Consider the following 115,343-nt stretch of genomic DNA (forward strand, 5'->3'; position numbering starts at 1 on the left):
CCGGCTGGCTGCCCGCCCGACTGGCCGCCGCTGTAGGGGACTTGGCGCCCGGCGCCGTACTCCTGCCGCGGCGAGGCCGAAGCGCCCTGCCCGGAGCCGTGACGCCCGCCGGGCGCCTCGCGCGGAGGCGTGCGCGCTCCCGGTCCAGGCGCCGTCCCCGCCCCCGGTCCGGCCATCGGTCCGGCCCCGGACCCAACTCCCGCTCCGGCTCCGGGCGTTGCCGCCGGTCCCGATCCGGCGCCGGCGCCGGACACCGTACCGAGACCCGTGCCCGCACCCGCTCCGGAACCCGTTCCGGCACTCGTACCGGCGGCCGGCTCACGGTGCGGACGGAACCAGGGCGAGAGGCCGCCGTCCTGCTCCTGCCGGCCCTGCCGCCCCCAGCCCTCGTATGTCTCCGGCTCGTATGTCTCCGCCCCGTATCCCTGCGACGAGTAGCCCCGCCCCGGGGACTGCTGCGCCGGGAAGTCCCGCGCCGGGTACTCCGCGTCCTGACGGCCCGGCCCGGCGTACCCCTGGGCCTCGTACCCCTGGGCCTCGCGGCCCTGAGTCAGGTATCCCTGCGCGCTGTAACCCTGGCCCGCGTAGCCCTGGCTGCCGAAGCCCGGACCCTCGTACGGCTGCGCCTGATAGCCCTCCTGCGAGGCTGACTGCCGTCCCTGCTGTGGCTGCGGTGACTGCTGTGGCTGCGGCTGCCCGTAGCCCGGGTCGTACCCCTGCTGCCCTCGGTGCCGCCCGTGAGCCCCCTGCTGCTCGTAACTCCCGCTCGCCGCACGCTCGTTCCGACCGGCGCCGCCCCCCGTGCCCTGCCCCGGAAGCGGATCGCTCAGCGGGTCCTGAAGCGCGTCGACCGCGCGCTGGAAGTCCTCGCCCTGCCCGTAGTCCGCGCCCTGCCCGTACTCTCCGTACGTGCCTTGCGGCCAACTCCCGCCGGAGCCCCGCGGACTGTACGGATCGTCCTCGTCCCGCTCGCCGTAAGGATCGCCGTACGCGTTCCCGTAAGGATCGCCGTAGGGCCGTCCGTAGGCGTCGTCCCCCTCGGGGGGCATTCCCGTCACCTGCCCCCCGCGGCCGTGCCCCCGGCAGCGGCAGCGGCGACCCGCACCCCGGACAGCCCGGCGGCGCGCTCGACGGCGCCCGCGTCGCCGCACTCGGCAAGCCAGTTGGCGAGCATCGGATGACCCCACTGCGTCAGCACGGACTCGGGGTGGAACTGCACGCCCTCGACGGGCAGTTCACGGTGGCGCAGCCCCATCACCAGGCCGCTGTCGGTACGTGCCGTGACCTCCAGGGCCGGGGGGACGCCGTCGTCGGCGACGCCGAGGGAGTGGTAGCGCGTGGCCGTGAACGGCGAGGGCAGTCCCGCGAACACACCCGCCCCGGAGTGCGAGACCGGCGAGGTCTTGCCGTGCAGCAGCTCGGGCGCGCGCCCCACCACGCCGCCGTAGGCGACGGCCATCGACTGCATTCCGAGGCAGACGCCGAAGACGGGCACGCCGCTCGCCGCGCAGTGCCGCACCATCTCGACGCACACACCGGCCTGTTCGGGCGTTCCGGGCCCGGGGGAGAGAGCAGCACGCCGTCGAACCCGTCGTCCGCGTGGCGCAGTTCGGTCTCGTCGTTGCGTACGACCTCGCACTCGGCACCCAACTGGTACAGGTACTGCACGAGGTTGAAGACGAAGCTGTCGTAGTTGTCGACGACGAGGATGCGGGCGGCGCCCATCAGCTTCCACCGCCGTCGACGGTCACGTCGTTGAAGGGGAGCAGCGGCTCCGCCCAGGGGAAGACGTACTGAAACAGCAGAAAAACGACTCCGAGCGCGAGCACGAGCGAGCACAGTGCCCGCACCCATGTGTTGCCGGGCAGATGCCGCCAGATCCAGCCGTACATCCCAGCGTGCCGTCCCTTCCCTACCGTTCCCTCACCGTCGTATCCCGCCTTCAGGGCGCGCCCACCAGAGTACGGGCCCGCGCGGTGGCGAAGTGGCCCAGTCGGGCAAGAGACCGCGAGCCAGGGCCCGCTTCACCCGGCCGGCTTCGCGTAGTGCAGGTCGACTGTGCCCGAATAGCCGGGCAGGGTCACGGACTTGCGCTCGTCGACCTTCCACCCGAGGTCGTACGCGTCGACGTACTGGAGGTAGTTCTGGATCGCGGGCGAACTGTCGAGCGCCTTCTGGAGCGACTCCTGGTCGCCGACGGCGGTCACCTTGTACGGCGGTGAGTAGACGCGCCCCTGGAGGATGAGGGTGTTGCCGACGCATCGCACGGCGCTCGTCGAGATCAGCCGCTGATCCATGATCTTGATGCCCTCGGCGCCGCCCTTCCACAGGGCGTTGACGACGGCTTGCAGGTCCTGCTGGTGGATGACGAGGTCGTTGGCCTGCGGCTCGGGGACTCCGGGGATCTGCGCGGTGGCGTTGGGCGGTGCGTCGTCGAGGGTCACGGAAAGTCCCGCTCCGGCAACCTTCTTGGTGCCGGCGTCCTTCTCCAGGCCCTCCAGTCTGCGGTTCTCCTCGTCGCTGCTTCCGCTGTCGCGCCGTGCGAGGCGGTCGACCTGGCCGCGTACCGCTGCGGCGGAGGCGTCGAGTTCGGCGTTCTTGCGGCTGCGTTCCTGGATGAGGTCGGACAGCCGGAGCATCGAGGAGTCGGTACGCAGATCGGTACCATGTGCGGTGTTGAAACTGATCCAGAAGATGAGACCGGCGAGGGCGAAGACCCCCAGGGTGGCCAGCCGTGCGGGACGGATTCGCAATCTGGTCACTACCCTCGTCTCCCTCCACCGCGGGGAAGCACTACGCTAACGGACCACCACAGCGTCACATCCCCCTCGGTCGACGTTCCGGGGGGCCCCATCGCGGTAAGGGAAGCCGTCGACAGGAGAGACTCTCGTGCCGAAGTCACGGATCCGCAAAAAGGAAGACTTCACTCCGCCTCCGGAGAAGAAGGCGACCGAGATCAGCCTCGGTGGTACGGGCGGCAGGTGGGTCGCGCCGCTGATGCTTGCGCTGTTCCTCATCGGTCTGGCGTGGATCGTGCTGTTCTACGTGACCCAGAGCAAGCTGCCCGTCGAGACGCTCGGCAGTTGGAACATCGTGGTCGGCTTCGGCTTCATCGCGGCGGGGTTCGTCGTCTCCACTCAGTGGAAGTAGCCGCCCGTTCAGTGAGAGCAGCACCCGGCGGCGCCCGGGAGGTTCCCCGGTAGGCACGCTCCTGCGCCTCCCCCGGCATCGGCTACGGCACCGCTCCGGCAGGGTCCGGGGGCGGTGCCGCGCGGTACGGCAGCGACGTAACCGCTGCTGAGCCTGCCCGCGCCCAAAGTTATCCACAGCCTGATCCACAGGGCTGGATAACTTTCACAAGATCTGTGGATAACCCTGCGTGAGTTGACGCCCGTCCTATCGGTCATCCCGGTCACCCCTCTCCCGTCCCCCCTGCTGTCCAGGGAAAACGGACCTGTGAGCGACTCTGGACAGCCGTTCCGTACGCGGTGCACAAGATCCGGAACTCGCTGTGGACAACAGGGCGAAAGCCCCGGTCAGGGCCGGTCGTCAACGGTCGGCGAGAAGCGGATCAGCGCCCTGCGCGGAGCAGGCCCGCACGCCGGTCAGAGTTCCGGTCACGTCCGGCCCGCTCAGGGCACGAGCTGAAGCGTGCGTACGACGCACGCCGCCACGATCAGCAGCAGCATCGCCGCGCACGATCCGTACTGCACCAGCCGCCGGTTCTTACGCGGGGCGTGCACCATCGCGTAGGCGATGAGCGCGCCGACGGCGAGACCGCCGATGTGCGCCTGCCAGGAGATGCCCTGCCAGGTGAAGGTGAAGACGAGGTTGATGCCGAGCAGGATGAGGATCGGCCGCATGTCGTAGTTCATGCGGCGCATCAGCACGGCCGTGGCGCCGAACAGCCCGAAGATCGCGCCGGAGGCGCCGAGCGACGCCTGTCCCGGGGCGGAGACGAGGAAGGTCAGCGCGCTGCCGCCGAGCCCGGAGAGCAGATAGAGCGCGCTGTAGCGCAGCCGTCCGAGCGCTGCCTCCAGCGGCGGACCCAGGAACCACAGGCCCAGCATGTTCATCGCGATGTGCCAGACCTCCTGGTGCAGGAACATCGAGGTCAGCAGCCGGTACCACTGGCCTTGCGCGACGCCTTCGACCGGTCCGTACGGTTCGGTGACGGCCTGGCCGAAGAGCAGCAGATCGTCGACGAGCCGGTCGCCCGCGATGAGCACGGCGACGAAGACCGCCACGTTGACACCGAGAAGGATCTTGGTGACGAGGCGGCGGTCGGCGGCGATCACACCGCCCGCTATCGTGCGCGGCGCGGCGGCCCCCGGCGGGTGCCCGGTGCCCGATCCGTCCTTCACGCACTCCGGGCACTGGAAGCCGACGGACGCCGGGACCATGCACTCAGGACATATGGGGCGTTCGCAGCGGACGCAGCTTATGCCGGTCTCCCGTTCCGGATGCCGGTAGCAGTACGTCACCCGGGGCTCCGTACGGTGCTGGTCCTCCACGGCCCTTCCCTCCCCCTCGCGCGGTCTCGTGCCGTCTCCGTGCGGCCTCTTCTGAAGTGTCCTGCGAAGCGGAACCGTTCCGCCCCCGCCTTCTCCTACGGTCGGGCGGGGCGGAACGGTTCCCGGCACACGGCCCGTTCGCGCCTCCTCCGCGGCGCGCGGTCCTTACGCGGCTCTCAGGCGCCGCACAGTCCCTGCGCGCCGGGCGACGCGTCAGCGGCGCTCGATCGTGACCGACTCCAGGACGACGTCCTGAAGGGGCCGGTCGGTGCGCGGGTTCGTCTGCACTCCCGCGATCGCGTCGACGACCTTCTGGGAGGCGGCGTCCGTCACCTCGCCGAAGATGGTGTGCTTACCGGTCAGCCAGGCGGTGGCCCCGACGGTGACGAAGAACTGCGAACCGTTCGTGCCGGGCCCGGCGTTCGCCATCGCCAGCAGGTACGGCTTGTTGAAGGCCAGGTCCGGGTGGATCTCGTCCCCGAACTCGTAACCCGGGCCGCCCGTTCCGTTGCCCAGCGGGTCACCGCCCTGGATCATGAATCCGCTGATGACGCGGTGGAAGACGGTGCCGTCGTAAAGCCGGTCGTGCGTCTTCTTGCCGGTCTCCGGGTGGGTCCATTCACGCGAGCCCTCTGCGAGCTCGACGAAGTTCTTGACCGTCTTCGGCGCATGGTTCGGGAAGAGCTGTACCTCGATGTCGCCGTGATTGGTCTTCAGGGTGGCGTAGAGCTGCTCGGCCACGATCTACCTTCCATCTGTCTGCGTTGACCCGTCCGATCCTCCCACGGACCGGGTCGGCCCGGAGTACGCGGCGGTGACCCGGATGCCCCCGCACAGCGCGCTTGAGTGGACGCAGCCAGGCATGATCTTCGAAACGGGTGGAAAACGACACTGTGTCCGGGGGAGGACCGACCAGCCCGTGACATGCCACCGAGGAGGAGGTACCCGTGACCCGCAGGGACACCGTGCGCGCCGCGACCGGGAACACCAGGGAAAGCGTGCGGCACGCAGCGGAGGTCGTGGCACCCTACGCAGGGTCCGCCAGGGACGCCGCAGTGCAGTACGCGCACGAGGCGGGAGCGCGGCTGGGACCGAAGGTCTCGCACGCCGCGCGGCAGGCCCGTACCTCGGCTCGCGACGGGTACGACCAGCTTGTCGTGCCCCGTATCGCCAAGGCACGCAAGAGCCTTCCGCCCGAACTCGACAAGGCGGCGGCCAAGGCCGCCAAACGCACCCGCAAGGCCGCGCGCAAGGCGGCCGACTACGCCGCACCGCGCGTGGAGAACGCCGTCGCGGAAGCCCGCAGCGCCTCGGGGCCGGTGCGGGACGAGGCCGCGTCGCGCGGTGCCGCCGCGTTCGCCGCCCTGCGAGGGCAGATCTCGGCGAAGGAGGTCGAGAAGCTCATGCGCAAGCGGGACAAGCGTGCCCGCAGGGGCCGTCTGGCCAGGCGGCTGGGCCTGCTGGGCCTGCTGGCCGGAGGCGCGTACGCCGCCTGGCGCTGGTGGGACAAGCAGGCCAACCCCGACTGGCTCGTCGAGCCGCCGGAGGCCACGGAGGTCGGCGACCGTGCACCGCTGTCGTCGGTGGGCGGCGCGGCCGCGGCCGAACGCCGGGCCGGTGACGGCCAGCTCGACCCCGAGGTCGAGGCCAAGGCGAAGGAGGCCAAGGAAGCCGAGGCGAGGGCCAAGAAGCACGGGCGCTAGGAGAGTTCACCGGCGCACGCCGGGGACGGGCGGGGCGGAGCGGACATTCACGGCCGGAGGCGGCCATGGGCCGGCGGGCATCACGGATGTCCGCCGGCCCGTTTCGTCGCAGGGGCCGGGCGACCATGCTCCGGGGGTCCGAGCGCGGAGGCGGGGGCGGACGCCGGCGGCCCGAACTCGACTGCGTAGGCTCGAAGTTCAGTTCACCCGCTTCACACACCGCCGAGCGCGGTGCGACCTCACCGGTGCCGGTTCCGATGTCCCGTCCGGAGCCTCGGCCGCTGCCCGTGTCCGGAGCGCAGCACTCGCCGACCGCGCACCGGCCCGTCACGCACCGGTCTGTCGTCCACCGGCTCCGGCCACGCCCGCGAGGAACCTCAGATGCCGTCCCCTCAGCGCCCCCGGCCCTCCCGGCGCCTTCAGCACCTCACCCGCTGGATCACACCGGCCCTGCTGCTCGTCGTATGGCTCGTGCTCGGCGGTCTGCTCGGCCCTTACGCCGGGAAGCTCAGCGACGTAGCCACCAACGACCAGTCCTCCTTCCTGCCGCGCAGCGCCGAGTCCACGCGGGCCATGGACGCACAGAAGTCCTTCCAGGAGGCCGACACCACGACCGCGGTCGTCGTATGGACGGTGCGCGAGGGCAAGGTCGACCGGCAGCAGCGCGAGGCCGCGACCCGCGCCCTCGCCTCGCTGACCGGCGGCAAGGGCATCGTCGGCAGGCCCTCTCCCGCCGTGACCGCGGACGACCGCCTCGCCCTCCAGGGAGCTGTCCAGCTCCGCGGGGATCTGGGACACGCGCTGCCGGGCGTGCTCGACGACGTGCGTGACGCCGCGAGCCGCGTCGAGGGTACGAAGGCGCAGATCGCGGGACCGGCGGCGACGCAGGCCGATCTGAGCGACGCCTTCTCCGGCATCGACGGCATCCTGCTCGTGGTCGCTCTCGTCGTCGTGCTGCTGATCCTGCTGCTGGTCTACCGCAGCGTCCTGCTGCCGCTGATCGTCATTCTCGGCGCCGTCTTCGCGCTGTCCCTCGCCTGTGCGGTGGTGTACGAGCTGGCGAAGGAGGACGTCGTACGGGTCGACGGGCAGGTCCAGGGCATCCTCTCGATCCTCGTCATCGGCGCCGCCACCGACTACGCGCTGCTGCTCTCCGCCCGCTTCCGCGAGGAACTCGCCGTACACGGCGACCGGTTCGGGGCGATGCGCTCGGCGCTGCGCCGCTCCTCCGGTGCGATCACCGCCAGCGCCGCGACCGTCGCGCTCGGCGTGATCGCGCTGCTGCTGAGCGATCTGACGAACAACCGCGCGCTGGGTCCGGTCGGCGCCATCGGCATCGTCTGCGCCGTCATCAGCACGCTGACGTTCCTCCCGGCGGCGCTCGTACTCGTGGGCCGCGCCGCGTACTGGCCCGCGCGGCCCGAACCGGACGGCCCGGCGACCGGCGAACGCGACCCCGCCCGAGACGGGGCAGCCGAAGACGGGGATGCCGACGAGGAGGACGCCGGAAGCGAACCGCCGGAGGGCAAGAGCCCCGACGGAGACCGGGCCGCGACCGCCGCGCCCATGAACAGCCTGTGGGCCCGTGTCGCCGACCGCGTCGACCGCACTCCGCGCCGCGTCTGGGCGACCACGCTCGTGGCGCTGACCGCGTGTGCCGCGTTCTCACCGCAGCTCGACTCGTCGGGCGTCCCCACCGACGAGATCTTCGTGGACGACGTCCCCTCCGTCGCCGCACAGCGCACCCTCGGCGAGCACTTCCCCGGCGGCTCCGGCAACCCGGCCGTCATCGTCGCCGACGCCGGACGCACGCGCGCCGTCGTACGTGCCGCCGAGCAGACCGAAGGCGTCGCTTCGGCCGCGCCCGTCACACGGTCGGGACGCCCCGGGCAGGGCGAACCGCTCGTAGCCGACGGACGCGTACTCATCGACGCCACTCTCAAGGGCGGCGCCTCCAGCGACGAGGCCAAGGAGACGGTGGAGAGGCTGCGTTCGCGGGTGCACGGCGTCCCGGGAGCGGACGCGCTCGTCGGCGGCTACACCGCGCAGCAGCACGACATCCAGACGACCGCGGAGGACGACCGCGCGCTCATCGTGCCCGTCGTACTGCTGATCATCCTCGCGATCCTGGCGGTGCTGCTGAGGGCGCTGTTCGTACCGGTGCTGCTGGTGGCGACGGTCGCCCTCAACTACCTCGCCACGCTCGGGATCTCCGCTCTCGTCTTCCCCCACGTCTTCGGCTTCACGGGTACGGACGCCTCGGTGCCGCTCTACGGATTCGTCTTCCTCGTGGCGCTGGGCGTGGACTACAACATCTTCCTGCTCACGCGCGTACGCGAAGAGGCGCTGACGCACGGCACCCGCGCGGGAATCCGCAGGGGCCTGACCACTACGGGCGGGGTGATCACCTCGGCGGGCGTGGTGCTCGCGGCGACCTTCGCGGCGCTGGCGGTCATTCCGCTGTCCTTCCTGGTGCAGATCGCCTTCATCGTCGCGTTCGGGGTGCTGCTGGACACGCTCGTCGTCCGCTCGCTGCTGGTTCCCGCACTCGCGCGTGACATCGGTCCGGCGGTGTGGTGGCCGGGCGCGCTGCGCCGCCGAGGCTGAGCGCTTCCTGCGTGGTGAGCTGTCACGGACGGGCCGCCGGCGACGCCCCGCGCGGGTTTCCGGCCGACGCCCGCCCGTGCACCGGAAGCCGTAGGAAGGACGAGTCCGATGAGCGTCTCCGTCGCCCTGTTCACCTCTGATCTGCGGGTCCGCGACAATCCGGTGCTGCGCGCCGCGCTCGACTGCGCGTACGAGGTGGTGCCGCTGTTCGTCCTCGATACGGGCATCAGCGCGGCGGGTTTCGACGTACCGAACCGGCGGGCCTTCCTCATGGACTGCCTCAACGGGCTCGACCGGGAGCTGCGCCGGCGGGGCGGGCGTCTCGTGCTGCGCACCGGTGACGTGGCCGCCGTGGCGTGCGAGACGGCGGCGGAGTGCGGCGCACGGCAGGTCCATGTGGCAGGCGGCGTCAGCGGCTACTCGCAGCGCCGCGAGGTGAGGCTGCGGCGCCTGCTGGAGGCGGACGGCCGGGAGTTGTACGTACACGACGCGGTCGTCACGGCGCAGCCGCCGGGCCGGTTGACGCCGCAGAGCCGCGACCACTTCGCGGTCTTCACGCCGTACTTCCGGCGCTGGTCCGCGGAGAGGCTGCGGCCGGTGCTGGGGACGCCGCGTTCCGTACGGGTGCCCGGGAACGTCCGCTCGGAGCCGGTGCCGTCGCGGGCCGATGTGAAGGGGGTGTCGCCGGGGGTCGCGGCCGGAGGCGAGAGCGAGGGCCGCGCACGCTTCGACGCGTGGCGCAAGAAGTCGATGGGCGAGTACGCGGAGCGGGCCGACGACCTGGCGGGGGACGCCACGTCGCGGCTCTCGCCGCATCTGCACTTCGGCACGCTCTCGGCCGTGGAACTCGTCCACCGCGCGAGGAAGACCGGCGGCGAGGGGGCGGAAGCCTTCGTGCGGCAGCTCGCCTGGCGTGACTTCCACCACCAGGTCCTGGCGGCCAGGCCCCGCGCCTCGTGGGAGGACTACCGCCCGCGCGGCGACAGTTGGCGCCACGACGAGCGGGAGATCACCGCCTGGCGGGACGGCCGCACCGGCTATCCCCTCGTCGACGCGGCGATGCGGCAACTCCTCCACGAGGGCTGGATGCACAACAGGGCGCGGCTGCTGACGGCGAGCTTCCTCACCAAGACGCTCTACACGGACTGGAGGGTCGGCGCCCGCCACTTCCTCGACCTGCTCGTGGACGGCGACATCGTCAACAACCAGCTCAACTGGCAGTGGGTCGCGGGCACCGGCAACGACACCCGGCCGAACCGCGTGCTCAACCCGCTCACCCAGGCACGGCGGTTCGACCCGCGAGGCGAGTACGTACGCCGCTGGCTGCCCGAACTCGCCGCCGTCGAGGGCCCGGCCGTGCACCGGCCCTGGACGCTGCCCGAGCGGGAACGGGCCCGGCTGGACTATCCGCCGCCGCTGGTGGATCTCTCCCAGGGCGCGGACCGCTTTCTGCGTGCCCGGGGGCGGTGACGGTTGCGCGGGTGGCTTCGGGGCCGCGGCGTCGGGGTCGCGCCCTCGGGGCCATGCCGTACGGGCAGCGGCGTCGAGGTCGCGGAGCAGCGCCGAGAGCGCCGTGGCGGTGGGGTTCTTCGCGCTGGTGAAGAGCAGGGCGGGCCTTCGCACCGCGTTCCGGGCGGGGCAAGGGCCGTACGGCGCCTGTCGTATTCCGGGCGTATTCCGTACGGGTGGGGCTCGTACGGCCGGGGCTCGTACGGGTCGGGGGCTCGTACGGGTCGGGCAGTCACGGACTGGACGCCTACGGGCCGGAGTCGTACGGGCAAGGATTGTACGGGCGGGCTCGTACGGGACCGGCCGGGCGCCGCGACGGTCGGCCCCGGCACGCACAACGTCCATGCGGCGACGGCCTGATGGGCCCGAACGACCGCCCTGGGCCGGGCGTGCGGGCAGCGGTGCGGGCAGCCCCGGCGACCACGCCTTGGAGCCACCGCCCGGCGAAGCCCCTGGAAACGCGGCGAGGGCGAACCCTCCGCGCCTCCGCGGACGGTCGCCCTCGCACTCGTGGAGCCTAGGGGAGTCGAACCCCTGACATCTGCCATGCAAAGACAGCGCTCTACCAACTGAGCTAAGGCCCCGCTGCGCACAAGAGTACCGGCTCCCCGCAGCCAATTCCGACCGGGTATCGCCCGCTGTCGGCGACCCTCCGTAGGATGCACGGCAAGTTCGCGTCAGCGAAGTGCCAGGGGAGTCCAGGGGAGACGTGATGGACGCAGCACAGCAGGAAAGCACCGCCAAGGCGCGTGAGCTGCAAAGTCAGTGGTACGGCGAGCCGCTGGGGACCCTCTTCCGCCGGCTCATCGACGATCTCGGCCTGAATCAGGCGCGGCTGGCGACCGTGCTGGGCCTCTCCGCGCCCATGCTGTCCCAGCTCATGAGCGGACAGCGCGCGAAGATCGGCAACCCCGCCGTCGTACAGCGGGTGCAGGCCCTGCAAGAGCTTGCGGCGGAGGTGGCCAGGGGGGAGGTCAGCGCGGCCGACGCGACGCAGCGCATGGAGGAGGTGCGCCGCAGCGCGGGCGGCAGCGTCCTCAACAGCCAGGCGCAGACGGCCTCTTCGGGCACGGCGTCGCAGACCCCGGTGAAGCGGGTGGTACGTGAGATCCAGGCGCTGCTGCGTTCCGTCTCCGACGCGGCGGACATCCTGGACGCGTCCTCGGCGCTCGCGTCCACGCACCCGGAGCTGGCAGAGTTCCTCCGGGTCTACGGGGCGGGGCGCACCGCGGACGCCGTGAAGCACTACGAGTCGCATCAGAGCTGACGCGAGCGGCACGGGCGGCGACAGCGGGAGCAGGCACGGCCGACGCGGCAGGAAGCAGCCACCGGGCGGCAGTTGAGCCGCTGAACCGCTGAACTGCCGGGCTGTGACATCGCTTGGGCCGTGACGTCGCCGGGCAGCGGAGCCGCTGAGCAGCACTGGGCGTACGGAGAGCGGCGTTCGATGGGCCGCAAGAGCAGAGGCAGAAGCACAGGCACAGGGGGACAGCGTCATGGGTGAGGTCTTCGCCGGGCGGTACGAACTGGCGGACCCGATCGGGCGCGGAGGCGTGGGCGCCGTGTGGCGCGCCTGGGACCGGCGCCGCAGACGCTACGTCGCCGCGAAGGTGCTCCAGCAGAGCGATGCCCATTCGCTGCTGCGCTTCGTGCGCGAACAGGCCCTGCGCATCGACCATCCACATGTGCTGGCACCGGCGAGCTGGGCCGCCGACGACGACAAGGTCCTCTTCACCATGGACCTCGTCGGCGGGGGGTCGCTGTCCCATCTCATCGGCGACTACGGGCCGTTGCCCCCGACCTTCGTGTGCACCCTGCTCGACCAGCTCCTCGCGGGCCTGACCGCCGTGCACGCCGAGGACGTGGTGCACCGCGACATCAAGCCCGCCAACATCCTTCTGGAACCCACCGGCAGGGGGCGTCCCCATCTGCGCCTGTCGGACTTCGGGATCTCCATGCGCAAGGGCGAGCCGCGGCTCACCGAGACCAACTTCGTGGTGGGCACGCCGGGTTACTTCGCTCCCGAGCAACTGATGGGCGCCGAGCCGGACTTCCCCGCCGACCTGTTCGCCGTGGGCCTCGTCGCGCTCTACCTGCTGACCGGGCAGAAGCCCGACTCGCTCGAGATGGTGGCCCGCTACGAACAGGGCGTGCCCCCGGCACCGGAGCGCGTACCCGAGCCGCTGTGGCAGGTGCTGGGGCAGCTCCTCCAGCCCGATCCGCAGCAGCGGTTCCGTACGGCGACGGGCGCACGCAAGGCGCTGGCCGGGGCGGCGGAGATGCTCGCTCCCGACGCCACCGCCGAGCAGGAGACCGTCGAGGTGTTCGACCACCTCGGGCCGCTGCCCGAGGGGTTCGGGCCCGACGGCCCGCTGGCGGGCGGTTCGGCGAGCGGCGGAGCGGCCGGTTCGGCAAGCAGTTCGGCGGGCTCTGCGGCTCCTGGGCAGGCACCCGCGGCGGCCCCTTCGCCCACGGGCAGCTTCCATCTGGCCCCGCCGCAGGGCGCGTTCGGCGCCCCCGAGCAGCCGAGCACCCCGCCGACTCCCACTCCGACCCCGGCGCCGAGCCCGAGCCCCGCGACTGCGGACGCGGCTCCCATGGCGCCCGTCCCGCCCGCCTCCGCACCCGTGCACTCGCCCGCGGCTTACGCTGCGCCGCCCCAGCCGACCGGCCCCTACGGTCGGCCCGCGGGCGCGGCGCCCTCCGCGACGGCGCCCATACGCAGACCGGGACCGCCCCCGAAGGTCGCGGTCCCGGTCCTGATCGTCGCGCTGGTGTGCCTGACCGTAGGGATCTGGGCGCTGGCCGTCTCCTGAACCGGGCGTTCCGCCACGGCACTCGGGACGGCCGCGCACCTTAGACCGACGGCGGCCCCTGCCGCTGTGTCCGGCTGTCCCTGTGTCCGGCGCCGCTACGTCCGGCTGTCCCTACGTCTGGCCCTGGCCCGGTGACTGAGGCAGGCCCGGTGACTGAGGCAGGCCGTGCTGACCGTGCGCCGGCACCTGTCCCGGCCCCGGCGGTTGCTGCTGTGGTGACTGCTGCGGCCAGAGCGGCACCGTTCCCGACTGCGCTCCGCCCGCCCCACCGCTCTGCCCCGGCAGACCACCGGTGACGACGGGTCCCCCGGCTGACGGCACGGCTCCGGCTGCCGCACGGCGTCGCGCGGTCAGCGTCCACACCGCAAGGGCGAGGATCAGCAGCACGCCCGTGCCGATGCCCGCGTAGGCGACGGTGCGCAGAGTGCCGCTGCGTTCCGCGTCCGCCGCGCTCTGCCCTTTCTCCGCCTGCTCCCTGTCGTCCTCGTCCACGCCGAATCCGGCCGCCCCGGCGTCCCCCGCGTACCGGGGCCCCTTCCCGGCCTTGCCGATGACGTCGATGCGCAGGGTCAGCGGCGCCGTCGACTTGAAGTACTTCGCGAGCTGCGGGGAGACCCAGACCGCCAGATAGTGCCAGCCCGCCACACACGGCTCGTTGCCTGAGAAGGAGAAGCGGCTGCCGAATTGCACGGGCGGCGTGTAGACGCCCGCCTGCGCCGACTTGTCCGCCGAGTACGGCACGAAGGACGCACCGTCGAACTGGCCCCTGGCCGGGTTGTACGCCGTGACCCCCAGCCCGTCGTAGATCGTCGGCGGATACTCGCCCGGAGAGGCCGCACTGCCCAGCTCCACCGCGGAGTTGAGACGCTGCCCCCAGTCGACCGGCACTCGGTAGAAGCGTGTCTCGCCGGGGCGGACGCGGTCCTTCCACACGCCCTCGGAGAGGGCCCCGGCGTCGCTGAACCCGTTGCCGCCGTGTGCCTTCCTGCTGTCGCCCGCGGTGACGGGTGCGGGCGTCTCCTCAGCGGAACCGGTGCCGTCGCCGGGGGCGGACGGCACCGCGCCGGGCCCGCCCTTCAGGCCGGGTTCCGACATGTAGCGGATCTCCAGCGGCCAGCGGGCCGGGTCCGAGGTCGCGGGACTCTCACGTTCGACGGAGAAGAGATACGGACCGGCCTTCTGGCACTCGTCGTTGGCGCCCATGATCCGGGTCGCGTAGTCCGCGATCGGATACGCCTCGCCCTCGGCGGCGAACTGCGGCTGCGTCGAGCCGTTGCACGCGCTGCCGTCGACGTTGGTCAGCTCGATCTTCAGGCCCTCGCCGACGCCTTCCACCCGCGCTCCCGGCCTGGGCGCTGCCACCGCGGATATGAACGCGCTCGACTTCGCGTCCAAGTCCACGCGGTAGTAGCGCTTCTCGCCGCGGCCGATGGTGTCGGTGTACGTGCCCGGCTCGATCCTGGGCCCGTCTCCGCTGCCTGCCGTGCCCTTGATCTTCTTGGCGTCCTCGTCGATGCGGTACGCCGGTACGTTCTTGGCGTCGTCGGCCGGTACCGCCACCGCCTGACCCGGCAGCGCCGCCAGCACGCACAGTGCCGCGCCCGCCGCCGCCACCGGCTTGGCGACGGCCCGCCGCGCGCCTGCCCGCTCTCCCGTGCCCGTTCCCGGTCGCGAGGTCGTATCCGTTCCCGGTCGCGCGCTCGTCCTCGGCCCGTAACTCCCGCCGGAGACCGGCTCCTTGTGACGCGTCACCACGCGCTCCCCCTCCTCGCATCCATGTCCGCCCCGCCGTCGCCGCCTCCGGGGGCGGGCCCGCCTCCGGGTCCGGCTCCGGCGCCGGTCCCGTGGACTCCGGGTCCGCCTGCGGGCGTTGCCGCGCCGCGACGTGACGCTACGAACCACCAGGCGAGCCCGGCCAGCAGCAGCAGACCTGTCCCGCCTGCCACCGCCGCGACGAGCAGCGGGCCGCTCCATCCTGCACCGTGCGCGGCGGCGCCGTCTCCGCCGCCGTCCTTGCCGTCGGAGGAGACCGCGTCCGCCGGTGACGTCTTCGCTGCCGGGGCGCCGTGCTGCGGCCCGGTCCTTGCCCGGCCCTTCACATCGACGCGCAGCGTCACGCCGATGTCGGGATTCTCCGCGATGCGCGAGGCGCCGGCGCCCAGCGTGACCGCGATGTAGTAGTCGCCGTCGGTGTGCACGGGCACCACATGCGTCGCGCTCTCGAAGCGGTTGGTCCAGGACACCGGGACCGTGCCTCCGGAGACCTTGCCCGGACGCCCGTTGTACAGCGTCTTGGTGGTGAACTCTGAGATGCCGCCGGGAATGATCTGCCGGTGCGGTGAGTAGGTGTCGGCACGGCTGAAGGAGTACTCCGAGCCGTACTCGTCGGCGGTCGGCTCGTTGCTGAACTCCACGTCGTAGCGGAGCTGTTGGCCCCAGCCGACCGGCACCCGGTACCACAGTGTCTGCGACGGCAGCACCTTGTCCCGCCATACGCCCTTGCCGATCCTGGCGGCGTCGTTGAAGCCGGTGCCCCCGTGTGCCTTCTTCCCGCTGCCCTGCGGCAGCCTGGCGTCCTTGCCGCCTTCGCCGAATTCGGGTTCGGAACCGGCAGGTGTCGTGCCCTTCTTCAGCCCCTTCTCCACGGTGTACGTGAGCTCCAGCGGCCACCTCGCGGAGCCGGAGCCGGAAGCGGAATCAGAGCCGGAGCCTGAGCTCTGGCCCGCCACCCGTTCCACCGACAGCAGATAGCGCCCCGGCCCCCGGTCGCACCGACCCGTCGAGCCGTCACGCCCGGGAATGCGGCTCACAGCGGAGACCAGCGGCACCCCGCCCTCGCTCTGCCCGAAGTTCTCGGTGTTGGTGTCGCAACTGCTCGCGGGCGGTCCGGGTTCGACCAGCTCGGTGTGCAGGCCGTCGAGTTCACCGACCGCGGAGCCCGGCTCCGGCACGGCCGTCGCGGCGAAGTCCGCGGTGCGGGAACCGTCCATGCGCACCGCGTACCAGCGCTTCTCGCCCGGCCCGATGCTGTCCAGATACTGGCCGGAACGGCTGCCGAGGGCCGCCGCCTCGCCCGACTCGGCACCGCCCTCGATCCTCTTGCCCTTGAGGCGGTAGCCGTCCACCGAGAGGCGGCCCGCCCGCTGCAACTGCCGCGCCAGCGCGTCCGCGTCGGGAGCGTCGTAGTACGCGCCGTTCCCCGCCCGCGCCACGCACTCCAGCTCCTCGCGTGCCTTGCCGCGCACCTTGAAGCCGATCGCGTCGATCCGCAGGCCGATGCCCTTCTTGCCCAACTCCTCGGCGACCTCGCATGGTTCGGGGTCCCCGCAGTTGTCCTCACCGTCGGAGATGAGCACGATCGTGCGGCGGCCCCCCGTCTCGCCGGACGTCTCGGGGAGGTCGTCGGCGGCCTTCTGCAACGAGTAGCCGATGGGGGTGTCGCCCTTGGGCCGCACCTTCGCCACCGCGTCCTTGATCGCACCCCGGTCCAGCGGCCGTACGGGCTCGGCGAGCCGTGTGTCCGTGCAGCCCTTCTGATGCTGCGAACCGTAGAGCCGCAGGCCGGTCGGATAGCCGTCCGGCAGGCTGTCGACGACCGTGCCCACGGCCTTGCGTGCCGAGGCGATACGGGTGCCGCCCTCGCCGTCGCCGTCCGCCATCGAACCGGACGAGTCCAGCAGCATCAGCATCGAACCATTGCCGTCTGCAACGGTTGCAGTCGCATCCTTCGCCGCCGACGCCGGCGCGGAGGCGGTCAGCGCGAACAGCACCCCCGCCGCCAGCAGACCCGCCGTCTGACTCTTCCTTCGGCCGCTGCCTCGCCATGCACGCATGTGTCCCCCGTCCCCCTCGCAAGCGGATGTGCCGCTGCCTTCTTTGCGCGAGACACTATTGCTTTGCTTAAGCACACTGCAAGGTCCGGTCCGTCACAGAACGGCAACGCCCGTGAGGACCGCTCACGGCGCAGGGAACACACCGCTCCCGCCCTTCCGACCAGGCACCGGCACACGAAGAGGCCCCGCCCGCCTGGAATTCACCTGACGGACGGGGCCTCGCTGAGCGAACGTCGTGGTTTCACACACCCGAACCTGCGGGCACGGAGTCGGTCGCCTCCGTCCACAGATCCTGCTCGGCGCGGTCCGCCTGGATCTGGCGGTACACGAGGAGCCCGCCGATGGCGGCCAGTGCGACCAGGAGAAGCTTCTTCACCGCGCTACCTCGTCCTTCTGAGAGACGTTGGGACCATCTGGCGCCCGATGATACCCAACGGGCCTGGCCGACCGCGGAGTCCGCCCCGGAGCACGAGCGTCCGCCTACGGCGTGCGCCGCCCCCGCCGCGCAACGCCCCGGAATCGCTCATTCCCACACGTCGGCCTTGCCGCCCCGCCATTCGATCAGCACCGGGTCGTCGAGACGCACCTGATCCGGATCGAGCCCCGCACGGCGCAGTATCCCGACCAGATCCTCGATCCCGCGGGCGAATCCGAGCTCGTCCCCATCGGCCCTGTCAGCGGTGATACGGCGCCCGCCCGTGGGTGCGGGCGGATGCACGACGATCGACGCAACCATACGCAAAAGGGTGCGCCGGTTCGGCCCGCACCGCATCCCGAACCCCACACCCCACGTGCCCTCTGCGACACGCAACGTCATGAATCCCAAGAAACACCGGTCCGCCCTACGTTGAGATCCACCCCCCGAGAGGAATCCCGACGCCGTGACCGACATCCCCGGCTTCGTCGAACGCACCCTCCGCATCGGCACCCGCAGTTCGCCCATGGCCCTGGTCCAGGCCGGCCACGTCGCGGACCTGCTGCGCAGCCGCGTGCCGGGACTGGCCACCCAGACCGTTCCGATCACCGCCTCCGGCGACACCTGGACCGGCTCCCTCACCGAGGCCGGCGGCAAGGGCCTGTTCGTCAAGGACGTCGACCTGCGCCTCCAGCAGGGCGAAGTCGACGTCGCCGTCCACTGCCTCAAGGACGTACCGGGCGACCAACCCCTGCCCGACGGCCTCGTCTTCGCCGCGACCCCGCCCCGCGCCGACCCACTCGACGTGCTCCTCGTACCCGAAGCCTCGACGGCCGCCTCCCTCGCGGACCTCCCGCACGGCGCGGCCGTCGCCACCAGCTCCGTACGGCGCAGAGCCCAACTCCTCGCCCAGCGGCCCGACTTGCGCACCCCGGAAGTACGCGGCGCCGTCGGCACCCGCCTGGAGAAACTCGACGGCCTGCGCGACGGCCTCGAAGCGGACGCCATGGTCCTCGCCAAGGCAGGCCTCCTGCGGCTCGGCCTCACCCACCGCATCCGCTACGAATTCCCGCCCACGGAGATGCTTCCGGCCGTCGGCGCGGGCGTACTGGCCGTCCACTGCCGCCACGACGACGACGCGGTCCTCGCCATGCTGCGCCTCATCGACGACCCCCGCACACACGCCGAAGCGACAGCGGAACGCTCGATGCTCCAGGGCCTCGACGGCCACTGCAACTCGCCCGTCGCAGGCCACTGCACCACGGACGACACCGGCCGGCTCACCCTCCACGGCATGGTCTTCACCCCCGACGGCCGGCACACGGCCCACACCCAACTCGGCGCCCCCTCCGCCGAATCCGCCGCCGACCTGGGCACCCGCGCCTGCACCGAACTGCTACGCGGCGGCGCCCGCGCGATCATCGACGTGTCGGCGCCGGGGGGCTGACTCGCTGAGGAGGGCGCTACGGCCGAGCTTCGCCGCGCTCCGTGTTCAGACGACTACCAAGTACCTCACGCACCGCCGTCTTCCGATCCCGCGTGACCGCCGTCTCCCGCTGAGGCCGCACAGCGCAAGGCAGCCTCAACGAGACGGCCGCAACGGCCACTTCAACGATCGCCAGTGGAGCCGACGCCACGCTTCGGTGGCGTCGGCCCGTCTGGCCGGCTCGGCGCAGGCCCCTTGCCCGGCATCTACGGCCGGGCGGAGGTCATGCGCCGCGGAGCCGAACGGCCGTAGAGCAAGACGCTCGGCTGTGACGTGGACTTGGTGGTCAGCCTGTGCAGCCGGGGATGCTGCCGGGCGGGGCGCAGTTCTCAGGTGTGTTGCCGGTGACTGAGCCTCCGGCGAGGGTGACCTCACCGCTGTTCTCGCGGATGCCTCCGCCGCTTCCCGGGCCCCCGGTCGCGGTGTTGGAGGTGACTCGCGTGGTGCTGAGCGCCGCCGTGCTGTCGTCGTTGTACAGGCCGCCGCCGGTTTCCGCCCTGTTGTTGCTGATGGTGCTGGAGGTGATCCGCAGCAGCGCGGTCTCGAAGGTATCGAGGCCGCCGCCGGTGGTGACGGCGGTGTTGCCGCTGACGGTGGTGCCGATGAGTGAGGCGCTGGTGCCCTGGTCGCTCAGGAGGCCGCCGCTGTTGTCGTCGGAGACGTTGTTCCGCAATGCCCCGGACGTCATGGCCATCGTGCCTCCGGCGAGATGGATGCCGCCTGAACCCTCGATGGCGTGGTTGTTCTCGACGATGGCTTGGCTCAGAGTGAGCAGGCCCTGCTGGTGGCGGAGGCCACCGCCGAATCCCGCCGTGTTGTTGCTGACAGTGCCGCCGTTGAGGGTGAGCGGGCCCCTGCTGAGGATGCCCCCGCCGCCCGAATTCTCATCGACCTTTCCACCGGTGATGTTGATCCGGTTCAGGGTGAGGCTGCCTCCGTCTGCCACTTCGAAGATGCGGAAGTCGTCGGCGGCGCTCGAGGCGCGGCGGATGGTGGCGCCGTTGGAGGAGATGCGGACGTTGCCGGTGACGACCGGGAGTCCGTTCTCATCGTTGTCCGGCGTCGTGAGGGTGTAGGTGCAGCCGGAGGCGAGGGTGATGCTCTCTCCGGTCGTGTTCGCCTGGTTGATGGCGGCTTTGAGGGCGGGGATGTCGTTGCAGGGAACCGAGGTCGCTGCTTGCGCTTGTTGCGCGGGCAGGAGTGCCAGGCCGAGTGTCAGGCCGACGGCGGCGCTCAGGCCGCCCCGTCTGAATGCTGTCTTCATGCGGAGAGTCCCATCTTCCATGGAGGGTGAATGGCTTCGTGATCACTCCGGATGATGCTGTGACGCCGAGACGCGGGCGCGTAGCCGCTGCTGCTGGTCGACGTTGCTGGGCCAGCAGGTGCATCTGTCGCGGATCGGCAGACCGACGCTGGCTGTGCCGGTCGCCTCTTCGCTCCGGGAAGATGATTCGCCGTCATGAAAAGCAGAGGAAGCAACCACGCCGCACGGCGCCCGGCCTGCTCCGGTGCCGGGTGACCGGCACGGCAGACGCCGGGGAGGTCGGCTGGCGGCAGCACACGAAGTGTGCTCACAGGTCTCCGCCGCGGACGCGCGATCGTACGCAGCTCCACAGGCGCCACGCCCGCGACCCCGTCAACACCCTCATCGGGCCCCAACAAAGAGCGGGTGCTCCCCATCTGGGGAACACCCGCTCTCGTCGATCTTCTCCTGTGGGGCTAACAGGACTTGAACCTGTGGCCTCATCCTTATCAGGTCGACTACGTGGGGTCGCGAACCTCGGTCAACCCGCTGCGGACCTGGATGAGTGGTCCATCGACGTTCGGTCCCAACCGCCGGTGTCCGCCCCTGTTGGTGTCAGCGGTTGGTGTCAGCGCATGGGGACCCTCTTGACAACCTCCGTCGAAAGGGCTGGGCGCGCTGCTGGTCTCAGGACCTGACCGGACATCTGAGCCCATGAGCCTTGACTCTCCCTGGAGAGGCCCTTTGGTTGCTCAGGCACTGCGGGTGTAGTCGGTCTTGTCTTGGACCTTCTTGTAGACGTCTTCGCCTATCCAGTGGCAGTAGAGGTTCTTGCGCCTGATGGCAAGCCGCCGGCAGTGCTGACCGTTGACAGACCAGGCTGCCACTTCTGCTCGTGGCCAACCTCGGGAGGCCGTCGCCAACTCGGCCACGTATTCGAGTGCGGGTTTCAGATCGGTGTCGGCCGACACCATGATCCCAACGTCGTATTCGCCGCGAGTGGCCATGACCGCAAAGTCCAGGGTGAGCTGGACGTCGATGCCCTTTTCCTGGGGTCGCTCCTTGGGCCATGCGGATGGGTAGCGCAGGGGCCGGGTGACGAGCTTGACAAGGGGATCGCTCTCCCACTGGGCATGCTGCCGCCGCGAGGCCCCGTAGGAGCCAGGCTGCTTGGTCGCGTCGGGCTGGCCGCGATAGATGCGCACCTGATGGAGGTGGCGGTCGTACGGGCTGTCGGCGGCGAGGTGCCGGGCAAGGGCTACGGGATCGAACTGGCCCTTGCTCCAGTCTTCCCAGCTCTGGTGGTAGAGCCGGCGAGCTTGCATGTAGGTGTTTTGATAGTCGTAGAAGACGACGACCCTGTCGCTCAAGGCCCCCCCAGAACGAATAATCCCCGCCAGTGCGGGCTATGCCCGGACGACGGGGAGGAGTAGATAAAACGTAACGCGTTGGGGGGTAGAGCGCAATGCGGCTACACGCCTGACTACTCTGAGTCACCACCGCTCGTTCGGGTGGCGCCGTCGCCAGTTGTCAGCGTTGGCCGTCGTTGAGCACCCCCACACGGCCCAGGGACGGCCCCCCGGCGGACATCACGGCTTGTACTTCGGTGCGAGATTCGAGCGGAGTGTGACTAGTTGTACAGCCTTGTAGGCTCCACGGTCAGCAGTAGCCGTTACGGGAGGGGAGGGTTGCCGTGGATCCTGGGTGGGCTGCTGTCTTGGCTGCTGTCGTCGGTTTGATCGGTGCTTTAGGAGGAGCGATCACGGGTGGGTATGCCGCTATCCGTGGGGCACGGGAAGCCGCCGATCGATCGGCTCGTGCCGCTCTTGAGCAGGCGGCTCAGCAAGCCAGCGACCAGCATGAGCACTGGCTTCGTCAGGAGCGTCGGTCGGCCTATGCGGAGCTGTTGCAAGATGCCGAAGACTTCCTGATGAAGCTGGCCGATCTGGTGTCCTGCGTGGAGAACCAGGCAGAAGATGGGGTCAGAGTTCTTGAAGCACTTGAAGGCGTCATGACCGCGCAGATCCAGGTGATTCGCCGAATGGGTCCCGTGATGACGATTGCAGGTCGCGACGTTGCGACGCATCTCCGGCACTTCGTGAGCGAGAGTCGGAGTACCAGCGCTCAGCTCATGGGCCTTCGACCGCCAGACCTTCCCGTCGACCTGGTCCGAAGCCGATACAACACCATGACCGAGCACTTCGGTCACCTCGTCCTGTCGGTAGCTCGTGAGGTTCAAGCAGGACCGACTAGCTCCAGCGTGACCACTAGGTCGGCGTAGCGGCTTTGGGCTGGAGCTGCCTTGGGGCGAGAGATCAGGGGCTCGTAAGCTTTCCGCGGCTCGGGCAGTCTCCTTACCTGCCCGCAATAGCCCGAAGTGAGCCCCTGATCTTAGAGCCTCGCCCCAAGGTGGCTGCCTAAAGCCGTGGAGCCGACCGCCCCAGCCACGATGCATCCCTCTTCTTGTGGCTCGCGTCCGTGCGCGGGCCGGCGGCCGGGCCGGAGCGGGGCGGAGACATGAGCGTCGGCCCGGCGGCAAGCCGGGCCGCGCGGCGAGCGGAGCGAGCCCTTGATGAAGTAGGGAAAGTCTTATCGCGCTGGGGAGCGTGGTGCGTCTGCTGCGGTGCGCTGGACAGCTACCTCAGGGGACGTCTTCCGGTAGCTCGATGCGGCGGTACTTGGTGAGTCTCAGCAGGAGTTGGCCTGCGCGGACCCAGTTGATGAGGGGGTCACCGAACGCGACCGCGATGGCGTCGACCGGGACCGGGTGAGGGTCGGCCGGTTCGTAGAGGGCTCCGCGTACTCCTGCACCCTCGCAGGCGCGGACGCGCACCGCCGTGAACTCGCGCCGTAGATGCGGACATGTGCTGATCGAAGCGTGGGCGCACGGCAGGCACACCGGTGGATGCGGCGTCACGATGTCCTCGTCGGTGGTGTCGAGTTCTTCCGAGAGGAGCCACAGGATGCCGTCGTCGTTTCGGTCGGCGGGCTGTGCGCAGACCTGGCAGAGCAGTTGCTCCATCGCGTTGCGCTGCCGGAGGGCGTGGACCATTCCGAACTCCGGCCTGCCTTTGCCCGGTTGGGAGGGGATGCGGGGCCAGAGCACGCCTTGGGAGTCGCGGTCGTAGGGGCGCTGGTCGGCGTAGGCGATCCGGCCGCGTCGCACGACCATCGGCATGCGTGCTGGGCGTTCTCCGCTCCATTGCGTGATGTACGGAACCGGTCGGCCCCGGTGAATCAACCCGGGGCGGCGCGATGCCGGCGGTGTCAGCATGCGGGCACCTCCGAGGCGAGGTGCGCTGCGACCTCGTGCCCGTGCGCGTTCCTGGTGAAGCGCACATCGGTGGCGAGGGTTGTCACGACGGCCAATCCGCGGCCGTGCACGCCGTGGTCATAGGGCTTCGCCAGGTGTGGAGCGGTGGTGCTGCCTCCGTGATCGGTGACGGTGATCGTCACAGAACCTCGTGCCCGGTGGATCGTGACGTGGAAGTCGGGGCTCGTGGTGTGCGTGACGGCATTGGTGCCCAGCTCGCTCACGATCAGCACTGCGTCCCCAGCGCAGGAGCATCCGGTTAAGACTTCGCGGGCCCAGCGGCGAGCGCAGCCGACCTGTTCCACGTGTCCCGGGAAGGTGCGGCAGTAGGTGGGCATGGTATTCCTCCATGGCACTGACCAGCGGCTCTCCGGTCCTGTTGTCCCAAGTGGCTGACCCGAGACCCCAGAGAGCCGTACAATAAGTACTAGCACCGTACTCGGTGTGTGAGTACTTTGAATGCGAGACCGTACTTTTGGTGCGGGTCATTCATGGACAGGTGTTCACGCGCGGGAGGGGGTGCCCAAGACGATCAGGAAGGAGATCACCGCATGTTCGGGTTGATGGTGCGCTTCACCTGCAAGGACGAGGAAGCGGCAGCCCAGTTCGACGAGCTGGTCTCGCGAACCGGCGAACAGATCAAGGCGAACGAACCAGGGACGCTGATCTACACCGTGCACCGCGTGGAAGGGCGCCCGCTGGAGCGGATCTTCTACGAGCTGTACGCGGACAGGGACGCCTTCGAGGTGCATGAGTCGCAGAGCTACGTGATGGAGTTCCTGACTGCTCGTGAGCAGTACCTGGCGTCGACCGAGGTCGACAAGTTGGACCTCGTGTCCGGCAAGGGCGTGAACGGGTGAGCCCTGAGTACGAGAAGGCACTCGGCCGGAAGATCGCGTTCAACCGGAAGCGTCGCGGGCTTTCGCAGAAGGAGTTCGCCGCGCTCCTGGACCGCTCAGAGGCATGGGTTTCCCAGGTGGAGCGGGGAGTTCGCCGTATCGACCGCATGACGGTCCTGGAGAAGGTGGCGGAGGTCCTAGACCTTCCCGTCTCGGAGTTGGCAGCCGAGGCGCCCGTCGTCGCCTCGACGGTCGCGGAACCGCCCGGTGCCAGCAGACTTCGTCTCGCGCTGAGCGCGGCGCATTCGTTGAAGGCGATCCTCGGCGAACACGAGCCGCCGGACCTGGACAAGCTTCGTGAGGATGCCGACCGCGCGTGGTCTCTGACGCATGAGGGCAACTACGCGGATCTGGCTGAGCTGTTGGAAGATCTCGTGCCGCAGGCGGAGTCCGCGGCACGTTCCGCCCCGGAGGTCGACCGCCCGGAGCTGTTCCGACTGCTGGCCACCGTGTATCACACGTGCAGTGCGGCTCTTGCGAACATGGGCGAGCCCGAGGCGGCATGGATCGCCGTGGACCGCTCCGTTGTGGCCGCCGAGCGTGCGAACGACCCGTTGCTCATGGCGGCAGGCGAGTTCCGGCTGTCGATCGTTTTCCTCGGCGCACGGCACTACGAACAGGCCGCGCAGGCGTCGGGCAGTGCCGCCGACGCGCTGGAGTCGCTTGCGGCGTCCGGTGATGTCGAGGCAACCGCGTTGCGCGGTGCTCTCACCCTGCAAAGGGCGGTGGCGGCCGGAAAGGCCAACAAGGCCGACGAGGCTTATGAGTTCATCCGTACGGCACGCGAGATGGCCGCGACGGTCGGGCCAGGTCGGAACGACTACAACACCGAGTTCGGCCCGGCGAACGTCGACCTCTACGAAGTAGCCGTGGCCGTCGACTTGGGGGACGCGGGTGTCGCGCTCCGCGCCGCTGGCCGCGTGGATGCTTCCGGGCTCTCGTCCGAGCGGCAGACCAGGTTCCATCTCGATGTCGCCCGGGCTCATGCACAGCGTCGGCAGATCGGCGAATCCGTCGCCGCGATCAGGGCCGCACAGCGACTGTCACCCGAGCTCGTCGGTGCGTTGCCTGCCGTCAAGCAGCTCGTTGCGGACCTCGCGACCATGAGCCAGCCTCCGTCCGATGAGCTTCGGTCGCTGGTCACGGAGCTAGGCGTACCTGGAGTACGGATTGGTACTTGAAGTACTAGACAATACTTAGAGTACGGGTTACAGTGGTGAGTGTTCGCAACGCCCTTCGCTGCCAACGGAGTTGCTGAGCGGACAAGCGAACGCGCCGGACAGGTAGGCAGACCTGAACCGGCGCGCGAGCAACAAGGCCACAGACACAGATGTGGCCTGAGCGGGAGGCAGCCCACTCAGGCCGGGTGCGTTGTTGGAGTCAACGCTCAGGCAGCGTATCGCGCCCAGTCCGTATGCGGTCAACCTCCCGTTGCGTAGTCATTTGTCAGCTATGCGTGCCTTTATGGCGCGCTGCGCAAGGGAGTTGCTTCACTGTGCCGTCCTTCAAGATCGACACAAACACCGCCATCGTCTTCGTCGCCGTACCGCCTGCCAAGAAGCTCGTGAACCGGCAGACCGGTGAGATCGCCGTAGACCGGGAAACCGGCGCGCAGATGATGACCATCGGACTGATGGTCACCGACGAGGGCGAAGCCGAGGTCTACAACGTCTCGGTGCCCGAGACCGGCATCCCGGAGGGCCTGACCCCTGGAACGCCCGTCGCGGTGACGAACCTTCGGGCTCGCACGTGGGAGAACGAGTTCAACGGCCAGAAGCGGCATGGGATCGCCTTCCGGGCCGTGGCCGTCACCTCGCTCGCCGAGGCCGGACAGAACCAGGCGGCCTGAACATGACGGCCGTACTGATCACTTCACTGATCGCCGGTGGGCTGGCGCTGCTGCTTCGGTGGCGCCGCCCCGCCTGGTACTGGCTCGGCATAGGCGTCCTCATAGCCAGTGTTCGGGTCCTCGTCCGATACGGCTCGGTCATGGAAGCCTGCGGGCTCACCGTTCCGCCGTCCCGCATGCGGCTCGCGCTGGCGCGGGCGACCCGTACCGTGGCGCCGTCTTCTCGCGTGCCGCACATCCTCGGGATACGGCCGACACGTACCGGCCTGGTGCTGCGCATCAAGCTCCGGCCGGGACAGGACGCGTACGACTTCATCGCCTCGACGGACCGGCTGCGGCACTCCTTCACGATGCAGGGAGTCTCGTGCCGAGAGATCAAGGCGGGTGTCGTCGAGCTGCGGATGACCGGCTATGACGTGCTCAAGCGGGTGCAGATGCCTGCGCGGGCGGAGTCCGGTGTTCTGCGAGTTCCCGTGTCCCTGCGTGAGGACGGGGCCGTGCACTACCGGGACTACCGGGAGGTGCCCCACGCGCTCAACCTGGGTGCGACTCAGTCGGGGAAGTCCGTCTACCAGCGGCGGCTCGTTGCCGCTTTGGCCGGGCAGCCGGTCGCCCTGGTCGGGATCGACTGCAAGAACGGTGTGGAACTCGCGCCGCTCGCACGCCGGTTCTCCGCTCTGGCGGCGAACCAGGATGACGCGCTGGGGCTGCTCGAAGCGCTCATCGAGCGCATGGACGGGATCTACGAGTTGATCCGCGCCGAACAGCGCATCAGCGCGGACGTACCCGATGCGGAGATCACCGCCGATATCTGGGGACTGCCCGAACACCTGCGGCCCCTGCCGGTGGTTCTGCTGATCGATGAGGTCGCCGAACTCGCCCTCTTCGCAAGCAAGGAAGAGGAGAAGCGACGCGACCGGATCGTCACGGCGCTCGTGCGGCTGGTCCAACTCGGCCGCGCAGCCGGTATCTACGTGGAGATCTGCGGGCAGCGCTTCGGCTCGGAACTCGGCAAGGGCATCACGATGCTCCGTGCCCAGCTCACCGGACGCGTCGCCCACCGGGTGAACGACGAAGCCTCGGCGAACATGGCGTTCGCGGACATCTCTCCGGATGCCGTGCTCGCCACCACGCAGATCCCAACTGAGCGGCCGGGTACGGCCGTTGTCGGGGACTCGTCTGGCGGCTGGGTCATCACCCGCACTCCGTACACGTCGCTTCGGCAAGCAGTGAACGTCTGCAATGCGGAAGCCGCGCGCACACCGGAGCTTCCCGAACTGGCCGACTACCGGCCGAGCTTGGCGCCCGCGCTCAAGGCTGTGGAACGCGTCTCCGAGGCAGCCTGACCCCTTCCCCAACACGGTCGGCGCGACCGCTTCGCGCCACGTCCCTACCCCTCCCATGCCCGAAACAGGAGGTGAATCGATCATGACCCGGCTGCCGCGCGTGGACGCCGTACTGATCCAGGCTGTGATCGCCGGTGCCCTGTCCTTCGCACACCTGCATGACATCGCGCGTGCAGCCGGACAGGACGGCTGGAAAGCCTGGGCCTACCCGATCAGCGTGGACCTGCTGCTTGTCGCGGCCTGGCGGCGCATCCGCGCACTGCAAGAGACCGGGGATTCGGCACGGCTGCCCTGGTGCTGGTTCGTCGTCGCGCTCGCCGCGTCCCTCGGCGCCAACATCGCGACCGCCGGGCTCCTCGACCTGGAAGCCGTGCCTGGCTGGCTGCGCATCCTCGTCGCCGGGTGGCCCGCCCTCGCCTTCTTCGGCGGAACCCTGCTGGCGCACGCACCGATCGCGGAAGACCGAGCAGAGCCCATCGGTGGCACGTCGCCACCCTCTGCCGACGAGGCCGCCGAGCCGGTCACGACGGTGGAGCGGGACGTGCCCGAACTCCCCGATTCCACTGCTGAGTTGAGCGATCCGGCCGCCCCTGCACCTCCGGCGACGTTGCCGTCCGTACCTCCGGCACTGGTCGACCACGCCCGCAAGCTCGCCGACGCCCATCACGCCCGCACTGGCTCACCCATCGACTCCGACGCGCTGCGCGCCCAGCTCGGCGTACCGGCACCGATGGCCGACGCAATCGCCGCTCACCTGACCTGAAAGGAGAACTCCCCATGCCCGCACGCGACTTCTTCCACTCCGTCCAACGCATTGGCCCCGTGCAGATCGGCACCCACCGCAACCGCCGTGCGGGCCAGACCCGGCACGCGGCCGTATGCACCGCAGAACGCTGCGGCTGGTCCGCCGACTACGGCACCCGAACCGCGGCACAACTCGCTGCCCGCACCCACCGCTGCGCCGTCCGCTGAAAGGAGATCACGCCATGACCGTCCAACTGCCGCTCGTCCTGGTGCTCGCCCTCGTCGGCTACTTCGGCATCCGCCTCTTCCGGCCGCCGATATGGCTCGTCGTCGTCCTGCTCCTGGGCGGCTTCCTGCTGGCAGACACCTTCCTCGCCCCCGCCATCGACTCCGGCACCCGCACCGGGACCGAGGTCGTCAACGGCACCAACGACTGACAGGAGGAAGAGCCGCATGTTCCGGCCCAAGTACCCGACCACGCCCGTGCCGACAGCTCCGGCCTCGCCAACTGTCGTGACATCTAACGACGTTCACCGCACTTACGAGACCGCGCCGGTCTCCCTGCCGGCCGCTCCTCGTCGCACCGTGCAGCTCACGCCCGGCGCAGTGGCCGCCGTCGTCGGCGGTGGCGCTGCCGTCGCACTCATCATCGCCGCGGTCCTGGTCGCGCTGCTCCTGGCCGTCGCCGTCACCGCGGTCTCCGTGACCATGTGCGCGGTGGTGCTCCGCTCGCTCCTCAACTCGCAGCACAAGCGCTACTGACCGGCCCTCGGGGCGGCCCCGATACCGCCAAGCATCAGCCGCCCCGAGAGCCCTGCCCCTTCCCGACCGAGATCGAAAAGGAGACACCCATCATGACCCACCGGGCCAACGCTCCGGGTCGGCTCTGCCGTTGCTGCTACGGCTTCCCCGTCGTGGCGGTCACCACTGGTCAACTGCACGATGACGGCAGCCGCGTCACGTTCCGAGTCGCCTGCCCTGCCTGCCGAGGTACCGGCAAGACCAAGCCCCGGCGAAACGCCCCCGCTGCTGCTGGGGGACGCGCATGACCGAGCCCGCGACCATCGCGGGCCTGGACCCGATCACCCTCGGCGACGCGCTGAGGGTGGCCGGGTCCGCCGACTTCGCCCGCTGGGAAGACCAGATCCGCCGCACCGGCGGCTGCTCCAACCCCGTCCACCTGACCGGCTGGACCCTGACCAAAGACCGCACCACCGGCGAAACGCTGCACCACTACAGCACCGAGAAGGAGCCCGGCGGGAGACTGCGCATTGCGTGCGGCAACCGCCGCGCCTCCCGCTGCCCCTCCTGCGCCCGCACGTACGCCGGAGACACCTACCACCTCATCCGCGCCGGACTCGCCGGAGACGACCGCCGCGATATCCCCGCCACGGTGCGCGAACACCCGCGCGTCTTCGCCACGTTCACCGCACCCAGCTTCGGGCCCGTGCACAATCGCCCCGACTCCGGCCGCTGTCGCTGCGGTATCCGCCACAGCGACGACGACCCGGCCCTGGGTACACCGCTCGATCCCGATTCGTACGACTACGCCGGTGCCGTCCTCTTCAACAACCACGCCGGACAGCTCTGGCAGCGCTTCACCGTGCGTCTACGCCGCGAGATCGCCGCCCGCGCCGGACTCACACAGCGCGAACTGCGCGAGGTCTGCCGCATCTCCTACGGCAAGGTCGCAGAGTTCCAGCGTCGCGGCGCCATCCACTTCCACGCGGTCGTACGCCTCGACGGGGCTGGCGGACCGGAGGATTCACCGCCCTCCTGGGCACGGGTCGAACTGCTGGAAGACGCCATCCGCAGGGCAGCCGAGCACGCGTACACCACCGTCACGGTCCCGGCCTCCGGCGACCAACCGGCCCGCGCCCTGCGCTGGGGTACCCAGCTCGACATCCGACCCGTGCGGGCCTTCGGCGACGGCTCCGAACTGACCGAACAGGCCGTCGCCGCCTACGTCGCCAAGTACGCCACCAAGGCAGCAGAGACCACCGGCACCCTTGACCGCCGCATCGGCGAACTCGCCGAACTGGACCGGCACGACGTCCCCGACCACACCCGGCGCCTCATCCGTGCCTGCCGGGACCTCGACCGCCTGTACCCGGACCGGCGGCTGTGGGCCTGGGCCCACATGCTCGGCTTCCGCGGCCACTTCTCCACCAAGTCCCGCCGCTACTCCACCACGTTGGGAGCACTCCGGCAGGCACGAGCCGACTACCGCGCTGCCGAACAAGCCCAAGTCCTCGGCCTCGACGACATCGAGCCGGACACCGTGCTCGTCCTCGCCGACTGGACCTACGCCGGACACGGCCACAGCCCCGGCGAATCCGCCCTCGCCGCCACCATCGCCCGCGACCTCCAGCTCAACCGCGACACCGCACGAGAAGCCCTGGCCGACATGGAAGGAGCTGCCGCATGACCACGGCCACGCCCGAACTGCTCACCGTGCCGGAAGTCATGGCACGGCTCAAGGTCGGCCGCACCAAGGTCTACGACCTGATCCGCACACACCGGCTCATCTCGCTAAAGGTCGATGGCTGCCGTCGTATCCCGGCTGACTCCGTTGGCGACTTCATCCGCAGCCGGATCGAAGGAGGCTGCTGATGGCGAAGAGACGGCCCAACGGCGGAGGTTCGATCTCAAAGCGACAGGACGGTCGTTACCAGGGACGCGCGTACGTCACCGACACGGACGGCAACCGCGTCCGCAAGTACGTCTATGGCGCCACGTGGGACGAAGCCAACGAGAAGCTTGGCAAGCTCCAAGAGCAGGAGCGCAACGGCATCCCGGTGCCTTCCCGTGCCTGGTCATTGGGGGAATGGCTCGATTACTGGATTGACCACATCGTGAAGCCGAACCGGGACGACAACACTTACGCCAAGTACGAGTCGAAGGTACGGCTTTACCTTCGTCCACACCTGGGGAAGAAGCAGCTTGCGCGCCTGTCCGCCGCGCAGGTGCGGGCCTTCATGGCGGCGCTCACGCGACAGGAAGTTCCCGCCGCGACGCGGTTCGAGGTGCTTCGTACCCTCCGGAACGCGCTGAACAGGGCGATCAAAGAAGAGATCCTTGCCCGAAACGTCGCGTTGCTGGTGGACATGCCCAAGGTCAGCAAGGACAAGGGCTCGGCCTGGAGCGCGCCCGAGGCGATCACGTTTCTCCGCGCGGTCCGCGCTCACCGCTTCTACGCGGCGTGCGTCCTGGTGCTCGTTCTCGGTCTCCGCCGCAGTGAGTTGCTCGGTCTGCGCTGGCAAGACGTCGACTTTGAGAACCGCCAGTTCACGCCGGTCAAGCAGGTGCACCGCAAGAAGGGTGCCGGCCTGGTCCTCAAGGATCTCAAGACGGAGTCCTCACAAGCCGCCCTGCCTCTGCCGGAGTTCTGTGCCCGCGCCCTGGAACAACGCCGCGATCTGCAAGGGTTGGAGCGCAAGATTGCCGGTGATCACTGGAACCAGGCACCTGGCCATGACGTGATCTTCTCGTCGGAGCACGGCGGGCTTACCGATCCGGTGGGCTTCTCCCGTACCTTCGATCGCCTGGTGAAGCGGGCTGGCGTCCGGCGCATCACGGTCCGGCTCGCTCGGCACACCTGCGGCACCCTGCTCGCCTTCTTGAAGGTTCACCCCAAGGTCGCTCAGGCGATCCTGCGGCATAGCCAGATCAGCATGACCATGGACATCTACACGCACGTGGTCGGCGACGGCGAGCGGGAAGCCGTCTCGATGCTCGCTGAGCTACTGGAAGACCCGCTCCTGGGCTGACCTCGCCGTTGGTGTCAGACGTAGGTGTCAAATGGGCACCGTGGGAATCCCACGGTGCCCATTTTCGCTGGTGGGGCTAACAGGACTTGAACCTGTGGCCTCATCCTTATCAGGGATGCGCTCTAACCATCTGAGCTATAGCCCCGCGCTGCACCGAAAGATTAGCGCACTTCCATCCACGCCCCCAAATCGGTTCCGGGGGCTCCACAACCGGTCCCGCGGCCCTCACTCGTCCTCGGCGAGGGTGACTTCGACGCCGCCGACGAAGCCCGCCGACAGGTTGTAGATGAAGGCGCCCAGCGTCGCCAGAGCGGTGGCGAGCACCACGTCGATCACCGCTATGACCGTCGTGAACAGCAGCACCCTCGGCAGCGACAGGAACGACTCGATGTCGAAGCCGCCGCCCGCGTCGCCGGACTGCGTGGCCTGGCTGACGGTGCCGGAGATGGCCGAGAAGACGCCCATCGCGTTCATCACCATCCACAGCACCGCGACCGCGACGATGGTGCACACGCCCAGCGCTATCGACAGCAGAAAGCTGACCTTCATCACCGACCACGGGTCGGCCTTGGCCACACGCAGCCGCGCCTTGCGGGTGCGCGGGATCGTACGGGCGCCCGTGCGCGGGCGGCGCACAGCCCCCGCGCTTCCGGTCACGCCTCCCAGGCCCGTACCGGAACCGGTGCCGGCGCCGGAGCCCGAGGCCCCGGAACCCGCACCGTCCGTACCAGAGCCCGTACCGGTGCCCGAGCCCACGCCCGTACCCGTTTCACCAGCCGTGCCGTTGGCGTCCGCGCCCGGCATCGGGCCGCCCGGCGCACCCGCACCCGAACCCGCGCTCATGCCCGCGCCGCCGACCGTCGGCGGATTCACCGGCGGAGCCGGATACGCCTGCGGCGGCCGATGCGGCTGCGGCTGCTGGGCCTGGGCATGAGCCTGGGTCTGCTGGTGGGAGTGCGCCTGCGCATGAGGCTGCGGCTGTGCCTGCGGCAGCGGCTGCGATTCCGCCTGCGGCTGCCGCGGACCGGTCTCCTGCTGCGCACGGGGCTGTGGCTGGGCACCGCTCACGCCTTACTCCTCGTCGTCCGGCTCGTCCGACTCGCTCGACGTGGCCTCCGGCTCCTCGCCCAGGGCGCCGCCGGGCTCCACCGCCGCTTCCACTTCCTCGGCCTCACGACCGGCCTCGGCGTTACGGGCGACGCCGACCACCGCATCCCTCTTGCCCAGGTTGATCAGTTGGACGCCCATCGTGTCACGGCCCGTCTCCCTGACCTCACTCACGCGTGTACGAATCACACCGCCACCGAGCGTGATGGCGAGGATCTCGTCGTTCGCCTCGACGACCAGGGCGCCGACCAGCGAACCTCGGTCCTCCACGATCTTCGCGGCCTTGATGCCCAGTCCGCCCCGGCCCTGCACGCGGTACTCGTCGACATCCGTGCGCTTCGCGTAACCGCCGTCCGTGGCGGTGAAGACGAACGTACCCGCCCTGACGACGTTCATCGAGAGGAGTTCGTCACCTTCACGGAAACTCATCCCCTTCACACCAGAAGTCGCACGCCCCATGGGCCGCAGCGCCTCGTCGGTCGCGGTGAAGCGGATCGACTGCGCCTTGCGGCTCACCAGCAGCAGATCGTCCTCGGGGGAGACCAACTCCGCGCCGATCAGCTCGTCGTCGCGGCCGTCTTCCATCTGCCGCAGATTGATCGCGATGACGCCGCCGGAGCGCGGGGAGTCGTAGTCCTTCAGCGAAGTCTTCTTCACCAGGCCCGACTTGGTCGCAAGCACCAGATAGGGCGCGGCCTCGTAGTCGCGGATCGCGATCATCTCCGCGATCTGCTCGTCCGGCTGGAACGCCAGCAGATTCGCCACATGCTGACCGCGGGCGTCACGGCCCGCGTCGGGCAGCTCGTACGCCTTCGCCCGGTACACACGGCCCTTGTTCGTGAAGAACAGCAGCCAGTGGTGCGTCGTGGAGACGAAGAAGTGGTCGACGATGTCGTCCTCTTTGAGCTTCGTGCCCCGGACGCCCTTGCCGCCGCGCTTCTGCGCCCGGTAGTCGTCCGTCTTCGTGCGCTTCACATAGCCGCCACGGGTGATCGTGACGACGATGTCCTCCTCGGCGATCAGGTCCTCGATGGACATGTCGCCCTCGAAGGGCACCAGCTTCGTACGGCGGTCGTCGCCGAACTTCTCGACCAGCGCCGTCAGTTCCTCACCGATGATCTGCCGCTGACGGGACGGGGAGGCCAGGATCGACTTGTACTCGTCGATCTTCTGCTGGAGTTCGTCGTGCTCGGCGGTGATCTTCTGCCGCTCCAGGGCCGCGAGGCGGCGAAGCTGCATCTCCAGGATCGCGTTGGCCTGGATCTCGTCGATCTCCAGCAGGCCCATCAGGCCGCCGCGCGCGTCCTCCACAGTCTGGCTGCGCCGGATCAGCGCGATGACCTCGTCGATCGCGTCGAGCGCCTTCAGCAGACCACGCAGGATGTGCGCCCGCTCCTCGGCCTTGCGCAGCCGGAACCGCGTACGGCGTACCACCACGTCGATCTGGTGGGCGACCCAGTGCCGGATGAAGGCGTCCAGCGACAGCGTGCGCGGCACGCCCTCCACTAGCGCCAGCATGTTCGCGCCGAAGTTCGTCTGGAGATCGGTGTGCTTGTACAGGTTGTTGAGTACGACCTTCGCGACCGCGTCCCGCTTGAGGACGATCACCAGCCGCTGACCGGTACGGGATGACGTCTCGTCCCGTACGTCGGCGATGCCGCCGACCCGGCCGTCCTTCACCAACTCCGCGATCTTCAGGGCGAGATTGTCCGGATTGACCTGGTATGGAAGCTCCGTCACCACCAGGCACTGCCGTCCCTGGATCTCCTCGACCTCGACGACCGCCCGCATCGTGATCGAGCCGCGGCCCGTGCGGTACGCCTCCTCGATGCCCTTACGGCCCACGATCAGCGCACCCGTCGGGAAGTCCGGGCCCTTGATCCGCTCGATCAGCGCTTCCAGCAACTCCTCGTTGGTGGCGTCCGGATGCTCCAGATACCACTGCGCGCCCGACGCCACCTCACGCAGATTGTGCGGCGGGATGTTGGTCGCCATGCCGACCGCGATGCCGGCGCTGCCGTTGATCAGCAGATTCGGGAAGCGCGACGGCAGCACCGTCGGCTCCTGGTTGCGGCCGTCGTAGTTGTCCTGGAAATCGACGGTCTGCTCGTCGATGTCCCGGAGCATCTCCATGGCCAGCGGCGCCATCTTGCACTCGGTGTACCGCATGGCCGCCGCCGGATCGTTCCCCGGCGAACCGAAGTTGCCGTTTGAGTCCACCAGCGGCATCCGCATCGACCACGTCTGCGCGAGCCGCACCAGAGCGTCGTAGATGGAGGTGTCGCCGTGCGGGTGGTAGGTGCCCATCACGTCGCCCACCACACGAGCGCACTTGTAGAAGCCCTTCTCCGGGCGGTAGCCGCCGTCGTACATCGCGTACAGCACTCGGCGGTGCACAGGCTTCAGACCGTCACGGATGTCCGGCAGCGCACGCGAGACGATCACGCTCATCGCGTAGTCGAGATACGAACGCTGCATCTCGGTCTCGAGGCTCACCGGATCGACGCGCGAAGCCGTGCCCTCGATCTGCACCGGCGCGGGATCGCCGGCTACCACCGGCTCGGGGCCCTGCTCGCCCTCGGGGCTGTCAGGAGTGGGAGTGATCTCGTCGGCCATTGCTCAGCTCAAGTCCTTCAGTAAGTGTGCGGCGCACCGGACTCCACGTCGGGGTACGGGCCTTGGGCGGCGCCGGAGCGGCCCGCCCACGCGGATGCGGGACTCGGACGTCCGGGCTCGGATCTCCGGGCTCAGATGTCCAAGAAGCGGACGTCCTTGGCGTTTCGCTGGATGAACGAGCGCCGCGCCTCCACGTCCTCGCCCATCAGGATCGAGAACAGGTCGTCCGCCGCCGCCGCGTCGTCCAGCGTCACCTGACGCAGCACCCGGTGATCGGCGTCCATCGTCGTGATCCGCAGCTCCTCGGCGTTCATCTCGCCCAGACCCTTGAACCGCTGGATCGAGTCGTCCCTGATCCGCTTGCCCTGCTCACGGCCGAGTTCGATGAGGCTGTCGCGCTCCCGGTCGGAATACGCGTACTGATGCTCGTCCCGGCCCCACTTGATCTTGTACAGCGGCGGCTGGGAGAGGAAGACGTGCCCCGCCTCCACCAGCGGACGCATGAAACGGAACAGCAGCGTCAGAAGCAGGGTGTTGATGTGCTGGCCGTCGACATCGGCGTCCGCCATCAAAATGATCTTCTGGTAGCGAAGTCTCGCGATGTCGAAGTCCTCGTGAATGCCCGTGCCGAACGCCGAAATCAGCGCCTGCACCTCGGCGTTCTGCAACACCTTGTCGATACGGGCCTTCTCCACGTTGAGGATCTTGCCCCGGATCGGAAGGATCGCCTGGAACTCCGGATTGCGGCCCGACTTGGCCGAACCGCCCGCCGAGTCGCCCTCCACGATGAAGATCTCGCACTTCGCCGGGTCGTTCGACTGGCAGTCGCTCAGCTTGCCCGGCAGCGACGCCGTCTCCAACAAGCCCTTGCGGCGCGTGAGATCACGGGCCTTCCGCGCCGCCACACGAGCCGTCGCCGCCTGGATGCCCTTACGGATGATGTCCGCGGCCTCGTTCGGATTGCGGTCCAGCCAGTCGCTCAGATGCTCATGAGTGATCTTCTGCACGAAGGTCTTCGCCTCCGTGTTGCCCAGCTTCGTCTTCGTCTGGCCCTCGAACTGCGGCTCGCCCAGCTTCACCGAGATGATCGCCGTCAGACCCTCCCGGATGTCCTCACCCGTGAGGTTGTCGTCCTTGTCGCGCAGCAGACGCTTGTCCCGCGCGTAACGGTTGATCAGACCCGTAAGCGCCGCACGGAAACCCTCCTCGTGCGTGCCGCCCTCATGCGTGTGGATCGTATTGGCGAAGGAGTACACACCCTCGCTGTACTGGTTGTTCCACTGCATCGCGATCTCGACCGAGAGCATCCGCTCCTTGTCCTCGGCCTCGACGTCGATCACCGTCGGATGCACCAACTCGCCCTTGCGGGAGTTGAGATAGCGCACGAAGTCCGAGATGCCGCCCTCGTAGTGGTAGCGGACCGAGAGCTGCCTGCCCTCCTCGTCGACATGCTCAGGACGCTCGTCGACCAGCTCGATCGTCAGGCCCTTGTTCAGGAACGCCATCTCCTGGAAACGGCGGGCCAGCGTCTCGAACGAGTACTCCGTGCTCTCGAAGACGTCCGCATCCGCCCAGAACGTCACCGTCGTACCGGTCTCGTCCGTCTGCTCGTTGCGCTTCAGCGGCGCCGTCGGCACGCCCAGCTTGTAGTCCTGCGTCCAGCGGTAGCCCTCAGTCCGGATCTCCACCGCCAGGCGCTGGGACAGCGCGTTGACGACCGAGACGCCCACACCGTGCAGGCCGCCCGAGACCGCGTAGCCGCCGCCCCCGAACTTGCCGCCCGCGTGCAGCACCGTCAGCACGACCTCGACCGCGGGCTTCTGCTCGGACGGCACGATGCCCACCGGGATACCGCGGCCGTTGTCCTTGACCCGCACACCGCCGTCGCCGAGCAGCGTCACAGTGATCGTGTCCGCATGACCGGCCATCGCCTCGTCGACCGAGTTGTCCACGACCTCCTGCACGAGGTGATGCAGACCACGCTCACCGGTCGAACCGATGTACATGCCGGGCCGCTTGCGCACCGCCTCAAGGCCCTCCAGGACCGTGATCGCGCTCGCGTCGTACGACGGCTCCTCCTCCGCGGTCACCGGCGAGACCGGCGGTCCCACCGGAGGAACCCCCGCACCCGCGCCGTCGACCAGGGCGGCGTCCGTCTGCGTGCCGCTCCCCGTCCCGGTGCCGGTCTCGCTCTCGGTGGGGTTGTTCTCGTACTCGTTGAGATCGCCGGAATCGGCCACGAAGCGCCCTTTCTGGCACAGCACAGGCCGACTCCAGAAGTCTGGAGCGGCTGCGTCGTTCGACATGTTCCGCAACTGGGCGGGTTCTCGACCAGTGTACCGGTGGCGGCAGCCTGAATGGGGGTTTGCCGGTGCCTGAGTCCGCATGTGCCGTCCTGAACTGGCGTCCACCGACTCCCCATATGCACACCGGGGGGCCAGATCGCTCACAGGGGCACTCAGCGCTTCGGGCTGTCAACGTCCCATCACGGTGAGCGCCGTCACCAGTCACCCGTAGGTGTCCCCCGGGCCCTTGCTACCCGGCGCACGCAACGGACCACTGCGAGTGCCCGGCGCCTGCGGCCCCAGAACCTTCAGAAACGCGACCGTCCCCTCGCCCAGATCCTCGTTCAGCCGCGCGACGAGCCTCGGCGCCAGCAACCGCAACTGCGTCGCCCACGCCGTCGAATCACACCGCACCGTCAGCACCCGCTGCTCCTCGTCGTACCGCTGAGGCTCACAGTGCTGCGCCACCTCCGGACCCACCAACTGCGGCCAGCGGCCCATCACACCGCCCACCGCCGCCGGAACCTCCCAGCCCCGCTCGGTGATCAGCCCCCGCACCGCCGCGCCCAACGGCAGCGGATCCCGCCCGTCACGGCCCGAACCCGAACGCGGCCCCCGCCCACGCCGCACATCCTTCTTCTGCTGCGCCGCCGCACCCCGCGACCGCGCCTGCTCCTTCGCCGCGCGCAACGCCACCCGCGCGAGATCCACACCCGTCGGCTCGCCCGGCTGCGGCCGCTCGGCGCCCGGCGACTCCTCCCGAAGCGCCTCCTGCCGCGGCTCGTCCCTCGGCGGCTCCTCCCGCTGCGGCCCGTCACTCATCCCGGACGACCTCCCCGCCCGCGACCGCGAAACGCACCCCCGCCAGCACCTCCGGCACATCCTCCGGCACCGCCGCCGTCACCAGCACCTGCTCGCCCGGCGCCACCAACTCCGCCAGCCGCGCCCGGCGTTGGACGTCCAGCTCCGCGAAGACGTCGTCCAGCACAAGCACCGGCTCATGCCCCTCGCTCTTCAGCAGCTCATACGACGCCAGCCGCAGCGACAACGCGAACGACCACGACTCACCATGACTCGCGTAGCCCTTCGCGGGCAGCTCACCCAGCTTCAGCACCAGATCGTCCCGATGCGGGCCCACCAGCGTCACACCACGCTCCAGCTCCGCACGGCGCGAATCCCTCAGCGCCCCCAGCAGACCCTCGTACAACTCCGCGGCCGACACGGCAGAAACAGCACCGTTCTCGTCACCGCCACCGCCGTCACTGTCGCCGCCACCGCGCCCGGCACCCGCCGGAGCCGCAGCGGGAGCCCCCCGGTACTCCAGCCCCACCGGGCCGCCCCCCGGCGCCAGCCGCTCATACGCCTTGTCCGCCAGCGGCCGGAGCGCCGATATCAGCTCCAGCCGCCGCGCCAGCAACTCCGCCCCCACACGCGCCAGATGCTCGTCCCACACATCCAGCGTCGAGGTGTCCGCACTGCGCCCGCCGTGGCGCCGCGCCAGCACCGCCGACTTCAGCAGCGAGTTGCGCTGCTTCAGCACCCGGTCGTAATCGGAACGCACCCCCGCCATCCGCGGCGAACGCGCCGTCACCAACTCGTCCAGAAACCGCCGCCGTTCACCGGGATCGCCCTTCACCAGCGACAGATCCTCCGGAGCGAACAGCACCGAACGCAGAATCCCCAGCACATCGCGCGGCTTCACCCGCGAAGACCGGTTGATCCGCGCACGATTGGCCTTCCCCGGATTCAGCTCCAGCTCCACCAACTGCTGCCGCTCGCCCTGCCGCACCGCCGCCCGCACCACGGCACGCTGCGCACCCGCCCGCACCAGCGGAGCGTCCGAGGACACCCGATGGCTCCCCAGCGACGCCAGATAGCCGACAGCCTCCACCAGATTCGTCTTGCCCTGGCCGTTCGGCCCCACGAACACCGTCACGCCCGGACCGAGAGACACCTCGGCCCGGGCGTACGAACGGAAGTCGGCGAGCGACAGATGCGTGACATGCATCGGAGGCGTCAACCACCCACCGGCGGAAGGACGTCCGCTCCCGGAGTGTCACCGTCCACATGAGCGCCGCTCGCCGAGACCGCATGACCGCCGAACTGGTTCCGCAGCGCCGCCACCATCTTCATCTGCGGCGAATCCTTCTGCCTCGACGAGAAACGAGCGAACAGCGACGCCGTGATCGCCGGCAGCGGCACCGCGTGATCGATTGCCGCGTCCACCGTCCACCGGCCCTCACCCGAATCGGCCGCATAACCGCGCAGTTCGGCGAGATGCTCGTCCGAATCCAGCGCCTTCACCGCCAGATCCAGCAGCCACGAACGGATGACCGTGCCCTGCTGCCACGAACGGAACACCTCGCGCACGTCCGTCACCGAATCGACGGCCTCAAGCAGCTCCCAGCCCTCCGCGAAGGCCTGCATCATCGCGTACTCGATGCCGTTGTGGACCATCTTCGCGAAGTGCCCCGCACCGACCTTGCCCGCGTGCACACAGCCGAAGTCGCCCTCCGGCTTCAACGCGTCGAAGACCGGCTGCACACGCTCCACATGCTCGGCGTCGCCCCCGTACATCAGCGCATAGCCGTTCTCGAGGCCCCAGACACCGCCCGAGACACCGCAGTCGACGAAGCCGATGCCCTTCGCCGCCAGCTCCCCGGCGTGCTGCTCGTCCTCCGTCCAGCGGGAGTTGCCACCGTCGACGACGACGTCACCGGGGGAGAGCAGCTCCGCGAGCTGATCGATGGTCGACTGCGTGGCAGCCCCCGCCGGAACCATGACCCACACGACGCGCGGTGCCTCAAGCTTCGCCACCAGCTCCTCAAGGCTCCGCACATCCGCGACATCAGGGTTGCGGTCGTAGCCGACGACCGTGTGGCCGGCCCGGCGGATGCGCTCGCGCATGTTGCCGCCCATCCTGCCGAGACCGACGAGACCGAGCTCCATCAGTGCCCCTTCTTTCACGTTTCGTACCTGAGCCCGAGCCTACGCCCACAGGGTCCGCGCACAACTGTGGACTCCATCTGCTCATACGTGCTGACCAGCGGCTACGGCACGAACCGGCTGAGGCACGGGTCCCGTTGCGCGAACCTCAAGGGCACGGACGGGTCCGGCGGACCGGCGGCCCTCACACGGCGGCGGCACAGCCGTACACAGGCCCTGCCCGGCCGCCCGCGAGCACGCTCAGCCCGACAGCCGCACAGGCATGATCAGGTACTTGTACGCCTCGTCCGCCTCGACGTCCTTCGCGGGCTTGCCGCTCAGCAGCGCCGGCTTCGTCGACGTCGTGAACGACAACTGCGCGACGGGGGAGTCGATCGCGCTCAACCCCTCAAGCAGGAAACCGGGGTTGAAGGCGATCGACACGTCGTCGCCCTCCAACTCCGCGTCCACACGCTCCACAGCCTGTGCATCGTCGCTCGAACCGGCCTCGAGCGTCAGCACACCCTGCTCGAAACTCAGCCTGACCGGCGTGTTCCGCTCGGCCACCAGCGCGACGCGCTTCACCGCCTCCACGAACGGCGCCGTCTCGATCACCGCCACCGAGTTGAACTCCGTGGGGAACAGCGTGCGGTACTTGGGCAGATCGCCCTCCAGCAGCCTGGTCGTCGTAAGCCGCCCGGCGCCCTCGAAACCGATCAGGCCCTCGCCCGAGCCCGAACCCGACAGCGCCAGCGTGACGTTGTCACCGCCGCTGAGCGATTTCGCCGTGTCCAGCAGCGTCTTGGCCGGTACGAGCGCCACCGACGAGGCGTCAGGCGTCTCCGGCTTCCACAGGAACTCCCGCACGGCGAAGCGGTAACGGTCCGTCGAGGCCAGCGTGACCGTGTCGCCCTCGATCTCGATCCGTACGCCGGTGAGCACCGGAAGCGTGTCGTCACGGCCGGCGGCGATCGCGACCTGGGAGACCGCGGAGGCGAACACCTCGCCCGGCACGGTGCCCGTCGCGGTGGGCATCTCCGGCAGCGCCGGATACTCCTCGACCGGCAGCGTGTGCAGGGTGAAGCGGGACGAGCCGCAGGAGACCGTGGCCCGTACACCGTCTGTGGAGATCTCCACGGGGCGGTTGGGGAGGGAGCGGCAGATGTCGGCGAGCAGCCTGCCGGAGACCAGGACCGTGCCCTCCTCCTCGACCTCGCCCTCGACCGAGACCCGCGCCGAGACCTCGTAGTCGAAGCCGGAGAGGCTCAGGGAACCGTCCTCGGCCTTCAGCAGCAGGCCCGCAAGGACAGGTACGGGCGGACGGGCGGGCAGGCTCTTCGCCGCCCAGGCCACCGCCTCCGCGAGTACATCGCGCTCTACCCGGATCTTCACCTTCAGCCGCCTCCTGCTGTTGCTGGCTGCTCGCCGTGCTGCCTGTCGTCGTCGGCTCGTTGCCGGGGTCCAGTCTGACGCACGCCGCCGACAGTCGGCGTGGGTGTGGGTCAAGTCGTCGGCGGGTGGGTAGGAGTCGAGAGCGCTGAGTTGTGCACAGCCCCCACTTCGAAACAGATTCCCCGCTATATATCCGTGGTCGTAGTAGTAGGGCTTGTGGAAACCGTGGATAAGTCCGTTTCCCCAGCTCAGCCCGCGAATTCTGTCCACCGCTCCTGTGGGCGCCACCGGTGGACGGACGACGGTTTCTGTGGACGGCGAAAAGTTCTGCACAGCCGGTGCACAGCCCCCCGAATCTTCCCCACAGCCGTCTTCAATGTTGTCCCCAGGTTTCCCACAGGGTTCTGGGGGGCGCGGTGTGACCGCTTTCACTCGGACCAGTGAGCAGGCGCGTTGTGTTGCCGAACAGTGGACAGCTCTGTGGAGAAGCTGGGGATAGGGGTGCGGGTGGCTGTGGGCGGGCGGTGGACAGAAGTCCCCGCCCCGCACCCCCAGTTGACGGTTCCACATCCTGTGGACCGCGGATGCTCACAAGTCCACAGCCCTCTGACCTCCCCGAACAGCTTTCACCGGCCCTGCCTGTGGACGCTTTTCGGGACAACTCACGGAGCCCACAGGGTGTGGACGTCTCATTCGGCTCTTACCTGTGGGAACCGGCCGCAGCGGCGACCGGAATCGAACAGCCAAGAGCCCCCGCGGAGTTGGCTCCACGGGGGCTGACGGTTCGAGCAGGCGCCGGCGGCGGGCTCCCACAGACGTATGGGACACGTATGGGACACGGCGAGCGGAGCGGCCCTACGTCCGGCACGGGCAGATGTGAGCGATGCGGCCGAGGGCCCGGCGCCACCGACGCCGTCGGCAGCCTCGACGCCCTTGCCAGCGGCGGCGGTACGAGCGCGCTCAGGCGTTCTTGATGCGGTTCGTGAGTTCGGTGACCTGGTTGTAGATCGAGCGCCGCTCGGCCATGAGCGCACGGATCTTGCGGTCGGCGTGCATCACGGTCGTATGGTCGCGCCCGCCGAACTGGCTGCCGATCTTCGGCAGTGACAGATCGGTGAGTTCGCGGCACAGATACATGGCGATCTGACGGGCCGTCACCAGCACGCGGCTGCGGGAGGAGCCGCACAGGTCGTCGACGGTGAGCCCGAAGTAGTCCGCCGTGGCGGCCATGATCGCCGACGCCGTGATCTCGGGGGTGGCGTCCTCGCCGCCCGGGATCAGGTCCTTCAGCACGATCTCGGTCAGGCCGAGGTCCACGGGCTGCCGGTTGAGCGAGGCGAAGGCCGTGACCCGGATGAGCGCGCCCTCCAGCTCGCGGATGTTGCGCGAGATGCGGGACGCGATGAACTCCAGCACCTCCGGGGGTGCGTTGAGCTGCTCCTGAACCGCCTTCTTACGGAGGATCGCGATGCGCGTCTCCAGCTCCGGCGGCTGCACATCGGTGATCAGGCCCCACTCGAAGCGGTTGCGGAGCCGGTCCTCCAGGGTGATCAGCGCCTTGGGCGGCCGGTCGCTGGAGAGCACGATCTGCTTGTTCGCGTTGTGCAGCGTGTTGAAGGTGTGGAAGAACTCCTCCTGCGTCGACTCCTTGTCGGCCAGGAACTGGATGTCGTCCACGAGCAGGATGTCCATGTCGCGATAACGCTTGCGGAACGCGTCCGCCTTGCCGTCGCGGATGGAGTTGATGAACTCGTTCGTGAACTCCTCGGAACTGACGTACCGCACACGCGTACCCGGATAGAGACTGCGGGCGTAGTGGCCGATCGCGTGCAGCAGATGCGTCTTGCCGAGGCCCGACTCCCCGTAGATGAACAGCGGGTTGTACGCCTTGGCCGGGGCCTCGGCGACGGCGACGGCCGCGGCGTGGGCGAAGCGGTTCGAGGCACCGATGACGAACGTGTCGAAGAGGTACTTCGGATTGAGCCTCGCCGTCGGCTCGCCGGGCCCGGTGGCCGGTGCGGGCTGCGCGGCGAGCGGGCCCGGGGCGCCGCTGGAGGCGGGGAGCTGGGACGGGCCGTCGTAGCGGGGCGCCGGCGGCTGACCCTGCGGCGGCACCTGCGGCTGCGGCAACTGGCCCTGCGGCGGCGGGAGTTGCTGCTGCGCCTGGCGCTGGTGCTCGTAGGACTCGTATGAGTTGGGCTGAGGCCGTTCGTACTGCTGCTGGTGCGGGGGCCGCGGCTGGTCGTAGTGCTGCTCGTACCGCTGCTGCTGCGGCTGGCTCTGAGGTGCGTACTGATCGTGCTGTGCCTGCTGGTGCTGCTGCGGCCAGGCGCCGGGCTGTCTCGGCGCCTCCGGGTATTCCGGGTAGGCGGCGCGCGGACTCGGCAGGTCGCGGCTCTCGTAGCCCTCGTACCCGCCGCCGGTGTAACCGCCGTTGTCATACGCGTTGTTGCTGTCGTACGCGGCGTTGTCGTATCCGCCGCCGTGGTCGTGTCCGGCGGGGCCGGACGCACTGCCGTCGGGCGGTGGCGGCGAGTGCTGTGCCGGTACGGACGGGGCAGGCGGCTGTGATTCGGACCCGGAGGCGGAAGCGGCGGCGCTCGCCGCGTCGTTGGACGTGCTCGGCCCGGGGGCGTCCGGCGCGGGACCCGTCACGGTGATCGCGAGCCGGATGGGCTGCTGGCACTCCCGGCTGAGAGCATCGCTGATCACCGGGGAGAGACGCCCTTCGAGGACGCCTTTCGCGTACTCGTTGGGCACGCCGAGCAGGGCGGTGCCGGAGACGAGCACGAGCGGCTGGGCCTCACGCAGCCAGCGCTGGTCCTTGGCTTCGACGCCCTGGCCGTCCGAGAGGAGTTGATCCAGAACTCGTGGCCACACTGCGGCAAGATCGGCAGGCAGGTCGGCCACGGGTCACGCTTCTCTCGATCGCTGGGGGTGTGGTGCCGGGTGTGTAGGTCGGTGCAGCCGGCTACTTCCCACGATTGTGTGGTTCTGCGGACGGTCGGGAGGGATGGGAAGTTCAGTCACGGTAGTCAGGGCGGCGCGCAGCATTCAAGTCGTTGTCCACAGGCTGTGCATGAGCGTCGGCCAGGCCCCGGTGGCGTGCCGTCACTGCCGCGGTTCACGGTGGCTGCCCGATGACCACCCGGTCCGCCGCCGGGCGGGTTCGCGCGGGCCCTGTGCGGGGTCTCGGCGGTTTGACCGAATGGCGTAGCCGCGCGTACCGTAACGAGGTCGAGTTGTCGACGGCTGCTGCCGCCTGCCTCCGATGGGCAAGATCCATGAGACTCTTCACGGATCTGAAGCGGTGCACACTCGGGCGTTGCGAGCTGCTCGTGGGCGCACGGTGACAGCCGGTCGACGCCACAGCCCATCTCCCGCGGTCGCCGTGGGACACGAAGCTTTCCTGGAGCCCCCGAGTGAGCAAGCGCACCTTCCAGCCGAACAACCGCCGCCGCGCGAAGACCCACGGCTTCCGGCTGCGCATGCGTACCCGTGCCGGCCGCGCGATCATCGCGAACCGCCGCAGCAAGGGTCGCAGCCGCCTGTCGGCCTGAGCGGCCTGACCTCCGGTCCATGACGTGCTGCCTACCGAGAACCGGCTGAGGCGGCGCGAGGACTTCGCGGTCGCGGTACGCCGAGGACGCAGGGCGGGCCGCCCGCTTCTCGTCGTCCACCTCCGCAGCGACAGCAGCTCATCGGACCCGCACGAGGCGGGGGGAGATGCTTCCCCCGCCCGTGCGGGTTTCGTCGTGAGCAAGGCCGTCGGCAATGCGGTCGTACGCAACCGCGTCCGCCGGCGGCTGAGGCATCTGGTGCGCGAGCGATTGACCGCGTTGCCCCCAGGTAGCCTGGTTGTCGTACGGGCGTTGCCGGGCGCGGGTGAGGCAAGCCATGACGAGCTGGTGCGCGACCTGGACGCCGCTTTCAGGCGGCTGCTTGGAAGGCCTCCGTCATGAAGTACCCGCTGCTGTGGTTGATCAAGTTGTATCAGTGGACCATCAGTCCGATGCTCGGGCCGGTGTGCCGGTACTACCCGTCGTGTTCGCACTATGGCTACGCGGCCATCGAGCGTCATGGCGCTGTGAAGGGGACGGCACTGACGGCCTGGCGCATTCTGCGCTGTAATCCGTGGTCCCCCGGAGGCGTCGACCACGTCCCCGCCCGGAAGCATCCGGTTTGGCACCAGCGGCTGCGTTACCGCTGGCAGCAGTACCGGACCCAGTCCAACGCCCAAGGAGCCTGATGAACTTCCTGGACACGATCCTGAGTCCTCTCTATACCGCTGTCTCCTGGATCATTGTCCAGTTCCACTCGCTGTTCAGCCTGGTCTTCGACCAGAGCAGCGGCTGGGCCTGGGGTCTGTCCATCTTCTGCCTGGTGGTGCTGATCCGGATCTGCCTGATCCCGCTCTTCGTGAAGCAGATCAAGTCGACCCGGAACATGCAGGCGCTCCAGCCGAAGATGAAGGCGATCCAGGAGCGCTACAAGAGCGACAAGCAGCGTCAGTCCGAAGAGATGATGAAGCTGTACAAGGAGACCGGGACGAACCCGCTCTCCAGTTGCCTGCCGATCCTGGCGCAGTCGCCGTTCTTCATCGCGCTCTTCCAGGTGCTGAACCACATCGCAAACAACCGGCCCGTGGGCGTCCTCACCGCGGAGCAGGTCGACAGCGCCCGTAACGCGTCGGTCTTCGGCGCTCCCATCGCCGCGAAGTTCCTCGACAGCGCCGACAAGGTCGCGGAGCTTGGCGCCGCTCTCACGGATGTGCGCGTCGTCACGGTCATCATGATCATCATGATGTCGGCGTCGCAGTTCTACACGCAGCGCCAGCTCATGACGAAGAACGTCGACCTGACGGTGAAGACGCCGTTCATGCAGCAGCAGAAGATGCTGATGTACGTCTTCCCCATCATGTTCGCTGTCTTCGGCATCAACTTCCCCGTGGGTGTTCTCGTCTACTGGCTGACCACCAACGTCTGGACGCTCGGGCAGCAGATGTACGTGATCAAGCGCAACCCGACGCCGGGCTCGTTGGCGTACAAGCAGCGTCAGGAGAAGCTGCGGGCCGCGGGCAAGCTGAAGGAAGACCCGAAGGAGGTCGAGGCACGCGAGGCCGCGGAGGCTGCGCGTACCCGGCGGCAGCAGCCCAAGAGGCAGACCAAGTCCCAGCGTCAGCAGGGCAGTTCGGCCGGCGCCCAGGGCGGTTCGGCGTCGTTGGAGAAGAAGGACGGCGGCAACGACGGCACCTCCGGGAAGGCTTCCGGCGGCGCGACGGCTCAGCAGCCGAAGAAGGCCGGGCAGAAGTCCGGACAGAAGGCCGGTCAGAAGAAGTCGGGGCAGCAGCGCAAGGGCGGAGCGCAGCGCCCCAAGCATCCCTCCAAGAAGTAGCGAGAAGGAGCTCACGGCGTGACGGAGACGACGGACACCACTGGCACGACTGCTGCCGAAGAGACGGACTCGCTGTCTCAGCTTGAGCAGGAGGGGGAGATCGCGGCCGACTATCTGGAGGGTCTTCTCGACATCGCCGATCTCGACGGCGACATCGACATGGACGTCGAAGCCGATCGCGCCGCGGTGTCGATCATCAACGACGGTTCCAGCCGCGATCTCCAGAAGCTTGTGGGCCGTGACGGCGAGGTGCTGGAGGCGCTTCAGGAGCTGACGCGGCTGGCGGTGCACCGTGAGACAGGCGACCGCAGCAGGCTGATGCTGGACATCGCCGGTTTCCGGGCGAGGAAGCGTGAGGAGCTCGCGGAGCTGGGCGCGAAGGCGGCGCAGGACGCAAAGGGCTCCGGTGAGCCGGTGAAGCTGCGCCCGATGACGCCGTTCGAGCGCAAAGTCGTCCATGACGCCGTGAAGGCGGCCGGACTGCGCAGTGAATCCGAGGGCGAGGAGCCACAGCGCTGCGTGGTCGTGCTGCCGTGACCGACGGGTCCGTGGGGCAGGCCGGGCCGCCCGAAGGAGGCCCGGCGAAGACCAGTGAGCTGTCGGAACTCGCGCCGGCGCCCGAGGCGGCCCGCCGGCTTTTCGGGAAGTACCTGCCCGATGTGGAGCGCTACGCCGAGCTTCTCGCCGATGTGGGCGTACGGCGTGGGCTGATCGGACCGCGAGAGGTGCCGCGGCTCTGGGAGCGGCATCTGCTGAACTGCGCGGTCCTCTCGGAGATCGTGCCGGAAGGCGTGACCGTTTGTGACGTCGGTTCCGGCGCTGGACTCCCGGGAATCCCGCTCGCCCTGGTGCGGCCGGACCTCGACATCACGCTGCTGGAGCCTCTGCTGCGCCGTACGACCTTCCTGGAGGAGGTCGTCGAACTCCTGGGCCTCGACCATGTGTCGGTGGCGCGTGGTCGTGCGGAGGAGATGCTGGGCACGCTCCAGCCCGTCCATGTGGTGACCGCTCGGGCGGTGGCCCCGCTGGACCGGCTGGCCGGGTGGGGCATCCCGCTGCTGCGTCCGTACGGGGAGATGCTCGCGATCAAGGGCGACACCGCGGAGGAAGAGCTGAAGGGCGCGCGGGACGCGCTGCACAAGCTCGGAGTCGTGGACACATCCGTGGTGCAGGTGGGCGCCGGGGTGGTTGATCCGCTCTCGACGGTCGTACGGGCGGAGGTCGGGGAGAGCCCCGGCGGTGTGCGCTTCGCCGCACGACGAGCGAAGGCGCAGAAGGCACGGGGACGCGCATCACGGAGTGGACGGCGTCGACGCTGATCCCGCCGGACGTGGATGTCCGTTTACTCCAAAAAAGCTCTTAAGACTATGCGTTACGGTGTGTCGTCCTGGTGTGCGGTGCCCGAGTGTGCATCGTGTTTCACGTGAAACGCCGCTCTCTCTTGCAAGGAATCATCAGCCGCGGTCGCGCTCAGGCTGCTGAGCGCGACCGGAAATCCTCGTCCAAGCCCCGCTCCTCAGTGGATTCATCCACAACTGAGCGGGGCTCGCTGGTTCATGACACCGAAAGCATGGCAGGCTCTGTTCAGCACGAGCCTTATGTCGAGGAGAGTGAACCGTTGCGGTCCGACGCCAATACCGCGGGACCGATGGCCGACCCGGTCCCCGGCCCCCGTTCGGAATCGGTGGATGTTTCACGTGAAACTCCGCCTCCGATGGACGATACGCCGATCGGTCGCGCCGCCCAGCAGGCGGTAGAGGCGATGAACCGTGCCGGCGAAGGCCTCCCGAGGCCCGAGCAGACACGAATCATGGTCGTGGCCAACCAGAAGGGTGGGGTCGGCAAGACCACCACCACCGTGAACTTGGCCGCCTCCCTGGCCTTGCACGGTGCCCGGGTCCTGGTGATCGACTTGGACCCCCAGGGGAACGCGTCAACTGCCCTGGGTGTCGACCACCATTCGGAAGTGCCGTCGATCTACGACGTCTTGGTCGAGAGCATGCCGCTGGCCGACGTCGTCAAGCCGGTGCCTGACGTAGAGGGTCTCTTCTGTGCGCCCGCCACCATCGATCTCGCCGGTGCGGAGATCGAATTGGTGTCACTGGTGGCGCGCGAGAGTCGTCTCCAGCGCGCCTTGAGCGCGTACGAGCAGCCGCTGGACTACGTACTGATCGACTGCCCGCCGTCGCTGGGCCTGTTGACGGTCAACGCGTTGGTGGCCGGTGCCGAGGTGCTCATCCCGATCCAGTGCGAGTACTACGCGCTGGAGGGGCTGGGCCAGTTGCTCCGTAACGTCGATCTGGTCAAGGGCCATCTCAATACGCGGCTGCACGTCTCTACGATCATCCTCACCATGTACGACGGCCGGACCCGTCTGGCTTCACAGGTGGCGGACGAGGTTCGCAGCCACTTCAGTGCCGAGGTACTGCGGACGAACATTCCTCGTTCCGTACGTATCTCGGAGGCTCCCAGCTACGGACAGACGGTTCTGACCTACGATCCTGGGTCGAGCGGTTCGCTGTCCTATCTGGAGGCTGCCCGTGAGATCGCGTTGCGGGATCCGAACGTGCAACAGCGCCACGAAGAGTCGGCTCAGCAGTTGCAGCAACAGCAGAACAGCACCATGCCGGAGGGGACGCAGTGAGTGATCGACGTAGGGGGCTGGGCCGGGGACTTGGGGCGCTGATCCCGGCGGCGCCGGCATCCGGGGCCGAGGAGGGGAGCCCTTCAGTCGACGCCAACGGCGCGACCTCTCCGAGTGCGGTCCCCGTGATTCCACCGGATCGTGGTGTGGCGGCCGCCAAGGTGACTGCGCTACGAGACAGCGAGGCGCAGGACGAGGTTCCACGTGAAACATCGTCTGCAGCCGAGGCGGATGGCGGCACTGATGAAGCTGTGCCCGTGGGGGCGCACTTCGCAGAGGTGCCGCTGGAGGCGATCACGCCCAACCCGCGTCAGCCGCGCGAGGTCTTCGACGAGGACGCTCTGGCGGAACTCGTCACCTCCATCAAAGAGGTCGGGCTGCTCCAGCCCATCGTCGTACGGCAGTTGGGCCCGGAGCGCTATGAACTCATCATGGGTGAGCGGCGCTGGCGTGCCTGCCGCGAGGCGGAGCTGGAGCGCATTCCGGCGATCGTCAGGGCAACGGACGACGAGAAGCTGTTGCTGGATGCACTCCTGGAGAACCTCCACCGGGCACAGCTCAATCCGCTGGAAGAGGCTGCCGCCTACGACCAGTTGCTGAAGGACTTCAACTGCACTCACGACCAGCTCGCCGACCGGATCGGCCGCTCGCGTCCGCAAGTTTCCAACACGCTTCGGCTGCTGCGGCTCTCGCCTTCGGTGCAGCGTCGTGTTGCCGCCGGTGTCCTGTCGGCTGGGCATGCGCGTGCACTGCTCTCCGTGGAGGATGGTGAGGAGCAGGACCGCCTCGCCCATCGCATCGTCGCCGAAGGTCTCTCGGTGCGTGCTGTGGAGGAGATCGTGACGATGACGAGCTCCTCGCCGAAGAGCTCGTCGAAGTCGAAGGGTCCGCGTGCGGGGAAGCGGGTCTCCCCGCCCTGGATGATCTGGCCGGGCGCCTTTCTGACCGCTTCGAGACCCGAGTGAAGGTCGACCTGGGCCAGAAGAAGGGAAAGATCGTCGTCGAGTTCGCTTCGGTAGACGATCTCGACCGGATCCTTGGGCAGTTGGCCCCCGGTGAGGGCCGCGTGCTGGGACAGCAACTGAAAGCTGAGAAGGATGAGTCGGCCGACGCGGAGGCGGAGGAGAACGACGACTGAAGCAGTGCGCGGGAACCGCGCGAGCGGCGGGAACCGGCTTCGCCGATATCGCCGCGCAAGAACCGTGATGACTGTCGCCCCATGGATACGATGGATCCATGGGGCGACAGCTCGTTCCGCTCACGCTGGACAACCTCACCGACCTTCCCGGGCGTTGCCGCGCCTGCGTGTTCTGGGAGCTCGATCCCGTCAGCGGCGAGGCAGCGGTCCAAGCAGGGCGGCCGGAGGTCGAGAAGGAATCATGGATCTCGGCGGTGCTGCTGGAGTGGGGCTCCTGCGGCCGAGTCGTCTACGTTGACGAGAAGCCGGTCGGCTTCGTCTTGTACGCACCTCCCGCTTACGTGCCTCGGTCGGTCGCGTTCCCCACGAGCCCCGTCTCCCCTGACGCCGTCCAGTTGATGACGGCGTGGCTGATGCCGGAGTACCAGGGGCAGGGGCTGGGCCGCGTCATCGTGCAGACCGTGGCGAAGGATCTGCTGCGTCGAGGCTTCAAGGCGATCGAGGCGTTCGGCGACGCACGCTGGTCCGGGCCCGCCTGTCTGGTCCCCGCAGAACATCTGCTGTCGGTGGGCTTCAAGACCGTACGGCCGCATCACAACTTCCCCAGGATGCGGCTCGAGTTGCGGTCGACGGTCTCGTGGCGTGAGGACGTCGAGCGGGCTCTCGATCAACTGCTGGGGGCGGTCCAGAAGGACCGGGTGCTGCGGCCACTGTGAACGTGCCGTCCGCGAGCGCGCTGAGAGGGCCGTTGGGTGAAGTCAGTTTGGGCAGGCGCCGGTTGGACTTAGAAGCCGAACCGCGAGCCGACGCGGGAGCCGAGACGCTGGTTTCACGTGAAACGGCCCGGCGGTGTTCGCCGGGCCGTTTCACGTGAGTCCCTTCGAGGGCTTCCTACGAAGCGACTCCTCGTCCTCAGCCGATGAACTCGGAGAGGTCCTTCTCGATCGCCGCCCGCGGCTTCGCGCCGACGATGGTCTTGACGACCTCACCGCCCTTGTAGACGTTCATCGTCGGGATCGACATGATCCCGTACTTGGCGGCGACAGCCGGGTTCTCGTCGATGTTGAGCTTGACGACGGTCAGCTTGTCGCTGTGCTCGTCCGCGATCGCCTCCAGGGAGGGAGCGATCTGACGGCACGGACCGCACCAGGCAGCCCAGAAGTCGACGAGCACAGGCTTGTCGCTCTTGAGCACGACCTCGTCGAAGTCGGCGTCGGTCGCGGTCACGGTGGCACCGGCCATGGTTGTTCTCCTCGTTTCTTGTGATGGTGCGGGTGGCGCGTGGATGTCTGTGTCTGCGTACGGCCGCGGCGGTCGGCTCACACCACCGCGGTCTCGGCCGCCTCCTGGGCTTCTTCGGTCTTCTCCGGCTCTGCGGGCTCGGTCCCGTCGAGCTGGGCGGCGAGGTAGCGCTCGGCGTCGAGGGCGGCGGAGCAGCCGGTGCCTGCCGCGGTGACGGCCTGGCGGTAGGTGTGGTCGACGACGTCGCCGGCGGCGAAGACGCCCGGCACATTGGTACGGGTCGAGGGGGCGTCGACCTTCAGGTAGCCCTCGTCGTCCAGAGTGAGCACGCCCTTGAAGAGGTCGACGCGGGGGTCGTGCCCGATCGCGACGAAGAGGCCCGTCACTGGAAGTTCGGACGTGTCGCCGTTCTTGGTGTTGCGAAGGGTCAGGCCGGAGAGCTTGCCGTCTTTCTCGTGGATCGTGGCGACCTCGCTGTCCCAGGCGAAGCTGATCTTCGGGTCCGCGAAGGCGCGTTCCTGCATGGCCTTGGAGGCGCGGAGCGCGTCGCGGCGGTGTACGACGGTGACGGAGTTGGCGAAGCGGGAGAGGAACGTCGCCTCTTCCATCGCGGTGTCGCCACCGCCGACGACGGCGATGTCCTGGTTGCGGAAGAAGAAGCCGTCACACGTGGCGCAGTAGGAGACCCCGCGTCCGGAGAGTTCTTCCTCGCGGGGCAGCCCCAGCGCGCGGTACGCCGAACCCGTCGCGACGATGACCGCGCGGGCACGGTACTCCGTGCCCGCGGAATCGGTGACGGTCTTGATCTCGCCGGAGAAGTCGATCGCGGTGACGTCGTCCGGGATCAGCTCGGCGCCGAAGCGCTCCGCCTGGCCGCGCATCTGGTCCATCAGCTCGGGACCCATGATGCCATCGGTGTAGCCCGGATAATTCTCGACCTCGGTGGTGTTCATGAGCGCACCGCCCGCTGTCACGGACCCTTCGAACACCAGCGGCTTCAGCGACGCACGCGCCGTGTAGAGCGCGGCGGTATAGCCGGCGGGCCCTGAGCCGATGATGATCACGTTACGGACGTCGCTCACGGGAGTCTTCCTTGTCTGCCGACTGCTTTCCGGTCTGTGAGGTTCTCACCCCACCCAACGGATCCTAGGGGGCAGACATTCCCATCGGTGCGGCCCGTCAGGCGTAGTGGGCGCTCCGTGTCAGCGGCGAGAGTACGTGTGCTTGGCGAGCAGGGTGCCCGGGCCGCCGTTCCCTCCCTCGACACAGGACGAGTCGACGACGTAAGCGTCTACGCGCTTGGGGTCGCTCTCGTGCGGCATGACGACGAGGAAGGCGGTGCGTCCCTTGTACGGGGCGTGCTCGTCCATCGCCAACGGTTTCTCCGTACGGTCGATGCCCGCGCGTACACAGGACGGCATGGAATTCGCTCCGCCCGCGAGCGGGCTGTTCTCCGGGCTTTCCTTCGTCTTGAAGTCGCTCGAAGGGGTGCCGCCGGCGCCGCCGGTGGACTCCCCGGACTCATGCTCCGCGAGTAGACCGTGGACGTGCTTCTCCAATGCGCTTCCCGCGGCGGCCGTATGTCCGCCCTTGGGGCCTCCCGCGGTGGACGGTGCCGAGTCGCCCATGGACTGGATGACGATGCCGCCGAGTGCGAGAGCGACGACTGCGCCCGCCCCGGCGAGGACCGCAGAGCGCCAACGTCGCGCTCGCCGGGCGGGACGGTGCCGTCCCGGACCGCTGCTTCCGCCCCCGGGGCGCCCTGCCGGGCGGTCGGCGGCTCTACGCGCGATGCTTGTTTCACGTGAAACCGCGCCAGCCGTGTGTCTGTGAGACGCCTCCGACGCTGTCTCACGTACGGATCTGGAGTACGGATCGCTCTGGACGGAAGAGACGGCAGAAGCGGCGCCTGTTTCACGTGAAACCGTGGACGGGTCGCGCCCCGAGGATGCGCCGAGCCCCTCGGTGGCTAGAGCGGCATCGATCCGCCCTGCGATGTCTTCGGGCATCGGGGCCGCGTTCGGCATTGCCCCCAGCGTCTCCCGGATCCCCTCCAGCGAGACCAGCACATCCGCGCAGAGGCGGCAGTCGGCGAGGTGGGCGTGAAGCGCCGACGAACGGTCCGCGGGGAGCAGGTCCTCATTGAGCGCGGAGATCTCCGCGACGTCCGGGTGGCCGTCGGTGCTGCGCGCGCCGGACGTGAAAGGGGTGGATGTCATGTGTGTTCTCCTCCTCCTTTCACGGCTCCGGGTCGTTGCGTGACGCCTTCCTGCGGTGGGACGGATGGCTCTCTGGTCCGGTTCCTTCCGCCCGTCTGTGACCTACCCCTCTCCTCGCCGCTGGGGCGCAGATGGGATACGAGGGGCAGCAGCCGCGCGCGGCCGCGGGCGCAGCGGCTCTTGACCGTCCCGACGGCGATGCCGAGGACTTCGGCTGCTTCCGCGACCGGGTAGCCCTGCATGTCGACGAGCACGAGGGCCGCCCGCTGTTCCGCGGGGAGCTGGGAGAGGGCGGCGACGAGTTGCCGGTTGAGGTCCTGGCGTTCGGCGGGGAGGGCCGCGGATTCATGCGGCTCCAGGAGCAGGTCCAGGCGCTCGGTGTCGTCGGTGAGTTGGGTGCGGCGGGAGGCGGCCTTGCGTGCCCGGTCGAGGCACGCGTTGACGGTGATGCGGTGCAGCCAGGTCGTGACGGCGGACTGGCCCCGGAAGGTGTGGGCCGCGCGATACGCGGAGATCAGGGCGTCCTGCACCGCGTCGGCGGCCTCTTCGCGGTCGCCGAGGGTGCGTATCGCCACGGCCCAGAGCCGGTCGCGGTGCCGTCGTACGAGTTCGCCGAAGGCTTCGGGGTCGCCTTCGACGTGCCGGGCGAGGAGTTCCCGGTCGTTCGGTGCGTCAGGCCCCCAGTCCTGCGCAGGCACAGGGGATCCCTTGGATCTCTCGCCCGCACCGGGGCCGCCTCGCCCATGTCTGGCGCGGCGGCGCATCCGCTTGCCGCCGCTGTCGTCGCTCACCGTCGGACGCCTCCCGTCATTCCTCGCCCGCCGGCCGTGCCGTGCGTCAGTGTCGAGGGATCAGCTCTTTACCTGGATCTCTGTGATCCGGCCACGGTAGTTGCCGTCGTCCGAGAGCGGGAGCTTGGTGAGCCATACCAATACGTATTGAGTTCTGATGGGTTTCTTGGCCTTGAGGTTCAGATGCTCGCCGGTGCCGCCGCTGACCTTGCTGAAGCCGCGGAGGGTGGTGGGCATCGTGGCGGTGTCCTTGGGCGCCGCGAGGAAGTGGGCCGTGGTGGCGCCCATGAAATCGACCTTGACGGAGCTCACCTGCTGCGGCTTGCCGAGGTCGAGGATGAGCCCGGCGCCGGGCTTGAGGTGCCCGAAGTCGGGGCGGCCGTAGTACTTCTGCGTCAGCCAGTACGTGCCGGGGGCGCCGTCGTAGGCGTCGGGGACCTTGGCCGGGTTCTCGCTGCCGTTGCCGCCGGGCGGCGGGTCGAAGTCCTTGGCGTCGACGATCTTCACGGGCTTGCCGGTGCCGCCCGTCTCGTCGTTGCCGTTCGTCTGGCCCACGCCCTCGCCGGGGGAGTTGTCGCCCTTGAGGAGTGTGTCGGCGACCTGCCAGCTTCCCAGGCCGAGTGCCGCGATCAGCAGCGCGGAGACGCCCCACTTGAGGATCTTGCCCGTACGGCCGGGGAGCGCGGGCGGCGCGGAGTTCCCCGAGGGCGCCGCGTGGCTGCCGCCCCTGCCGGGCGCGGGCCGGGGTGCCTGTGAACCCTGTCCGTAGGCGCCCTGCTGGTAGTTGCTGCGCTGATACGGACGTGGCGAGGCGAAGCTCGGCTCCGGCGGGCGGATCTTCGGCAGCGCGGAGGCCGCCTTCGCCAGCTCCTCGGGGGTGGCGCAGGGCTGCTCCTGACTGGAGGCGGTGGCGCCGTCGTTGACGAGTGCGCGCATCGCGAGCTGTGAGAGCCCTCGGTGGACGCCGGCGCGCACCTGGTCGGGGGCGACGAGTGTGCGCTTCGCGAGGGAGCCGACACCGGACAGCCCGTAGGCGTCCTCCTCGTACGGCCAGCGCTGGGTCAGAGCGGCGTAGAGCAGTGCGCCGATGCCCTCGGTGTCGGCGCGCTGCGGGGTGTCGCTGCTGATGCCGCGCAGGGCGGCGCTCACCGCCAGGCCGCGGATGCGGTACTGCCCGGAGCCGGTGCGCAGCACCGTGCCGGGCGTCAGCCGCAGATGAGCCAGTCCCTCACGGTGAGCGGCGGCCATGGCCTGGGAGAGCTGGGTGACGAGCTCGTACGCCTCGTGCGGTTCGAGAGCCCCCGCGGCGAGGATGTCGGTGAGGGGTGTGGCGTCGGGGAGCCACTCGTGGACGACGTAGACGAGATCGTGGTCCTCCACGGCGTCGAGGACCTGGACGAAGCGCGGGTCGCCGAGCAGCGCGGAGGAGCGTGCGGCGGACAGCACCGTACGGGCGCGGGGATGGCCTGCGGGCAGGACGTGTACGCCGACGGCGCGGCGCAGTTTCTCGTCGACCGCACGCCAGCTACTGAATCCGTCCAGACGGGTGACGCACTCCTCGAGCCGGTACCGCCTGGCGAGCTTGTGGCCGCTGTGCAGTTCCGGCGGCACGGGGGCCGGAGCCTCGGCAGGCGCCTCCGGGGCTGCCGCGGCGTCGCCGCCCTGAAGGTCGCCCTGTGCGGGCTGCTGCGGCTGCTGTGCCTGGGCGTCGGTTGGTGCTCCGTTCTGCGCCGGGGCGCCGTCGTTGCTGCCGCTGCCGACGGTGTCGCTGTCCTGGCTGCCGGAGGCGGCGGAGTGGGCGGCGTCGGGTCTGGTGTCCTCCGGGGGCCGGTCGCTGCCGCTCTGTCCGTTCGTCGCGCTGTCGACGCTGGCCTTGTCCGCCCGTGCGGTGAGTGCGTTCTCGTCACCGCTGTTCTCAGCCACGCCGACGGCAGCCGTGCTCCGTTCCGCCACCGTCGTTCCTGCCTCCCCAATTCGTTGCAGCCACATCAGTGCAACAGCTCGACAATTGTGCCCACAGTCCGCCGCTATGCACGACACTCAGTGGCCGCGGATGGTTGTACGGTCAGCGCCCGAGACGGGCGCGCACCATACCGACCATGGCTGTCATCTCTGCGATCCGCATCCTCTTCGCCGCTAGGACGAAGACGACGCCCAATGCGATCCCTCCGGCGACCAGCGAAGCCAGGGAACCGAGCGTTCCGCTGCCGAGCGCCACGGTGACCCCGTAGACGGCGGCACCAGCGACGACGGTGGCCGGGACCGCCGCACCCGCGAGCCTGATGTACGTACGCAGCACGTGCGCGGTGTCCAGGTCGCCGCCCAGCCGGATGCGTAGGCGCCGCCATGCGATACCGACGCCGACGACGTACGCGAGCCCGTAAGAGGCGGCCATGCCCACGACGGCCCAGCGGGCGGGCAGCAGCAGGAAGCACGCGGTCGAGGCGACGGCGTTGGCGATGGCGACGACGACGGTGTTGAAGAAGGGCGTGCGCGTGTCCTCGTAGGCGTAGAAGGCCCGCAGCACCACGTACTGCACGGAGAACGGGATCAGGCCCACGCCGAAGGCCATCAGCGCGTAGCCCATGGAACGTGCCGCGTCGATGCCGGAGGGGCCGTAGATCAGGGTGCACATGGGCACGCCGAGGGCGAGGAAGCCGAAGGCGATGGGGACGATGGCGACCGCGGAGTTGCGCAGGCCCTGGGAGATGTCGTCGCGGACGGCGCCGGTGTCGCCGTCGCTGGCGGCGCGGGAGAGGCGGGGCAGCAGGGCGGCCATCACGGAGACGGTGATGATGGCCTGCGGCATGTTCCAGATGAGCTGGGCCTGGGAGTAGGCGGTCCAGCCCGCTCCGGCGTGGCCCTCGGAGGCGGCCGACTCCTGTGCCCAGGTGGAGAGTTGGGTGACGACGAGGACGCCGGCCTGGTTCGCGAGGACGAAGAGCACGGTCCACTTGGCGAGCTTCGCGGCCTTGCCGAGGCCGTGGCCGCGCCAGTCGAAGCGCGGGCGGATGCGGAAGCCGGAGGCACGCAGGTACGGGATCATCGCCAGCGCCTGTACGACGAGCCCGAGGAGCGTGCCGATGCCCAGCAGCCGCACGCCTTCCGGAGGGATGTTGCCGACGGTCAGGCCGGAGTCGTCGGCGCTGCCGTAGACCCACAGGAAGGCGCCGACGGTGGCCATGATGACGATGTTGTTGAGGACCGGGGTCCACATCATGGCGCCGAAACGGCCGCGTGCGTTGAGGATCTGACCCATCACCACATGGATGCCCATGAAGAAGATGGACGGCAGGCAGTAGCGGACGAAGGTGACGGTGACGTCGTTGGCCTGGGGGTTCTCCGCCAGCTTCACCGACATGACCCGTACCAGCAGGGGAGCGGCGAGGACCGCGAGGACGGTGAGCGAGCCGAGGATGACCGTGACGAGGGTCAGCAGGCGGTTCGCGTACGCCTCGCCGCCGTCGCCGTCCTCCTTCATGGCGCGGACGAGCTGGGGGACGAAGACGGAGTTGAGGCCGCCGCCGACGGTGAGGATGTAGAGCATCGTCGGCAGGGTGATGGCCAGTTGGTACGTGTCGCCCAGTACGGCGGCGCCGATCGCGGCGACCACCATCGCGGAGCGGATGAAGCCGGTGAGGCGGGAGACCATCGTCCCGGCGGCCATGATGGCGCTGGAGCGCAGCAGTCCGCCCGCACGTCCGCCTCCGCTCTCGCCGGACTGCGGGGGCTTCTCGGGGGCGGCGGCGTCGGGTTCGGGAGGCGGCGGGGTCGCCTCGGCGGGCGCCGCGTGTGCGGCTTCGAAGCCCGCGTCTCCGCCGGAACCGGCAGGGTCGGCTGAGGAGCCGTAGCGGTCCGAGGGGGAGCCGGAGGAGCGGGTTCCGTCGGTCTTGCCGCCGGTGCCGGGGAACTGCTCGTCGGGGAGCGGCTGACGCCCGCCGTACGGGCCGGACGAGGACGCCTCCGGCTTCTGCGCGGTCTGCGCGGGCATGGCTTCGGTGCGGGGCTGCGGCGGCGCTGCGGGCGTACCGGAGGCCGGGGTGCGGCCCTGGTCGCGGAAGAGGTGCGCGAAGGCGTCGCCCGGTTCGTGCCGCTCCGCTTCGTGCTCCCCTGCTTCGGGCCGCTCTGTGGCGCGTCCTTCGGCGCTCGCCTGCGGGCCGTTCTCCCCCTGACCCGACGTGCGGGGTGCCTCCGGGGCGGCGTCCCGCTTGTTCCCGCCGCCGGGGTCGTGCTCGCGGAAGGGGCTGAGGAGGTCGTCGACGCCGGTGTACTGGACGGTCGTCGCGTCGTCGCCGTACGGCAGACGCCGGGAGGGCCCGTCGGGCTCTGGAGCGGGAGTGGGCGCCCAGCGGCGCGGATCGGGCGCGTCAGGGCCGGGCTCGGGCGCCTCGTAGCGCCTCTGCGGATCGGAGCGGGTGCCGGGCGGCGGCGGGTCGGCGGCGCGGTCGTCGAGGGCCTCGTTCACCGGGTCCTTGGCGGCCGGGTCGCGGTCCGGGTACGGGTCGCGTGTGCGGGCGTCCCGTACGTAAGGGTCCTCCGGCGGCTGCTTGCCGTCACCGGCGGCCTGGCTGTCCCGGTCACCGTCGTGCGGCGGATTCATCGCTACCTACCCCTGCCCCTGCTCGCAAGCTGACTCAACGGTCCACTTTCTCACCCGCGTCGGGAACGGTTCCGCTTCCCTTTACGGTGTCGGCGCCGCCGTCGGCGGGCTCGCCGGGCACCGTCGCGGTGTCGGCGGACTCAGCGGTCTCGGCGGGCGCGGCAGGGCCTTCGTTCTCCCCGCGCTGCCCGTCCGGGGCGGCGTCCCCGACTGCCGAAGACGTCTGCCGGGCCGCTTCCGGTTCTGCGGACTTCACGGTGGCGACGGGCCCGGTGGAGGCGTCGCGGCCTCCCGATTCCCCTGCGCCTTCGGCGTCTTGCGCATCATGCGTGCGGTCTGCGACGTCCGCGCTGCTCGGGCCCTGCGTACTGCCGGAACCTGCCGGGGCTCCGGCAGCAGCGGACTCCGACCCGGAACCGGCCCCGGAGCCCGTTCCGGAACTCGACCCGGAGCCCGAGCCGACCGGGTCTCCCGAGTCTCCGTCCGCCGGGTCCCCGTCCGCGGGTCCGTCGGCGCCCTGGTCCGGCTCCGGTGAGCCGGGCCCGGCCGCGGGCCCGCCGTTCCGCTTCCGCGTCGTGTACATCCGTACGCCCGCGAGGACCACGAGGAGCACTCCGCCCGCGATCACCAGCAGCACCGTCGACGTGATCGAAGTGACGTTGACCTGGAAGACCATGCGCTTCCCGTACGGCTTGCCGTCCTTCGTGTAGAGCTGCGCCTCGACGTATGCCCGGCCGTTGGCCTTGGCGCTCGTGGAGAACTTCACCGACTGGCTGTGCTCGCCGTCGATCTTCACGGCCTGTGCCTCGCCGACGTCCAGGCCGATGCGGCGCCTGGACTTCAGGCGCAGCTCCAGATCGTCCACACCCTGTACGAGGTTGTTCTGCACGGTCACGGGGATCGTGGCGCTGCGTCCGGAGAGGGTGATGGGCGACTTCTGGATCAGGTGGACCTCCTTGGTCAGCCCGACCAGGTAACCGCGCACCCCGTCCCGGTAGTTCGCGGCGCCCTCGCCGTCTCCGCGCCAGGAGGCGGACTCGCCGCGCTCGACGGCGCTGCCGAAGGGCGTCACGACGCGGTCCTCACGGGTGAGGATCTTCTTGAAGTCGCCCACGAGCCGCTTGGTGTCCTGCACGTGCCGGTACGCGGCGGTCGGCAGTTCCTGCTTGCGCAGCGACGCCGGGTACTGGCTGCCGCCGGGCACCCGCCGGTTCGCCCGCGGGTCCGGCTTCGCCTTGGCCGCCTCCGACAGGTCGGTGCCCTCGGCCCAGCGCCCGTCCTTCTGAAGGGAGCTGAGCGCCAGCGCCATCGCCTGTGCCTGGTCCGCGCTCGGCGTCCGCTGCGGCGCTACGAGGATGTTGCGCTGCTTTCCCGGCACTTGGGCGTTGACGGCCTGGGTCTCGCTGAGGAAGCGCTGTACGGCCCGGGACGTCGCGCCGGGCCGCGTCAGGTCGCCCTCGAACGCCTTGGACAGCCGGGAGTCGGCGACTAGCGCCGTGTTCCCGCCACCGATGGGGCGCGCTGACGTCGGCGTGTAGGAGAGCGCGGTGTCGCGAAGTGAGTCGCTGCGCGCGATGACGTTGTGCGCGCCCGCGGACGTGGCGACGTCGACGATGCTCGGGTCTACGGCGCCCTCGACGGGCCATGCGTAGTCCGTGCTGGGCTTGGTGTGCAGGATCGACTCGACGGTGAGGCGCCCGCGCCTGGTGGCGGAGCCCAGGTCGCCGAGCGCGCCCGGCACGTTGCGGCCGCGGTGCGCGAGCGAGGCGACGTCGGTGTCGGCGAAGGGCAGCGTCGCGACCTCTTCGCCCTTCACGGCGCCCTGAAGGTCCATCAGCCACTGCTTCGCGTACGTCTGGCCCTTGCCTGCGACGGTGCCGCCGCCCTTCTTCTGCACCCGGTACTTCTCGGTCATCGCGTTCACGGTGGCCAGCAGGTCCGGGTCGACCATCCATGTGATCGGGAGATCCTTGCCGAGGTTGACCATCTGCTGGAGACGGCCGCCGGGGGCGAGTTCCTTGGCGAGTTCGTCGTTGCGGAAGACCGGGGTCTGCTCCTCGTCGGACTGTGTACGGGCCGTCAGATGCGACGAGGAGATCAGCGGCCAGAGGTACGTCAGACCCGTCTTGTGCTTGGCGTCGGAGGTCTGCCAGGGCAGGAAGCTGCGTTCGATGCCGAGGATCTGGTCGTAGGGGCGCTCCCGCGTCTGCCCGGTGAGCGTGATGCCGAGCTGGTAGACGCCGGAGGAGTCCATCTTCAGCGCGCTGACGGGGAGTTTGAGCTTGAAGGAGCGGCGGATGCCGGGGCGCATGCTGCCGACCTTCTCCGTGGCCTTCTTGCCCCCGACCTCCTTGCCGTCGGCGCCGGGGAGGTAGTCCTTGCGGGCGGCGTTCTGCTCCAGGGCGCTGCGGCTGTTGGCGCCGGGGCCGATACGCAGGCCGATGCTGCCGTCCGTGATGGGCGAGCGGCCCTTGTTGGTGACGGTGCCGGTGACGCTGAGGGTGTCGTCCTTCTGAGGGGTGGCGGGCGAGAGGGTGTTGATGGAGATGTCGGCCGTGCGGGAGCCGCTGCCGGTACGGGCGGGGGCCGCCGCACGGGCTCCGCTCGCGCTCGGGGCTCCCGCGGCGGCCGGCGCTGTGTGGCTCTCCTCCGCGGCTGCGGGAGCGGGCAGCAGCCCTGCGATGAGCGGCCCCGGTGGTGAGCACGAGCGCGGCGGTACCTCGCAGCCACCGGCGGGCGGGAGCGGTCGGGGTGCCCTGGTTCTCAGCCGCCTCGGCCACGCGCTCGTCCGTCCTCTGTCGTCGTGGATGCGTCTCGCTGGTCTGATGGTAACGATGCTGCGGGATGGCACGTGCCGCGGTCTGTGTCACAAGATCGGCCGGGGTCGTGGCCGGTGTAGTGACCAGGCGCAGGGCGGTCCGCGGGGGTGGCAACGTACCCTGTGCTGTCGTGCCGAACGCCAATGATGACATCCAGCCGACACCGCCCGCCCCTCCTGCCAAGGAGCAGCTCAGCGCGGCGCAGCGCCGCGCGGTGAGCGAGCTGCTGAGGGTGTCCCCCGTCGCCGACGATCTGGCGCGGCGGTTCCAGGAGGCCGGTTTCCGGCTGGCGCTCGTGGGCGGTTCCGTACGGGACGCGCTGCTGGGGCGACTCGGCAACGACCTGGATTTCACCACCGACGCTCGTCCTGCCGACGTGCTGCGGATCGTACGGCCGTGGGCGGACGCCGTATGGGAGGTCGGCATCGCCTTCGGGACGGTGGGCTGCCAGAAGAAGGCCCGCGAGGCGGACGGGGCGCGCACCTTCCAGATCGAGGTCACCACCTACCGCTCCGAGGCCTACGACCGCACCTCGCGCAAGCCCGAGGTCTCCTACGGCGACTCCGTCGAGGAGGACCTGGTGCGGCGGGACTTCACGGTGAACGCGATGGCGGTGGCGCTGCCGGAGAAGCACTTCATCGATCCGCACGGCGGACTGGAGGATCTGGCACGACGTCTGCTGCGCACGCCGGGGACCCCGGAGGCGTCTTTCTCCGACGATCCGCTGCGGATGATGCGCGCGGCCCGCTTCGCGGCGCAGCTCGACTTCACCGTCGCCGACGACGTGCTGCGTGCGATGAAGGCGATGGCTGACCGGCTGGGCATCGTCTCCGCGGAACGTGTGAGGGACGAGCTGAACAAGCTGCTGCTGGCCCCCCGCCCGGTGAAGGGCATCCGGCTGCTCGTCGAGACCGGGCTCGCCGACCAGGTGCTGCCGGAGATTCCCGCGCTGCGACTGGAGCGCGACGAGCACCATCGTCACAAGGACGTCTACGAGCACTCGCTGACCGTCCTGGAGCAGGCCATCGACCTGGAGGAGGGCGGGCCCGATCTGACGCTGAGGCTCGCGGCGCTGCTGCACGACATCGGCAAGCCGAGGACGAGACGGTTCGAGCCCGACGGGCGGGTCTCCTTCCATCACCACGAGGTGGTGGGCGCGAAGATGACGAAGAAGCGCATGGCCGCGCTGAAGTACCCCAACGATCTGACCAAGGACGTCTCCCGGCTCGTGGAGCTGCATCTGCGCTTCCACGGCTACGGCACGGGAGAGTGGACGGACTCCGCGGTGCGCCGCTACGTAAGGGACGCGGGCCCGCTGCTGTCCCGGCTCCACAAGCTCACGCGCTCGGACTGCACGACGCGCAACAAGCGCAAGGCGAGCGCGCTTTCGCGTGCGTACGACTCCCTTGAGGAGCGGATCGCGCGGTTGCAGGAGCAGGAGGAGCTGGAAGCCATCAGGCCCGATCTCGACGGGAACGAGATCATGTCCATCCTCGGTGTGAAGCCGGGGCCGGTCGTGGGCAAGGCGTACAAGCATCTGCTGGAGCTGCGCCTGGAGCACGGGCCGATGGAGCACGATGACGCGGTGGCGGCGCTCAAGGACTGGTGGGCGGCGCAGAGTTAGCCACCCCGGCCACCGCCGGACGGGCCGCCGCCCTGCCGCCCAGCCGACGCCGTCGGTACGCGCCGTCAGTACGCGTGGTCAGTGCGGCGGCGAGGGCGGCGTCGGGGCAGAAACCGCACTTCGGGCCGCCTGTGTGCGTTTCACGTGAAACATCAGCGCAGCCACCGCCACGTAGACCACGGCGACCCCGATGACGAGTACGGCCGAGCGCCCGTCCGGCGGCAGTATCAGCGACGCCACTCCCGCCGCACCGACGAAGGCGACGTTGAAGAGCATGTCGTAGAGCGAGAACACCCGGCCCCGGTAAGCGTCGTGGACCGTCGACTGCACGGCCGTATCGGCGGTGATCTTCGATGCCTGGGTGACGAGTCCGAGAACGAAGGCCGTGAGCAGGATCGGTACCGGTGCGAAGGTCAGCCCGAGCGCGGGCTCCAGTACGGCCGCCGACGCGGCGCACAGCGTCAGCCAGCCGAAGCGGCCCGAACGTGCGACTCCCCAGGGCGTGATGAGTGCCGCCGCGAAGTAGCCGAGCCCCGAGACCGCCACCGCGAGTCCCAGCAGCTTCAAACCCGCGCCCACGTCCACGGCTTCGACCGCGTCGCCGACCCGGCCGTCGCTGCCCCATGCGTAGCGGCACAGCATCAGCACCATCACCGTCAAGGCGCCGTAGCAGAACCTCATCAATGTCATCGCCGTGAGCGCGTAGGCGGCGGTGTGGCGCTGCCGTAGGTGGCGAAGGCCGTCGACGAGGCCGCGGGTGGTGGTGGCCACCGTCGTCAGCAGCCGCAGCGGTACGCGGGCGGCGCCCGGGTCCGGCCCGAGCAGGTCCCGGCCCATGCGCAACGCTGCGAGTCCCGCGAGGAGATAGACCAGTGCGCCGGTGAGGACCACCCACGCATCGCTTGTACGGCCGCCGTCGGGGGAGGCCAGCCGCAGGGCGAAGGCGACGCCGCCGCCGGCGGTGGCCGCGAGGGTTCCGGCGGTCGGGGAGAGGGAGTTGGCCATGACGAGGCGAGCGTCGTCTACGACGCGTGGCAGCGCCGCGGAGAGCCCGGCGAGGATGAAGCGGTTCACGGCGGTGACCGACAGCGCGGAGAGATAGAACAGCCACTCCGGGACGGCGCCGACCACCAGAGCGCCTGTCCCGGCGGCGAGGACCGCGCGCAGCAGATTGCCGTAGAGCAGGACCTGGCGTCTGCGCCACCGGTCCAGCAGTACGCCCGCGAAGGGGCCGAGCAGGGAGTACGGGAGCAGCAGTACGGCCATAGCAGAGGCGATGGCCGCCGGTGATGTCTCCTTCTCGGGGGAGAAGACCACGTAGGCCGCGAGGGCCACTTGATAGATGCCGTCGGCGAGTTGGGAGAGCAGACGCACCGCGAGCAGTCGCCGGAAGCCGGGGAAACGCAGCAGGGTGCGTAGATCGCCGACGACACTCATGGGCCCAGCTTCACACACGTGCCAGTGGGTGCGCGCCTCGATGTGGCAAGGGGGGAAGGGGCGAAGCGACGCTTGTGCCGTTGATGCCGGTACCGGAGTTCTGCCGGGTCTGCGGGAGCCTGTTTCACGTGAAACGGGCGCCGGTTCCGGTCAGTGCGTGGCTGTCCCCCAGCTCACCTGCGCATCCTCGAACGGCACCGGCTTCGCATGTGACGCCCGGCGCCCGCCGAGGGTGAAGACGTCCGGCGCCCGGTCCAGGACGCCGCCGCCCGGGTCGTCCGTACCGTCCCGGCGCACCACGTCCCGCTCCGGGGTCAGTGCGTCGCGTACCACCACGGCGCAGAGGTAGAGCGTGCCGAGCAGGTGCGCCATGATTACTAGCTGGTAACCCTCGGGGGGCAGGCCATGGTGCTTGTCGCCGCTGCCCGTGTAGGCGAGGTAGAGCCAGATGCCGAGGAAGTAGACCACCTCGCACGCCTGCCAGATGAGGATGTCCCGCCACCTCGGCCTGGCGAGGGCCGCGAGCGGGATGAGCCACAGCACGTACTGCGGCGAGTAGACCTTGTTGGTCAGGATGAACAGCGCCACGACCAGCAGCGCGAGCTGTGCCAGGCGGGGGCGGCGCGGTGCGCGCAGCGCCAGTGCGGCGATGCCGGCGCAGCCGAGCGCCATCAGCACCATCGCGTAGACGTTGGCGTCCGAGACGGGGTCGCCGGTGCGCTGGGAGATGATCAGCCAGATCGAACCGAAGTCGACCGGCCTCTCCTGGCTGAAGCTGTAGAACTTCGACCAGCCTTGTGGGGCCAGCAGCATTACGGGAAGGTTCACGCACAGCCATGAGGCTGCCGCGCCCGTCAGTGCCTTCGCGAAGGACGGCAGGCGGCCCGCGCGCCAGCACAGCAGCAGCAGCGGGCCCAGCAGCAGCGCCGGGTAGAGCTTCGCGGCCGTCGCCAGGCCGATGAGCACGCCCGCGGCGAGCGGGCGGCTGCGGGACCACATCAGCAGCGCGGACGCGGTGAGCGCCACGGCCAGCAGGTCCCAGTTGATCGTCGCCGTCAGCGCGAGCGCGGGCGCCAGGGCGACGAAGAGGGCGTCCCAGGGGCGGTTGCGGTGAGTGCGGGCGGCGCTGACGAAGAGGACGGCCGCACAGACCATGAGCATCCCGGCGTTGACCATCCAGTAGAGCTGCTCGCGGTACTGGATGTCGCCGCCCGGCGTCATCCACGAGGCGACCTCCATGAACACCCCGGTGAGCACCGGGTATTCGAGATACGTCATGCCGCCCGAGACGCGTTCGGGGATGCGGTCGAAGTACGGGACGAGGCCGTCGGCGAAGCCGCGCCCGGCGAAGAGATGCGGGATGTCCGAGTAGCACGCGTGCACGTACTGGCTCGTCTGGCCCGAGAACCACGCGCCGTTGAAGCAGGGCGCCTTCTGGATCATGCCGAGCACGAACATGCCCAGGCCCAGCAGCGCCACCACCCGCACCGGCGTCCACCAGCCGCCCGGCTGAGGTGCGGCACGGCGGCCCACCGGCCCTCCGATCAGTTCGCTGCCGGCGGCGGCGACCTCGTCCTGTTCCGTCGGACGTACGGGCGCGGTGTTCCGGTCGGAGGGCTCCGAGAGGTAGGCACGCGTCATGGGCACATCCTGCCGTACGGCCGCAGACGCCAGCAGCCCCGTCACGGTGTGACCCGTGACGGGGCTGCGAGGTCCCGGTCCGGCTCAAGGCCGGTGCTGCGGGGACGAGGCGGGCCTGGCGGCCCCTAGTCCTCTTCTCGGCTTCCGGTCGGCCCGCCGAACAGGCCGCCGTTGTCGCCTCCCGTATCGCCTCCGGTGTTTCCGCCGGTATCGCCTCCGCCGTCCTGGCCCTGGTCGTTACCGCCGTCCTGGCCCTGGTCCTGGCCGGCGGTCTGGCCCTGGTTCTGGCCGGCGGTCTGGCCCTGGTCGTTGCAGACGAACGGGTTGTCACACGTGCCCGAGGGCGACGGCGACTGCGACGGCGACTGCGACGGGTTCTGCGACGGGTTCTGCGAGGGGGTGTCGCTCGGGCTCGGCGTCGGCGACGGGCTGGCGCCCACCCCGAAGACCGGCTCACCGATCGGGTCGGGCGTCGGGAAGGGCTTGGCGTAGGTGCCCTTCAAAGCGCCCGTCATGTACTTCGTCCAGATCTCCGCCGGGAACGACGCACCGTGGATCGAGTCCTGGCCGCCGACCCCGTACATCTTCTGGAAGCGCTGGGTCTTGGCCTTGTCGTTGACCCGCCACATGCCGATCGACGTCGAGAGCTGCGGCGTGTAGCCGGTGAACCAGGCCGACTTGTTGTCGTCCGTCGTACCGGTCTTGCCCGCCGCCGGGCGTCCGAGCTGCCGCGCCGTGGTGCCGGTGCCGTCCTGGACGACCGTCTCCAGCACGTTGGTGACGTTGTCGGCGACGCGGGCCTCGAAGGCGCTCTTGACCTGCTTCTGGTGGGTGTAGAGGTTGCGGCCGCCGCCCTCGACCCGCTTCACCGAGTACGGCTCGGACTTCATGCCGCTGCTGGCGAACGTCCCGTAGGCGTTGGCCATGCGGATCGCGCTCGGCGCCGAAGTGCCCAGCGACAGCGTCGGAGTGCTGCGGGCGAGGCTGTCCTCGTTGAGGCCGGAGTCGAGCGCCGCCTGCCGCACCTTGTCGACGCCGACGTCCATACCGAGCTGGATGTACGGCGTGTTGACGGAGTACTGCATCGCCTCGCGCAGCGAGATACGGCCCTTGTCCTCATTGCCGTCGTTGCGCTGGCGCCACTCCCGGCCTTCCTTGTCGTGCCAGATGGTGCGGTCGTAGTTGCGCAGTTTGATCTTGTTGTCGCCGTCGTAGACGCTCTTGGGCGAGACCGGGGTACGTGCGTCACGGCCCTGCACCGCCGGGCCCCGCGGGTCGCGGACGCCGTCGCGCATCGCGGCGGCGAGAACGAACGGCTTGAACGTCGAACCGACCTGCACACCGGTGTAGTCGGCGTTGTTGGTGAAGTGCGTGGTGGCGTCCTCACCGCCGTACATGGCGACGATCGCGCCGTCGTTCGGCTTCACCGAAGCACCGCCGAACTGCACGTACTTGTCGACCGCGCGGGCCTTCGGGTCGATGTTCGCCTTGCGGACCCGCTCCACCGCGGCCGTCATCTCCGCCATCTTCTTCTTGTCGAAGGTGGTGTAGATCCGCAGGCCGCCCTGCTTGAGCCTGCGGTCGGAGATGTTGCTGTTGGCCGTGATGTAGTTGTTGACGATGTCGACCATGTAGCCCTTCTGGCCCTTGAGTTCGGTCGACTTCTTCGGACGCTCCGGCATCGGGAACTTCGTGTACTTCGCCCGCTGCGCCTTCGACATCCGGCCGGTCGCCACCTCGCGGTCCAGCGTCCAGCTCCAACGCGCCTTGGCCCGCGCGAAGTTCTTCTCCTTCGTGGCCGCGGAACCGATGCCGCCCTCGGGGTCGTAGAGGTTCGGGCCGTTGAGCGTCGCGGAGAGGAACGCCGCCTCGCTCGGGTTGAGGTCCTTGGAGTCCTTGCGGTAGTACGCCTGCGCCGCGGCCTGGATGCCATACGCGCCGCGCCCGTAGTAGCCGGTGTTGAGGTACCCCTGAAGGATCTTCTGCTTCTTCTGCGTCGCACCGACCTTGATGGAGATGAACAGCTCCTTGACCTTACGCGTGATGGTCTGCGACTGGTCGAGGTAGGTGTTCTTCACATACTGCTGCGTGATGGTCGAGCCGGACTGGGTGTCACCGCCCATGGCCATACGGCCGACCGCGCGCACGATGCCGATCGGGTCGACGCCCGGGTCCTCGTAGAACGACTCGTTCTCCGCCGCGATGACGGCGTTCTGCATCGACTTGGGGATCTGGGCGAGCGGGACGATCTGCCTGTTCTGGTCGCCGCCGCCCGCGACGACCATCTGCTTGCCGTTCGCCCAGTAGTAGACGTTCTTCTGCTGCTTGGAAGCGGCGTTCTCGCTGGGGACTCCCACCATCGCCAGCGCGATGCCGGAGAGGCCGATGATCAGCCCGAGGAAACCCGCGAACGAGCCGAGGACGAGTTTCCACGAGGGAACCCAGCGGCGCATGCCCGTCTTGTTCCAGCGCGGATAGTCCACGAGCCGCTTTCTGGGCGGCGGTTGGAAGCGCCCGCGCCCCCTGCCGTACGGACCCGCGCCGCGCCCGCGGCCACCGGCGCCGAGAGCGCCCGAGGCCAGACCCGCGCCTGCGGCGCCCGCTCCCGCAGCCCGGCGGCGACCGCCGCCTCCTCCTGCACGCGGCGGCGGTGCCGCCCTCCGTGAGTCGGCACGACCGCCGTACGAGCTTGAAGCGCCCCCCTGGGCGGCGGGGCGGCACGGCGGCCGGTGCCGGACGGCGGCTGCGGCTGCGCTGCGCGCCGGCCGCGCCCCTGTGGCGGCTTTCGACGGTGCTCGCTCATGGAACAGCTACTCCTCGGGCAGGCGCTCGCGCCTGAAGGTGGCAGTTGACGTCTGGTCCCCCCGAGCACGGCCCGCTGACACTCGGTCGGCCGGCCGCACTGCACCCAGGACGATGACGCACGCGGGCGTCTTCTGGTTCCCGGTGGTGGTCTGCACGCGCACAGACTACGCAGATCCAAAACGCCCTTGGACGGGCATCCTTCGCAATCAAGGCAAGTTGCTCGCAACTAATCAGAGATGTGAGTCCCTTCACCCGGCGCCCACTTGTCGCTCCTGACGCCCCGGCCTATCGTGCTGATGTATCGAGCCGATACATCAGCACGAGACGACGACGACACCAACGGGCAAGCGGCGCACGGGACATAGGGAGGCGGTGCAGCATGAGCCGGCGCTCGGGAGTCCTTGAGTTCGCCGTACTCGGCCTGCTTCGCGAATCACCCATGCACGGTTATGAGCTGCGAAAACGGCTCAACACCTCGCTGGGAGTCTTCCGCGCCTTCAGCTACGGGTCGCTCTATCCATGCCTCAAGACCCTCGTACAGCGCGGGTGGTTGACCGAGGAGCACGAGCCGGCCCGCCCGCCGCAGCAGAGCGAACGCCTCGAACGCGACGCCCTCACGGGCTCGTTGACCGGACGCCGGGCAAAAATCGTCTACAGATTGACGGCTTCCGGCCGCGAACACTTCGAGGAGCTTCTTTCACAGACCGGACCGGACGCGTGGGAAGACGAACACTTCGGTGTGCGTTTCGCCTTTTTCGGTCAGACCTCGCGGGAGGTGCGGATGCGTGTGCTCGAGGGACGACGCAGCCGCCTGGAGGAGAGGCTCGCGAAGATGCGGGCCTCCCTCGCCCGTACCCGCGAACGGCTCGACGACTACACCCTCGAACTACAGCGCCACGGAATGGAATCCGTGGAGCGCGAAGTCCGCTGGCTCACCGAACTCATAGAGAGCGAGCGGACCGGGCGCGACAGGGAGGCGGGAACCGATTCCGGGCCTCCGCCGCGCCGCTTTGGAGACGCGGGGACCCGGCCCCGGCACAGGGGCGCAGCCCCGCCGGATCCGTCCGAGGACACCGCATGAGGCCGCGTACGAACGCGGCCTCACCGACCAGAAACAGGGAGCAGCCGGAATGGGTTCGGTTCGTGTAGCCATCGCAGGCGTGGGCAACTGCGCCGCCTCGCTGGTGCAGGGCGTCGAGTACTACAAGGACGCCGACCCGGGCACCAAGGTGCCGGGCCTGATGCATGTGCAGTTCGGCGAATACCACGTGCGGGACGTGGAGTTCGTCGCCGCCTTCGACGTCGACGGCAAGAAGGTCGGCCTCGACCTGGCGGACGCGATCGGCGCGAGCGAGAACAACACCATCAACATCTGTGACGTGCCGCCCTCCGGCGTGACCGTGCAGCGCGGGCACACCCTCGACGGACTCGGCAGGTACTACCGGGAGACCATCGACGAGTCCGACGCCGAGCCGGTCGACGTCGTGCGCGCCCTGCGGGACTCCGAGGCCGACGTACTGGTCTGCTATCTGCCCGTCGGCTCCCAGGAGGCCGTCGAGTTCTACGCCCAGTGCGCCGTCGACGCGGGCGTCGCCTTCGTCAACGCGCTGCCCGTCTTCATCGCCGGTACGAAGGAGTGGGCGGAGAAGTTCACCGAGGCCGGGGTCCCGATCGTCGGCGACGACATCAAGTCCCAGGTGGGCGCGACCATTACGCACCGCGTGCTGGCACGGCTCTTCGAGGACCGCGGCGTCATCCTCGACCGCACGATGCAGCTCAACGTCGGCGGCAACATGGACTTCAAGAACATGCTGGAGCGCGACCGGCTGGAGTCGAAGAAGATCTCCAAGACGCAGGCCGTCACCTCGCAGATCCGCGACCGCGAACTCGGCGCGGACAACGTGCACATCGGCCCGTCCGACTACGTGGCATGGCTGGACGACCGCAAGTGGGCCTACGTACGCCTCGAGGGGCGCGCGTTCGGAGACGTACCGCTCAACCTGGAGTACAAGCTGGAGGTCTGGGACTCGCCGAACTCCGCGGGCGTCATCATCGACGCCCTGCGCGCGGCGAAGATCGCGAAGGACCGGGGCATCGGCGGGCCGATCCTGTCGGCGTCGTCGTACTTCATGAAGTCGCCGCCCGTGCAGTACTACGACGACGAGGCGCGCGAGCTGGTGCAGGCGTTCATCGACGGGAAGGCCGAACGCTGAGGCGGTAGCGGCGAGTTGTGACTCGGCGTGGGGGCGCGGCGCGAGAAGGCCGCGCCCCCGCCGCCTTCCCGGCCTCTCCGCGCCGCCGTCGTGCCCGGTCGCGGGGTGCCCGTGTCCGTCTGCGCGTCCGCGTCCGTCCGCGTATCCGTGTCCATAGCCGTTCGACCCGGGAGTGCCGACGGGCCTGCGGCGGAACCGAGGCCGGACCGGCGGCGAAGGGCTCCGACGGTTCGAGCGCGTCGGACGGTTCAGCGGTCGACCGTGCGGTCCACCATCGTCGTCGTGTGGCGAAGCTGCGCCGTCAGCTCCTCGCCGACCTTCGGCTCCGGCGCCTCCGACGGCACGAACAGAATCGACATCTGCATGTGCGGCGGCTCCGCGAACCACCTCTGCTTGCCGCCCCAGAGGAACGGCGACAGGTTCCGGTTGACCGTCGCGAGTCCCGCGCGGGCCACGCCCTTCGCCCGCGACGTCATTCCGTGCAGCGCCTTCGGCGACTCCAGGCCCACTCCGTGCGAGGTGCCTCCGGCGACGACCACGAGCCATCCGTCGCCCGGGGCCTTCGTCTGCCGGTAGCCGAAACGGTCGCCCTTCACCACCCGCGTCACGTCAAGGATCGAGCCCCGGTACTCCGTGGCGTCGTGATCGCCCAGCCACAGCCTCGTACCGATGCGCGCCCTGAAGCGGGTACGGGGGAACTGCTGCTGGAGACGGGCGAATTCGTCCGGGCCGAGGTGGGAGACGAACATCGTGTCCAGCGGCAGCCTCGCCGCGCGCAGCCGGTCCATCCAGCCGATGACCTCCTCCACCGCGTCCGAACCGTCCGTACGGTCCAGCGGCAGATGGATCGCGAAGCCCTCCAGCCGTACCTCGTCGATCGCGGCGTGCAGCTTCGGCAGGTCCTCCTCGGTCACACCGTGGCGCTTCATGGTGCTCATGACCTCGATGACGACCCGCGCCCCCCGCATCAGCCCGACGCCCTCGACCGACGACACCGAGCGGATCGCGCGGTCGGGCAGCGGCACCGGCTCCTCGTCCTTGCGGAAAGGCGTGAGCACCAGCAGGTCGCCGCCGAAGAAGTCCTTCATGCGGGCGGCCTCGTAAGTCGTGCCGACAGCGAGGATGTCGCTGCCGAAACGGGTGGCTTCGTCGGCGAGCCGCTCGTGCCCGAAGCCGTAGCCGTTGCCTTTGCAGACCGGGACGAGGCCCGGGTACTGCTGGATCACCGCCTGCTGGTGCGCCCGCCAGCGATCGGTATCGACGTAGAGGGTGAGCGCCATGGCCGGTAGGGAACCTTTCTTCCGTCTCTCGTCTCGGTGTCTTTGCGACCTCTCGGCCGGCGCGGTCGCGGTGGGTGGGGGCGTCCCGCGCCGTCAGCGTCGCGACATGTAGATGTCAAGCGCCTTGTGCAGCAGCTTATTGAGGGGGAAGTCCCACTCGCCGAGATACTCGGCGGCCTCTCCCCCGGTGCCGACCTTGAACTGGATCAGCCCGAACAGGTGGTCGGACTCGTCCAGGGAGTCGCTGATGCCGCGGAGGTCGTAGACGCTCGCGCCGAGCGCGTAGGCGTCCTGGAGCATCCGCCACTGCATCGCGTTCGAAGGCCGCACCTCTCGCTTGTGGTTGGCCGAGGCCCCGTACGAGTACCACACGTGGCCGCCCACGATCAGCATGGTCGCCGCAGCGATGCGCTCGCCCTCGTGCTCGGCGAAGTACAGCCGCATGCGGTTGGGGTCCTCGGCGTTGAGGACCTTCCACATCCGCTCGAAGTAAGCCTTCGGCCGCGGCCGGAACTTGTCGCGCTCCGCGGTGATCTCGTACAGCCGCTGCCAGTCGTCGAGATCGGCCAGCCCACCCTGAACGACCTCGACCCCGGCCTTGTCGGCCTTCTTGATGTTGCGCCGCCAGAGCTGGTTGAAGCCCTTGTGGACCTCTTCCAACGACCGTCCTTCGAGCGGCACTTGGAAGACGTAGCGCGGCTGTACGTCACCGAAGCCCGCACCGCCGTCCTCGCCCTGCTGCCAGCCCATCCGCCGCAGCCTGTCCCCGACTTCGAACGCACGAGGCTCGATGTGCGTGGCCTGCACATCCCGCAGCCGCTTCACGTCCGGGTCCTGGATGCCGCGCTTGATCGCGGGAGCGTCCCAGCGGCGGATCACCACGGGCGGGCCCATCTTCACGGAGAACGCGCCCTGTTGCTTGAGATGGGCGAGCATCGGCCGCAGCCAGTCCTCCAGTTGAGGCGAGTACCAGTCGATGAGCGGGCCCTCCGGCAGGTACGCCAGATAGCGCTTGACTCTCGGAAGCTGCCTGTAGAGCACCAGACCGGCGCCGACGAGCTGACCGTCGCCGTCGAACCAGCCCAGATTCTCCGAGCGCCACTCGCCCTTCACATCGGCCCACGCGGGTACCTGACAGTGGCTCGCCGAGGGCAGGCCGTTGACATACGCCAGGTGCTGCTCACGGCTGATGGTCCTCAGGGTCAGGCTCATGCGGGGACGCTCCTCCGGGCACAGATGGGTGACTCGCCGGGAAGCCTACTGTGCGTCGGGGTGCCCCCACTCCCCGCCGCCGGGCTTCTCCGGGTCGTGGACGGTCCCATTCCGTCGCGGAACGGACTTCTACGGACCGCGACGGTCACATCACTCCCGGTCGGGGAGGTGCGCCGCGTCCGTGCCGCCCGGTCCGCTCCGCCCGCCGGTGAGCCGCTCCCGCTCGGCGGCCTGCGGGGGCGCCGAAAGCGAACAGGTTCTGCACACCGCGTCCACGGTCTCCTGCCGCGGCGGCTTCGGCCGTACGAACAGCCACGCGACGACCGCGGCGCAGCCCAGCAGCCCGGCGCACGTCAGCGTCGCCCCGTGGAAGGCGGCGTCGACGTCGGCGGGCGAGCGGTACTCGTCGCCGGAAAGCCCCACCACCGACGGGATCGCCGCCACGGAGACCAGACCGCCGGTGCGTGCCGCCGCATTGTTGATGCCGCTCGCGGTGCCCGCCCTGCCCACGTCGACGGAGTCCAGCACCGTCGCCGTCAGCGGGGCGACCAGCAGCGTCATCCCGGCTCCCAGCCCCACACCCGCGGGCAGCACGTCCGCGAAGTACGAGGCGTCCGGCCCGATGCGCAGCATCAGCAGCACGCCCGCGGTGGCCACCACGGGCCCGGCCGTGAGCGGCACATGCGGCCCGATGCGCTTGCCCAGCCGCGCCGCCCGGCTGGAGAAGGCCAGCATCAGCAGCGTCAGCGGCAGCAGCGCGAGCCCGGCGACCAGCGGCGAGAAGCCCGCGGTGGTCTGGAGTTGCAGCACGAGGAAGAACGACACCGCGGCGAGCGCCCCGTAGATGAGGATCGTCACCACGTTGGTGTACGAGAACATCCGCACGCGGAACAGCCCCAGCGGAACCATCGGATGCGGCGAGCGCCGTTCCGCCACGATGAACGCCGCCCCCAGCAGCACCGCCGCCCCTCCCGTCACGAGCGCCGCGAGGGGCTGCGTCGACGCGGCCGTCAGCGCGTAGGTCAGCGAGCACAGCGACAGCGCGGCCAGCACCGCGCCCGGCACGTCGAAGCGCCCGCTCGCCGACTCGTCCCGGTTCTCCGGTACGTGGCGCAGCGCGACGGCCACGGTGAGCGCGGCCAGGGGCAGATTGATCAGGAACACCCAGCGCCAGCCGGGCCCGCCCGCCAGCCAGCCGCCGAGCAGCGGACCCACGGCGCCGGCGACCCCGCCGAGCCCGGCCCAGGTTCCTACGGCACCGGCCCGGTCCTGGGGCCGGAACACCGCCTGGATGATCGCAAGGGAACCCGGCGTCAGCAGCGCGCCGCCGACCCCTTGCAGCCCGCGCGCCCCCACCAGCAGCTCCGCGCTGGGGGCGAGCCCGCACATCGCGGACGACACCGCGAACCACAGCACCCCCACGACGAAGATCCTTCGGCGTCCGTAACGGTCGCCGAGGGAGCCGCCGAGCAGAATCAGCCCGGCCAGGGTGAGCAGGTACGCGTTCACCGCCCACTGCAACCCGGCGAGGCTCGCGTCCAGATCGGCGCCGATGCGCGGCAGCGCTACGTTCACGGCCGTACCGTCCAGCAGCACCATGCTCGAACCGAGCACCGTCGTGAACAGCACCCATCGGCCGGTGGCACTGGAGAGCGCGATGTCGCCCGCGGCTCCGCCCACGCCTTCGGGCCGGCCGCCGCCGGTCCCGCTCTCGCCCTCGCCTGTGCGGTCCGGCTTCTCGTCTGCCGTCCTGCCGTCCGTACTGCCTGTCGTCTTGCGGAAGCGCGAAGCGTCCATGGCATCCATCCTGCTTCCGGGGAGCGCGATGAGCACCGGGGATGCGTACGAGTGCGCTGCCGGGGGCCGGTCTCCCGGGCGCACATCTCCGCGCCGCCGCGTACGTCCGACGGCGCGCGGGCGCCGGACGCGTACGGGCCGGGCAGCCGTATGAGCTGGGGCGAAGCCGTGCGCACATGCCGGACCCCGGGGATCTCGGCATCATGGAACCGCCATGCAGCCGCCCGAACGGCGGGCCGCACCGGCCGCCGTCCCGTGCGGGCAGCGCCGCAGCACGAGACACCAAGGCACGCGCCACAACGGCACCCGGCCGTACGGCACCCGGCAGAACGTCAGCACAACGGCACACGGCAGTACGGCACCAAGCACCGCAGCAGGAAAGGGGACGACGCCATGGAGCTCTTCCCGCCCCTGCCGCTCAGCGAGTGGCGGGACACCAAGGAGACCCTGCACCGTTTCGAGCAGCTCATCGGCAAGATCCGTCTGTCGTCGAGCAGCCGCCGCAACCACTGGTGGAACGTGCCGTTCCATGTCACCGGACGCGGCATCACCACACGCCCGATGGGCCAGTCCGACGGCAACCCCGTCTACACCATCGACTTCGACTTCGTCGATCACCAGCTCGTCGTCACGACGCTCGACGGCACGGCCGTCTCCTTCCCCCTCCTCGGCCAGTCCGTGGCCTCGTTCCGCCGCAACACCCTGGAGATCCTCGCCGACCTCGGCATCCACGCCGAGATCCCCCACCCCGAGCCCTTCGACCTGGCCGACTCGTCCAGGCCCTTCGCCCAGGACACCGAGCACCACACCTACGACCCCGGACACGCCAACCGCTACTGGCAGGTCCTCAGTCAAGTCGCCCTGATCCTGGAGGAGTTCGCGGCGCGCTTCTCCGGCAAGAGCAGCCCCGTGCACCACTTCTGGCACACGTTCGACATCGCACACACCCGCTTCTCCGGGCGGCACGTCGACCAGCCCCCGCAGACCGACCCCGTGACACGTGAGGCGTACTCGGAGGAAGTCACCAGCTTCGGCTTCTGGTTCGGCGACGACTCCTTCGCCGAACCGGCCTTCTACTCCTACGCCGCCCCCGAACCGCCTGGCCTGGAACTGGAACCGCTGAGGCCGCGGGCCGCGCGCTGGGCCGCACAGGACGGGAGCCACCTCGCGCTGCTGCGTTACGACGACGCCCGCGCCCTCGACGACCCGCGGGCGGCGGTGCTCGACTTCTACGAGAGCGCCTACCGGGCGGCGGCGGCCCGTGCCGACTGGGACATCGACGCGTTCACCAGCCCCGGCGGCGTGACGGACCCGAGGCTGGCGGTGCAGCACCGCTGAGGCGTACGAGCACAGGCACGGGCACGAGCGCGAGCACTGGTACGGGCAAGCACTGAGGCGTGGGCGGGCCGGCGTCCCGGCCCGTCAACGCCGCCCACGCCGCGTACCTGAGTCGCCGCGTACCTCAGCCTCCGTGGCCCTCAACCCGCCGCTGCCTCAGTCCAGTCGGCCAAGTCGGCTAGTGCAGTTGACGCTGCCAGTCCGCGGGGACCCTTCCCTCCGGGCCCGGAGTCGGCTGCGTCCGCGGATGCGACGTGGGCGGAGCCAGCTCGGGCCCCTCGTAGACCTGCTCGGTCTCCGCGTTCCAGAACCAGTCCTCGTCCGGCTCGAAACTGGTCAGAAAGGGATGCCCCGCCTGCTGGGCGTGCTTCGTCGCGTGCTGCCCGGGAGACGAGTCGCAGCAGCCGATATGGCCGCACGCCGCACAGCGCCGCAGATGGAACCACCATCCCGGCCCGTCGCCCGCCGAACACTCCACGCACCCCGTGCCGCTCGGCGGCGCCGAAGGGTCGATTCCGGGGATCCCGTCCTGCTGTGCCATGACCCAGCCACCTCTCGCTCGGCCCCCTCACGAACAGCCCCCTCGTAACGGCCTTCGCGTGTACGGGCCGGGCGTCAGCCGTCACACGATCGACTGACGCTCGCTGCCGTACGACCGCCGATGAGCCGCCGACGGCCGGCGAACGCCAACGCCCACAGGCCGCCGACCGCCACGGTAAGCAGCACGCACACCCCCGGCACCTCGGCACGGGACCGTATGCAGCAAAGACAGCAGAAAGCGGGGCACCGGCCACCGTGCGGAAACCCCGCCCGGCCCGCGCGGCTCAGCCCAGCAGACCGCCGTGCGCCATCCCCAGATAGAAGCCGAAGGCCGCACCGCCGAGCCCGATGATCAGCGCGAAGCGCTCACCCGTCGTGGCGGAGATGAACTGACCCCACGCCCCCGTGACGATGCCCGCCAGCCCGGTCCAGGCGCTGAGCACATGCAGCCCCTGCCAGAAGGCGGTGAAGAACGCGACCGTGCCCAGCAGCACCGTCACCACCGCGAGCGAACTCTCCAGCGGGTGGGCCCTGCCGTCGTCGAGGAGCATGGAGACCGGGTTGTGCCGTACTGCCTGTGCCATGCGGCACCTCCTGACAGAGGACAGCATCGGCGGCGCCCCTCGTGACGCCGCTCACACCGATGCGTCCAGGTTGCGGCGACTTGCCCCCGGATTTCAACCGGAAGGCCCAAGCCGGGTAGTCTGAACGGTCTGCACCCGCCGCCCCCAGCGAGCGGCAGAGGGTGCGGAACGCATCACGAACCTCCTGCCACGGAACGACCGTGGCCGCGAGTCCGAAGGAGGTGGGTTCCACATGCGTCACTACGAGGTGATGGTGATCCTCGACCCCGATCTCGAAGAGCGTGCGATCTCCCCGCTCATCGAGAACTTCCTCTCCGTCATCCGCGACGGCAAGGGCAAGGTCGAGAAGGTCGACACCTGGGGCCGTCGCCGGCTCTCCTACGAGATCAACAAGAAGCCCGAGGGCATCTACTCGGTCATCGACGTCCAGGCCGAGCCTGCGACCGTCAAGGAACTCGACCGCCAGATGAATCTGAACGAGTCGGTCCTGCGCACCAAGGTCCTGCGCCCCGCAGCCCACTGACCTTCCCCCGAGCCGTACGGCCACGAGCCGACCGGCACACGGGACGGTACGAGGGCCGGGGACGGTCACAGCACCGGACGCCGGCACACATCGAGTACGCGCCGAGTAACGCCGGGCAGCGGCACAGCCGTTGCGCGAGCACAGGCCACAGAAGCCACAAGCAGCCAGCAGCACCCGCCGAGAGGTACCCCATGGCAGGCGAGACCGTCATCACGGTCGTCGGCAATCTCGTCGACGACCCCGAGCTGCGCTTCACCCCCTCCGGTGCGGCGGTCGCGAAGTTCCGCGTCGCGTCCACCCCCCGCACCTTCGACCGCCAGACCAACGAGTGGAAGGACGGCGAAAGCCTCTTCCTGACCTGCTCGGTCTGGCGTCAGGCGGCGGAGAACGTCGCCGAGTCCCTCACCAAGGGCACGCGGGTCGTCGTACAGGGACGCCTCAAGCAGCGCTCGTACGAAGACCGCGAGGGCATCAAGCGCACGGTCTACGAGCTGGACGTCGACGAGGTCGGCGCCAGCCTCCGCAACGCCACGGCCAAGATCACCAAGACCAGCGGCCGAGGCGGCCAGGGTGGCGGCGGCTGGGGCGGCCAGGGCGGCGGCAGCCAGCAGGGCGGCGGCGCACCCGCGGGCGACCCGTGGGCCACCGGCGCACCGGCCGGCGGCGGCCAGGGCGGCGGAGGCGGCTGGGGCGGAGGCTCCGGCGGCGGCTACTCGGACGAGCCCCCCTTCTGAGGGCGGGGCCATGAAGCTGCACACTTCTTGAGATTCAAACGGAGAGAGACATGGCGAAGCCGCCTGCTCGCAAGCCGAAGAAGAAGGTTTGCGTGTTCTGCAAGGAGAAGATCACCTACGTCGACTACAAGGACACGAACCTGCTGCGGAAGTTCATTTCCGACCGCGGCAAGATCCGTGCCCGCCGGGTCACCGGCAACTGCACCCAGCACCAGCGCGACGTCGCCACGGCCGTGAAGAACAGCCGTGAGATGGCGCTGCTCCCCTACACCTCGACCGCTCGATAAGGGAAGGGTGACCGACAGATGAAGATCATCCTGACCAACGAGGTGTCCGGGCTCGGTGCCGCGGGCGACGTCGTCGAGGTCCGCGACGGCTACGCGCGCAACTACCTGATCCCGCGCCGCGTCGCCATCCGGTGGACCAAGGGCGGGGAGAAGGACGTCGAGCAGATCCGCCGCGCCCGCAAGATCCACGAGATCGCCACCATCGAGCAGGCCAACGAGGTCAAGACCCGCATCGAGGGCGTCAACGTGCGCCTGAAGGTACGGGCGGGCCACCAGGGCCGGCTCTTCGGCTCCGTCACCCCGGCCGACATCGCCGGCGCCGTCAAGGACAGCCGGCGGGCCGGAGATCGACAAGCGCCGCATCGAGGTGGGCGCGCCCATCAAGACCCTGGGCTCCCACCAGGTCACGGTGCGCCTGCACGCCGAGGTCGCGGCCAAGGTGGACATCGAGGTTCTCGCCGCCTGACGACGGCAGTTCGCGACGTACAGTCCGCGACGGCACAAACGAGGAGGGCCGTACCCCGGCGTCGGGGTACGGCCCTCTCCGTATGCGCACGCCGTCTCCGGCCGCAAGCCGTAAGCCGCAAGCCGCATAAGCCGTCGGCCTACCGGCCCCTCAGGCCCGCACGGCGCCCGTCACCACCCACCGGCCCGAGCGGGCACGCGCCCACAGCGTCACCAGCCGGACCCCCATCATCACGCCCGCGATCGTCCACCACAGCGCCGTCAGACCGCCGCCCACCACCGGCACCAGCAGCGCCACCGGAGCGAACACCGCCAGCGTCACCAGCATCGCCCCCGCCAGATACGGACCGTCCCCCGCACCCATCAGCACACCGTCCAGCACGAACACCACCCCCGCCACCGGCTGCGTCACCGCCACCACCAGCAACGCCGACGTCAACTCCGCGATGACCGCACCGTCCGACGTGAACAACGGCATGAACAACGGCCGCGACGCCACCACCAGCAACCCCAGCACCACACCGGAGACCACGCCCCAACGCACCATCCGGCCGCACGCCGCCCGCGCACCCGCAGCGTCCTCCGCCCCCAGATAACGTCCGATGATCGCCTGCCCGGCGATCGCGATCGCGTCCAGCGCGAAAGCCAGCAACGACCAGAGCGTCAGCGCGATCTGATGGGCCGCGATGTCCGCGTCGCCCAGCCGCGCCGCCACCGCCGTCGCGATCATCAGCACCGCCCGCAGCGACAACGTACGTATCAGCAGCGGCGCACCCGCCTGCGCACACGCCCGTATGCCCGCCGCATCAGGACGCAACGACGCACCGTGCCGCCGCGCACCCCGCACCACCACGAACAGATACACCGCGGTCATCGCCCACTGCGCCAGCACCGTCCCCCAGGCGGAACCAGCGATGCCCAGCCCGAACCCGTAGACCAGCAGCGCGTTCAGCGCGGCGTTCGCGGAGAAGCCACCGACCGCCACATACAAGGGAGTTCGCGTGTCCTGAAGACCCCTCAGCACGCCCGTCGCCGCCAGCACCACAAGCATCGCGGGAATGCCGAGCGCACTGACACGCAGATACGTCACCGCATGAGGAGCCGCCTTCGCCGAGGCGCCGAACAGTTCCACCAGCGCCGCCGCGGCCGGAACCACCGCCACGATCACCGCCGCGCCGAGCAGCAGAGCGAGCCAGATTCCGTCCATGCCCTGCCGGATCGCCGACGGCAGATCCCCGGAGCCGACGCGGCGGGCCACGGCCGCGGTCGTCGCATACGCGAGGAAGACGAAGACGTTGACCCCGGTCTGGAGGAGGGCCGCCGCCACGCCCAGCCCCGCGAGTTGGGGGGTGCCCAAGTGCCCGACGATGGCGCTGTCCACCATGACGAAGAGGGGTTCGGCGACGAGCGCGCCGAACGCGGGAAGGGCGAGCGCGACTATCTCGCGGTCGTGGCGCCGCATGGTGGCGCGCGTGGCAGCAGGGTCGTTCATGGGTTCGATCCAAGCATCCACAAGTAATGACTGCAAGTGGCCTGTGTCTATTACGCTTGTGGGTGCTCCCGTGCATGTGCGGCAACCGTGGGTCAAGTCGCGTAACGATCCGGATCCGGGTGCCGACTTTTTTTCCCCGCACAGGCGGTGGATGCCGAAGTCACAGGTCAGAGGGGGTGTGGGAGGAGGGCTCAAGACTTCTCCACAGGGCTGTCCCCTGAGCCGTACACAGCTTTCGCCGTCTTCTCCACAGAAACTTGAATGCTGTCCACATCACCCTGTGGATAACAAGATTGGCTGACGCCCCGAGCGCCCATAACGTGGGCCGTCGCCCGTCCCACGAACCCCTCGTCAACTCCGTTGCCTCGACGCGCCGATGCACAGCCGGACGGCCGATTGTCAGAGCCGTGCCGTAAGAAAGAGGGGCACTGCGGTGAGGTCCGGTCGTGCGCGATCGCTGGACGGGGAGGAGGTGGACGCGTGACTCAGCAGTCCGGACACATCGAGGATCCGTGGGCGTCCGACCCCGGAGCCCGCGGTGCCGCGCGCCCCGCCCCCGACGACCGCTTCCCCACCGCCCGCAACGGCCACGGTCACGGGGTCAACGGCGGCCATGGCGCGGGACGCGGCGCGGGCGAGCAGGCACTCGCCGACCGCCACGACCGCGGTGCGGACTCGCACGCCCCGGCGCCCGCCCCCGTCTCCTTCGAACGTGTGCCGCCGCAGGACCTCGAAGCCGAACAGTCCGTGCTCGGCGGCATGATGCTCTCCAAGGACGCCATCGCCGACGTCGTCGAAGTCCTCAAGGGCCACGACTTCTACCGCCCCGCGCACGCGACGGTCTACGAGGCGATCCTCGACCTCTACGCCAAGGGCGAGCCCGCCGACCCCATCACCGTCACCGCCGAACTCACCCGCCGCGGCGAGATCAGCCGCGTCGGCGGGCCCGGGTACGTCCACTCGCTCGTGCAGACGGTGCCCACGGCCGCGAACGCCGAGTACTACGCGGAGATCGTGCACGAACGGGCGGTGCTGCGCCGCCTCGTGGAGGCCGGCACCCGCATCACACAGATGGGATACGCGGCCGACGGCGACGTCGACGACATCGTCAACTCCGCTCAGGCGGAGATCTATTCGGTCACCGAGCAGCGCACCTCGGAGGACTATCTTCCGCTCGGCGACATCATGGAGGGCGCACTCGACGAGATCGAGGCGATCGGCTCGCGCAGCGGCCAGATGACGGGCGTGCCCACGGGGTTCACCGACCTGGACTCTCTGACCAACGGGCTACACCCCGGCCAGATGATCGTCATCGCGGCGAGGCCCGCGATGGGCAAGGCGCTGGCGCTCGACACCCCGCTGCCGACCCCTGCCGGGTGGACGACGATGGGCGAAGTGCGCGGCGGGGACCTGCTGTTGGACGCGTCGGGCCGTCCGACGCGGGTGACCGCCGTTACGGACGTGCTGTACGACCGGCGCTGCTACAAGATCACGTTCGACGACGGCGCCACGGTGATCGCCGATGCGGAGCACCAGTGGCCGATCACTACCCGGAGCGCCCGGGACTTCCGTGGCGGGCAGGGGACTTGGGCGTCGGTGCGGACCACTCGGGAGATCGCCGGGACGGTCCGCCGCGGTGCCTCGGCCGGCGCGCCGCACCATTCGGTCGCCAATGCCGCGCCCTTGGAGCTGCCGGAACGGGACCTTCCCGTCGGCCCGTACACCCTCGGCGCCTGGCTGGGGGGCGGCCGTGGCCACGCGTCCCGGATCGATCCGGCTCGAACCACCGCCCCTGATCCGGAACTTCTGGCCCATATCGAGGCCGAGGGCTTCGGCGCGCGCTCTGCCGGGACTCGGAGGGCGGGTCATGTCCTGCGTCCGGCCGTGGACGAGGCCGGGGCGCAGCCGCCGGGGGCAGGTTCCCGGCGTGCGGCCGGTCTGGCGGCGCTCCTCCGTGAGGCCGGGGTTGTGGACGGCGAGCACATTCCAGGCCCGTATCTTCGCGCTTCGGTGGGACAACGGCGGGCGCTGCTCGCGGGGCTGCTCGACGCCAACGGCACGGTGACGGGCGGCGGTTCGGTCCGGTTCACGGTGACGAGCAGGGCGCTCGCCGAGGGTTTCCGTGAACTGGTGACGAGTCTCGGCTATCGCTGCGATCGGTCGGTCAGGCGTGCGGGGGGCCGCAGCGAGTCGGCGTCGGTCCGCCACATCACGACGTTCACCACGGACGACGAGGTGTTCCGGCTGGAGCGCAAACGGCTTCAGCACAAGGAGCGGCGGTCGTTCGCGCCTACGGTGCCGGGACCGGGGCAGCGTTTCATTCGCGACGTCACGCCGGTCGCGTCGGTCCCCGTGCGCTGTGTCGAGGTCGACAATCCCCGTCACCTCTATCTGGCGACGCGTTCGATGGTCCCCACGCACAACTCGACGCTTGCGCTGGACTTCGCGCGTGCCTGTTCCGTACGGCACAGCATGCCCAGCGTGATCTTCTCGCTGGAGATGGGGCGCAACGAGATCGCGATGCGTCTGCTCTCGGCGGAGGCTCGGGTGGCGCTGCACCACATGCGTTCGGGTTCCATGACGGACGAGGACTGGACGCGGCTGGCCCGCCAGATGCCGCAGGTGACGGAGGCGCCGCTGTACATCGACGATTCGCCGAATCTGTCGATGATGGAGATCAGGGCGAAGTGCCGCCGCCTGAAGCAGCGGAACGATCTGAAGCTGGTCGTGATCGACTATCTCCAGCTCATGCAGACGGGCAGTTCACGACGTCCCGAGAGCCGCCAGCAGGAAGTCTCGGAGATGTCCCGGAATCTGAAGCTGCTCGCGAAGGAGCTGGAAGTTCCGGTGATCGCGCTGTCGCAGCTCAACCGTGGGCCTGAGCAGCGTACGGACAAGAAGCCGATGGTCTCGGATCTTCGTGAGAGCGGCTGCATGACCGCCGACACGACTCTGCTCCGTGCGGACACTGGAGTACCCGTCACCTTCGCGGAGTTGATGAAGGACGGGCATGAAGGCGTGCTGGTGTGGTCGCTCGACGAAGAGCGACGTCTTGTACGGGCGCCGGTCACCAACGTCTTCTCGTCGGGTGTGAAGCCCGTGTATCGACTGCGGCTCGCTTCCGGGCGGGAGGTCAAGGCGACGGGGAATCATCCGTTCCTGACCTTCGGGGGATGGACGCCGCTGGAGGACCTCGCGGTGGGAGACCGGATCGCGGTTCCCCGGCGCACCCCCGAGCCTCTTGGGACGGGGCTCGGCTGGTCGGAGCACCGGCTCGGTCTGCTGGCGCATCTCATCGGCGACGGCTGCGTCCTGCGCGAGCAGCCCGTTCACTACACGTCGGACGATGAGGCCAACCTTGACTTCGTCGAGGCGGCGGCGCGTGCGGAGTTCGGGATCACACCGCGCAGGACACCGCAGAAGTCGTGGTGGCACTCGTATCTGCCCGCGCCGTACCGGTGCACCCATGGGCGGTACAACCCGCTGCATGTCTGGTTCCGTGAGTTGGGCATCGAGGGTCTGCGGTCGCATGAGAAGCGGATTCCCGAGGAGCTGTACTCGGCGACCGACGAGGAGGTGGCCGTCTTCCTGCGGCATCTGTGGGCGACGGACGGCAGCGTGTGGATGTCGAAGCCCGGTTCCAGGGGCGCGGCGCGGATCTATTACGCCACGTCGAGCCGCCTGCTCGCCGACGGCGTCGTCCGGCTGCTCTCCCGCTTCGGCATCGTCGCGCGGACGAATCAGGTGTCCAAGAAGGGCTATGAGCGGCCGGGTTACCACGTGACGGTTTCCGGCGGCCCCGACATGCTCACCTTCTGCCGCCGGATCGGGGTGCACGGGCGCCGCGGTGAGAGGGCCGAGCTGCTCGAGGCCGAGCTCCGCGAGCGGAAGGTGAACACGAACGTCGACTCCCTCCCGCTGGAGTCATGGGAATTGGTCAAGGCGGAGCGTGTACGTGCGGGGCTTACGGAGCGCCAGTTCCAGGCGGCTCTCGGCATGCGGTACTGCGGCTCGGCGCTGTACGACAGCTGCCCGTCACGTGCACGAATGAGCCGGTGCGCGGATGTTCTGGATTCGGAGAAGTTGCGGGCTGTCGCGGATGACGACGTGTTCTGGGACCGGATCGTCGCCGTGGACCCGCTCGGCGAGCAGCCCGTCTATGACGCCACCGTCAAGGGCACCCACAACTTCGTCGCCGACGGCATCGCCGCGCACAACAGCATCGAACAGGACGCCGACATGGTGGTGCTGCTGCATCGTGAGGACGCCTACGAGAAGGAGTCGCCGAGGGCGGGGGAGGCGGATCTGATCGTGGCGAAGCACCGTAATGGGCCGACGGCGACGATCACGGTGGCCTTCCAGGGGCACTACTCGCGATTCGTGGACATGGCGCAGACGTAGGGCGTTCGGGGTGTAGGGCCTCTTGTTGCGTGTCGGAATCTCACGGCCGATGTCGGACCACTGTCGGATGCGACGAACCGCTGAGACTCGCAGGTCGTGGCACTCACTCGTTTAGGTGAAGGCGTGACGGTATGCCTTCGCAGGTCTGCTGACAGCTGCACCGTGGCCGTGGAGGGCAGTTCGACCTGGGGGTGCGCGTGGAGGCCGAGGTTAGCTTCCGAAGGCTAAGCGGTGATGTTGAGGTCCGGTCTTGGGATTCGGTGGCGGAGGCATCGCTCCGGTCTGCTGCACCGTGGCGGACATTCCGCTGGCACAAGGGGCAGAAGCACTACTCGGGCACGTACTGGGCTGCCACGATGCAGGATCACGTGATCTACGAATCGCGCTTGGAACTTGCGCGGCTACTGTTCGCCGACTTTGACCCTTCGGTACGCGACATCGTGGCCCAGCCCTTCCTGCTCAAGGTCGTGGTGGAGGGCAGAGTCCGAAAACACATTCCCGACTACTTCCTGGTGACGGAGCACGGCCCGGTCGTCGTGGATGTGAAGCCGCGCCGACGGTTAGAACAGCCGGTGGTGGCCTCTACGTTCGAGTGGACGCGTCGAGTCGTTGAGTCTCGTGGGTGGCGCTACGAGGTGTGGAGCGAGCCGCCGGAAACGGAGTTGGAGAACGTCCGCTTTTTGGCCGGGTACCGCCGCGACTGGTTGTTCAGCCGTGAGCTCCTTCAGGAAGTACGGCGAGCTGCTCTTGACGGTGTCACTTTGAGGGATGCTGCGCGGTGTGTTCCCGGCTGCGAGGAGGAACGGGTTCGGGCCGCGATCCACCACCTCCTCTGGAAGAACGAGCTTCGCGTTGAGCTCACCTGCCCACTGCGGCCCTCGACGGTGCTGCGGAGGTCGGCGTGAGCAGTGCTGGTACGCGGGTCGGTGTCGGGACGCGGTTCCTCTACGACGGCGAGGCCGTCGAGGTGGTCGAGTTGGCGGCGACAACCGCGGGCAACGAGGTCGTTTTGAAGGATGCGCGCGGACGAGTCCAGCGTCTGTCGCTGAAGGAACTCCTCTTCTCCGACCGCGCTCGCGTCGTCCCCGACGGTCCCGGCCCTTCGGGAGGAGACCCGGATGAGGTCGCTTCGGTGGTGTTGGATCAGCTCAACGACGAAGAACGTGAGCTGACGGCCGAGCGGGCCTACCACATCCGGGAAGTGCTGACGGGCTATCGGTCGGGCAGCCAGGAGTTGGCGGTCGGCGGAGAGCCGCGAGATAAGTACGCACCACATGCGCCGATGGAGGCCAGGAAAGCCGCCAAGGCGGCAGAAATCGGTGTCACTGTCCGCACTATCGAGCGGTGGATCGGCGCCTTCCGTGACCGAGGTGAGGCTGGGCTGGCCCCCCGGAAGAGCTCCGGGTCCGGTCCTGCGACGTCGGCGGACATGCGGTGGGTGGAGACGGCGCTCGAGGTGATGGTCGAGCACACCGACGAGTCGCGGCCGTCTCGGACGATGGTTATCGAGCGGACACGGGCTCGGGTGACCGCGCGGTTCGGTCCGGATGTGGTGCCGCAGCCGAGTAGGGCGACGGCGTTTCGCATCCTGGGGGATCTGGAGCGGAAGCATCCGCTGTTCCGCCTGAGCACGAAGCGGAACCGGGATATCGCCGACCGGCCTAAGGGCCCTTACGGGAAGCTACGGCCCACGAGGCCGGGTGAGTACCTGTTGATGGACTCCACGCGGTTGGATGTGTTCGCGTTCGATCCGTTCACGTTGCGGTGGGTACAGGCTGAGCTGAGTGTCGGTATGGACTGGTATACCCGCTGCATCACCGGGGTGAGGTTGACTCCAGTGTCCACGAAGGCCGTGGATGTCGCGAAGGTTCTGTTCGAGTCCTTCCGGCCTCGACCGTTCAGTGAGGACTGGCCGCGCGGGGCGGTCTGGCCCGAGCACGGCATCCCGCGCATCGCGCTGGTCGATGTCGCTGTCGAGGGGATCGGTCTGGCGTCGCCGCCAATCGCGCCGGAGACGCTGGTGGTCGACCATGGCATGGTCTACGTCTCGGATCATCTCAACAGTGTCTGCCGCCGGATGGGCATCTCGATCCAACCTGCGCGGCTGCGGACGGGGCGGGACAAGGGGCCCGTGGAGCGGTTCTTCCGCACACTGCGCGAGAGCCTGTTGCAGGCTCTACCCGGCTATAAGGGCCCGGATATCCACTCCCGAGGGGAGAATCCGGAAGGTGACGCCTTCTATTTCCTGGACGAGTTGGAGGCGATCATCCGGGAGTGGATCGCGACGAAGTACCACTGCCGACCGCACTCCAGTCTCGTCGACCCACGGGTGCCGGGGCTTCGAATGTCTCCGGCGCAGATGTTCGAGCACGGCATTGCGCGGGCTGGCTACATCGAAGTCCCCCGGGATCGCGACCTCGGATTCGAGTTCCTGCCGACGAGGTGGCGGACGATCCAGCACTATGGCATCGAGATCGATGGCCGTCGTTACCGCGGCCCTGGTCTGCCGCGTCCGGGAACAAAGAGCCCCTACACATACCAGGGGAAGCACATTCACTGGCCCTTCCAGGCCAACCCCGATGACATCACGACGATCTACTTCCGGGACCAGGAACGGGTGTGGCACCGGCTGACCTGGGAGCACGCGGCGGTAGTAGAAACGCCTCTGAGTGAGGAGGCTTTGGCCTTCGCCCGCAAGCTTGCGGCGAAAAAGTACCGCTATCCCGATGACCGGCTCGCGGTCGCCGACCTGCTGGAGCGTTGGAATGCGGGGCTGGGGACCACGCCCGCGGAGCGGCGCATGGCGCTTCGGCTGTCGCGCGAGGAGGAGGGTCTCAGGCTGCCCGAAACTGCCGAGGATACCGTCGCTTCTCTTCCCTCCGTCCGCCGAGCCTTGGGCGACGCCGAGGAGACGCCGCAAGCAAGTCCGAAGCAAGCCTCCGAGATTGAGGACGGGGACGACGACGCAGCGGAGTCCGAAGACCTGGCGAATGAGGACGACTTCTATGCGACCGCGCTAGAGGACATCGATGACTAACCGCCACCAAACTGATCCTGCAGACGGCCTACGGGAGAAGCTGGACCACCTGACTCTTTCCCGTAAGGAGGGTCTCAGGCGGCTGGCCGAGGCCTCGCCACGGCCCCAGCCTGAGGTGCTGTCGCGTCGTCAGCTCGGAGACTTGGGGGAGGGGGCTCGCACTGAATACGATCGCAGTCGCCGCAAGTGGCATGCGAACATCGGCCCGCTTCAGACACCACAAATGGAGGCGCTGCTCGAGGACTTGTGGGACATTTTCGACAGCAACGATCATGACGGTGACAAGGTGAAGAGCAGCATTGCGCTGGACGCCTTTCCTGGCCTGGGAAAGACCACGTCTGCGCTGGCGTTCGCCAAGAGGCTCCACCGCAGGGAGATCGCCGAAGCCGGCGAGCTCACTGAAGCCGGCTTCGAGCGCTGGCCGGTGTGTCGAGTCGGGCTGACTGCCAATACTGGGATGCGCGACTTTAATCGCGCGATCCTGGAGTTCTACGGACACCCGGGCCGCTTCCGCGGCACCGCCGCAGACTTCGGCTACCGAGCACTGGACTGCGTACTGTCCTGCGAAGCCAAGCTCCTGATCGTCGACGACCTACACTTTCTTCACTGGAGGAACCGGTCCGGAGTCGAAGTCAGCAACCACTTCAAGTACATCGCGAACGAGTTCCCCGTGACCTTGCTGATGATCGGTGTCGGGCTGAAGACACGCGGACTGTTCAACGAGGGCGAGGACTTCGAGGACGCAGTCCTGGCTCAAACGGGACGCCGTACCACCCAGCTCGGCATGGAACCGTTCACTGTCCAGACCGAACAGGGACGGCGCGACTGGCGCGCCATGTTGCTGGCTGTCGAGCAACGCCTTGTGCTGGCTGACAGGTACCCCGGAATGATCGCGGACGATCTTTCCGACTACCTATTCGCCCGGAGCACCGGCCACATCGGCTCGCTCATGACCTTGATCAACCGCGGCTGCCAGAAAGCCGTACGCACTGGCAGAACGACGCGGCTTCCGAAGGGGCGCGCCGAGAGCTCCAACTAGCCTTCGAAACTGGCAAATTGAAGAGTCGTCCCACGCCGAAGCGGCGGAAAGCCGCATGAACGACGAGCTTCGGACTTTCCCGATCCGTGTGGCTCCGCTTCCGGGGGAGGCCTTGGATTCTTGGTTCGAAGCGCTGGCCCACAGACTGCACGTCACGCTCGGCGAACTATTGCCGCAGCTCGGTCTGTCACCGCCTAAACACAGCAATAAGAGCGAAGAGTTCGAATGGACGGTGATGCTGCAATCTCACGAGATCGAAAGAATCGCCCGGGTGTCCGGTCTCGACCCGAACACCGTCACCGCGATGACGCTGGCTTGCTACGACGAACGGGCCCTTCTTATCGATCCTGTCACCGGCCGCGTCCGACGGCGTGTGATCTGGGGACGTGGTGGCGGCTCAAGATACTGTCCGTCCTGCCTGTCGGAAGATGGAGGGCGTTGGCAGTTGACTTGGCGACTGGGCTGGTCCTTCGCCTGCGCGCGTCATAGTTGTCTGCTTGCTGATGCGTGTCCCGGATGTGGGAGAATGCAGCGTTACCGCCCTCATCCTCGTCTTGTGCCAGTCCAGCCAGGACACTGTCCAAATCCGGGAAAGACGAATCCCCGGCGCCAACGCTGCGGGGCTGATCTGCGAGAGGCATCTTGTCTCCCACTAACTGAAGGGCACCCAGCGCTACTTGCCCAGCAGTATGTCTGGAAGATCATTCGCTCTGACACGGTTTCCTTCGGCATTTACGCCAGTCACCCGGTCAGGCCCGCGCAGGCCCTGGCCGATCTGAAGGCAATTGCCGCACGGGCCTTGGCTGACGCCAGCGCGGACGAACTGACACGGCGGCTGCCCGACGACCTGCTGACTGACTATCACCAGGCCCGTGCTCACGTGCCCGTTCCCCGTGGACCCGGCAGGGCTGAGGCCCGGCCGGGGTTCATGGCGCCTTCCCACGCTGTTGTCGCTGCGGCCGGCGTTACAGCAGCCGCTGACATCCTCGCCGCCGCCGACATTCGGCAAGCTGGAAGGGCGTTGCGCTGGTTGACCACTGAAGCCCGGCAGCGCGGCATGAACGTGACCGCCTCCAACGTCGGCGCATGGGGCAAGGACACCACCCCACCCCTGCTCGGCGCTCAACTTGTGTCACTCGAAGACGACTTGCAGCCAATGGAGCACCTGCGCTACCGGACCGCAGCGCCGCTTCCGTCTCATCCCGCCAGGGACCCAGATCGAGCACATGCCCTCTCTCGCTCCACACCCAGCCAGTTCTGGCCATCCTGGGCAGCACGACTGTCGCCCGGAAAGACCGGCCACAGCTTCTTTCGTGCTGCGTTATCGATCTGCGTGCTTCTGACAGGCACTCGCCTCGACGTCAACTCCGTGGTTGCTGAACTCGGCGTAGCCATTCCTTCGCACGACATCAGCCGCATCCTCGCGCTGCTTGGCAGAAGTCCGAATTGGCCGCAGATCAGCGCAGCGCTGACCCGTTTCGCCGATCACGTTGTGTACAACCCACCCCCCATCGATTACCGCGTGCGCCGCAGCCTGGACTACAGCGATCTGCTTCCCGACGAACAATGGGAGGCCATCTGTCGCACCACGGGGGCTAGCGGTGGACAGGGACGCAGAGCCATGATCGCCCGGGCCTACCTGTTCAGCCGCCTCAGCGGCCTACCCGGCGAATCAGCCCCTGCCGTCCCAAAGGACACGAGGTTCCGCAACGACCTTGCTGACTTCACCATGATGCGCTTCCCGGAGTTGGCGGCAGCTCTCGATGAGGCTGGCCGTGACTTCCTCGCCCGCCATGGCATCACGAGCGAGCCGGTTGTCTGGCAGCCCTCCCTGAGCATGCTCGACGACTTGGCTCTTCCCGGGCACGATGTCCGGCTCATCGACGTCAGCGAATTGCACCAACTCCTGCTCGGCGGCCGATCCCCTAGCGGGGCCTCTGCTGAGCTGGGCACCAGCTTGGCCGTCGTCCGGTGCCTGCTCGATGCCTCGCCGCTCCCTGCGCGGCACGCTCGCAAGGGCGAAGGCTCGTTGCCTGGACCCAGCGTCAGTCCAGTCAATGACACGACCAAGGATGCTCTGATCCGCCTGTGCTCGGAGGAGAACCTTGCGTTCACGCAGATCAGTCAGCGTCTCGGTATTCGCTGGCGCACTTTCCGCAAGCTCGCCAAAGAGTGCGGCATCGATGTGCCTCGTCAAACGACTCCCTCCAAGGTCAGCCGCGAGTGGCTCTACGAGCAACACGTCATCAAGGGCCACACCCTTGTCGAGCTGGCCAAGAGCGCTGGCCTCAGTAGCTCCGCTATCAACAAATGGGCGAGGGCATATAGCATCCCCGCCAACAGTTCCGTGGTTCATTCCCCGGAGCTGCGTGGTCGACTCGACGTCATGCCTGCCCTCCTCAAACCAGCTTTGACTGGGTACGCCGCCTGGAAGCGCCTCCAGATCTTCGCCAGTCTTCCTGATTATCCAGATCTCACCAGTGCTGCGAGGGCTCTTCACCTCAACCCGCGCGTGATGTGGGAGTACCTCAACCAGCTCGAAGACGATCTTTCCGGTCGTCTACTGGAAAGGTCTAGTCGGGGGCGACGTACCAAGACACCCACCACGCTCGGCCAGGAGGTGATCAAGGCTGTCCGCGAAATCGAGTATGCGATTAACACGGACGTCAACGGCCGCATGTTGACCCCAGTACCACCCGGTATGTCCACCAAAGTGGATGCATCGTCCTGACGCTCGGGACCATTTCTGGTGCTCCTTATTAGACGGTCCCATTCTGCGCCTCTGAACGTGCGGTGTTCCGCGTGAAGCAGCTGGCTGGACGAAGTGATCCGAACCGTGGCTTTGGCGGCCCGCTAGGAAGCTTGGAACTGCCTCGCTCGCCTCAGTGAGATACATGGACATGAGCGGAACTCCAGTGTGAGTGAGCAGGGCGCACTCTGATGCGAGCGGGCCCGAAGGGTGGGGGTGGTGGAGTGCCGCGTGCTTACGGAGCGCAGGGTTGTACGCGATGGAGCAGGCCGGTGAGAGCCGGTGGCCGCGGGTATACCACGGCCGGCAACGGCGGACGCGGGGGCTGCAGCGGCAAGGCGCCGCTCAGCCCCAGGGTCAGGCCGATGATGTGAAGCAGGCGATCCCGGCAACGGTGTGCAGTGGCCGCGACAGCACAGGAGAGCCGCGCGGGCAGATCCGAGGCGGCGCTGAGTGCGTGAATCAGCGCCAGGGCCGCCATGAAGTTCAGTGCAGACATGGCCAGCAGATCGTGGTGAACCGCAGCAGGCAGGCGCAGGTGGTCGTCCAGAGCAGCGGGTGGGATCTGTGTTCCGGTGATCTCCAGCCAGGCAGGCATCAGTGCCTGAACGAGGGCGAGAGCGAACGCTCTTGCCGCGCGCTCTGACACGGAGGACCGGGTAGGTACTGACGGAGAGAACGAGTGCCGCGAATGCTAGCGCCCCCGGAGATAGGGACGTGTCCGTAGTCGCATGATGCAGCCCTGTGGCGAGGGCGACGCCTGACACAGCAATCCCGGCAGCACGCACAGCAATGCTGCGCGTGTTCCGTCAGAGTGCGAAGCTGGTAGACATGTCCGGTCCATCATGACCGACGACAAGCCACCTCTGGTGTGAAAACCGTACTTCGCTGGTCAAAGCGACCTGAAAACCCCACTGGGCTTGTGCGTGCAGCTTCCATGACTATCCCAGTTCCGGCACTTGGTCTTCCTCCGGAACCGTCCACCATGTGTCCGCCTCTTCGGCATCCCAGGGCAAGATTCGAGGAGCCGTAGTGGATGGCGCTGCGTACGAGGCGGCGCGTGGCTCATCGACGCGGGCGGTGGCGACCGTAGCGCTCGCACATTGGCGGCAAGCGTCTGCGAGGCGCCAGGACCGTGGGCACTGGGTTAGCGCGAGGATGATGTCTCCTCCGCAGCCGCGATGACGTGCATGCCAGTGGCAGCCCCCTTCCCTACATCGACACGTGCGCAGGTGGGGCGGTAGCCAGCTGCTACGTGCGTGTTCTGCCAGGTGTCTCAGTGCACCCTGCCGCGGTCCGGCTGTTCCCGGCGGCCGACTGAGCGGGCCGCAACTCGTGCATCTCAATCTCGTCGAACCGCAGTGTGGAAGAACCTCGACAGTCCACACGCGAGGTGGCGGCGTCACTGAGGCCGGCACTGTGGCGGTCACCGGTCACCCTCCTTTTTGGGCAGGTCTGCGCTGCGGTTACCAGCGGGCGGCGGCACTGTAGTGCAGACCTCTGCCCTACGCGGAAGCTGACTGAAGTCGTGTCAGATAGGGCAGAAGTCTGCACTGACAGGGCAGGGGTCTGCACCGTCCGATTACTGAGTGACGATCTTCCCGCCCGAGCCGGACCTCGAAGCGATGCGCTTGGAGCTCTCGCGCCTGCGGGCGGAGCGCGGCTGGACATACGACGAACTTGCCGAACGTAGCGGCCTGGCCAGGCGCACACTCATCGAGATCGAGCAAGGGCGCACCATCGGCACCCTGAAGACCTGGCACGCGCTCGCCCACGCTCTTGGCTCTCCAGTGGGCGCTCTGCTGTCCCATCTCTGCGACGATCACCAGCCACCCAGGCCACCAGCCGGCTAGCGGCTTCGTCGGGGTAGTTCTCCCTCGCTTACGGGGCAGACGGTTCTGCCCGAAGTGATGACCCGACGCGAACGCGTACTCGCCTACGGGAACACGTGAGCATTTCCCGTGCTGCGTGAGAGTGACACGACGGCTGAGTCGCGACAGAAGTGGCCTGACTGGCTGCCACCTTCCCCAGTGCACGACCCCGTTGTGCTGTCTTCAGCCATGGAGCACTGACACCAAATCTCTGAGCAGTGCGTGACTGCGGCGGTCAGTGTGCGCGCCATCTCCAAGGCGCGCGGTCAGCGGTCCACCTCTTGTCGCTTCGATTGGAACATCGCGCATGCTGGATCCCACCGACGAACAAGCCGCTGCCGTCGATGCCTTCCGCGACGGCCAGCACCTCGCCTTGCAGGCCGGCGCGGGTACCGGGAAGACGACCACTCTGGTGATGCTGGCTAACAGCGTCACCAGCCGCGGCCGCTACATCGCCTTCAACAAGGCCATCGCCACGGCGGCAGCCCGCACCTTTCCCCGCCACGTGTTGTGCAAGACCGCCCACTCCCTGGCCTTCGCGGCAGTGGGACACAAGTACCTATCGCGCATGAACGCACCCCGGACAGCGAGTTGGCGCATCGGTCAGAGCCTGGGCATCAGCAAGGGCACCCGCATCGGAGCGCGGGATGTCAGCACGCGAGCGCTCTCCCACAGCATGCTGCAGACGGTCACCGGCTTCTGCCATTCGTCCGACCCCGAACTGACAGCACGCCATGTGCCGTCCCTGCGCGGTATCGAAGCACCGGAAGAACGAGCGGAACTGGCAGAACTGGTCTTGCCGTACGCCCGTAAGGCCTGGGAAGACCTCCAGCAGACCGACGAAGGGATCGTCCGCTTCGAACACGACCACTACCTGAAGATCTGGGCCCTCGCAGAACCCCGGATCCCCGTCGACTTCCTCCTCCTCGACGAAGCCCAGGACACCAACCCCGTCTTGGAGAAGGTCCTCCACGACCAACGCGATCACGCCCAGCTAGTGATGGTCGGGGACTCAGCACAAGCCATCTACGGCTGGCGCGGCGCCCGCGATGTCATGACCGGCTTTGACGGCACCCACCTGCACCTCTCACGCTCCTTCCGATTCGGTCCCCGTCTTGCGGAAGAAGCCAACAGGTGGCTCACCATCGCCGAAGCCCCCATCCGCCTCACGGGAACTCCGGACATCAAGACCACGGTCAGCGCGAGCAGTTCGTCGCCCGCTGCCGTGCTGTGCCGCACCAACGTCGGCGCCATGATCGAAGTTTTGCACCATCTCGACGCCGGCAAACGCGTCGCGCTCGTCGGCGGAGGAGGGGCTCTGCAAGCACTAGCCGTCGCAGCGAGGGACCTGAAGTCCGGACGCCGGACCACCCACCCTGAACTCATCCTTTTCCGCTCCTGGGGCGAACTGCAGGACTACGCCGCCAACGACCCCTCCGGCCGCGACCTCGCGCCGTTGGTGGACCTCGTTGACGAGCACGGCGCCGAGGCCATCCTCACCGCCGTCGACGAGCTGACTCACGAAGACCGCGCCGAGATCACCATCTCCACCGCACATAAAGCGAAGGGGCGGGAGTGGCCATCGATCCGCATCGCCGAAGACTTCACCCCACCACCGGACGACGAGGATAGCCAGGACGAGCACGGCAAACCTCTACCCGGGCCGATCGACCTCGGCGAAGCCCGACTCTCCTACGTCGCCGTCACCCGCGCCCGCCAACACCTCGACCTTGGTGGCCTGTCCTGGATCCACCGGCACCCCCAAGGCTCGCCCCTATAGCGCAGGACATCACTACTGGGCCTGGGAGCTCGGTCGCCCGCAATTCCAGTTCCAGCACCAGGCGTTGGGCTGGGGCATCGAGGTCGACGCCGAACAAGTCGGTAGCCTTCCAGAGCCGCTGGCGAACGGTGTTTTGGTGCACCGCCAGCTCATCGGCTACAGCCCGCACATCCCCGAAATGCGGTCCCAAGGCCGGATCGGAGTCGGTGGTCACCCCGCACGGCCTCGATGAGCCGCTGCCGGACGAGGTCGACGAGCAGGTCGGCCAGGCGTACCGGCCCGGGCGGTGCATCCGTGCCGCGTAGTCGCCGGACCGCCCCCTCCAGGTCGTCGCGCCCGCTCGGGCAACTCCCCTCCACCCTTCCCCGGGTCCCCGCGCCCAAGGGAGCCTCCAACCACGAAACCCTTATAAGACTTGCACCTCATTTGAGGTAGAGTATTTATAAGCTTGCTGCCGAATCTTGGAGGTCCCCTTGACCCTGTCCCTCGTGAAGCCGTCCCCTGAACCCGACGACGTACGGGCCCAGTTGGGCGGCCTGGGGACCAGGCTGGAGTTCTTGCATGACGTGCTGCGGGTGGGCGAGGCCGCAAGGCGCACTGCCGTCCCCAATGATCCAACGGGAACGGCGGGTCGACGAGCCTATGAGGCGCATGTACGGACCATCCGCGAGTTGCACATCGAGAAGGAGGGGTGGGCCAGACTTATTCACGGTCGGCTCGAACTCGTTTGCAACGCTGATCGATCGGTTGCGATGGGCGTGATGGTGGGCGACGCCGCGACGGGGCAGGCGAGCCTGTTCCCGAAGAACGCGCGCCGACGCGGACCCGCCACCGACATGGTCACTCGCGCCAACGCCGGCGAAGGGGCCCCGCACGTACAGACGGCTCTGTTCGTAGCTGGTGTCGGCCCTGACGGGGTTGCGTTGAGCGAAGAAGAGGCCTTCGCTCTGAAGACGTGGTTCTTGCTGTCCTACCGCACCAAGATGGGTGACACGGTCCGGATCGACTGCGAGCTGTCGCAGCCGAGTAGCTTCCAGGATGGGTTTGTGGCCGAATGGGGGAAGCGAATTCCGCTTCCTGCCCTGGTGATGGACGGAATCGAACCTGTGAACGATGATGGGTCCGAGGAGATCGACATCCCCGTCGACTTCCGCTGAGGCCCGTCGGTGGGGCACTGAATCCTGTCGCCCCACCGTGCACCACCAATAACTGAGGCAGCGCACATGGTGACCCCGTCCCGCATCACACTGGCCCGCAAGCGCAGGGGCCTCACCCTTGCCGAGCTGTCGGACCGAGCCACGGTGTCACTGCAGAGCCTGTCAAACTACGAGACAGGACGCACCGCACCACGTCCCGACACCCTCGCCAAGATCGCCTCAGCACTGGACTTTCCTGCCGCCTTCTTCGAAGGCCCTGCGCTGGACGAGCTCCCGGCCGAGGGCATCTCCTGGCGGGCGCGCAGCAAGACATCGGCCAGGGTCCTCGAGGCTGCGCGAGCAGCCGGCACGCTGGGCGCAATGCTGTACGAGTGGATCGAGGATAGATTCCGCCTCCCGGCAGTGAACGTTCCGTCACTTGGGAAGCCTGACCCGGAGACAGCCGCTGGCATGGTTCGCACCGGCTGGGGTCTCGGGGAAGCGTCGGCGCCCAACATGGTGCACCTTCTGGAGGCACACGGAGTCCGGGTCTTCTCGCTCGATCCCGATCATGCTGAGGTCGACGCGTTCGCGGTGTGGCGCGACGGCGTTCCGTTTGTGTTCCTTAACACGCTCAAGTCTGCGGAGCGGGGGCGCTTCGACGCAGCCCACGAACTGGGCCATCTCGTCATGCACGGTAGCGAGCACGCTTGCTCGGGCCCCGAGGCTGAACGGCAAGCGAACGAGTTCGCCTCCTCGTTCCTAATGCCTCGAGCGAGCGTGCTGGGGCACATGCCCTCAGGCGCACACGTCGATCAGATCCTCCGCGGAAAGCAGATCTGGAACGTCTCGGCGATGGCGCTGACCTACCGCATGCACGACCTGGGGCTGCTCTCCGACTGGCAGTACCGCTCCACATGCGCCGAACTGAGCCGGTTGGGGTACCGATCCGGCGAGCCGCAGGGCATGGGCCAGCGCGAAACGTCTCAGGTGTTGACGAAGGTCTTCGCCGCGCTGCGTTCCAAGCATGTTCGCCCAGGGTCCGTGGCGGCCGAACTCGGGCTCACCAGTGAGGAGATGAACCGTCTCCTGTTCGGACTCACCTTCACGACCTTCAAGGGCGAGGGTCGGCACGTAACTGCTCCGGCAACGCTCAACCTGTCCATCGTCCCCTGAATGACCGCATCTCCATGCGGGTGAGCCGGACAACCGAGGCGCTCGGTCAAGTAGCTCGCCCTGCCGGTACGTTCCAAGCCGTCAGCCGTCAGCCGTCAGCCGCACGCACGGACTCTGCGAAATACCAACCCCGAGCGCGCCGTAGCGGGCCTCGCGTTACGCCTCGGCGACCCGACGGATGGTCACAAGAGCGAGCCACTGACTGGGGAGCGCTTGCCGCTTGCTGAGGATGTCTGCGACGAAGGGCCGGGCGTCGGCCGGCGCGAGCTTGCTGGTCCCGGCTCGGATTGCGTCCCAAGCGGCTAGCAGCCGCTCCGCCACCTGTTGGAGCGGTTCGGGCGGCACGAGGAACAGAGGGCGGCCCGTGGCGACCAGCGCGGCGTCCGAAGCCACCTCCGTCTGCGGGGTGACAAGCAGGGTCACCGAACCTTCCGGGACTTCGCGATGGGTAGCCCCCGCCGCGTAGTTCAGGTGGGTCAGTGCCTCGCGTACCCGCCTGGCGGCGACCTTCGGGCCTGTGGCTTCGGACTTGGCCTCGATCGCGAGCCAGAAGTGGTCGCCGAACATCCACACGGCGTCGGGCTCGGAGTGGGCGGAGGAGCGTTGCAGGACTTCGGCACCCATCAGCTCACCCAGCGAGGTAAGTCCGTGCTCGTACTTGGTGCTGTCCGTCTGCCACAGCCCTTCCCTGACCGACTGCTCCTGCGGTAGCCGCTTCATGCTGGCCCGCAGAGGGTGGCCGGTGATCTCGTCGATCACCCACTCGTCCAAGGGGTCTGGCACACCTTCCTCGGTCGCTCCGTCCGGAGCCAGGAAGACTTTCGCATCGAGATTCAGGTCGCTGAGCCACTGAGTCCCTTCCGCAGAGACGCGGGCATCAGCGAAGTGCCGCTCCGCTATCCCTGTCCAGTGGGTATCGTTCGCGTTTCGTGCCGCAAGGACGGCCCATGCCCCGGCGAGGTATTGCCACAGCGCGCGGTAGTGGCTGTCGCCGCCGGCGAGCGCCTCGATCGCCTTGCGCGCCCGTTCTACGGCCCGCGCCCAGTCACGGTGCCACGCTGCATTGGCGGCCTCGACCTCGAACTGAGCCGCAGCTTGCAGCTGGGCCGTGCCGCCCGGCGCGCGGCGCGGTTGGTCGCCGGACTCTTCACGGTCGCGGATGAACCGGTCCGCCGCGGCCCAATCGTCCCCGCCTGCGGAGACGATGGCGAGGGCCTCTCTCAGCCTCGCCTCCGGGAGTTCGTCCTGCTCAAGTCCGAAGTTGATCTCCGCGCGGATCTCGTGGGGCATGGTGTCCAGCTGGGTCGTGCAGAAGCTCTCCAGGTCGCGACCGAGCATGATGATCGCCGCACGGTCGCCACTGCCACGGGTAGCCCTTCCCGCTCCCTGGATGAGTCGGGTGCGGATCCGCTCGTTGAGCACAACGTCGGCCCCTAGGCTCTCGTAAAGAAACCGCTCTTGCAGGTGGGCGCCGGCGGGGCAGCCGTTCATGACTACGAGCCGACAGGTGTCGCCGGGAAGGTCGATCCCGTCGTATCGGTTGGCGGCGGCCAGAAGCCCGCGCTCCGCCACGCGGAAGGCGTCTGGAGCATCGTCCGCCTCACCGGTGGTCCATTGCGGCATGCCTGCCGGAGCCACCGCGTCGACCAACTTCCTTCGCTCTCCATCGCTGCGGGCGATAACCAGGGCCTTGCCGAAGGCGTCGATCTGCTCGCGCACGAAGCTCAGAAGCCTGTCCTCGCCAAGCCCAGGAGTGAGGCCGGGGAAACAGAAGAAGCGTCGGCCGCTGCCCTCCTCACCTTCGCTGGCCTCTTCCGAGTCGTCGAGGGGGAGGGCGGCAGGGTCCACGTCGACCCGCTCGATCTGCCGTCGTCCGAATGAACGTTCCAACTCTCCGCCGTCGCCCAGTGTGGCCGACATGTAGATGCGCTGGGCAGCGTTCTCGAATTGCTTATGCCCCAGGGTGGGAGCGATCACTGGTCGTATGAAGATCGCGTCGCTGTTCACATAGACCAGGCAGGCTGCCAACCCGCCGTGCCCCAGCTTTCCGTAGGCGAACCGCCACTTCGGCTCGAAGGTCAACGCGTGCTCAAGGACGCGCTCCAGCTCTGGGGCAGCCAACGCGGTCTCGGCCACGCCCGCGAGGTAGACGCGGCCCGCGGTGCGGTGATGAAGACGCCTGGCGACGGCAGCGCTAAGGGCCCCGCATTCCGTGAGCACCTCGACAACCTGGTCATACGTCGTGCTCTCCCGATCTCGCTCGATGCACACACTCCATGTGGAGGCGACCGGGCTTTCTGCCGCGTGCGCGTCGTCCAGGATGAGGGCCTGAGGCTCCATCTTTGGATTGGAGTTGAAGACGGCATTGAAAGTCGCGAAGGCGATGGCTTGGCCACGCTTGAACCGCTGCGCCGCCGGAGGAGCCCAGTCCTTGTGGTTGCCCGTGAGGTCCACCGCGGGGACACCATAGAGGTCTGCAAGGCCTGCGGCCTGTTGGGCGAGCTGCCGGGTCGGTGCCAGGTAGGCCACACGCTCGCTCATGCTGCCGCGCCGCCACTCCGCGATAAGGCAGCCCACCAGAGTCTTGCCCGAACCGGTAGGCATCTCGAACGCCAGATCCTTGCTCCTGGGCTTCTCCATGTAAGCGCTCAGGATGCCTCGCTGGCGTGGATGGAGCTTGCTCGGTGCCCCAGGGCGACGCTCTAACAGCTCGAACAGGGCCCTCGGCGACTCCGCGCCCGCAGAGGGTGTGTTCTTCATAATGAATGCCACGAGATCAGCACACCACGTATCAGCTAGACACGTAACCGGTATACCGGGCGTACTGCCGAGACGCCCCCGGGGAAATGCGAGTTGACACGACGTTGGGGCACCTCGGCCGGATCTCCCTGTCCACCGCCTGGGCACCAGGAGCTAGGCGGCTGCAAGACCGTGGCCTGGAGACGCTCGCCTGAGGTCCATCACCAGTCCGGGAGCCAGTTGCAGCGAGCGAAATCGTGCTGGCCATGGAATGCGGGGGCTCCGACACCAACTCGGGGAGCATCGCGAACCCTCCCTCGGCGCGGCCGCCGATCAGCTGATCCGCTTGGGCGGCACCGCAATTTTTTCGGCGAGACGACGGAGATCTACGGCGCCGAACACCTGCCGGCCCGGCGGGCGATCGATGTCGAGTTCGGCGAGCGGTTGCTGGAACGGGTGTCGTGGTGGGGGAAGCGCGTCGAGCGTTACGGCGTGTTGATCAACAAATCCGGTCAACACACGCACTCAACCATCACTCGCACATCGGAAACGATCTTCAGACGCGGGGATCGTGCCTGGCCACGCCTACTCGTGAACACCCCTCCGACTGACCGCCCACAAGAAGCTCTGTAGGGAACCGTTGATGATCCGTCTCAGTGGCTTGTTCATGTGAACATCTGCTGGGGTCGGCGCAGTGCCTGCCGCGAAGCGCTCCGCTAGAGCAGGCCAGCTTGCTGGAGGACCCGGGTGTCTGCTCTGTAGGGGTAGTGATGGCCGTGTTCGAGGCTCTTCTGCACCAAGTTGCCCTTCTCCTTGTCCGCATGAAAAGTCGACCAGGCGTGGCACGTTTCGCACACCTCGCACGTGAGAAAAGGGCGCAGTACGTATAGACGGTGGTTGCGATCCGCTACGTACAAGCTTCCTGTCTCAACCGTGCTGCTTGGGTATTGCATCGTCGACGTGGGCACCACGGGGTGGTCGCCCATAAGGCGCCGATGCCTGATGGTTGCCTCGCCTTGGAACGCGTCCCACATCACAGATGTCACATGGATGAGGGGTAGGTCAGCGAGAAATCGGGCACAGGACAGCAGGCGCGACAGGTCAAGGTAGGTCTGCTCCAATGCGGTGCGAAGATTGACTACGTCAGGTGCGCGCCCGTGGGCCTTGTCATTCCGTCGGTCAGCGATCCGGCCACGTGCCTGCTGCGCTTCATCGCTTCTGAGAAGGGCCCCCAGGTCGTGGAGGGGATGATCCCTGCGCAGCTCTCGCCGCTTCCTCGCTCCGGCGATCTCCTGCAGAACAGCGGTCCACTCTCCCAGACCTGGACCGCCCCGCGCACTGGAGAGCTTGCGCTGCAGCGCACCGACGGAGCTGAGTTCGATAGAGGCTTCGTGAGCGAGGGCCCCAGCGATCAGGGCGCTGTAGGCCAACAGAGCCTCGGCTGCTTCAAGCACGGCTTCATAGGCGGGCCCGAGGTCGTCTGCGCTCATCCGGGCCTCGACTTCCCGCCACCGCAATGCGATGGGGTAGGGGAAACGGGTGCGCACGATGTAGTCGGGATCATCCAACTGCGAGGCGGCCTCGGCTCGCAGGCGGGTGATCTGGCCAGCCTCGATGATGGATCTCCGGGCATCCTCGAGGCTTACATCCATGTCGAAGACGGAGGCCGCTAGGGTCGTTGCCTCAGCGCTCCAGCTGCTCATCCGCTGACCAGCGGTGTCCAGTTCGTAAAGGGCGGCCGAGAGCGCTTGGTCAGCCTTCGGTAGCTCGAGCGCTGAAAGGTCCTTGGGTGAGAGCCGCATCCGGCCATACAAGCCTCTTGCCAAACGGCTGACGCTCGCGGAGCGCAGGAAAGCGAGAATCAGACGTGCGTACTCCGGGGACAGAGCATCAACTGGGCGCAGGACGAGAATGCTGCCGACGGCAGCCGCAGGCAGGTCGGCCTCCTCGACATGCACCGCTTTAGGATGGCCCGAGACCACTTCGGATAGCAACAGGTCGCCAGGTTGGAGATGAAAGCGGTCTGGCACATCGTCTCGCCAGACATCAGCTTGCTCATCAGGTTCGGCAATCGCCCCGTCCCGGCCGAGGTGCCTGAGCCACACGAGTCGGACGGCCCCCGGCTGACTGGATCCACAAGACCCCTCAGACGCCGGAGCCTTGACGGCGAAGCCTCGCTTGACACTGCTGATTACGGAATCGAAGGGCACACCAGCAGCTGATGACCAATCCGTGCCGTCCACACAAGCGCCAAGTGGTTGATCATTAGAGCTGGACATAGCGTTCCCCCTCGCCACTCACTACGGCGGCATGCTAGGCCTTCCAACAGGCCGCCCTGCTACTCGGTTTGCAGCCGAGTAGCTGAAATCGCCGGTGGCCAGAGCACCCCCGCCGATTCCGAGCTTTCGGGCTGGTACGGCTCAGACCGTCCACGGCCGACTGAGATCTCTTCCTACTCATCTTCGTGCCTGGATTCTCGGTCATGCGAGTCGGGCCGACGTCTCAAAGTGGACGGGGTCAGGGAAGGCTGAGTCTGGCTACGGCCTCGCGCTGACTCCGTTGACGCCCCGCAAACGACAACGTCCTGGACACTCACATTGGACGCAAGTGCTGTGTCACGGTTCGGATGCACCTGCAACCATTCGAAGTTCTCTCATGTCGCAAGTTGGTGCACGAATCAACCATCTTGAAGTTGTGGGAGTTTCATTGTCGTACCGGTTCAATCCGCCACCTTCCTGGCCTCAGCCTTCGCAGGGCTGGGAGCCGCCCGCCGACTGGCAGCCGGACCCTTCATGGCCCGCGCCGCCGGAGGGCTGGCAGCTGTGGGTGCCCCTTGATCGCGCGGCCGGCCTTGCCCAGGCAGTTCCGCAGCCCGCAACGGCAGTCGCCGCATACGGCGCCTCGTCCCCCGCACCGTCCCGGCCCGACGGCGGCCTGGGCGTCTTCGGACGGAGGCGCAAGCAGGCGGAAGCTGAAGTGGACCGTCTGACGGGCGAGTTGCGGCGCTTACAGGCCGAACACGCGCAGCAGGGCGCTGAGAAGGCAGCTCTGCATCAGCAACTCTCCCGTGTGCAGGGCGAAGAGGCAGCCACTCTGATCGTCGACACCGAACGGCTTCGCGCTTCCTACCAGGAGGCGGACGAGCTGCTGCTCGCCAAGATCGACCGGGCCTCCGACCAGCTGCACCAGGCCCTCGCCGACGAGCAGCACGCGTACGACGATCTGGTACGCCGAGTCGCCGACGTCCAGGCGGAGACGACGAGGACCCAGCAGCGCCTGGACCAACTCCGCGGCCAGGTGGTGCACACCGAAGAGGCCGCCATGCTCCAGGAAGCGGGCATCTACGAATACCGGCATCCGCTGGCGGACGCCGTCGCGTACAAGTCCGAGTTGAGTTCGCTGAAGGACCGCATCAAGACGCTGGCCCGTAGGAACGGAGCGGTGCTCGCCGCCACGGACTGGCACGTCAACGGGTCGCTGACTGAGGGCAAGAAGATGGTGCGCGACTTCTCCAAGCTCATGCTGCGCGCCTATAACGCCGAGGCTGACAACGCCGTACGGACCATGCGCCCGCACCGCCTGGCATCCCTCATCGACCGGCTAGAGAAGTCCCGGCAGACCATTGCCCGACTCGGCGCGACGATGCACATCCTCATCTCCGACGAGTACCACCGGCTGCGCGTCCGCGAGTTGGAACTCACCGCGGACCATCTCGCCAAGCAGGAGGAGGAGAAGGAACGTCGACGAGAGCTGCGAGAGCAGCAGCGGGAGGAGGAGAGGCTTCAAAAGGAACTGGAGCGGGAGCGCAGCCGCCTGGACAAGGAGCGCCGGCACTATCAGTCGGCCCTGGACCGGCTGCGTGCCTCAGGTTCCGGCCACGAGGCCGGGGCAGCGGAGTCGCGGGACAAGCTCGCCGAGATCGAGTCATCTTTGGCTGCGGTGGACGCCCGTGAGGCCAACATCCGCGCTGGCTACGTGTACGTCATCTCCAACCTCGGTGCCTTCGGCGAGCGCATGGTCAAGATCGGGATGACCAGGCGTCTGGAGCCGATGGACAGGGTCAACGAACTCGGGGATGCCTCCGTGCCGTTCCGTTTCGACGTGCATGCCTTGATCTTCAGCGAGGACGCCGTCGGGCTCGAACGCAAACTCCACGAAGAGTTCGAGGACCGCCGCGTCAATCGGGTCAACCTCCGCCGCGAATTCTTCTACGTCCGCCCCGCAGAAGTCCGCGAAGCACTCCAGCGTTTCGCGGGTCAGCACCTGATCGAGTTCCGAGAGGACTCGGAAGCCCCGGAATGGAGAGCCAGCACCGCGTCACAGGAGCGAGGCACCCTCGCAGCCGCAGGCGAGGCGGCACGCCACGGAGAGGATTCTTGACATGGCGGGTGGTGTGTTCGGCTTTCGTGTACCCCGTGTCTGCAGGATCCGGGGTGCAGATGGCGACGCTGAGGGTTCCGCCTCGTGGGCAGTTGAGGCATTTCGCTCAGCCGATGAACAAGTAGTCACACAGCCTGGACAGTTACTCGAGGGTGCCCTGGCCGTTCCCCGCGTGATCGCGACTGCCGGGGCGATGGTCGTGCTAGGCGAGCCGGGCTCCGGGAAAACCTCTGTGTTGTCACAACTCACCGAGGAGCTACCCAGCGTCATCGACCCGTGGGAAGGGACCACCGCCGCGTGCTTGTGGATCAACGGTGGGAATCTGACCGAGGCCTCCTACCAGGAGGAGTTGGGATGCCACTTTGACGGGCTGCCGCCGGCTGGAGTAACGACCGGTGAAACGGGAGTGCTGTGGGTGGTCCTGGACCAGATGGATGAGAGCCCGCTGAGGCTGCATCTGGCCCGGCGGTTGGAGAGGTCGCTGCGGGGGCGGGACACCAGTCGGGTTCGGTTTCTCATGGCCTGCCGCACGGACGACTACCCGCCCACTATGACCGCTGTGCTGTCCAAGGCGTTCAAGGCCTGCTGGCGTGTTGACCTAGCGCCCCTGAGTCGGGAGGACGCTGTGGCTCTTGCCGACAGTGCCGGCGTGCCGGGGCAAGACTTGATCGCGGCCGCAGAGGAGGCCGGAGCCGCCGTGCTTGCCAGTATTCCGTTGACCTTGGAACTGCTGGTTCTGACCTACCAGCGTGACGGCCAACTGCATGGCAAGCCAGAGAACTTGTTCGCCCGCGGTGTGACTCTGCTTGCCGAGGGGCGCGATCCCCAGCGGTTCGGAAGCTCCGGTGTGACAAGCGCTTCGCAGCGCGAGTCCTTGGCGGGACGTATCGCCGCCCAGATGCTTCTGTCCGGCCATCGGTCCGTGTGGCTCGGCCACGTCTTCGAGGCCGGTGCCTTCGACGCACCTGGTGACGCTCTTCTGGACGACCTTGAGCAGGGAACTACAGGCTCGTACAGAGTCACACGGCAAATGCTCCTGGAAACGCTGGCCACCGCTCTGTTCACAGCACCGGAGGAGAACCGAAGGGCATTCCGGCACTCGTCCGTGACCGCCTACCTAGCGGCCCGGTATCTCACCGAACAAAAAACCAACGAGCAACAGCTGAAGAATCTCTTCCTCGTTGGTGCACCTGACGGTGAGACGGCAAGTATCCCGGCTCCCTTGCGTGAGACCGCTGCATGGCTCGTGGCCATGAACCCCAATGCGACGCGCTGGCTTGCCGATGCCGATCCTGAGAGCTTGGCGGTCCATAGTGCCCTGGTGCGCTCCGACGAGGTTCGCCAGCTGACCGTGAGCCGACTCTTGGAACGCGCTGCGCAGGTCGAGCTTGGCAACACAGGCTGGTCGTTCACCCGCTGGAACTTGCACTACCCCGGGCTGGCGGATCAGCTTGCCGATGTGCTGGAGACGGCCCCGCAAGAGGGTGCGGCCGACTGGCAAAGCACTGCCCGGGTCCGCCTTGCCATCAAACTCGCTCAGGAGGCCAGCACGGCTAGCCCTCGATTGGCCGAAGCGCTCCTGCGGCTCGCAGAGAACGAGGCTTGGGGTCAGGCGGAGCGCCGTCTCGCAGCGCGCGCCGCGCACGGGTGCGATGCTGACCGCGCCGTTCCTGGACTCAGAAGGATTCTCGCCTCCCTGATGGAGTCCTCCACCGCGGCAGATATTGACCCCGATCACGACCTTCGGGGCACCGTACTGTCGCTGCTGTGGCCGGACCACCTTGACGTCGAGACCATGCTCGCGGCGCTTCGCCCCCCGCGCGAGCACATGTACGGTGCGATGGACGGCTTCCTGAGCACGATGTCGCGCCAGTGCCCCGATGAAGATCTACCACGCCTTCTCGCGTGGTTGGGGAAGGGCATCCTCGCCCCGGACCGTTCCGGTAGCGGCTTTGTCTTCTCCCACGACTACATGAACACCACGTTGATCCATTCTGCGGTCAACCGCGTGCTTGCCGATGACGACCCAGAGCGATACTTCCATTCCCTCGCGAAGATGATCTTGATCCTCCTTCGCGGCAACCACAAGGTACCTCTCCCTGAATGCCTGCAGCCTGACAAGCACGGGCAAGAGTCGAGGCAGGTTCAGGAACTCCGCAGGCGAGTGTGTCACGCCCTCGTCTGCGAAGCCGCTCAGGTAGGAGTCGAGCCCCGTCTAGCAGCCTGGATGATTGCGTACGACTGGCAGCTCCCTCCGTCCGTACGATGGAACGCGCCCTTGCTCCGCGAGAGGGCAATCCGCCACCGACTGGTGGACGCAGTCGACTTCGCATGGGCACTGGATCAAACAGTCCAGTCTGCTGCCTCTGGGGCCGTCGTACTCACCGCCGTCTACGGGGAGCTGGCTGCCCGCCTCTTCCCAGTTGACGACCATGAGGCATTCGAGCTGGCATACGACGAAGACCACCCCGCCTGGCCGCACTTGCGTACCTTCTATGAGCCGATACACCTCAACAGCGATCTCGCACAATCGCTGCAACGAAACCATCGAGCCCAAGAGCACCAGCGCTGGCCCGCAGCTGAATTCACCGCCAAACAGGCGAGACTCCTCACTCAGGCTAGGGAGGGAGACAACGACAGCCTGCGGCAGTTCCTGCTGCGCCTGCGCGTCGAGCCGCAGACCGGTCGACTGGAGGACTTGTCTGACAGCATCCTTGCCTGGCCAGGCGTCGTCGCCCTCGGAGATGACCTGTCGGACTTGCCGGAACTAGCGTTGCGTTATCTCACAACCGAGCACGACCACGCTGATTCCTGGCTCCAGCACTCGCGTAGCGACTGGCGCGCATGGACTGGATACGCACTCTTGGTCAACCTGCACAGCAACGATCAACTCGCGGATCTGCCTGTATCGGTGTGGCGCCGTTGGGCTGCCGCAGTCCTGACCCAGTTCACAGGCAGGTCAACCAGCTATTCAGAAGCCCCGCGCAGGGATCTGCTGCAACTGACCGCCGACCACGCGCCAAATACCCTGGCACGACGCATCACCCAGCGTGTCACCACTGCTCTGATCAATGGCCTGCAGCCCCTGGAAATCAACATCGTCGACCCGCGTTGGGCACCCGAACTCCAAGCAGCTATGGAAGGCCTCGCCAGCGGCGTCGCAACCTGCCTCGGGCTTGCGGCGAGCCAAGCAGAGGGTGCCGTGCCGGCACTCGAAACCCGCGTTGACGGTCCGCTGGTGCTGGCCGACAGCGAAGAAGGACAAGAGGCAGCGCTCTGGACATGGGACATACTCCTCCGCTCCCTTCTGGCCACCGGCAGCGGAATCGCGAACAGCATGGTCGACGCCACACTCGACGGCCGTTCGGAGGCACCACTTGCCGCGAGAGCAGCCGTGCAGGCAGCCCACTCCCTGCTCATCACGGATGCCGAGGCGCACTGGGCCCGTGTTAAGGCCTTCACGGCAACTGACGCCGAATTTGGCCGAGGCCTCGCCGAAGCTTGCGCGCGGACCGAGACCGGTCACCAGATTCATGGCTCCCTCAGCGACGCCGGCGTCGCGGATCTGTACCAATGGCTCAGCAACCTGTACCCAGAGGAAGAGGATCAGCGCGATCTGGGAATGCACTGGGTCACACCGGAGGAGGAAGCGCGGACATGGAGAGATCGCTTGCTCAGGGAGCTGAGTAGGCGTGCCACAGCTGGGGCCGTTCACCAGCTGAGGAAGCTGGCAATCCAGTTCCCCGAGCGGCTCGCAGTGGCCGCGGCAGTCGTCGCAGCCACAAAGGAATACGCCGCCGCGAGCTGGAAACAGATGAGTACGAGAGACGTGACCCGGGTCCTGCAGGATTCCTCACGACGCGTGATTCGCAACAGCATCGACCTGCTCGATGTTGTGTACGAGGTCCTGGAACAGGTAGCCCGAGACCTTCCCCAACACGGCGAGCTCTTGTGGGACAGGACGCCTGGCCGGCGCAGGGAGAAGTCCGCAACAGCCGCGGCGGATCAGCCTGTCGCGGACGTCTGGTGTCCCAAGCCCGAAGCAGCGCTGTGTGCGTACCTCACACACGAGCTGAACCTGAGGCTGGTCCGCCACCGTGTGGCAGTGAACCGTGAGGTGCTGATTCAACCCACGAATGACTTTGGCGCGGGAGACCGGACCGACATCCTGATCGACGCCCTGCCCTCACTTGAGGACGCTCCCATCGGGAAACCGCTCAAACTCATCATCGAGGTCAAAGGAGCCTGGAACGCCGATGTCATGACAGCGCAGAAGGATCAATTGGCGGGCCGGTACCTGCCCGAAACGAACACAGACGTGGGCATCTACCTCGTCGGCTGGTACCCAATCGAACTCTGGAGCCCCACGGGAGAGAGAGGTAGGGCCAGGGCTGAGCGACTGGCAACCTCCCACAAGCTGCTGGCCGATCTACAGGACCAAGCTACTCAGCTCTCCAGGACAGACTCCGTTCATCTGCGTCCTCTTGTGATCACCATTGAGAGACCACGCAAGCGATAGGTTCCTGCGTTGTCCGCCGCCTACGCCACGAACGGGTCGTCCTACCGGCGACTGCCCCGGGGATACGGCTACTTCCGGTACAACGCTGACTGACTGCTCAAGTCACCGGAGCCTGAGCCTGCCCCTCATCTGCGGCGGCGACCCGCATTTCCATCAACCTCTCGGCACGTGAGACGTACGGAGTTCGAATCGACGCCTCGCCTAGTCAGAGTACGTCCGGGAGGTATGGGCGGATTGAGCTCGAAGGGCCCGGCCGCAACTGCTGGCTGAACTAGTCCTTGTACAGGGCATGTTGACGGTTATTAGACTGTTCGGTGCTTCGAACTGACTGCCGTAGCGGTGGTGTTGTACCGGGGGAGGTACGGGGGATGGGTTACGTTCTGCCGGGCTGGCTGGATGAGATTCTGGACTTCATCGGGATCAACTGGCCCAACGTGGACGAGGACGACTACCGCGAGATGGCCGACGCCATGCGGGAGTTCGCGGAGAAGTTCGAGGGCCACGGCGGTGAGGCCCACGCAGCGGTCAACCGCATCCTGGCCTCCAGTGAGGGCTATGCGGTCGATGCGCTGAGCGAGCACTGGGGCAAGGTCAAGGGCTCCCACCTGGACAAGGTCCCCGAGGTCTCGCGGCTGTTCGCCACGGCGTGCGACGTGGTCGCGGACATCATTTACGGGATGAAGATCAAGTGCGAGATCGAGCTCGGTGCGATGGCCGCCTCGATCGGCATCGGCATCGGACTGTCGGTCGTCACCGGCGGTCTCTCGGCGCTGATCGGTGCGGCGGAGACCGCGGCGATGCGGGAGCTGATCCGTCGCATCATCAAGGAAGCCGAGGAGGAGATCGTCTCCCGGCTGTTGGCCGAGGTGACCGAACCGATCACCGGCAAGCTGGAGAAGATGACCGAGGACATGATCCTCGATCTGGCCGACGATGCGATCCACCTGCCGCCCGGCGGAGGCGGCGGAGGCGGCGGAGGCGGCGGGGACGCCGGCGATGGTGGCGACTCGGGCGGCGGGCACGGCGGCAAGGGCGGCATGAACCTGGCCTCCGCGGACGGTCCCTCCGGCGGAGGCGGGGGCGGAGGTGGAGGCGGCGGCGCGGGCGGCCGGATGAAGATTGACCCGGACGAGTTCGACAACGGCGCGGAGAAGCTCTCCCGCCACGGCTCCGACATGCACACCAACTCCCTGGCCCCGCTGGGCCGCGCCAAGGGCGCCTTCGGCCGCACCAAGGGACGTGACCCGTTCACCCAGGCCTTCGACAGCGTCCTGCACGGCGCGCTCAACGGCACCGAGAAGGCGCTGAAGAAGGTCGCCAAGCACGTCACCGACGGCGTTCCCGGCGGCGTGCGCTCGATGGCGAAGAAGCACCGGGACAACGAGAACTCCGTCGCGGACTCGATGAAGGCGATCACCTCACGCGGCGACGGCAAAGGGCCCAACATCGGTGGACGCGGTGGCAACTCCAGCCACGTAAAGCCGAACTCTATGGACAAGTCCGGGTCGGATATGCGGCTGATCGGCCGCGACGGTAAGAACAGGTACTGCAAGACGGACCCGGTCGACGTGGCAAGCGGCGAGATGGTCCTGACACAAACCGATCTGGCCCTGCCGTCCGCGCTGCCCCTACTGATCACGCGGACGCATCTTTCGACGTACCGGTATGGGCAGTTCTTCGGACCGTCCTGGGCCTCCACCCTGGACGAGCGCCTCGAGGTCGATGACAAGGGCGCGGTTCGATGGGCGCGTGAGGACGGCTCGATCCTCTACTACCCCCGACTCCCCGCAGCGGACGGCGAAGACGAAGTATGGCCGGAGGAAGGCCCGCGCCTATCACTGAGTTGGGAAGGCGCAGGTGCCCTCGGCGAGACTACCTACAGGATCACTGACCCGCACACGGGCACCACACGCAGCTTCGCTGACAGCCCTGCCCACCGCTCAGGCTGGTACTGGCTGCGCTGGTGGCAAGACCGCAACAGCAATGAGATCAGTCTCGCCCGGCTCAATGATGGCACGCCCACGACAGTCGTCCACTCTGGCGGCTATCGCGTCAACCTGCATGCCGAGCGCGGCCTCGTCACCTGCCTCACCCTCACCACCCCTGACGGTCCTGTGAACGTGGTGGCATACGGCCACGACGCCGCCGGCAACCTCACGACGGTCACGAACTCCAGTGGCCAGGCCATGCTCTTCGACTACGACGTTGAGGGCCGTGTCACGGCCTGGACGGACCGTAACGGTTCCACCTACAGATACGTCTACGACGAGGGGAACCGCGTCACCGAAACGATCGGACCGGAGGGCTACCTCTCCTCCCGGTGGTCCTACGACCGCGTCCAGCGGACCACTCACTTCACCGACGCCACAGGTGCCACCACCGTCTATCAGCTCAACGCCCTCCACCAAGTCATTGCAGAGACCGATCCCCTCGGTCACACGAGCACTTCCGAGTGGGACCGCTACGACAATCTCCTCTCACGCACCGACCCGATGGGGGCCACGACCAGGTACGAGTACGACGGGGCGGGCAACCTCATTTCAGTTCATCTGCCTGATGGCACCAGCGCAACCATGGTGTACAACGAGCTGAACCTCCTGACTTCCGCGACTGGGCCCGACGGATCGGAGTGGACGCAGGACTTCGACGACTGGGGTAACCGCACCTCACTTACAGCTCCTGATGGTGCTACCACCCGATTCACCCACCATCGCACTGGCGCAGTGGCAACCGTGACGGACGCCTCTGGTGCAACAGCCGTCTACGGCATCAATGATGCAGGTCTTTCTGTCTCAGCTACCGACGCTTCCGGCTGCGTCTCGACCGTCGAGCGCGATGCCTTCGGCCGCCCCACGAGCGTCACAGACCCACTCGGCGCGACTACGCGCGCCGAGTGGACAGTCGAAGGGTGCATCTCCTCCCGAACCACGCCGGACGGCCGTACTGAACACCTCACTTGGGACGGCGAGGGTAACTGCCTCACCCGCACTGATCCGCACGGCGGTACAACCACGTTCGAATACACCCATTTCGACCAGATGTCGGCTCGCACCGGGCCCGACGGCATCCGCTATACGTTTGCCTACGACGCCGAACTCCGACTCACCAAGGTTCAGAATCCCCAGGGCCTCACCTGGGAGTACACCTACGATCGGGTGGGCAATCTCATCAAGGAATCCGACTTCGACAACCGAGAAGTCGCCTACGCCCACGATGCCTTGGGTCGAGTGCTGACCCGCACAACGCCCCTAGGCCAGCAGATCGCCTACAGCTACGACCACTTGGGGCAGCTGATAGAGAAGGACGCTGCCGGAATACGCACCGA

The 115,343-nt window shown here is 68.2% G+C and carries 87 protein-coding genes, 2 tRNA genes and 5 pseudogenes (2 of these 94 cut by a window edge); 48 read left to right on the plus strand and 46 right to left on the minus strand.

Annotation, left to right across the window (positions count from 1 at the left end; translation table 11 throughout):
• The 4 genes and pseudogenes from MMA15_RS27900 to MMA15_RS13645 form a co-directional block, all read right to left on the minus strand.
• On the minus strand, positions 1-1,049 hold the start of the coding sequence (locus MMA15_RS27900) for a class E sortase (protein ID WP_277400227.1). 1,360 nt of this gene lie to the left of the window's left edge; the window shows 1,049 of its 2,409 coding nt (coding positions 1-1,049); the start codon lies at positions 1,047-1,049; the stop codon falls past the left edge of the window.
• Positions 1,050-1,054: 5 nt separating this feature from the next.
• Positions 1,055-1,725, minus strand: a pseudogene (locus MMA15_RS13635) (aminodeoxychorismate/anthranilate synthase component II).
• Complete coding sequence (locus tag MMA15_RS13640; protein WP_171904167.1) at positions 1,725-1,892, minus strand: hypothetical protein; 168 nt, start codon at positions 1,890-1,892, stop codon at positions 1,725-1,727. The pseudogene MMA15_RS13635 and the gene MMA15_RS13640 overlap by 1 nt, the downstream one beginning before the upstream one ends.
• Positions 1,893-2,024: 132 nt before the next feature.
• The gene (locus tag MMA15_RS13645; protein WP_241059825.1) at positions 2,025-2,762 is read right to left on the minus strand and encodes a DUF881 domain-containing protein; all 738 of its coding nucleotides are present in this window, start codon (positions 2,760-2,762) and stop codon (positions 2,025-2,027) included.
• A 127-nt stretch (positions 2,763-2,889) separates the two neighbouring features.
• Here MMA15_RS13645 and crgA point away from each other — a divergent pair, with 127 nt between their 5' ends.
• A complete protein-coding gene (gene crgA / locus MMA15_RS13650; protein WP_241059827.1) occupies positions 2,890-3,150 on the plus strand; it encodes a cell division protein CrgA in 261 nt (86 codons plus the stop codon).
• 482 nt (positions 3,151-3,632) lie between these two features.
• Here crgA and MMA15_RS13655 read toward each other — a convergent pair whose 3' ends face one another.
• Complete coding sequence (locus MMA15_RS13655; RefSeq protein WP_241059829.1) at positions 3,633-4,514, minus strand: rhomboid family intramembrane serine protease; 882 nt, start codon at positions 4,512-4,514, stop codon at positions 3,633-3,635.
• Between the two features lie 213 nt (positions 4,515-4,727).
• Positions 4,728-5,255, minus strand: coding sequence for a peptidylprolyl isomerase (locus tag MMA15_RS13660; protein WP_241059831.1), 528 nt, complete (start codon positions 5,253-5,255; stop codon positions 4,728-4,730).
• A gap of 206 nt (positions 5,256-5,461) precedes the next feature.
• On the opposite strand from MMA15_RS13660, the gene MMA15_RS13665 reads away from it, so the two are divergent.
• From MMA15_RS13665 to MMA15_RS13675, 3 genes are all read left to right on the plus strand, one after another.
• Positions 5,462-6,217: a DUF5324 family protein gene (locus MMA15_RS13665; protein WP_241059833.1), complete on the plus strand. Its 756-nt coding sequence runs from the start codon at positions 5,462-5,464 to the stop codon at positions 6,215-6,217.
• Between the two features lie 381 nt (positions 6,218-6,598).
• Positions 6,599-8,824 carry an MMPL family transporter gene (locus MMA15_RS13670; protein ID WP_241059835.1) on the plus strand — a complete coding sequence of 742 codons (2,226 nt, stop codon included), beginning with the start codon at positions 6,599-6,601 and terminating at the stop codon, positions 8,822-8,824.
• Positions 8,825-8,932: 108 nt separating this feature from the next.
• Positions 8,933-10,294, plus strand: coding sequence for a cryptochrome/photolyase family protein (locus MMA15_RS13675; protein ID WP_241059837.1), 1,362 nt, complete (start codon positions 8,933-8,935; stop codon positions 10,292-10,294).
• Positions 10,295-10,844: 550 nt separating this feature from the next.
• Here the strand turns inward: MMA15_RS13675 and MMA15_RS13680 are convergent.
• A tRNA-Ala gene (locus MMA15_RS13680) sits at positions 10,845-10,917 on the minus strand.
• 128 nt (positions 10,918-11,045) lie between these two features.
• On the opposite strand from MMA15_RS13680, the gene MMA15_RS13685 reads away from it, so the two are divergent.
• Complete coding sequence (locus MMA15_RS13685) at positions 11,046-11,600, plus strand: helix-turn-helix domain-containing protein (protein ID WP_241059839.1); 555 nt, start codon at positions 11,046-11,048, stop codon at positions 11,598-11,600.
• A gap of 229 nt (positions 11,601-11,829) precedes the next feature.
• Complete coding sequence (locus MMA15_RS13690; RefSeq protein ID WP_241059840.1) at positions 11,830-13,149, plus strand: serine/threonine-protein kinase; 1,320 nt, start codon at positions 11,830-11,832, stop codon at positions 13,147-13,149.
• Positions 13,150-13,260: 111 nt separating this feature from the next.
• Here the strand turns inward: MMA15_RS13690 and MMA15_RS13695 are convergent, their stop codons facing one another.
• The 4 genes from MMA15_RS13695 to MMA15_RS13710 all read right to left on the minus strand — a co-directional run bounded on the left by MMA15_RS13695 (position 13,261) and on the right by MMA15_RS13710 (position 17,718).
• Positions 13,261-14,904 carry a hypothetical protein gene (locus MMA15_RS13695; protein WP_241059841.1) on the minus strand — a complete coding sequence of 548 codons (1,644 nt, stop codon included), beginning with the start codon at positions 14,902-14,904 and terminating at the stop codon, positions 13,261-13,263.
• Positions 14,898-16,982: a vWA domain-containing protein gene (locus MMA15_RS13700; protein WP_241059843.1), complete on the minus strand. Its 2,085-nt coding sequence runs from the start codon at positions 16,980-16,982 to the stop codon at positions 14,898-14,900. The genes MMA15_RS13695 and MMA15_RS13700 overlap by 7 nt, the downstream gene beginning before the upstream one ends.
• A gap of 241 nt (positions 16,983-17,223) precedes the next feature.
• Positions 17,224-17,358, minus strand: coding sequence for a DLW-39 family protein (locus MMA15_RS13705; RefSeq protein ID WP_003958712.1), 135 nt, complete (start codon positions 17,356-17,358; stop codon positions 17,224-17,226).
• A 147-nt stretch (positions 17,359-17,505) separates the two neighbouring features.
• A complete protein-coding gene (locus MMA15_RS13710) occupies positions 17,506-17,718 on the minus strand; it encodes a hypothetical protein (protein WP_241059845.1) in 213 nt (70 codons plus the stop codon).
• A gap of 154 nt (positions 17,719-17,872) precedes the next feature.
• Here MMA15_RS13710 and hemC point away from each other — a divergent pair, with 154 nt between their 5' ends.
• On the plus strand, positions 17,873-18,844 hold the full coding sequence (gene hemC, locus MMA15_RS13715) for a hydroxymethylbilane synthase (RefSeq protein WP_372498341.1): 972 nt from the start codon (positions 17,873-17,875) through the stop codon (positions 18,842-18,844).
• A 325-nt stretch (positions 18,845-19,169) separates the two neighbouring features.
• Here hemC and MMA15_RS13720 read toward each other — a convergent pair whose 3' ends face one another.
• Together MMA15_RS13720 and MMA15_RS13725 are read right to left on the minus strand one after the other, a co-directional pair.
• Entirely contained in the window at positions 19,170-20,147 is a 978-nt protein-coding gene (locus MMA15_RS13720) for a carbohydrate-binding domain-containing protein (protein ID WP_241059849.1), read from the minus strand.
• Between the two features lie 731 nt (positions 20,148-20,878).
• Positions 20,879-21,496: an NYN domain-containing protein gene (locus tag MMA15_RS13725; protein ID WP_241059851.1), complete on the minus strand. Its 618-nt coding sequence runs from the start codon at positions 21,494-21,496 to the stop codon at positions 20,879-20,881.
• Between the two features lie 347 nt (positions 21,497-21,843).
• On the opposite strand from MMA15_RS13725, the gene MMA15_RS13730 reads away from it, so the two are divergent.
• Positions 21,844-22,407 carry a hypothetical protein gene (locus MMA15_RS13730; RefSeq protein WP_241059853.1) on the plus strand — a complete coding sequence of 188 codons (564 nt, stop codon included), beginning with the start codon at positions 21,844-21,846 and terminating at the stop codon, positions 22,405-22,407.
• A 360-nt stretch (positions 22,408-22,767) separates the two neighbouring features.
• Here the strand turns inward: MMA15_RS13730 and MMA15_RS13735 are convergent, their stop codons facing one another.
• Together MMA15_RS13735 and MMA15_RS13740 are read right to left on the minus strand one after the other, a co-directional pair.
• Entirely contained in the window at positions 22,768-23,304 is a 537-nt protein-coding gene (locus MMA15_RS13735) for a hypothetical protein (protein ID WP_241059855.1), read from the minus strand.
• A gap of 89 nt (positions 23,305-23,393) precedes the next feature.
• Positions 23,394-23,777, minus strand: a complete 384-nt coding sequence (locus MMA15_RS13740) for an ATP-binding protein (protein WP_241059856.1) — start codon at positions 23,775-23,777, stop codon at positions 23,394-23,396.
• 213 nt (positions 23,778-23,990) lie between these two features.
• Here MMA15_RS13740 and MMA15_RS13745 point away from each other — a divergent pair, with 213 nt between their 5' ends.
• From MMA15_RS13745 to MMA15_RS13800, 11 genes are all read left to right on the plus strand, one after another.
• The gene (locus MMA15_RS13745) at positions 23,991-24,299 is read left to right on the plus strand and encodes a putative quinol monooxygenase (RefSeq protein ID WP_241059858.1); all 309 of its coding nucleotides are present in this window, start codon (positions 23,991-23,993) and stop codon (positions 24,297-24,299) included.
• Entirely contained in the window at positions 24,296-25,519 is a 1,224-nt protein-coding gene (locus MMA15_RS13750; protein ID WP_241059860.1) for a helix-turn-helix domain-containing protein, read from the plus strand. Before MMA15_RS13745 ends, MMA15_RS13750 begins: the two co-directional genes overlap by 4 nt.
• A 314-nt stretch (positions 25,520-25,833) precedes the next feature.
• Positions 25,834-26,187, plus strand: a complete 354-nt coding sequence (locus MMA15_RS13755) for an SCO3933 family regulatory protein (protein ID WP_241059862.1) — start codon at positions 25,834-25,836, stop codon at positions 26,185-26,187.
• A gap of 2 nt (positions 26,188-26,189) precedes the next feature.
• A complete protein-coding gene (locus MMA15_RS13760; RefSeq protein ID WP_241059864.1) occupies positions 26,190-27,533 on the plus strand; it encodes an FtsK/SpoIIIE domain-containing protein in 1,344 nt (447 codons plus the stop codon).
• Between the two features lie 82 nt (positions 27,534-27,615).
• Positions 27,616-28,296, plus strand: coding sequence for a DUF2637 domain-containing protein (locus MMA15_RS13765; RefSeq protein ID WP_241059865.1), 681 nt, complete (start codon positions 27,616-27,618; stop codon positions 28,294-28,296).
• Positions 28,297-28,310: 14 nt separating this feature from the next.
• Complete coding sequence (locus MMA15_RS13770) at positions 28,311-28,505, plus strand: mobile element transfer protein (RefSeq protein ID WP_241059867.1); 195 nt, start codon at positions 28,311-28,313, stop codon at positions 28,503-28,505.
• Positions 28,506-28,519: 14 nt separating this feature from the next.
• Positions 28,520-28,714 carry a hypothetical protein gene (locus MMA15_RS13775; protein ID WP_055487289.1) on the plus strand — a complete coding sequence of 65 codons (195 nt, stop codon included), beginning with the start codon at positions 28,520-28,522 and terminating at the stop codon, positions 28,712-28,714.
• Between the two features lie 16 nt (positions 28,715-28,730).
• A complete protein-coding gene (locus MMA15_RS13780) occupies positions 28,731-29,039 on the plus strand; it encodes a SpdD-like protein (RefSeq protein WP_241059869.1) in 309 nt (102 codons plus the stop codon).
• Positions 29,040-29,322: 283 nt separating this feature from the next.
• A complete protein-coding gene (repSA, locus tag MMA15_RS13790) occupies positions 29,323-30,705 on the plus strand; it encodes a replication initiator protein RepSA (RefSeq protein ID WP_241059872.1) in 1,383 nt (460 codons plus the stop codon).
• Positions 30,702-30,890 (plus strand): helix-turn-helix domain-containing protein, encoded by a 189-nt coding sequence (locus MMA15_RS13795; protein WP_241059874.1) that lies wholly within the window; start codon positions 30,702-30,704, stop codon positions 30,888-30,890. Before repSA ends, MMA15_RS13795 begins: the two co-directional genes overlap by 4 nt.
• On the plus strand, positions 30,890-32,047 hold the full coding sequence (locus MMA15_RS13800) for a tyrosine-type recombinase/integrase (protein WP_241059876.1): 1,158 nt from the start codon (positions 30,890-30,892) through the stop codon (positions 32,045-32,047). Before MMA15_RS13795 ends, MMA15_RS13800 begins: the two co-directional genes overlap by 1 nt.
• A gap of 68 nt (positions 32,048-32,115) precedes the next feature.
• Here MMA15_RS13800 and MMA15_RS13805 read toward each other — a convergent pair.
• The 10 genes and pseudogenes from MMA15_RS13805 to MMA15_RS28690 form a co-directional block, all read right to left on the minus strand.
• A tRNA-Ile gene (locus MMA15_RS13805) sits at positions 32,116-32,192 on the minus strand.
• Between the two features lie 80 nt (positions 32,193-32,272).
• Positions 32,273-32,851, minus strand: a complete 579-nt coding sequence (locus MMA15_RS13810; RefSeq protein ID WP_443732564.1) for a DUF3566 domain-containing protein — start codon at positions 32,849-32,851, stop codon at positions 32,273-32,275.
• 267 nt (positions 32,852-33,118) lie between these two features.
• Positions 33,119-35,770, minus strand: a complete 2,652-nt coding sequence (gene gyrA / locus MMA15_RS13815) for a DNA gyrase subunit A (protein WP_277400238.1) — start codon at positions 35,768-35,770, stop codon at positions 33,119-33,121.
• A 131-nt stretch (positions 35,771-35,901) separates the two neighbouring features.
• Positions 35,902-38,034 (minus strand): DNA topoisomerase (ATP-hydrolyzing) subunit B, encoded by a 2,133-nt coding sequence (gyrB, locus tag MMA15_RS13820; protein WP_241059878.1) that lies wholly within the window; start codon positions 38,032-38,034, stop codon positions 35,902-35,904.
• Positions 38,035-38,277: 243 nt separating this feature from the next.
• Positions 38,278-38,877: a DciA family protein gene (locus tag MMA15_RS13825; protein ID WP_241059880.1), complete on the minus strand. Its 600-nt coding sequence runs from the start codon at positions 38,875-38,877 to the stop codon at positions 38,278-38,280.
• Complete coding sequence (recF, locus tag MMA15_RS13830) at positions 38,870-40,063, minus strand: DNA replication/repair protein RecF (RefSeq protein WP_241059882.1); 1,194 nt, start codon at positions 40,061-40,063, stop codon at positions 38,870-38,872. The genes MMA15_RS13825 and recF overlap by 8 nt, the downstream gene beginning before the upstream one ends.
• Before the next feature lie 8 nt (positions 40,064-40,071).
• Complete coding sequence (gene gnd / locus MMA15_RS13835) at positions 40,072-41,004, minus strand: phosphogluconate dehydrogenase (NAD(+)-dependent, decarboxylating) (protein WP_241059884.1); 933 nt, start codon at positions 41,002-41,004, stop codon at positions 40,072-40,074.
• Positions 41,005-41,241: 237 nt separating this feature from the next.
• Positions 41,242-42,372, minus strand: coding sequence for a DNA polymerase III subunit beta (gene dnaN, locus MMA15_RS13840; RefSeq protein ID WP_241059885.1), 1,131 nt, complete (start codon positions 42,370-42,372; stop codon positions 41,242-41,244).
• A gap of 960 nt (positions 42,373-43,332) precedes the next feature.
• Positions 43,333-44,760, minus strand: a pseudogene (gene dnaA / locus MMA15_RS13845) (chromosomal replication initiator protein DnaA); the annotation flags it as partial.
• A gap of 257 nt (positions 44,761-45,017) precedes the next feature.
• Positions 45,018-45,282, minus strand: a pseudogene (locus tag MMA15_RS28690) (chromosomal replication initiator protein DnaA); the annotation flags it as partial.
• 512 nt (positions 45,283-45,794) lie between these two features.
• Here MMA15_RS28690 and rpmH point away from each other — a divergent pair.
• From rpmH to MMA15_RS13890, 9 genes and pseudogenes are all read left to right on the plus strand, one after another.
• Positions 45,795-45,932, plus strand: a complete 138-nt coding sequence (rpmH, locus tag MMA15_RS13850; RefSeq protein ID WP_079166853.1) for a 50S ribosomal protein L34 — start codon at positions 45,795-45,797, stop codon at positions 45,930-45,932.
• A 24-nt stretch (positions 45,933-45,956) separates the two neighbouring features.
• Entirely contained in the window at positions 45,957-46,334 is a 378-nt protein-coding gene (rnpA, locus tag MMA15_RS13855; protein ID WP_241059887.1) for a ribonuclease P protein component, read from the plus strand.
• On the plus strand, positions 46,331-46,621 hold the full coding sequence (gene yidD, locus MMA15_RS13860; RefSeq protein WP_241059889.1) for a membrane protein insertion efficiency factor YidD: 291 nt from the start codon (positions 46,331-46,333) through the stop codon (positions 46,619-46,621). The genes rnpA and yidD overlap by 4 nt, the downstream gene beginning before the upstream one ends.
• An 8-nt stretch (positions 46,622-46,629) precedes the next feature.
• Positions 46,630-47,766 (plus strand): membrane protein insertase YidC, encoded by a 1,137-nt coding sequence (yidC, locus tag MMA15_RS13865; protein ID WP_241063181.1) that lies wholly within the window; start codon positions 46,630-46,632, stop codon positions 47,764-47,766.
• Between the two features lie 18 nt (positions 47,767-47,784).
• Positions 47,785-48,303, plus strand: coding sequence for a Jag family protein (locus tag MMA15_RS13870; protein ID WP_241059891.1), 519 nt, complete (start codon positions 47,785-47,787; stop codon positions 48,301-48,303).
• Positions 48,304-48,314: 11 nt separating this feature from the next.
• Positions 48,315-49,085 carry a 16S rRNA (guanine(527)-N(7))-methyltransferase RsmG gene (gene rsmG, locus MMA15_RS13875; protein WP_372498343.1) on the plus strand — a complete coding sequence of 257 codons (771 nt, stop codon included), beginning with the start codon at positions 48,315-48,317 and terminating at the stop codon, positions 49,083-49,085.
• Positions 49,086-49,336: 251 nt separating this feature from the next.
• Complete coding sequence (locus MMA15_RS13880) at positions 49,337-50,410, plus strand: ParA family protein (RefSeq protein WP_241063183.1); 1,074 nt, start codon at positions 49,337-49,339, stop codon at positions 50,408-50,410.
• Positions 50,407-51,548, plus strand: a pseudogene (locus tag MMA15_RS13885) (ParB/RepB/Spo0J family partition protein). Before MMA15_RS13880 ends, MMA15_RS13885 begins: the two are co-directional and overlap by 4 nt.
• Positions 51,549-51,646: 98 nt before the next feature.
• Complete coding sequence (locus tag MMA15_RS13890) at positions 51,647-52,264, plus strand: GNAT family N-acetyltransferase (protein ID WP_241059893.1); 618 nt, start codon at positions 51,647-51,649, stop codon at positions 52,262-52,264.
• A 196-nt stretch (positions 52,265-52,460) separates the two neighbouring features.
• Here the strand turns inward: MMA15_RS13890 and trxA are convergent, their stop codons facing one another.
• From trxA to MMA15_RS13925, 7 genes are all read right to left on the minus strand, one after another.
• On the minus strand, positions 52,461-52,790 hold the full coding sequence (gene trxA, locus MMA15_RS13895; protein ID WP_241059895.1) for a thioredoxin: 330 nt from the start codon (positions 52,788-52,790) through the stop codon (positions 52,461-52,463).
• A 77-nt stretch (positions 52,791-52,867) separates the two neighbouring features.
• Positions 52,868-53,872 carry a thioredoxin-disulfide reductase gene (trxB, locus tag MMA15_RS13900; RefSeq protein WP_241059897.1) on the minus strand — a complete coding sequence of 335 codons (1,005 nt, stop codon included), beginning with the start codon at positions 53,870-53,872 and terminating at the stop codon, positions 52,868-52,870.
• A 120-nt stretch (positions 53,873-53,992) separates the two neighbouring features.
• Positions 53,993-55,009: an RsmA family anti-sigma factor gene (locus tag MMA15_RS13905; RefSeq protein ID WP_241059899.1), complete on the minus strand. Its 1,017-nt coding sequence runs from the start codon at positions 55,007-55,009 to the stop codon at positions 53,993-53,995.
• Positions 55,006-55,800 carry an RNA polymerase sigma factor SigM gene (gene sigM, locus MMA15_RS13910; RefSeq protein WP_241059900.1) on the minus strand — a complete coding sequence of 265 codons (795 nt, stop codon included), beginning with the start codon at positions 55,798-55,800 and terminating at the stop codon, positions 55,006-55,008. The genes MMA15_RS13905 and sigM overlap by 4 nt, the downstream gene beginning before the upstream one ends.
• A 60-nt stretch (positions 55,801-55,860) precedes the next feature.
• Positions 55,861-57,753 (minus strand): protein kinase family protein, encoded by a 1,893-nt coding sequence (locus MMA15_RS13915; protein WP_241059901.1) that lies wholly within the window; start codon positions 57,751-57,753, stop codon positions 55,861-55,863.
• Between the two features lie 112 nt (positions 57,754-57,865).
• A complete protein-coding gene (gene murJ, locus MMA15_RS13920) occupies positions 57,866-60,400 on the minus strand; it encodes a murein biosynthesis integral membrane protein MurJ (RefSeq protein WP_241059902.1) in 2,535 nt (844 codons plus the stop codon).
• A gap of 34 nt (positions 60,401-60,434) precedes the next feature.
• On the minus strand, positions 60,435-63,251 hold the full coding sequence (locus MMA15_RS13925; protein ID WP_241059904.1) for a DUF6049 family protein: 2,817 nt from the start codon (positions 63,249-63,251) through the stop codon (positions 60,435-60,437).
• A gap of 98 nt (positions 63,252-63,349) precedes the next feature.
• Between MMA15_RS13925 and MMA15_RS13930 the strand changes: the two genes are divergently transcribed.
• Positions 63,350-64,843 carry a CCA tRNA nucleotidyltransferase gene (locus MMA15_RS13930; RefSeq protein ID WP_241059906.1) on the plus strand — a complete coding sequence of 498 codons (1,494 nt, stop codon included), beginning with the start codon at positions 63,350-63,352 and terminating at the stop codon, positions 64,841-64,843.
• A 78-nt stretch (positions 64,844-64,921) separates the two neighbouring features.
• Here MMA15_RS13930 and MMA15_RS13935 read toward each other — a convergent pair whose 3' ends face one another.
• From MMA15_RS13935 to MMA15_RS13945, 3 genes are all read right to left on the minus strand, one after another.
• Entirely contained in the window at positions 64,922-66,280 is a 1,359-nt protein-coding gene (locus MMA15_RS13935; RefSeq protein ID WP_241059907.1) for an MFS transporter, read from the minus strand.
• Between the two features lie 150 nt (positions 66,281-66,430).
• Positions 66,431-67,921, minus strand: a complete 1,491-nt coding sequence (locus MMA15_RS13940) for a glycosyltransferase family 87 protein (protein WP_241059908.1) — start codon at positions 67,919-67,921, stop codon at positions 66,431-66,433.
• A 125-nt stretch (positions 67,922-68,046) separates the two neighbouring features.
• Positions 68,047-70,404, minus strand: a complete 2,358-nt coding sequence (locus MMA15_RS13945; RefSeq protein ID WP_241059910.1) for a transglycosylase domain-containing protein — start codon at positions 70,402-70,404, stop codon at positions 68,047-68,049.
• A 701-nt stretch (positions 70,405-71,105) separates the two neighbouring features.
• Between MMA15_RS13945 and MMA15_RS13950 the strand changes: the two genes are divergently transcribed.
• Complete coding sequence (locus MMA15_RS13950) at positions 71,106-71,807, plus strand: PadR family transcriptional regulator (RefSeq protein ID WP_241059912.1); 702 nt, start codon at positions 71,106-71,108, stop codon at positions 71,805-71,807.
• A 49-nt stretch (positions 71,808-71,856) separates the two neighbouring features.
• Positions 71,857-72,939 carry an inositol-3-phosphate synthase gene (locus MMA15_RS13955; RefSeq protein WP_241059914.1) on the plus strand — a complete coding sequence of 361 codons (1,083 nt, stop codon included), beginning with the start codon at positions 71,857-71,859 and terminating at the stop codon, positions 72,937-72,939.
• 248 nt (positions 72,940-73,187) lie between these two features.
• Here the strand turns inward: MMA15_RS13955 and MMA15_RS13960 are convergent, their stop codons facing one another.
• The 3 genes from MMA15_RS13960 to MMA15_RS13970 all read right to left on the minus strand — a co-directional run bounded on the left by MMA15_RS13960 (position 73,188) and on the right by MMA15_RS13970 (position 77,228).
• Positions 73,188-74,219, minus strand: a complete 1,032-nt coding sequence (locus MMA15_RS13960; protein ID WP_241059915.1) for an alanine racemase — start codon at positions 74,217-74,219, stop codon at positions 73,188-73,190.
• A 93-nt stretch (positions 74,220-74,312) separates the two neighbouring features.
• Positions 74,313-75,431 carry a lipid II:glycine glycyltransferase FemX gene (locus MMA15_RS13965; RefSeq protein WP_241059917.1) on the minus strand — a complete coding sequence of 373 codons (1,119 nt, stop codon included), beginning with the start codon at positions 75,429-75,431 and terminating at the stop codon, positions 74,313-74,315.
• A gap of 150 nt (positions 75,432-75,581) precedes the next feature.
• Positions 75,582-77,228, minus strand: a complete 1,647-nt coding sequence (locus tag MMA15_RS13970; RefSeq protein ID WP_241059919.1) for an MFS transporter — start codon at positions 77,226-77,228, stop codon at positions 75,582-75,584.
• 393 nt (positions 77,229-77,621) lie between these two features.
• Between MMA15_RS13970 and MMA15_RS13975 the strand changes: the two genes are divergently transcribed.
• A complete protein-coding gene (locus MMA15_RS13975) occupies positions 77,622-78,566 on the plus strand; it encodes a DUF5996 family protein (RefSeq protein ID WP_241059920.1) in 945 nt (314 codons plus the stop codon).
• Positions 78,567-78,744: 178 nt separating this feature from the next.
• On the opposite strand, the gene MMA15_RS13980 is transcribed toward MMA15_RS13975, so the two are convergent.
• The gene (locus MMA15_RS13980; protein ID WP_241059922.1) at positions 78,745-79,107 is read right to left on the minus strand and encodes a UBP-type zinc finger domain-containing protein; all 363 of its coding nucleotides are present in this window, start codon (positions 79,105-79,107) and stop codon (positions 78,745-78,747) included.
• A 283-nt stretch (positions 79,108-79,390) separates the two neighbouring features.
• Positions 79,391-79,690 carry a hypothetical protein gene (locus MMA15_RS13985; protein WP_241059924.1) on the minus strand — a complete coding sequence of 100 codons (300 nt, stop codon included), beginning with the start codon at positions 79,688-79,690 and terminating at the stop codon, positions 79,391-79,393.
• 232 nt (positions 79,691-79,922) lie between these two features.
• Here MMA15_RS13985 and rpsF point away from each other — a divergent pair, with 232 nt between their 5' ends.
• The 4 genes and pseudogenes from rpsF to rplI all read left to right on the plus strand — a co-directional run bounded on the left by rpsF (position 79,923) and on the right by rplI (position 81,700).
• Entirely contained in the window at positions 79,923-80,213 is a 291-nt protein-coding gene (gene rpsF / locus MMA15_RS13990) for a 30S ribosomal protein S6 (RefSeq protein ID WP_241059926.1), read from the plus strand.
• Positions 80,214-80,404: 191 nt separating this feature from the next.
• Positions 80,405-80,947, plus strand: a complete 543-nt coding sequence (locus tag MMA15_RS13995; RefSeq protein ID WP_241059928.1) for a single-stranded DNA-binding protein — start codon at positions 80,405-80,407, stop codon at positions 80,945-80,947.
• A 50-nt stretch (positions 80,948-80,997) separates the two neighbouring features.
• Complete coding sequence (rpsR, locus tag MMA15_RS14000) at positions 80,998-81,234, plus strand: 30S ribosomal protein S18 (RefSeq protein WP_241059930.1); 237 nt, start codon at positions 80,998-81,000, stop codon at positions 81,232-81,234.
• An 18-nt stretch (positions 81,235-81,252) separates the two neighbouring features.
• Positions 81,253-81,700, plus strand: a pseudogene (rplI, locus tag MMA15_RS14005) (50S ribosomal protein L9).
• A 150-nt stretch (positions 81,701-81,850) separates the two neighbouring features.
• On the opposite strand, the gene MMA15_RS14010 reads toward rplI, so the two are convergent.
• Positions 81,851-83,191, minus strand: a complete 1,341-nt coding sequence (locus MMA15_RS14010) for an MATE family efflux transporter (protein ID WP_241059932.1) — start codon at positions 83,189-83,191, stop codon at positions 81,851-81,853.
• A gap of 714 nt (positions 83,192-83,905) precedes the next feature.
• Between MMA15_RS14010 and MMA15_RS14015 the strand changes: the two genes are divergently transcribed.
• The 5 genes from MMA15_RS14015 to MMA15_RS14035 all read left to right on the plus strand — a co-directional run bounded on the left by MMA15_RS14015 (position 83,906) and on the right by MMA15_RS14035 (position 94,399).
• Positions 83,906-87,592: a replicative DNA helicase gene (locus MMA15_RS14015; RefSeq protein WP_308290615.1), complete on the plus strand. Its 3,687-nt coding sequence runs from the start codon at positions 83,906-83,908 to the stop codon at positions 87,590-87,592.
• 260 nt (positions 87,593-87,852) lie between these two features.
• Positions 87,853-88,497, plus strand: coding sequence for a TnsA-like heteromeric transposase endonuclease subunit (locus tag MMA15_RS14020; protein WP_241063184.1), 645 nt, complete (start codon positions 87,853-87,855; stop codon positions 88,495-88,497).
• Positions 88,494-90,629 carry a TnsB C-terminal domain-containing protein gene (locus MMA15_RS14025; protein WP_241059935.1) on the plus strand — a complete coding sequence of 712 codons (2,136 nt, stop codon included), beginning with the start codon at positions 88,494-88,496 and terminating at the stop codon, positions 90,627-90,629. The genes MMA15_RS14020 and MMA15_RS14025 overlap by 4 nt, the downstream gene beginning before the upstream one ends.
• A gap of 223 nt (positions 90,630-90,852) precedes the next feature.
• Complete coding sequence (locus tag MMA15_RS14030) at positions 90,853-91,668, plus strand: ATP-binding protein (protein WP_241059937.1); 816 nt, start codon at positions 90,853-90,855, stop codon at positions 91,666-91,668.
• Positions 91,669-91,723: 55 nt separating this feature from the next.
• The gene (locus MMA15_RS14035) at positions 91,724-94,399 is read left to right on the plus strand and encodes a TniQ family protein (RefSeq protein ID WP_241059939.1); all 2,676 of its coding nucleotides are present in this window, start codon (positions 91,724-91,726) and stop codon (positions 94,397-94,399) included.
• A 253-nt stretch (positions 94,400-94,652) separates the two neighbouring features.
• Here the strand turns inward: MMA15_RS14035 and MMA15_RS14040 are convergent, their stop codons facing one another.
• The gene (locus MMA15_RS14040) at positions 94,653-95,066 is read right to left on the minus strand and encodes a hypothetical protein (protein WP_241059941.1); all 414 of its coding nucleotides are present in this window, start codon (positions 95,064-95,066) and stop codon (positions 94,653-94,655) included.
• Positions 95,067-96,006: 940 nt separating this feature from the next.
• On the opposite strand from MMA15_RS14040, the gene MMA15_RS14050 reads away from it, so the two are divergent.
• A complete protein-coding gene (locus tag MMA15_RS14050) occupies positions 96,007-96,270 on the plus strand; it encodes a helix-turn-helix transcriptional regulator (protein WP_241059943.1) in 264 nt (87 codons plus the stop codon).
• A 325-nt stretch (positions 96,271-96,595) separates the two neighbouring features.
• Positions 96,596-98,068, plus strand: a complete 1,473-nt coding sequence (locus MMA15_RS14055) for a UvrD-helicase domain-containing protein (RefSeq protein WP_241059945.1) — start codon at positions 96,596-96,598, stop codon at positions 98,066-98,068.
• On the opposite strand, the gene MMA15_RS14060 is transcribed toward MMA15_RS14055, so the two are convergent.
• On the minus strand, positions 97,992-98,282 hold the full coding sequence (locus MMA15_RS14060; RefSeq protein WP_241059946.1) for a helix-turn-helix domain-containing protein: 291 nt from the start codon (positions 98,280-98,282) through the stop codon (positions 97,992-97,994). The genes MMA15_RS14055 and MMA15_RS14060 overlap by 77 nt on opposite strands.
• Before the next feature lie 457 nt (positions 98,283-98,739).
• On the opposite strand from MMA15_RS14060, the gene MMA15_RS14065 reads away from it, so the two are divergent.
• Together MMA15_RS14065 and MMA15_RS14070 are read left to right on the plus strand one after the other, a co-directional pair.
• On the plus strand, positions 98,740-99,225 hold the full coding sequence (locus MMA15_RS14065) for a hypothetical protein (RefSeq protein WP_241059948.1): 486 nt from the start codon (positions 98,740-98,742) through the stop codon (positions 99,223-99,225).
• 66 nt (positions 99,226-99,291) lie between these two features.
• Complete coding sequence (locus tag MMA15_RS14070; RefSeq protein ID WP_241059950.1) at positions 99,292-100,380, plus strand: helix-turn-helix domain-containing protein; 1,089 nt, start codon at positions 99,292-99,294, stop codon at positions 100,378-100,380.
• Positions 100,381-100,536: 156 nt separating this feature from the next.
• Here the strand turns inward: MMA15_RS14070 and MMA15_RS14075 are convergent, their stop codons facing one another.
• The 3 genes from MMA15_RS14075 to MMA15_RS14085 all read right to left on the minus strand — a co-directional run bounded on the left by MMA15_RS14075 (position 100,537) and on the right by MMA15_RS14085 (position 105,077).
• Positions 100,537-103,140 carry a DEAD/DEAH box helicase gene (locus MMA15_RS14075; protein ID WP_277401066.1) on the minus strand — a complete coding sequence of 868 codons (2,604 nt, stop codon included), beginning with the start codon at positions 103,138-103,140 and terminating at the stop codon, positions 100,537-100,539.
• 312 nt (positions 103,141-103,452) lie between these two features.
• Positions 103,453-103,635 (minus strand): hypothetical protein, encoded by a 183-nt coding sequence (locus MMA15_RS14080; RefSeq protein ID WP_241059954.1) that lies wholly within the window; start codon positions 103,633-103,635, stop codon positions 103,453-103,455.
• Between the two features lie 200 nt (positions 103,636-103,835).
• Positions 103,836-105,077, minus strand: coding sequence for a restriction endonuclease (locus MMA15_RS14085; RefSeq protein WP_241059955.1), 1,242 nt, complete (start codon positions 105,075-105,077; stop codon positions 103,836-103,838).
• 1,018 nt (positions 105,078-106,095) lie between these two features.
• Between MMA15_RS14085 and MMA15_RS14090 the strand changes: the two genes are divergently transcribed.
• The 3 genes from MMA15_RS14090 to MMA15_RS14100 form a co-directional block, all read left to right on the plus strand.
• Complete coding sequence (locus MMA15_RS14090; protein ID WP_241059957.1) at positions 106,096-107,499, plus strand: SNIPE associated domain-containing protein; 1,404 nt, start codon at positions 106,096-106,098, stop codon at positions 107,497-107,499.
• A gap of 172 nt (positions 107,500-107,671) precedes the next feature.
• The gene (locus MMA15_RS14095) at positions 107,672-112,018 is read left to right on the plus strand and encodes an NACHT domain-containing protein (RefSeq protein WP_241059958.1); all 4,347 of its coding nucleotides are present in this window, start codon (positions 107,672-107,674) and stop codon (positions 112,016-112,018) included.
• A 368-nt stretch (positions 112,019-112,386) separates the two neighbouring features.
• On the plus strand, positions 112,387-115,343 hold the 5' portion of the coding sequence (locus tag MMA15_RS14100; RefSeq protein ID WP_241059960.1) for an RHS repeat-associated core domain-containing protein. Its footprint extends 1,735 nt past the window's final position; the window shows 2,957 of its 4,692 coding nt (coding positions 1-2,957); its start codon is at positions 112,387-112,389; its stop codon lies beyond the right edge, outside the window.

The organism is Streptomyces marispadix (assembly GCF_022524345.1).
Taxonomy (GTDB): domain Bacteria; phylum Actinomycetota; class Actinomycetes; order Streptomycetales; family Streptomycetaceae; genus Streptomyces; species Streptomyces marispadix.

Excerpts from the sequence above, each read along its gene's own strand:
- MMA15_RS13640 (WP_171904167.1), bottom strand. The coding sequence starts at position 1,892 with ATGTACGGCTGGATCTGGCGGCATCTGCCCGGCAACACATGGGTGCGG.
- MMA15_RS13670 (WP_241059835.1), top strand. The coding sequence starts at position 6,599 with ATGCCGTCCCCTCAGCGCCCCCGGCCCTCCCGGCGCCTTCAGCACCTC.
- MMA15_RS13675 (WP_241059837.1), top strand. The coding sequence starts at position 8,933 with ATGAGCGTCTCCGTCGCCCTGTTCACCTCTGATCTGCGGGTCCGCGAC.
- MMA15_RS13685 (WP_241059839.1), top strand. The coding sequence starts at position 11,046 with ATGGACGCAGCACAGCAGGAAAGCACCGCCAAGGCGCGTGAGCTGCAA.
- MMA15_RS13690 (WP_241059840.1), top strand. The coding sequence starts at position 11,830 with ATGGGTGAGGTCTTCGCCGGGCGGTACGAACTGGCGGACCCGATCGGG.
- MMA15_RS13700 (WP_241059843.1), bottom strand. The coding sequence starts at position 16,982 with ATGCGTGCATGGCGAGGCAGCGGCCGAAGGAAGAGTCAGACGGCGGGT.
- MMA15_RS13710 (WP_241059845.1), bottom strand. The coding sequence starts at position 17,718 with ATGGTTGCGTCGATCGTCGTGCATCCGCCCGCACCCACGGGCGGGCGC.
- MMA15_RS13720 (WP_241059849.1), bottom strand. The coding sequence starts at position 20,147 with ATGAAGACAGCATTCAGACGGGGCGGCCTGAGCGCCGCCGTCGGCCTG.
- MMA15_RS13735 (WP_241059855.1), bottom strand. The coding sequence starts at position 23,304 with ATGCCGATGGTCGTGCGACGCGGCCGGATCGCCTACGCCGACCAGCGC.
- MMA15_RS13740 (WP_241059856.1), bottom strand. The coding sequence starts at position 23,777 with ATGCCCACCTACTGCCGCACCTTCCCGGGACACGTGGAACAGGTCGGC.
- MMA15_RS13745 (WP_241059858.1), top strand. The coding sequence starts at position 23,991 with ATGTTCGGGTTGATGGTGCGCTTCACCTGCAAGGACGAGGAAGCGGCA.
- MMA15_RS13760 (WP_241059864.1), top strand. The coding sequence starts at position 26,190 with ATGACGGCCGTACTGATCACTTCACTGATCGCCGGTGGGCTGGCGCTG.
- MMA15_RS13765 (WP_241059865.1), top strand. The coding sequence starts at position 27,616 with ATGACCCGGCTGCCGCGCGTGGACGCCGTACTGATCCAGGCTGTGATC.
- MMA15_RS13770 (WP_241059867.1), top strand. The coding sequence starts at position 28,311 with ATGCCCGCACGCGACTTCTTCCACTCCGTCCAACGCATTGGCCCCGTG.
- MMA15_RS13775 (WP_055487289.1), top strand. The coding sequence starts at position 28,520 with ATGACCGTCCAACTGCCGCTCGTCCTGGTGCTCGCCCTCGTCGGCTAC.
- MMA15_RS13780 (WP_241059869.1), top strand. The coding sequence starts at position 28,731 with ATGTTCCGGCCCAAGTACCCGACCACGCCCGTGCCGACAGCTCCGGCC.
- repSA (WP_241059872.1), top strand. The coding sequence starts at position 29,323 with ATGACCGAGCCCGCGACCATCGCGGGCCTGGACCCGATCACCCTCGGC.
- MMA15_RS13795 (WP_241059874.1), top strand. The coding sequence starts at position 30,702 with ATGACCACGGCCACGCCCGAACTGCTCACCGTGCCGGAAGTCATGGCA.
- MMA15_RS13800 (WP_241059876.1), top strand. The coding sequence starts at position 30,890 with ATGGCGAAGAGACGGCCCAACGGCGGAGGTTCGATCTCAAAGCGACAG.
- MMA15_RS13810 (WP_443732564.1), bottom strand. The coding sequence starts at position 32,851 with ATGCCGGGCGCGGACGCCAACGGCACGGCTGGTGAAACGGGTACGGGC.
- gyrA (WP_277400238.1), bottom strand. The coding sequence starts at position 35,770 with ATGGCCGACGAGATCACTCCCACTCCTGACAGCCCCGAGGGCGAGCAG.
- MMA15_RS13825 (WP_241059880.1), bottom strand. The coding sequence starts at position 38,877 with ATGAGTGACGGGCCGCAGCGGGAGGAGCCGCCGAGGGACGAGCCGCGG.
- recF (WP_241059882.1), bottom strand. The coding sequence starts at position 40,063 with ATGCATGTCACGCATCTGTCGCTCGCCGACTTCCGTTCGTACGCCCGG.
- gnd (WP_241059884.1), bottom strand. The coding sequence starts at position 41,004 with ATGGAGCTCGGTCTCGTCGGTCTCGGCAGGATGGGCGGCAACATGCGC.
- yidD (WP_241059889.1), top strand. The coding sequence starts at position 46,331 with ATGAAGTACCCGCTGCTGTGGTTGATCAAGTTGTATCAGTGGACCATC.
- MMA15_RS13880 (WP_241063183.1), top strand. The coding sequence starts at position 49,337 with ATGGCAGGCTCTGTTCAGCACGAGCCTTATGTCGAGGAGAGTGAACCG.
- MMA15_RS13890 (WP_241059893.1), top strand. The coding sequence starts at position 51,647 with ATGGGGCGACAGCTCGTTCCGCTCACGCTGGACAACCTCACCGACCTT.
- trxA (WP_241059895.1), bottom strand. The coding sequence starts at position 52,790 with ATGGCCGGTGCCACCGTGACCGCGACCGACGCCGACTTCGACGAGGTC.
- MMA15_RS13905 (WP_241059899.1), bottom strand. The coding sequence starts at position 55,009 with ATGACATCCACCCCTTTCACGTCCGGCGCGCGCAGCACCGACGGCCAC.
- murJ (WP_241059902.1), bottom strand. The coding sequence starts at position 60,400 with ATGAATCCGCCGCACGACGGTGACCGGGACAGCCAGGCCGCCGGTGAC.
- MMA15_RS13935 (WP_241059907.1), bottom strand. The coding sequence starts at position 66,280 with ATGAGTGTCGTCGGCGATCTACGCACCCTGCTGCGTTTCCCCGGCTTC.
- MMA15_RS13940 (WP_241059908.1), bottom strand. The coding sequence starts at position 67,921 with ATGACGCGTGCCTACCTCTCGGAGCCCTCCGACCGGAACACCGCGCCC.
- MMA15_RS13950 (WP_241059912.1), top strand. The coding sequence starts at position 71,106 with ATGAGCCGGCGCTCGGGAGTCCTTGAGTTCGCCGTACTCGGCCTGCTT.
- MMA15_RS13955 (WP_241059914.1), top strand. The coding sequence starts at position 71,857 with ATGGGTTCGGTTCGTGTAGCCATCGCAGGCGTGGGCAACTGCGCCGCC.
- MMA15_RS13960 (WP_241059915.1), bottom strand. The coding sequence starts at position 74,219 with ATGGCGCTCACCCTCTACGTCGATACCGATCGCTGGCGGGCGCACCAG.
- MMA15_RS13965 (WP_241059917.1), bottom strand. The coding sequence starts at position 75,431 with ATGAGCCTGACCCTGAGGACCATCAGCCGTGAGCAGCACCTGGCGTAT.
- MMA15_RS13970 (WP_241059919.1), bottom strand. The coding sequence starts at position 77,228 with ATGGACGCTTCGCGCTTCCGCAAGACGACAGGCAGTACGGACGGCAGG.
- MMA15_RS13975 (WP_241059920.1), top strand. The coding sequence starts at position 77,622 with ATGGAGCTCTTCCCGCCCCTGCCGCTCAGCGAGTGGCGGGACACCAAG.
- MMA15_RS13980 (WP_241059922.1), bottom strand. The coding sequence starts at position 79,107 with ATGGCACAGCAGGACGGGATCCCCGGAATCGACCCTTCGGCGCCGCCG.
- MMA15_RS13985 (WP_241059924.1), bottom strand. The coding sequence starts at position 79,690 with ATGGCACAGGCAGTACGGCACAACCCGGTCTCCATGCTCCTCGACGAC.
- rpsF (WP_241059926.1), top strand. The coding sequence starts at position 79,923 with ATGCGTCACTACGAGGTGATGGTGATCCTCGACCCCGATCTCGAAGAG.
- MMA15_RS13995 (WP_241059928.1), top strand. The coding sequence starts at position 80,405 with ATGGCAGGCGAGACCGTCATCACGGTCGTCGGCAATCTCGTCGACGAC.
- rpsR (WP_241059930.1), top strand. The coding sequence starts at position 80,998 with ATGGCGAAGCCGCCTGCTCGCAAGCCGAAGAAGAAGGTTTGCGTGTTC.
- MMA15_RS14010 (WP_241059932.1), bottom strand. The coding sequence starts at position 83,191 with ATGAACGACCCTGCTGCCACGCGCGCCACCATGCGGCGCCACGACCGC.
- MMA15_RS14030 (WP_241059937.1), top strand. The coding sequence starts at position 90,853 with ATGGAGGCGCTGCTCGAGGACTTGTGGGACATTTTCGACAGCAACGAT.
- MMA15_RS14035 (WP_241059939.1), top strand. The coding sequence starts at position 91,724 with ATGAACGACGAGCTTCGGACTTTCCCGATCCGTGTGGCTCCGCTTCCG.
- MMA15_RS14055 (WP_241059945.1), top strand. The coding sequence starts at position 96,596 with ATGCTGGATCCCACCGACGAACAAGCCGCTGCCGTCGATGCCTTCCGC.
- MMA15_RS14070 (WP_241059950.1), top strand. The coding sequence starts at position 99,292 with ATGGTGACCCCGTCCCGCATCACACTGGCCCGCAAGCGCAGGGGCCTC.
- MMA15_RS14075 (WP_277401066.1), bottom strand. The coding sequence starts at position 103,140 with ATGAAGAACACACCCTCTGCGGGCGCGGAGTCGCCGAGGGCCCTGTTC.